General features: G+C 60.3%; 99 protein-coding genes and 1 other RNA gene. 40 read left to right on the top strand and 60 right to left on the bottom strand.

What is annotated here, in order from left to right; genetic code table 11:
• A partial coding sequence (locus RV1423_RS16105; protein WP_197034949.1) for a TRAP transporter small permease occupies positions 1 to 475 on the bottom strand: 475 nt, incomplete at its 3' end.
• 12 nt (positions 476 to 487) lie between these two features.
• Complete coding sequence (locus RV1423_RS16100) at positions 488 to 1,513, bottom strand: TRAP transporter substrate-binding protein (RefSeq protein WP_034298457.1); 1,026 nt, start codon at positions 1,511 to 1,513, stop codon at positions 488 to 490.
• Positions 1,514 to 1,723: 210 nt separating this feature from the next.
• Here RV1423_RS16100 and RV1423_RS16095 point away from each other — a divergent pair, with 210 nt between their 5' ends.
• From RV1423_RS16095 to RV1423_RS16070, 6 genes are all read left to right on the top strand, one after another.
• On the top strand, positions 1,724 to 2,818 hold the full coding sequence (locus RV1423_RS16095; RefSeq protein ID WP_034298502.1) for a LacI family DNA-binding transcriptional regulator: 1,095 nt from the start codon (positions 1,724 to 1,726) through the stop codon (positions 2,816 to 2,818).
• 276 nt (positions 2,819 to 3,094) lie between these two features.
• Positions 3,095 to 4,642 (top strand): efflux transporter outer membrane subunit, encoded by a 1,548-nt coding sequence (locus RV1423_RS16090; RefSeq protein ID WP_081768849.1) that lies wholly within the window; start codon positions 3,095 to 3,097, stop codon positions 4,640 to 4,642.
• Between the two features lie 4 nt (positions 4,643 to 4,646).
• On the top strand, positions 4,647 to 5,837 hold the full coding sequence (locus RV1423_RS16085; protein ID WP_197034948.1) for an efflux RND transporter periplasmic adaptor subunit: 1,191 nt from the start codon (positions 4,647 to 4,649) through the stop codon (positions 5,835 to 5,837).
• Positions 5,834 to 9,007: an efflux RND transporter permease subunit gene (locus RV1423_RS16080; RefSeq protein WP_034298452.1), complete on the top strand. Its 3,174-nt coding sequence runs from the start codon at positions 5,834 to 5,836 to the stop codon at positions 9,005 to 9,007. The genes RV1423_RS16085 and RV1423_RS16080 overlap by 4 nt, the downstream gene beginning before the upstream one ends.
• Before the next feature lie 40 nt (positions 9,008 to 9,047).
• Positions 9,048 to 9,752, top strand: a complete 705-nt coding sequence (locus RV1423_RS16075) for a heavy metal response regulator transcription factor (RefSeq protein ID WP_034298450.1) — start codon at positions 9,048 to 9,050, stop codon at positions 9,750 to 9,752.
• Complete coding sequence (locus RV1423_RS16070) at positions 9,749 to 11,131, top strand: heavy metal sensor histidine kinase (protein ID WP_034298448.1); 1,383 nt, start codon at positions 9,749 to 9,751, stop codon at positions 11,129 to 11,131. The genes RV1423_RS16075 and RV1423_RS16070 overlap by 4 nt, the downstream gene beginning before the upstream one ends.
• Before the next feature lie 84 nt (positions 11,132 to 11,215).
• Here the strand turns inward: RV1423_RS16070 and ffs are convergent.
• Positions 11,216 to 11,314, bottom strand: an RNA gene (gene ffs / locus RV1423_RS29090) — signal recognition particle sRNA small type.
• A gap of 105 nt (positions 11,315 to 11,419) precedes the next feature.
• A complete protein-coding gene (gene ubiD / locus RV1423_RS16065; protein WP_034298446.1) occupies positions 11,420 to 12,904 on the bottom strand; it encodes a 4-hydroxy-3-polyprenylbenzoate decarboxylase in 1,485 nt (494 codons plus the stop codon).
• A gap of 461 nt (positions 12,905 to 13,365) precedes the next feature.
• On the opposite strand from ubiD, the gene RV1423_RS16060 reads away from it, so the two are divergent.
• Entirely contained in the window at positions 13,366 to 14,334 is a 969-nt protein-coding gene (locus tag RV1423_RS16060; protein ID WP_034298445.1) for a transglycosylase SLT domain-containing protein, read from the top strand.
• A gap of 87 nt (positions 14,335 to 14,421) precedes the next feature.
• Here RV1423_RS16060 and RV1423_RS16055 read toward each other — a convergent pair whose 3' ends face one another.
• From RV1423_RS16055 to RV1423_RS15990, 14 genes are all read right to left on the bottom strand, one after another.
• Positions 14,422 to 15,600 (bottom strand): pyridoxal phosphate-dependent aminotransferase, encoded by a 1,179-nt coding sequence (locus tag RV1423_RS16055; RefSeq protein ID WP_034298440.1) that lies wholly within the window; start codon positions 15,598 to 15,600, stop codon positions 14,422 to 14,424.
• Between the two features lie 85 nt (positions 15,601 to 15,685).
• Positions 15,686 to 16,153: a transcription antitermination factor NusB gene (nusB, locus tag RV1423_RS16050; RefSeq protein ID WP_034298436.1), complete on the bottom strand. Its 468-nt coding sequence runs from the start codon at positions 16,151 to 16,153 to the stop codon at positions 15,686 to 15,688.
• A 102-nt stretch (positions 16,154 to 16,255) separates the two neighbouring features.
• Positions 16,256 to 16,741, bottom strand: a complete 486-nt coding sequence (gene ribH / locus RV1423_RS16045; protein ID WP_034298433.1) for a 6,7-dimethyl-8-ribityllumazine synthase — start codon at positions 16,739 to 16,741, stop codon at positions 16,256 to 16,258.
• Between the two features lie 121 nt (positions 16,742 to 16,862).
• Positions 16,863 to 17,975, bottom strand: a complete 1,113-nt coding sequence (gene ribBA / locus RV1423_RS16040) for a bifunctional 3,4-dihydroxy-2-butanone-4-phosphate synthase/GTP cyclohydrolase II (protein WP_034298430.1) — start codon at positions 17,973 to 17,975, stop codon at positions 16,863 to 16,865.
• A gap of 105 nt (positions 17,976 to 18,080) precedes the next feature.
• The gene (gene dusA / locus RV1423_RS16035) at positions 18,081 to 19,088 is read right to left on the bottom strand and encodes a tRNA dihydrouridine(20/20a) synthase DusA (RefSeq protein WP_081768846.1); all 1,008 of its coding nucleotides are present in this window, start codon (positions 19,086 to 19,088) and stop codon (positions 18,081 to 18,083) included.
• 507 nt (positions 19,089 to 19,595) lie between these two features.
• On the bottom strand, positions 19,596 to 21,431 hold the full coding sequence (gene typA / locus RV1423_RS16030; protein ID WP_034298497.1) for a translational GTPase TypA: 1,836 nt from the start codon (positions 21,429 to 21,431) through the stop codon (positions 19,596 to 19,598).
• A 156-nt stretch (positions 21,432 to 21,587) separates the two neighbouring features.
• A complete protein-coding gene (gene truB / locus RV1423_RS16025; RefSeq protein ID WP_034298425.1) occupies positions 21,588 to 22,541 on the bottom strand; it encodes a tRNA pseudouridine(55) synthase TruB in 954 nt (317 codons plus the stop codon).
• A 76-nt stretch (positions 22,542 to 22,617) separates the two neighbouring features.
• The gene (gene rbfA / locus RV1423_RS16020; RefSeq protein ID WP_034298423.1) at positions 22,618 to 23,007 is read right to left on the bottom strand and encodes a 30S ribosome-binding factor RbfA; all 390 of its coding nucleotides are present in this window, start codon (positions 23,005 to 23,007) and stop codon (positions 22,618 to 22,620) included.
• 146 nt (positions 23,008 to 23,153) lie between these two features.
• Positions 23,154 to 26,030, bottom strand: a complete 2,877-nt coding sequence (gene infB / locus RV1423_RS16015) for a translation initiation factor IF-2 (protein ID WP_034298420.1) — start codon at positions 26,028 to 26,030, stop codon at positions 23,154 to 23,156.
• A gap of 47 nt (positions 26,031 to 26,077) precedes the next feature.
• Positions 26,078 to 27,640 carry a transcription termination factor NusA gene (nusA, locus tag RV1423_RS16010; protein WP_034298418.1) on the bottom strand — a complete coding sequence of 521 codons (1,563 nt, stop codon included), beginning with the start codon at positions 27,638 to 27,640 and terminating at the stop codon, positions 26,078 to 26,080.
• Positions 27,637 to 28,125 (bottom strand): ribosome maturation factor RimP, encoded by a 489-nt coding sequence (gene rimP / locus RV1423_RS16005; RefSeq protein WP_034298417.1) that lies wholly within the window; start codon positions 28,123 to 28,125, stop codon positions 27,637 to 27,639. Before rimP ends, nusA begins: the two co-directional genes overlap by 4 nt.
• 252 nt (positions 28,126 to 28,377) lie before the next feature.
• Positions 28,378 to 30,264 carry a 23S rRNA pseudouridine(2605) synthase RluB gene (gene rluB, locus RV1423_RS16000; protein ID WP_034298413.1) on the bottom strand — a complete coding sequence of 629 codons (1,887 nt, stop codon included), beginning with the start codon at positions 30,262 to 30,264 and terminating at the stop codon, positions 28,378 to 28,380.
• The gene (scpB, locus tag RV1423_RS15995; protein WP_034298410.1) at positions 30,251 to 31,165 is read right to left on the bottom strand and encodes an SMC-Scp complex subunit ScpB; all 915 of its coding nucleotides are present in this window, start codon (positions 31,163 to 31,165) and stop codon (positions 30,251 to 30,253) included. The genes rluB and scpB overlap by 14 nt, the downstream gene beginning before the upstream one ends.
• Positions 31,166 to 31,615: 450 nt before the next feature.
• Entirely contained in the window at positions 31,616 to 33,751 is a 2,136-nt protein-coding gene (locus RV1423_RS15990; RefSeq protein ID WP_034298407.1) for a bifunctional diguanylate cyclase/phosphodiesterase, read from the bottom strand.
• 371 nt (positions 33,752 to 34,122) lie between these two features.
• On the opposite strand from RV1423_RS15990, the gene RV1423_RS15985 reads away from it, so the two are divergent.
• Complete coding sequence (locus tag RV1423_RS15985) at positions 34,123 to 35,733, top strand: FMN-binding glutamate synthase family protein (RefSeq protein WP_034298404.1); 1,611 nt, start codon at positions 34,123 to 34,125, stop codon at positions 35,731 to 35,733.
• Between the two features lie 92 nt (positions 35,734 to 35,825).
• Here the strand turns inward: RV1423_RS15985 and RV1423_RS15980 are convergent, their stop codons facing one another.
• The 6 genes from RV1423_RS15980 to ugpQ all read right to left on the bottom strand — a co-directional run bounded on the left by RV1423_RS15980 (position 35,826) and on the right by ugpQ (position 41,308).
• A complete protein-coding gene (locus RV1423_RS15980) occupies positions 35,826 to 36,059 on the bottom strand; it encodes a sulfurtransferase TusA family protein (protein ID WP_034298399.1) in 234 nt (77 codons plus the stop codon).
• 95 nt (positions 36,060 to 36,154) lie between these two features.
• Complete coding sequence (locus RV1423_RS15975; RefSeq protein WP_034298396.1) at positions 36,155 to 36,706, bottom strand: NUDIX domain-containing protein; 552 nt, start codon at positions 36,704 to 36,706, stop codon at positions 36,155 to 36,157.
• 8 nt (positions 36,707 to 36,714) lie between these two features.
• On the bottom strand, positions 36,715 to 39,339 hold the full coding sequence (gene alaS, locus RV1423_RS15970) for an alanine--tRNA ligase (protein ID WP_034298394.1): 2,625 nt from the start codon (positions 39,337 to 39,339) through the stop codon (positions 36,715 to 36,717).
• Positions 39,340 to 39,627: 288 nt separating this feature from the next.
• Positions 39,628 to 39,837, bottom strand: coding sequence for a hypothetical protein (locus tag RV1423_RS15965; protein WP_034298392.1), 210 nt, complete (start codon positions 39,835 to 39,837; stop codon positions 39,628 to 39,630).
• A 169-nt stretch (positions 39,838 to 40,006) separates the two neighbouring features.
• Entirely contained in the window at positions 40,007 to 40,480 is a 474-nt protein-coding gene (locus RV1423_RS15960) for a hypothetical protein (RefSeq protein WP_034298391.1), read from the bottom strand.
• A gap of 66 nt (positions 40,481 to 40,546) precedes the next feature.
• Positions 40,547 to 41,308, bottom strand: a complete 762-nt coding sequence (gene ugpQ, locus RV1423_RS15955; protein ID WP_034298389.1) for a glycerophosphodiester phosphodiesterase — start codon at positions 41,306 to 41,308, stop codon at positions 40,547 to 40,549.
• A gap of 211 nt (positions 41,309 to 41,519) precedes the next feature.
• Between ugpQ and RV1423_RS15950 the strand changes: the two genes are divergently transcribed.
• The gene (locus RV1423_RS15950) at positions 41,520 to 42,602 is read left to right on the top strand and encodes a sensor histidine kinase (RefSeq protein ID WP_034298386.1); all 1,083 of its coding nucleotides are present in this window, start codon (positions 41,520 to 41,522) and stop codon (positions 42,600 to 42,602) included.
• The gene (locus RV1423_RS15945; RefSeq protein ID WP_034298385.1) at positions 42,599 to 43,399 is read left to right on the top strand and encodes a LytTR family DNA-binding domain-containing protein; all 801 of its coding nucleotides are present in this window, start codon (positions 42,599 to 42,601) and stop codon (positions 43,397 to 43,399) included. The genes RV1423_RS15950 and RV1423_RS15945 overlap by 4 nt, the downstream gene beginning before the upstream one ends.
• Positions 43,400 to 43,435: 36 nt before the next feature.
• Here RV1423_RS15945 and RV1423_RS15940 read toward each other — a convergent pair whose 3' ends face one another.
• Entirely contained in the window at positions 43,436 to 43,900 is a 465-nt protein-coding gene (locus RV1423_RS15940) for a DUF2269 family protein (protein ID WP_034298384.1), read from the bottom strand.
• Between the two features lie 133 nt (positions 43,901 to 44,033).
• The gene (locus RV1423_RS30385) at positions 44,034 to 44,171 is read right to left on the bottom strand and encodes a hypothetical protein (RefSeq protein WP_197034947.1); all 138 of its coding nucleotides are present in this window, start codon (positions 44,169 to 44,171) and stop codon (positions 44,034 to 44,036) included.
• Between the two features lie 205 nt (positions 44,172 to 44,376).
• On the opposite strand from RV1423_RS30385, the gene RV1423_RS15930 reads away from it, so the two are divergent.
• The 3 genes from RV1423_RS15930 to RV1423_RS15920 are packed head-to-tail and all read left to right on the top strand — an operon-like array spanning position 44,377 to position 47,045.
• Complete coding sequence (locus RV1423_RS15930) at positions 44,377 to 46,131, top strand: glutamine--tRNA ligase/YqeY domain fusion protein (RefSeq protein ID WP_034298382.1); 1,755 nt, start codon at positions 44,377 to 44,379, stop codon at positions 46,129 to 46,131.
• 54 nt (positions 46,132 to 46,185) lie between these two features.
• Positions 46,186 to 46,488, top strand: coding sequence for a hypothetical protein (locus RV1423_RS15925; RefSeq protein ID WP_051516711.1), 303 nt, complete (start codon positions 46,186 to 46,188; stop codon positions 46,486 to 46,488).
• A gap of 47 nt (positions 46,489 to 46,535) precedes the next feature.
• A complete protein-coding gene (locus RV1423_RS15920) occupies positions 46,536 to 47,045 on the top strand; it encodes a DUF1993 family protein (RefSeq protein ID WP_034298381.1) in 510 nt (169 codons plus the stop codon).
• A gap of 86 nt (positions 47,046 to 47,131) precedes the next feature.
• Here the strand turns inward: RV1423_RS15920 and RV1423_RS15915 are convergent, their stop codons facing one another.
• From RV1423_RS15915 to RV1423_RS15895, 4 genes are all read right to left on the bottom strand, one after another.
• A complete protein-coding gene (locus RV1423_RS15915; RefSeq protein WP_034298380.1) occupies positions 47,132 to 48,145 on the bottom strand; it encodes a transporter in 1,014 nt (337 codons plus the stop codon).
• Positions 48,146 to 48,261: 116 nt separating this feature from the next.
• On the bottom strand, positions 48,262 to 48,498 hold the full coding sequence (locus tag RV1423_RS15910) for an EexN family lipoprotein (protein ID WP_034298379.1): 237 nt from the start codon (positions 48,496 to 48,498) through the stop codon (positions 48,262 to 48,264).
• A 406-nt stretch (positions 48,499 to 48,904) separates the two neighbouring features.
• Complete coding sequence (locus RV1423_RS15900) at positions 48,905 to 50,200, bottom strand: solute carrier family 23 protein (protein WP_034298377.1); 1,296 nt, start codon at positions 50,198 to 50,200, stop codon at positions 48,905 to 48,907.
• 291 nt (positions 50,201 to 50,491) lie between these two features.
• Positions 50,492 to 51,010 carry a hypothetical protein gene (locus RV1423_RS15895; RefSeq protein WP_034298376.1) on the bottom strand — a complete coding sequence of 173 codons (519 nt, stop codon included), beginning with the start codon at positions 51,008 to 51,010 and terminating at the stop codon, positions 50,492 to 50,494.
• Between the two features lie 199 nt (positions 51,011 to 51,209).
• Here RV1423_RS15895 and RV1423_RS15890 point away from each other — a divergent pair, with 199 nt between their 5' ends.
• The 4 genes from RV1423_RS15890 (at position 51,210) to sbcB (ending at position 54,598) form a co-directional block, all read left to right on the top strand.
• Entirely contained in the window at positions 51,210 to 51,515 is a 306-nt protein-coding gene (locus RV1423_RS15890) for an antibiotic biosynthesis monooxygenase (RefSeq protein WP_034298375.1), read from the top strand.
• Positions 51,516 to 51,711: 196 nt separating this feature from the next.
• Positions 51,712 to 52,257 (top strand): DUF3828 domain-containing protein, encoded by a 546-nt coding sequence (locus RV1423_RS15885; RefSeq protein ID WP_034298374.1) that lies wholly within the window; start codon positions 51,712 to 51,714, stop codon positions 52,255 to 52,257.
• Between the two features lie 225 nt (positions 52,258 to 52,482).
• On the top strand, positions 52,483 to 53,046 hold the full coding sequence (locus RV1423_RS15880) for a hypothetical protein (protein ID WP_034298373.1): 564 nt from the start codon (positions 52,483 to 52,485) through the stop codon (positions 53,044 to 53,046).
• Between the two features lie 115 nt (positions 53,047 to 53,161).
• A complete protein-coding gene (gene sbcB / locus RV1423_RS15875) occupies positions 53,162 to 54,598 on the top strand; it encodes an exodeoxyribonuclease I (RefSeq protein WP_034298372.1) in 1,437 nt (478 codons plus the stop codon).
• A 58-nt stretch (positions 54,599 to 54,656) separates the two neighbouring features.
• On the opposite strand, the gene RV1423_RS15870 is transcribed toward sbcB, so the two are convergent.
• The 3 genes from RV1423_RS15870 to RV1423_RS15860 all read right to left on the bottom strand — a co-directional run bounded on the left by RV1423_RS15870 (position 54,657) and on the right by RV1423_RS15860 (position 57,207).
• Positions 54,657 to 54,968: a DUF3861 domain-containing protein gene (locus tag RV1423_RS15870; protein ID WP_034298371.1), complete on the bottom strand. Its 312-nt coding sequence runs from the start codon at positions 54,966 to 54,968 to the stop codon at positions 54,657 to 54,659.
• Between the two features lie 29 nt (positions 54,969 to 54,997).
• Complete coding sequence (locus RV1423_RS15865; RefSeq protein WP_034298370.1) at positions 54,998 to 55,570, bottom strand: PadR family transcriptional regulator; 573 nt, start codon at positions 55,568 to 55,570, stop codon at positions 54,998 to 55,000.
• A 113-nt stretch (positions 55,571 to 55,683) separates the two neighbouring features.
• Entirely contained in the window at positions 55,684 to 57,207 is a 1,524-nt protein-coding gene (locus tag RV1423_RS15860; protein ID WP_051516709.1) for a sensor domain-containing diguanylate cyclase, read from the bottom strand.
• On the opposite strand from RV1423_RS15860, the gene RV1423_RS29870 reads away from it, so the two are divergent.
• Both RV1423_RS29870 and RV1423_RS15855 read left to right on the top strand, forming a co-directional pair.
• Positions 57,197 to 57,472, top strand: coding sequence for a hypothetical protein (locus RV1423_RS29870; protein ID WP_155835126.1), 276 nt, complete (start codon positions 57,197 to 57,199; stop codon positions 57,470 to 57,472). The two genes, RV1423_RS15860 and RV1423_RS29870, sit on opposite strands and share 11 nt — an antisense overlap.
• A gap of 53 nt (positions 57,473 to 57,525) precedes the next feature.
• Positions 57,526 to 58,350 (top strand): universal stress protein, encoded by an 825-nt coding sequence (locus RV1423_RS15855; protein ID WP_034298369.1) that lies wholly within the window; start codon positions 57,526 to 57,528, stop codon positions 58,348 to 58,350.
• A 66-nt stretch (positions 58,351 to 58,416) separates the two neighbouring features.
• Here the strand turns inward: RV1423_RS15855 and RV1423_RS28570 are convergent, their stop codons facing one another.
• The 5 genes from RV1423_RS28570 to RV1423_RS29865 all read right to left on the bottom strand — a co-directional run bounded on the left by RV1423_RS28570 (position 58,417) and on the right by RV1423_RS29865 (position 61,232).
• Positions 58,417 to 59,121 (bottom strand): potassium channel family protein, encoded by a 705-nt coding sequence (locus tag RV1423_RS28570; RefSeq protein ID WP_051516708.1) that lies wholly within the window; start codon positions 59,119 to 59,121, stop codon positions 58,417 to 58,419.
• Between the two features lie 227 nt (positions 59,122 to 59,348).
• A complete protein-coding gene (locus RV1423_RS15845) occupies positions 59,349 to 59,621 on the bottom strand; it encodes a hypothetical protein (protein ID WP_034298368.1) in 273 nt (90 codons plus the stop codon).
• 180 nt (positions 59,622 to 59,801) lie between these two features.
• Positions 59,802 to 59,981 (bottom strand): hypothetical protein, encoded by a 180-nt coding sequence (locus RV1423_RS15840; protein WP_034298367.1) that lies wholly within the window; start codon positions 59,979 to 59,981, stop codon positions 59,802 to 59,804.
• A 4-nt stretch (positions 59,982 to 59,985) separates the two neighbouring features.
• Positions 59,986 to 60,438, bottom strand: coding sequence for a GNAT family N-acetyltransferase (locus tag RV1423_RS15835; RefSeq protein WP_034298366.1), 453 nt, complete (start codon positions 60,436 to 60,438; stop codon positions 59,986 to 59,988).
• Between the two features lie 569 nt (positions 60,439 to 61,007).
• On the bottom strand, positions 61,008 to 61,232 hold the full coding sequence (locus tag RV1423_RS29865; RefSeq protein WP_155835125.1) for a hypothetical protein: 225 nt from the start codon (positions 61,230 to 61,232) through the stop codon (positions 61,008 to 61,010).
• Between the two features lie 21 nt (positions 61,233 to 61,253).
• Here RV1423_RS29865 and RV1423_RS15830 point away from each other — a divergent pair, with 21 nt between their 5' ends.
• The gene (locus RV1423_RS15830; RefSeq protein ID WP_034298365.1) at positions 61,254 to 62,051 is read left to right on the top strand and encodes a transporter substrate-binding domain-containing protein; all 798 of its coding nucleotides are present in this window, start codon (positions 61,254 to 61,256) and stop codon (positions 62,049 to 62,051) included.
• Positions 62,052 to 62,269: 218 nt separating this feature from the next.
• Here the strand turns inward: RV1423_RS15830 and RV1423_RS15825 are convergent, their stop codons facing one another.
• The 10 genes from RV1423_RS15825 to RV1423_RS15775 form a co-directional block, all read right to left on the bottom strand.
• Positions 62,270 to 62,824, bottom strand: a complete 555-nt coding sequence (locus RV1423_RS15825) for a winged helix DNA-binding protein (RefSeq protein WP_034298364.1) — start codon at positions 62,822 to 62,824, stop codon at positions 62,270 to 62,272.
• A gap of 128 nt (positions 62,825 to 62,952) precedes the next feature.
• Complete coding sequence (locus tag RV1423_RS15820; RefSeq protein ID WP_034298363.1) at positions 62,953 to 64,614, bottom strand: methyl-accepting chemotaxis protein; 1,662 nt, start codon at positions 64,612 to 64,614, stop codon at positions 62,953 to 62,955.
• A 225-nt stretch (positions 64,615 to 64,839) separates the two neighbouring features.
• Positions 64,840 to 65,916, bottom strand: coding sequence for a porin (locus RV1423_RS15810; RefSeq protein WP_034298361.1), 1,077 nt, complete (start codon positions 65,914 to 65,916; stop codon positions 64,840 to 64,842).
• A gap of 208 nt (positions 65,917 to 66,124) precedes the next feature.
• Positions 66,125 to 66,721 carry a hypothetical protein gene (locus tag RV1423_RS15805; protein ID WP_034298360.1) on the bottom strand — a complete coding sequence of 199 codons (597 nt, stop codon included), beginning with the start codon at positions 66,719 to 66,721 and terminating at the stop codon, positions 66,125 to 66,127.
• 98 nt (positions 66,722 to 66,819) lie between these two features.
• Complete coding sequence (locus tag RV1423_RS15800; protein WP_034298359.1) at positions 66,820 to 67,608, bottom strand: putative hydro-lyase; 789 nt, start codon at positions 67,606 to 67,608, stop codon at positions 66,820 to 66,822.
• 1 nt (position 67,609) lies between these two features.
• Positions 67,610 to 68,317, bottom strand: coding sequence for an ABC transporter ATP-binding protein (locus tag RV1423_RS15795; RefSeq protein ID WP_034298358.1), 708 nt, complete (start codon positions 68,315 to 68,317; stop codon positions 67,610 to 67,612).
• Positions 68,317 to 69,030 (bottom strand): ABC transporter ATP-binding protein, encoded by a 714-nt coding sequence (locus tag RV1423_RS15790; RefSeq protein ID WP_034298357.1) that lies wholly within the window; start codon positions 69,028 to 69,030, stop codon positions 68,317 to 68,319. Before RV1423_RS15790 ends, RV1423_RS15795 begins: the two co-directional genes overlap by 1 nt.
• On the bottom strand, positions 69,027 to 70,067 hold the full coding sequence (locus RV1423_RS15785; protein ID WP_081768843.1) for a branched-chain amino acid ABC transporter permease: 1,041 nt from the start codon (positions 70,065 to 70,067) through the stop codon (positions 69,027 to 69,029). The genes RV1423_RS15790 and RV1423_RS15785 overlap by 4 nt, the downstream gene beginning before the upstream one ends.
• A gap of 34 nt (positions 70,068 to 70,101) precedes the next feature.
• Positions 70,102 to 70,968 carry a branched-chain amino acid ABC transporter permease gene (locus RV1423_RS15780; RefSeq protein ID WP_034298356.1) on the bottom strand — a complete coding sequence of 289 codons (867 nt, stop codon included), beginning with the start codon at positions 70,966 to 70,968 and terminating at the stop codon, positions 70,102 to 70,104.
• Between the two features lie 136 nt (positions 70,969 to 71,104).
• Positions 71,105 to 72,382, bottom strand: a complete 1,278-nt coding sequence (locus tag RV1423_RS15775; RefSeq protein WP_034298487.1) for an ABC transporter substrate-binding protein — start codon at positions 72,380 to 72,382, stop codon at positions 71,105 to 71,107.
• A gap of 148 nt (positions 72,383 to 72,530) precedes the next feature.
• Between RV1423_RS15775 and RV1423_RS29860 the strand changes: the two genes are divergently transcribed.
• The 3 genes from RV1423_RS29860 to RV1423_RS15765 all read left to right on the top strand — a co-directional run bounded on the left by RV1423_RS29860 (position 72,531) and on the right by RV1423_RS15765 (position 78,539).
• Positions 72,531 to 72,830, top strand: a complete 300-nt coding sequence (locus tag RV1423_RS29860; protein ID WP_155835124.1) for a hypothetical protein — start codon at positions 72,531 to 72,533, stop codon at positions 72,828 to 72,830.
• A 266-nt stretch (positions 72,831 to 73,096) separates the two neighbouring features.
• Positions 73,097 to 76,723 (top strand): hydantoinase B/oxoprolinase family protein, encoded by a 3,627-nt coding sequence (locus RV1423_RS15770; protein ID WP_034298355.1) that lies wholly within the window; start codon positions 73,097 to 73,099, stop codon positions 76,721 to 76,723.
• 268 nt (positions 76,724 to 76,991) lie between these two features.
• Entirely contained in the window at positions 76,992 to 78,539 is a 1,548-nt protein-coding gene (locus tag RV1423_RS15765; RefSeq protein WP_034298354.1) for a methyl-accepting chemotaxis protein, read from the top strand.
• A gap of 77 nt (positions 78,540 to 78,616) precedes the next feature.
• Here RV1423_RS15765 and RV1423_RS15760 read toward each other — a convergent pair whose 3' ends face one another.
• From RV1423_RS15760 to RV1423_RS15750, 3 genes are all read right to left on the bottom strand, one after another.
• Positions 78,617 to 79,594, bottom strand: a complete 978-nt coding sequence (locus RV1423_RS15760) for an aldo/keto reductase (RefSeq protein WP_034298353.1) — start codon at positions 79,592 to 79,594, stop codon at positions 78,617 to 78,619.
• Positions 79,595 to 79,803: 209 nt separating this feature from the next.
• Positions 79,804 to 80,079 carry a hypothetical protein gene (locus RV1423_RS15755; protein WP_231502316.1) on the bottom strand — a complete coding sequence of 92 codons (276 nt, stop codon included), beginning with the start codon at positions 80,077 to 80,079 and terminating at the stop codon, positions 79,804 to 79,806.
• A gap of 120 nt (positions 80,080 to 80,199) precedes the next feature.
• A complete protein-coding gene (locus RV1423_RS15750) occupies positions 80,200 to 82,689 on the bottom strand; it encodes an acyl-CoA dehydrogenase (protein ID WP_034298351.1) in 2,490 nt (829 codons plus the stop codon).
• 324 nt (positions 82,690 to 83,013) lie between these two features.
• On the opposite strand from RV1423_RS15750, the gene RV1423_RS15745 reads away from it, so the two are divergent.
• The 14 genes from RV1423_RS15745 to RV1423_RS15680 all read left to right on the top strand — a co-directional run bounded on the left by RV1423_RS15745 (position 83,014) and on the right by RV1423_RS15680 (position 93,223).
• Positions 83,014 to 83,901, top strand: a complete 888-nt coding sequence (locus tag RV1423_RS15745; protein ID WP_034298350.1) for a neutral zinc metallopeptidase — start codon at positions 83,014 to 83,016, stop codon at positions 83,899 to 83,901.
• A gap of 10 nt (positions 83,902 to 83,911) precedes the next feature.
• Positions 83,912 to 84,181 carry a hypothetical protein gene (locus RV1423_RS15740; RefSeq protein ID WP_034298349.1) on the top strand — a complete coding sequence of 90 codons (270 nt, stop codon included), beginning with the start codon at positions 83,912 to 83,914 and terminating at the stop codon, positions 84,179 to 84,181.
• 45 nt (positions 84,182 to 84,226) lie between these two features.
• Positions 84,227 to 84,445 carry an RNA-binding S4 domain-containing protein gene (locus RV1423_RS15735; RefSeq protein ID WP_034298348.1) on the top strand — a complete coding sequence of 73 codons (219 nt, stop codon included), beginning with the start codon at positions 84,227 to 84,229 and terminating at the stop codon, positions 84,443 to 84,445.
• Positions 84,442 to 85,050: a DUF924 family protein gene (locus RV1423_RS15730; protein ID WP_034298347.1), complete on the top strand. Its 609-nt coding sequence runs from the start codon at positions 84,442 to 84,444 to the stop codon at positions 85,048 to 85,050. The genes RV1423_RS15735 and RV1423_RS15730 overlap by 4 nt, the downstream gene beginning before the upstream one ends.
• A 99-nt stretch (positions 85,051 to 85,149) precedes the next feature.
• On the top strand, positions 85,150 to 85,347 hold the full coding sequence (locus RV1423_RS15725; protein WP_034298346.1) for a hypothetical protein: 198 nt from the start codon (positions 85,150 to 85,152) through the stop codon (positions 85,345 to 85,347).
• Positions 85,348 to 85,359: 12 nt separating this feature from the next.
• Entirely contained in the window at positions 85,360 to 85,986 is a 627-nt protein-coding gene (locus RV1423_RS15720) for a helix-turn-helix domain-containing protein (RefSeq protein WP_051516706.1), read from the top strand.
• Positions 85,987 to 86,718: 732 nt separating this feature from the next.
• Positions 86,719 to 87,222 carry a type IV pilus modification protein PilV gene (gene pilV / locus RV1423_RS15715; RefSeq protein ID WP_051516705.1) on the top strand — a complete coding sequence of 168 codons (504 nt, stop codon included), beginning with the start codon at positions 86,719 to 86,721 and terminating at the stop codon, positions 87,220 to 87,222.
• Positions 87,223 to 88,125, top strand: coding sequence for a PilW family protein (locus RV1423_RS15710; RefSeq protein WP_034298345.1), 903 nt, complete (start codon positions 87,223 to 87,225; stop codon positions 88,123 to 88,125).
• Entirely contained in the window at positions 88,122 to 88,727 is a 606-nt protein-coding gene (locus RV1423_RS15705) for a PilX N-terminal domain-containing pilus assembly protein (protein WP_081768842.1), read from the top strand. The genes RV1423_RS15710 and RV1423_RS15705 overlap by 4 nt, the downstream gene beginning before the upstream one ends.
• 20 nt (positions 88,728 to 88,747) lie before the next feature.
• Positions 88,748 to 89,203, top strand: a complete 456-nt coding sequence (locus tag RV1423_RS15700; protein WP_034298344.1) for a type IV pilin protein — start codon at positions 88,748 to 88,750, stop codon at positions 89,201 to 89,203.
• A gap of 7 nt (positions 89,204 to 89,210) precedes the next feature.
• Positions 89,211 to 89,789, top strand: a complete 579-nt coding sequence (locus RV1423_RS15695; protein WP_051516704.1) for a GspH/FimT family pseudopilin — start codon at positions 89,211 to 89,213, stop codon at positions 89,787 to 89,789.
• Positions 89,790 to 89,795: 6 nt separating this feature from the next.
• Positions 89,796 to 90,902, top strand: a complete 1,107-nt coding sequence (gene ribD / locus RV1423_RS15690) for a bifunctional diaminohydroxyphosphoribosylaminopyrimidine deaminase/5-amino-6-(5-phosphoribosylamino)uracil reductase RibD (RefSeq protein WP_034298343.1) — start codon at positions 89,796 to 89,798, stop codon at positions 90,900 to 90,902.
• Between the two features lie 27 nt (positions 90,903 to 90,929).
• Positions 90,930 to 91,547, top strand: a complete 618-nt coding sequence (locus RV1423_RS15685) for a riboflavin synthase (protein WP_034298342.1) — start codon at positions 90,930 to 90,932, stop codon at positions 91,545 to 91,547.
• Positions 91,548 to 91,903: 356 nt separating this feature from the next.
• Positions 91,904 to 93,223 carry a chloride channel protein gene (locus RV1423_RS15680; protein ID WP_034298341.1) on the top strand — a complete coding sequence of 440 codons (1,320 nt, stop codon included), beginning with the start codon at positions 91,904 to 91,906 and terminating at the stop codon, positions 93,221 to 93,223.
• 41 nt (positions 93,224 to 93,264) lie between these two features.
• On the opposite strand, the gene RV1423_RS15675 is transcribed toward RV1423_RS15680, so the two are convergent.
• The 8 genes from RV1423_RS15675 to RV1423_RS15640 all read right to left on the bottom strand — a co-directional run bounded on the left by RV1423_RS15675 (position 93,265) and on the right by RV1423_RS15640 (position 100,770).
• Positions 93,265 to 93,846 (bottom strand): hypothetical protein, encoded by a 582-nt coding sequence (locus tag RV1423_RS15675; protein WP_034298340.1) that lies wholly within the window; start codon positions 93,844 to 93,846, stop codon positions 93,265 to 93,267.
• Positions 93,847 to 93,877: 31 nt separating this feature from the next.
• Positions 93,878 to 94,663, bottom strand: a complete 786-nt coding sequence (locus RV1423_RS15670; RefSeq protein WP_034298474.1) for a thioredoxin family protein — start codon at positions 94,661 to 94,663, stop codon at positions 93,878 to 93,880.
• Positions 94,664 to 94,757: 94 nt separating this feature from the next.
• On the bottom strand, positions 94,758 to 95,423 hold the full coding sequence (locus RV1423_RS15665; RefSeq protein WP_051516703.1) for a glutamine cyclotransferase: 666 nt from the start codon (positions 95,421 to 95,423) through the stop codon (positions 94,758 to 94,760).
• A 56-nt stretch (positions 95,424 to 95,479) separates the two neighbouring features.
• The gene (locus RV1423_RS15660) at positions 95,480 to 96,700 is read right to left on the bottom strand and encodes a hypothetical protein (protein WP_034298469.1); all 1,221 of its coding nucleotides are present in this window, start codon (positions 96,698 to 96,700) and stop codon (positions 95,480 to 95,482) included.
• Positions 96,701 to 96,914: 214 nt separating this feature from the next.
• Positions 96,915 to 97,775, bottom strand: a complete 861-nt coding sequence (locus RV1423_RS15655) for an ABC transporter permease (protein ID WP_231502314.1) — start codon at positions 97,773 to 97,775, stop codon at positions 96,915 to 96,917.
• Complete coding sequence (locus tag RV1423_RS15650; protein ID WP_231502312.1) at positions 97,729 to 98,508, bottom strand: ATP-binding cassette domain-containing protein; 780 nt, start codon at positions 98,506 to 98,508, stop codon at positions 97,729 to 97,731. Before RV1423_RS15650 ends, RV1423_RS15655 begins: the two co-directional genes overlap by 47 nt.
• Before the next feature lie 93 nt (positions 98,509 to 98,601).
• Positions 98,602 to 99,153, bottom strand: a complete 552-nt coding sequence (locus RV1423_RS15645) for a general stress protein (protein ID WP_034298467.1) — start codon at positions 99,151 to 99,153, stop codon at positions 98,602 to 98,604.
• A 72-nt stretch (positions 99,154 to 99,225) separates the two neighbouring features.
• A complete protein-coding gene (locus RV1423_RS15640; RefSeq protein ID WP_034298465.1) occupies positions 99,226 to 100,770 on the bottom strand; it encodes a bifunctional aminoglycoside phosphotransferase/ATP-binding protein in 1,545 nt (514 codons plus the stop codon).
• A gap of 251 nt (positions 100,771 to 101,021) precedes the next feature.
• Here RV1423_RS15640 and RV1423_RS15635 point away from each other — a divergent pair, with 251 nt between their 5' ends.
• The 3 genes from RV1423_RS15635 to RV1423_RS15625 all read left to right on the top strand — a co-directional run bounded on the left by RV1423_RS15635 (position 101,022) and on the right by RV1423_RS15625 (position 111,898).
• On the top strand, positions 101,022 to 101,471 hold the full coding sequence (locus RV1423_RS15635) for an Hsp20/alpha crystallin family protein (RefSeq protein ID WP_034298337.1): 450 nt from the start codon (positions 101,022 to 101,024) through the stop codon (positions 101,469 to 101,471).
• A 530-nt stretch (positions 101,472 to 102,001) separates the two neighbouring features.
• The gene (locus RV1423_RS15630; RefSeq protein ID WP_306409723.1) at positions 102,002 to 110,755 is read left to right on the top strand and encodes a glycoside hydrolase family 94 protein; all 8,754 of its coding nucleotides are present in this window, start codon (positions 102,002 to 102,004) and stop codon (positions 110,753 to 110,755) included.
• Positions 110,756 to 110,764: 9 nt separating this feature from the next.
• Positions 110,765 to 111,898, top strand: coding sequence for a sensor histidine kinase (locus RV1423_RS15625; RefSeq protein WP_034298336.1), 1,134 nt, complete (start codon positions 110,765 to 110,767; stop codon positions 111,896 to 111,898).
• 295 nt (positions 111,899 to 112,193) lie between these two features.
• Here RV1423_RS15625 and RV1423_RS15620 read toward each other — a convergent pair.
• The coding region (locus RV1423_RS15620) for a CsgG/HfaB family protein (protein ID WP_034298335.1) at positions 112,194 to 113,096 on the bottom strand (903 nt) is incomplete at its 5' end.

The following is a 113,096-nucleotide window of genomic DNA, read 5'->3' as shown; positions in this document are numbered from 1 at the left end:
TGGCTGCCAGGAACATCAGGATCGCGCCGACCGGCAAGGCGGCGGCGCGCAGGCCGTCGGGGATTTCCAGTGCCGGCGTGGTGATCGCCATTTGCTCCGAGGCATGGTCGACGGCCGGATGGATGATCATCAGCACGAAGATGCAGACGATCAGCGCCGCCACGGTTTCCAGCCAGATGCGCCATTTGTCGGAGAGCTTGTTGACAATGGCGGTCAGCCGCATGTGCTCGCCGCGATCCAGCGCCAGCACCGCACCCAGCATCGACAGCCAGATGAACAGGGTCGAGGCCAGTTCATCCGACCAGATCAGCGGATCGTGCAGCGCGTAGCGGTAGAACACGCCGGTCAGCAGCACCGCCGTTTCCACCACCACCAGCGCCGCCGCCACCGCGCCGACCACATGCATGACGCTGCGATTGACGCCCGCCAGCAGACGCGCCAGCGGATTGTGCGGCAACGGTGCCGCGTAGTTCATTGCGGCATCCATTTAGGCCAGTTTCCCGGTGTACTTTTCCAGCAGCGCCCACGCCTCGGGACCAAACTTCTTGTGCCATTCGGTATAGAAACCGGCGCTACGCAACTTGGTGCGGAAGGCTTCGTTATCCGTGTCGTTGAACTGCATGCCCTTACCCTTCATCTCGGCCACCAGTGATTCGTTAAGCGCCTTGACGTCGACGCGCTGCTTCATGCCGGCTTCGTTGATATTGCGCGCGACGATCTCTTGCAGGTCTTTTGGCATCCGTTCAAACGACTTCTTGTTGCCCATGAACCAGAAGCCGCTCCACACGTGATTGGTCATCGAGCAGTACTTCTGCACTTCGTAGAACTTGACCGTCGAAATCACTGCCAGCGGGTTCTCCTGGCCTTCGGCGATCTTGGTCTGCAGCGCGGAATACACCTCGGCGAAGTTGATGCTGGTCGGCGCTGCGTCGAATGCGCGGAACAGCGAGGTCGCCAGCGGGCTCGGCGGCACGCGCAGCTTCATGCCCTTGAAGTCTTCCGGTTTGGTGATCGGACGCGTGCTGGTGGTGACCTGGCGATAGCCGTTGTCCCAGCAGCGCTCGAAGGCGAACAGCGAGGTCGTCGCAGCGATCTGCTTGCGTACATAGGCGCCGAGGTCGCCGTCCATCGCCGCCCAGACCTGGCTGTAATCCCTGAAGGCGAAGCCGACGCCGCTGATCTGGCCGGCCGACACCAGCGTGCCAAGCACTTCCGGCGAGATGGTGAAGAAATCGATGGCGCCTGCACGCACCTGCGACAGCATGTCGGTATCGGTGCCGAGCTGGCCGTTGGGATAGACCTGCAAGTCGACGCGGCCTTTGGATTCGGCGGCGATCTTGGCAGCCATTTCCTTGGCGCGCACGTTCATCGGGTGCGTCATGGGCAGGTTATTGGCGTACTTCAGCGTAAATTCAGCGGCGGCGCTGACCGAACCTGCGTAGAGTCCGGTCGCGGCAGCAGCCGAGGCGACGGAAGCGGTCTTCAAAAAACGGCGGCGGGTCATGGCGTGCATTACGTATCTCCTGGATTTTTATAGGTCGTTGATGACATGCGGACGGTGGACGGCGCATCGAGAAAAGGTTTTCCGTTCCTGCCGTCTCCTTGTATATTCTTGATGTTATTTGATTTATCTTGATTGCTTTTTGCAGAGAATAGGCCTTGCACTTGCTATGGTCAAAGCCGATTCATGATGGTTTTTGATGTAATTAAAAAATATTCCGACATGGCATCTTTTCCTGATTCCCGCGCGCCGGCCGATGGCGCCAACGAAAGCGGACGCGCCCGCGTGAGCGATATCGCGCGCGCCGCCGGCGTTTCCACCGCCACGGTCGACCGGGTGCTCAACCAGCGTCCCGGCGTGCGCGCGGCGACCATGCAAAAGGTCTTGAAGGCAGCCGCTGCGCTCGACTATCTGCCGGAAGCCGATCTTTACAAGGCGATGCAACCCAAGCCGATGCGGCTGGTGTTCCTGCTGCCGCCGCAAAGCAATCGCTTCATGCAGATGCTGGGCGATTACATTGCGTTTTCGGAAGAGCAGTTGGCGCCGTTCAACGTGAAATGCAAATGCCATCACATCGAAGGCTTCAACCCCAGCGTGCTGGCCAGGCGGTTGCTGCACTACGGCCGCCAGGCCGACGGCGTGGCCTTCATGGCGCTCGAGCATCCATTGGTCCGCGAAGCGGTCAACACGCTGGTGACAGAAGGCATCCCGGTGGTGACGCTGATTTCGGACCTGTCGAATTCACGCCGGGCCGCTTACGTCGGCATGGACAACCGCGCAGCCGGACGCACCGCGGGTTACCTGCTGGGCCGCTTCCTCGGCAATGGCAACAGCGGCGGCAAGGCCAAGCCGATGAAGGTGGCGATGATCGCCGGCAGCCTGAGTTATCGCGGCCACGAAGAACGCGAGATGGGCTTCCTGCATGTGCTGGAAGAGATGTTTCCGTATTTGCAGGTGGTCGGCTTACGCGAAGGGCATGACGATGCCGACACCAATTACAAGCAGGCGCGCACGCTGCTTGAGCAGTATCCGGATCTGGTCGGCATGTACAACATCGGCGGTGCTTCGGACGGTGTGGGCCGTGCGCTCAGGGAAAGCGGACGTGAGCAGAAGGTGGTGTTCATCGGGCATGGATTGACGCCGGATACGCGCGGGCTGCTGATTGACGGGACGATGGATGCGATTCTCACGCAGCATCCGCAGAACATGATCATGAATTGTGTGCGGATATTTGCGAATTTGCGCGAGAGGAGAGAGGCGCTGGCGGGGGTGGAGGCGGTGAGGATTAGTGTGATGCTGAGGGAGAATTTGCCTTAGCCGTTGTATGTTTTGTGTTGTTCCGACCGTCCTCTTCAGGCAGTTTCTGCTTTTTTTTCGATCAACTCTTCCCGGCCCATCACCGGCCAGGTCGCCGGAACGGCACACAAAACCAACCTGACAGAAATGTCATATTTCCGTCAGCCTCCGGTTGACCCCGTCCCCTTACAGTAATGTTGTAGAAATATGCCGACAGGTATGCTGCACTCATGCCCATCGGCACTTCCATTTGATCACCAGCCCAATGCACGTCCGACCATGCCTCCGAAACCTTTCATGACAGCGACCACCAAATCGCCACCCAACCCTGCATTCCAGCCAGTTCCACTGTTGTCCGCCGTCGCTTTGGCCGCCGCTGTCCTGCTCGGCGGCTGCGCAGTCGGCCCCGATTATGTCCGCCCGCAAATGGACTTGCCCACGGCCTACAAGGAACAGGGGCCGTGGAAAAATGCCGAACCCGGCCAGATCGACAGCAGCCATCGCTGGTGGGAAGCCTACCGCGACAGCGTGCTCAACGGCCTGATCGAGCAAGCCAACCAGGCTAACCAGAACATCCGCCTGGCCGAGGCGCAATATCGCCAGGCGCAGGCGACCGCCGCCATCGCGCGCGCCAGCCTGTGGCCAACGGTAGGCGCGTCGGCCGGCGCTGGCCGGGCGCAGACCAACAGCAGCACGGCCGGCAGCAAACTTGCCGATACCTACAGCATCGGTCTGAACGCTTCATGGGAAGCCGACATCTGGGGCCACGTGCGGCGCTCGGTGGAAGCCGGCGACGCGTCCAGCCAGGCCAGCGCGGCCAGTCTTGCCGCCGCGCGCCTGAGCATCCAGGCGACGCTGGCGCAGGACTACCTGCAACTGCGCGTGACCGACCTGCAAAAGGATTTGTTTGCACGCACCGTCGCTGCTTATACGCGTTCGCTGCAACTGACGCAACATCAATATGACGCCGGCGTCGCGCTGCGTTCCGACGTCGCCCAGGCGGAAACCCAGTTGCGCTCGGCCCAGGCCCAGTTGATCGATCTCGACGCCACGCGCAACCAGTTGGAACACGCCATCGCCATCCTGCTCGGCAAGGCGCCGGCGGCATTCAGCCTGCCGCCCCTGAACGTCGACAGCAGCGCGCTGCAAGCCAGCATGCCGCCGATTCCGACCGGCCTGCCTTCCGATCTGCTGGAACGCCGCCCCGACATCGCCAATGCGGAACGCCTGGCGGCGGCGGCCAACGCCAACATCGGCGTGGCCCGCGCCGCTTATTTCCCGACGTTGACGCTGAGTGCAAGCGGCGGCTACAGCGGCGTCTCATTCTCCCAGTTGTTCGACACGCCGAGCCGCGTCTGGTCGCTCGGCAGCGCGCTGGCGGCGACCCTGTTCGACGGCGGCGCCCGCAGCGCCCGCAACGATCAGGCTACCGCCGCTTTCGACGCTGCCGTGGCGACGTACAAGCAAACCGTGCTGGGCGGCCTGCAGGAAGTGGAAGACAATCTCTCCACCTTGCGCGTGCTGGATCAGGAAAGCCTGGTGCAGGACCAGGCCGTCAAGGCTGCGCAACTGTCCGAACGCCTGGCGCTGAGCCAGTACCAGGCCGGCACCACAACCTATCTGTCGGTCGTGACCACGCAAGCGGCGTCGCTGACCAACCAGCGCGCCGCGGTGCAATTGCTTGGCCGCCAACTGGTCGCCAGCGTGGCGCTGGTCAAGGCCACCGGCGGCGGCTGGAATGCCGGCGAACTCAATCAGGTGGCGGCGGCTTCTTCCACTGACGCCAACGCCGACAATCCTGTCGCGCCGACCAAAGCCAACCAAGAAAAACAATTTCGCGAGTGAAAGCATGACTACTTCCATGATCCCCAAACGTTCCACCCTGTTGATTTCCGCTGCCGTCATCGTCGTCCTGGGCGGCGCAGCCTGGTCGCTGATGCATCGCACCGATGCCGTGGCAGCGCCCAATCCGCAAGCATCCCAAAGTCCGGCAGTGTCCGTCACCACGGTGCAGGTGCAAGAGCGCGATATTCCGCTATACCTGTCCGGCGTCGGCACCGTAACTGCCAACGCCAGCGTGACGGTCAAGGCACGCATCGACGGCCAGCTCGACAAGGTCGGCTTCATCGAAGGCCAGGACGTCAAGGCTGGCCAGTTGCTGGCCCAGATCGATCCGCGCGCATTGCGGGCGCAACTGGAACAGACCCAGGCGCAGCAAGCCAAGGACCAGGCCCAACTGATCAACGCAAAGATCGACCTGCAGCGCTACACCACGCTACGCCAGCAGGACGCCGCCACGCAACAGCAACTGGATACGCAAAAGGCGCTGGTCGCCCAGCTCGAAGCCGCGGTCAAGACGGATGAGGCGCAGATCAGCTACGCCAAGGTCCAGCTCGGCTACACCACCATCAACGCGCCGATCAGCGGACGCGTGGGCGCGCGCCTGGTCGATCCGGGCAACATCGTCCATGCCGCCGACGCCAACGGCCTGGTGGTGATCAACCAGATCGATCCGATCACCGTACTGTTCACGCTGCCGGAAGACGCCGTGCCGGCCATCAACCGCGCGCAACTGGACAACCGGAAGTCCCTGAAAGTCACCGCTTTCGCCCGCACCAACAATGACGACCCGCTGGCGACGGGCCAGTTGATCCTGCTCAACAACCAGATCGACACCACCAGCGGCACGGTGCAGTTGAAGGCGCGCTTCGCCAATCCGCGGCACACGCTGTGGCCCGGACAATACGTCAACGTCAACCTGCAGATGGACGACCACGCCATGGCGCTGACCTTGCCGGCGGCGGCAATCCAGCGCAATCAGAACGGCACCTATGTCTACATCGTCAAGGCTGATGAAACCGCAGCGATCCAGCCGGTGAAGGTTGCTCGCATCCAGGATGGCATAGCCGTCATTGCCAAGGGACTGGAGCAGTCGCAACGCGTGGTGCTCGACGGCCAGTACAAGCTGAAGCCGGGCAGCCGCATCGTTGAGAACAAAGCCGGCGCCGCCGCCCCTGCCGTGAAAGGATCCGCAAAGTGAGCGTTTCCGCAACCTTCATCAAGCGCCCGATAGGCACCACGCTGCTGGCGCTGGCCATCCTGCTGGTCGGCATTGCCGTCTGGCCGCTGTTGCCGGTGGCACCGTTGCCGCAGGTCGACTTCCCGACCATCCAGGTCTCCGCCAGCCTGCCCGGCGGCAGTCCGGAAACCATGGCGTCCAACGTGGCGCAGCCGCTGGAGCGCCAGTTCTCGCTGATCGCGGGGCTGTCGCAGATGACTTCGCAAAGCGCGCTGGGCAGCACCCAGATCACGCTGCAGTTCGACCTCAACCGCAACATCGACGCCGCTGCGCTGGACGTGCAGGCCGCGATCAATGCAGCGACCGGACAATTGCCGGCCAACCTGCCCAACCCGCCGACGTTTCGCAAGGTCAACCCGGCCGACTCGCCGATCATGATCATGTCGGTGCAATCGGACGCCCTGCCGCTGACGCAGGTCAATGACTACGCCGACAACATCCTGGCCCAGCAGATTTCGCAAATTTCCGGCGTCGGCCTGGTCAACGTCAACGGCCAGCAAAAGCCGGCCGTGCGCATCCAGGTCGATCCGGCCAAGCTCGCCACCATGGGTCTTAGCCTGGAAGACATCCGTGGCGTCATCGCCACGACCACCGTCAACCAGCCCAAGGGCACGGTCGACGGCACGCACCAGAGCTTCACCGTCTACACCAACGACCAGTTGCTGAGCGCCGAGCCGTGGAACGACATGGTGCTGGCTTACAAGAACGGCGCACCGATCCGCGTGCGCGACATCGGCGTCGCCGTCGACGGCCCGGAAAACAACAAGATCGCCGCCTGGGCCTTCGCCGGCGCCGCCGCCGCCGCACCCGACAGCACGCTGACCAACGGCAGGTCGATCGTGCTGGCGATCACCAAGCAGCCTGGCGCCAACGTGATCGAGACGGTCGGCCGCATCAAGGCGGCGATGCCGCGCCTGCGCGCCGCCATTCCGTCCAGCGTGCACGTCAATACGCTGATCGACCGTACCCAGACCATCCGCGCGTCGGTGGAGGATGTCGAGTTCACGCTGATCCTGACCATTGCGCTGGTGGTGATGGTGATCTTCGTGTTCCTGCGCAACATCGCGGCGACGCTGATCCCCAGCATCACCGTGCCGCTGGCGCTGATGGGCACGGCGGCAGTCATGTATCTGGTCGGCTACAGTCTCGACAACCTGTCGCTGATGGCGCTGACGATCGCGGTCGGCTTCGTGGTCGACGATGCGATCGTGATGCTGGAAAACATTTACCGCTACGTCGAAGAAGGCATGTCGCCGATGGAAGCCGCGCTCAAGGGTTCGAGCGAAATCGGATTCACCATCATCTCGATCTCGGTATCGCTGGTGGCGGTGTTCATTCCGCTGTTGCTGATGGGCGGCATCGTCGGCCGCCTGTTCCGCGAATTCGCGGTGACCGTGACGCTGACCATCGGCGTGTCGGTGATCATTTCGCTGACGCTCACGCCGATGCTGTGCTCGCGCTTCCTCAAGAACAGCCATGCCGAACGGCACGGCAAGATGTATCAGTTGTTCGAGCGCTTCTTCGACATCCTGCTGAGCGGCTACAAGCGCGGCCTGGACATTGTGCTGCGCCATCAGTTCATCACGCTGCTGACCTTCCTCGGCACCGTGGCCGTCACGGTAGTGTTGTTCATCATCATTCCCAAGGGCTTTTTCCCGCAACAGGACAATGGCGTGATCGTCGGCTTTGCCGAATCGTCGCAGGACATTTCGTCGCAGGCCATGCAACGCCGTCTGCTGCAGGTGGCGGAAGTGGTGCGCAAGGATCCGGACGTGACCGGATTCGCCATGAGCGCAGGCTCGACCACGTTCAACACCGGCAATTTCTTCATTGCGCTCAAGCCCAAGGACCAGGGCCGTACCGCCGATGCCGGGGAAATCATCGCGCGCCTGCGACCGCAAGTTGCCAAAATCCAGGGGGTGAACCTGTTCATGCAGGCCAGCCAGGACATCAACGTCGGCGGCCGCCTGTCGCGTACGCAGTACCAGTACACGCTGACCGATTCCAACCTGGACGAACTCAATACCTGGGCGCCGAAAGTGGTCGATCGCCTGCGCAGCATGAAGCAACTGACCGACGTCGCTTCCGACCAGCAGAACGCCGCCGCGACGGCGACCATCACCATCGATCGTGCGCGCGCCTCCAGCTTCGGCATTTCGCCGGCGCTCATCGACGCCACGATCTACGACGCCATCGGCCAGCGCCAGGTGGCCCAATACTTCACGCAGATCAACAGCTATCACGTCGTGCTGGAAGTCACGCCTGAACTGCAACGGGATCCGGCGCTGTTCAACAAGCTTTACCTGACTTCGCCGATCACCGGTCAGCAAGTGCCGCTGTCGACCTTCATCAAGATCGACACCACCAAGACCGCTTACCTGTCGATCAGCCACCAGAGCCAGTTCCCGGCGGTGACGATCTCCTTCAACCTGGCGCCGGGCGTGGCGCTGGGCCAGGCGGTTGACGCCATCAACCTGGCGCAGTCCGAAATGGGCGTGCCGACCACGCTGACCGGCGCTTTCCAGGGTACGGCCAAGGCGTTCGGCGATTCGCTGTCGTCGCAGCCTTACCTGATCGCGGCGGCGCTGATCGCGGTGTATATCGTGCTGGGCCTGCTGTATGAGAGCTACATCCATCCGCTGACGATCCTGTCGACGCTGCCGTCGGCCGGCGTGGGTGCATTGCTGATCCTGATGGCGGGCGGCTATGACCTCAGCGTGATCGCGCTGATCGGCATCATCTTGCTGATCGGCATCGTCAAGAAGAACGGCATCATGATGATCGACTTCGCGCTGACCGCCGAACGGCAACAGGGCATGAAACCGGAAGAAGCAATCTATCAGGCCTGCCTGCTGCGCTTCCGTCCGATCATGATGACCACCATGTGCGCATTGCTGTCCGGTCTGCCGCTGATGCTGGGCCACGGCGCCGGTTCCGAACTGCGCCGTCCGCTCGGTTACGCGATGGTCGGCGGCCTGGTGCTGTCGCAAGCGCTGACGCTGTTCACCACGCCGGTGGTGTATCTGTATCTGGATCGCGCGCATTACTGGTACATGAACAAGAAGGAAGCCCGCGCAGCGCGCAAGGCTGCAAAAAAGGGCGTCACGGCGCCTGTAATAGAATCCCACTGACGGCTAAAACAAGTATTGACGCAGCATCGGAGGAGAATGCATGAAAATTCTGATCGTCGAAGACGAGCACAAGATGGCGGACTACCTCTGCAAGGGATTGACCGAGCAGGGCTGCACCGTCGATCTGGCCGCCAACGGCATCGACGGCCAGCATCTGGCGATCCAGCATGATTACGACGTGATCGTGCTGGATGTCATGCTACCCGGTCTGGATGGATTTTCGGTACTGCGCTCGCTGCGCACCATCAAGCAGACGCCGGTAATCATGCTGACGGCGCGCGACCGCGTGGAAGACCGCATCAAGGGCCTGCACGACGGTGCCGACGACTACCTGATCAAACCCTTTTCTTTCCTGGAACTGCTGGCGCGCCTGCAAGCGCTGACCCGGCGCGGACGCGCGCAGGAACCGGCGCAGTTGCGCATCGGCGACCTGCAGATCGATTTGCTGAGCCGCAAAGCCTATCGCAACAACGTTCGCATCGACCTGACCGCCAAGGAGTTCGCCCTGCTCGCCATCATGGCGCGGCGCCAGGGAGAAATCCTGTCGAAGACCGCCATCGCCGAGCTGGTGTGGGACATGAATTTCGACAGCAACACGAATGTCGTCGAAGTCGCCATCAAGCGCCTGCGCGCCAAGATCGATGCGCCGTTCGAGCAGAAACTGCTACATACGATACGCGGCATGGGGTATGTGCTTGAGCAGCGCGCCTCTCAGGTGGAAACGCATGACGAGGAAGACGGATGAGGCATTCCATCATTACGCGCCTGGTGATGATGTTCGCCGCTTCGGCGCTGATTATTTTTTCGCTGATCGGCGGCGTGTTGTACGCGGTCGTCAAGAACGAACTGCTGCGCCATGAACGCGATGGCCTCGTGACCACCTTCAACGACATCGAATACATGGTGTCGCGCGTTGGCACCGTCGATCGCTGGGCGCGCGTGCAGGTCAAGCTCGACACGCTGACGCCGGCCGACGGCAAGGTGCGTTTCTGGGTATTCAGCGACGATCCGCAGTTCAGCTACGGCAAGGACCTGGCCGAGTTGCACGACTTCGATTACGACCCCAACAACATCGGCCGCCTGCGCATCAAGGGCAAGGAATTTCCGATGCATACGCTGACCAAGGTGCTGCCGGCCTATCTCGACCGGCCGGCCATCCGGCTAACCGTCGGCGTCGATACCGAACCCTATTTCGAGACCCTGCGCACCTTTGTCGCCGCCATGATCGGCTTGTCGCTGGCAGGCGTTTTCCTGGTGATCCTGTTCGGTTACTGGATTGCCCGCGCCGGTCTGCAACCGCTGAAGAAAATGTCGAACCAGGCCCAGACCATCAGTCCGAAAACCCTGTCGGAACGCCTCGCCGTATCGGCACTGCCGGACGAGTTGTCGGATCTGGCGCAGGCGTTCAACGGCGCGCTGGACCGCATGGAAAACGCCTACAAACAGTTGGAGGCCTTCAACGCCGACGTCGCGCATGAATTGCGCACCCCGCTGGCCAACCTGATCGGCGAGACGCAAGTAGCCTTGTCGCGCGAACGCAGCGCGCCGGAATTCGAATCGGTGCTGCAATCGAACCTGGAGGAACTGGACCGCCTGCGCTCGATCATCAACGACATGCTGTTCCTGGCCCGCTGCGACCAGGGCGAAGCCGCCACCAGCCTGGTGCATACGGTCATCGTCGATGAAGTGCAAAAGACCATCGAGTTCTTCGAATTCGTGCTCGACGAGATGCAGATGAGCGTGGAAGTGACCGGCGACACCGAAGCCAGCTCGCTGATCGAAACGGCCTTGTTCCGCCGCGCGCTGACCAACCTGCTGCAAAATGCCATCCAGCATTCGCCGACCGGCGCGCGCATTACGATATCCATCGATGCAAAGAACAAGGATGTGCAAGTCGCGGTATCGAATCCCGGCGAACCGATCGAATCGCGCCACCTGCCGCGCCTGTTCGACCGCTTCTACCGCGTCGATACGGCGCGCCGCGACTTCAACGGCGTGCATGGCCACGGCCTGGGCCTGGCGATCGTCAAAGCGGTTGCGCTGATGCATGGCGGCACAGCGTTTGCAACCAGCAGGGGCGGCATGACGACGATAGGTTTCACTGTCGGCGGCAAGATCGCCTGACGATTCTTTTTATTACCGATGGATTTGCAATCTGGATTGGCGCGTCGCCGATGATTGCCGAAGAAACTTCTGAAGTTCAGAGGAAGAGGCGAGCCTTGTCTGCGGCACTTGCAGGAAATGGCTGTGGCTGCTTCGTTCCCGACCTGACCAGGTTGACCATGCCACAATGCGCAGGGGCCCGCCGGCTCGAATTGTACCTCATCTGCGCCGCCGGCGCGAGCGCTGTTCGCTGCAAATGGAGAAATGGCGGCGACCGCGGGATCGCGGCGCGCCTTGGATTTTCCCGTCTTATATTCCCAGCTCTTGCCAGATGCTGTCGATACGCTGCTTGACGGCATCGGTCATCGCAATCGTCGTACCCCACTCGCGGCTGGTCTCGCCCGGCCACTTGTTGGTGGCGTCGATGCCCATCTTGCTGCCGAGTCCGCTGACCGGCGACGCGAAGTCGAGGTAGTCGATCGGCGTGTTGTCGACCATGACAGTGTCGCGCACGGGATCGACGCGCGTGGTGATGGCCCAGATCACTTCTTTCCAGTCGCGGATGTCGACGTCTTCGTCGACCACCACGATGAACTTGGTATACATGAACTGACGCAGGAAACTCCAGACGCCGAACATCACGCGCTTGGCGTGGCCGGCGTAGGACTTCTTCATCTGCACCACCGCCATGCGATAACTGCAACCTTCGGGCGGCAGATAGAAGTCGGTGATTTCATTGAATTGCTTCTGCAAGAGCGGGATGAACACTTCATTGAGCGCCACGCCAAGCACGGCCGGTTCGTCCGGCGGTTTGCCTGTATACGTTGAGTGGTAAATCGGATCGCGCCGCATGGTGATGCGATCGATCGTGAAGACCGGGAACCAGTCCTGCTCATTGTAATAACCGGTGTGGTCGCCGTACGGACCTTCGAGCGCGTGCTCGTACCCGGACTGATGCGATTCGTCGGGATAGATGTGCCCTTCCAGCACGATCTCGGCCGAGGCTGGCACGCGCAGCTCGCTGCCGATGGCCTTGACCAGCTCGGTGCGGCTGCCGCGCAGCAGGCCCGCGAACTGGTATTCGGACAGGCTGTCGGGCACCGGCGTCACCGCGCCTAATATAGTAGCGGGATCGGCGCCGAGCGCGACTGCGACCGGATAAGGCTTGCCCGGGTTGGCGATGCAGTGTTCGCGGAAGTCGAGAGCGCCGCCACGATGCGCCAGCCAGCGCATGATGACCTTGTTGCGGCCGATGACCTGCTGGCGGTAGATGCCGAGATTCTGGCGCTTCTTGTTCGGACCTTTGGTAATTACCAGGCCCCATGTAATAAGAGGCGCAACGTCGCCCGGCCAACAATGCTGGATGGGCAAGCGGTCGAGGTCGACGTCGTTGCCTTCCCATACGATATCCTGGCACGGCGCCGCACGCAGTTCCTTGGGCGCCATGTCCCACAACGACTTGACCAGCGCACCCAGGCCCATGACGTCCTTGAACCCTTTGGGCGGCTCCGGTTCTTTCAGTTTCGCCAACAGATGGCCGATGCGTCTTAATTCGCCGACATCTTCCGCCCCCATGCCGAGCGCCACGCGGCGCGGCGTGCCGAAAAGGTTGGCAAGGACCGGGATATTTTTCCCCGCGACTCTGTCGAAAATCAGTGCCGGTCCAGAGGCACGCAAGGTGCGGTCGCAAATCTCGGTCATTTCCAGATAGGGCGAAACGGGTACCGGAATGCGTTTTAATTCTCCGGAATGTTGCAGTTGCGAAATAAAATCGCGTAAATCTGAATATTTCATTTTTTTTCGCTGGTTTTCTGTAGCACAGCCCTTAGGTGAGATAGCCCGGGCAAACGGTTGATTTTATTGATTTTTGGCGGTATACCCCTCCAAAAATAAGACTTAAAAGTTATATTAAATCGCTTTAATAGTATTGACTTGATATAAAGTGGCTTCTACAATTCGCGCACCTTGATCAAAGGAGCCGGGTTAGGAACCCGAATCAGCTCGCAAGGTTTCACGGGAACGGGGTCCCACTGGCATTTTAAGGAGTGTTATCAAAAGGCGTCAGCCTTCTCCCCCGAACATGGTTGTATTGCGCTGCACAGGAGCCGCCGGCCCTGCAGTAACAGCAAACAACACGTAGCTTGCCGTAACGCTTGGCGACGGCAGTGTTTTGATTGTGATGCATGTAGTGGTGATCCGGTTTTTCACTCTTGGCCGGCTTTGCTCTATGTAAGTTGCAACATTCAGGAGGTTCAATGTTAAACCAACCTATAGAGGCGCAGCCGAGCTCCGCCTCAGAGATGGTTGATCAATCTGCACAATGGGCGAAGTCCATTCCAAGCAGAATTGGTCGCTTTTTTACTGCGGCGCACTATGCCCTGACTCTGGTCGGCATCGCTGCTCTGTTCATGCTGGGCTTGATGTTTTTCAACCCGGATTTCGCAGACAAGATCATCGCCATGTCGCCATTCTCGGACGGCCAGGTCGAAGAAGTCGTTCACGAAGCGCCACCGCTGACCAATTTGATGGATATGCCCGCGCCGGCCCTCAACGCGGCACAGCCTGCAACTGCCGCCGCCATTGGGTCGTTGACCGATGAAGATCGCAAGATACTGGGCACGCCTCGCCAGCAGAAACTGGTGACCGACTGGCTGTCCAAGCGTTACCGTGTGGCTGGCGATGCGACCGATATGCTGGTGTCCGCCGCTTACCTGACGGCACGCGAGATCAAGCTCGATCCGCTGCTGATCCTGGCAGTGATGGCAATCGAATCGCGTTTCAATCCGTTCGCGGAAAGCCCGATGGGCGCGCAAGGCCTGATGCAAGTCATGTCCAAGATCCATCACGACAAGTTCCAGGAACTGGGCGGCGTCAAGGCGGCGCTCAATCCGGTCGCGAACATCAAGGTCGGTTCGCTGATCCTGAAGGAATACGTAACCCGCGGCGGCTCGGTGGAAGCCGGCCTGAAGAGCTATGTCGGCGCCGCCGACATGGAGAACGACGGCGGCTATGGCCTGAAAGTCCTGTCCGAATACCAGAACCTGAAGCAAGTTGCTGTCGGCAAGAACATCTCGATCTTCACTACTGCGTTAGTCAAGCCGCAACCGCCTCGCCCCGCTGCACCGGAGTCGGCGCAAGCCAAGCCGACCGCTGTCGGCGACATGGCTGCCGCAGCCCAGAAGAATCAAGGCGCGACTGCTACCGAAGAAATCGCCGCCCTGTAATCAGCACGGCAATTTCTTCCGCGCAAGCGAGCATTAAAAAAGGAGCCGACGGCTCCTTTTTTATTTGCGCTGCAAAGATGGTGCAGTTCACGCCGCCTTGCGCTCGGCCAGATACTTGTCCAGGCGCCGCACCGCCTCCTGCAGATTTTCCATTGACGTCGCGTACGATAAACGAATGTAGCGATGCGCCGTCGCCGGCCCGAAGTCCAACCCGGGCACCAGCACCACGCCGGCCTTGTTGAGCATGTCGATGGTGAACTGGTCGGCATCGTCGCTGAGCGCGCTGCAATCGGCATAGACATAGAAGGCGCCATCCGGTTTCACCGGCACTTTGAAACCGAGGCGCTCAAGTTGCGGCACGATGTAATCGCGACGGCGCCTGAATTCGGCCTTGCGTTCTTCATGCAGCGCAATCGACTCCGGCGCAAAACAAGCGATGCCGGCATGCTGCGCGATCGACGATGCGCAGATGAACAGGTTCTGCGCCAGCTTTTCCACCTGCGGCACCAGACTCTCCGGCAACACCAGCCAGCCGAGACGCCAGCCGGTCATGTTGAAATATTTGGAAAAGCTGTTGATGACAATGACGTCTTCGCCCAGCGACAGCGCCGAAAAAGGCGCGCCTTCGTACGACAGGCCTTGGTAGATTTCGTCGACGATGGTGAAGCCTTTCTTCTCGCGCACAATGTCGACGATGCGCTTGAGTTCGTCCGGCAGGATCGAAGTGCCGGTCGGATTCGACGGCGATGCCAGCAACACGCCTTTGGTTGCCGCAGACCAATGCTCCCTGACCATGTCTGCCGACAACTGGAAGCGATGTTCCGGTCCGCTTTCGATCAATCTGGCCCGGCCTTCGAAGGCCGCGACGAAATGGCGGTTGCAGGGATAGGAGGGATCCGGCATCAATACTTCCGCACCTTTTTCCACCAGTGCGGCGCAGGCCAGCAACAAGGCCGCTGAGGCGCCCGCTGTGACCATAATGCGAGACGGTTGGATATCGAGCCCGTAGACACGCCGATAATGCGCTGAAATCGCGTCTCGCAAGGCCGGCAAACCTGTTGCCGAGGTGTATTGCATCTTGCCGTCGAGCATCGCTTGTGTCGCTGCAGCAACAACTGCAGGCGCAGCGGTGAAGTCGGGTTCGCCGATGCCCATGTGGATGATGTGACGGCCTTGTTGTTCCAGGGCAGCGGCCATCTTGGCCAGTTCCATCACATGGAACGGCGCGATGTTTTGCAAACGGGAGGCGAGATCGTGAAAGCTCATGGAATTGTGCAGAAAAGCGGAAGAGCGCCGTGCTGCGATATGGCGTGCAGCACCGGCATCAGGCAACGACAAAGCAACAACGAATTCAGCGACGGCCGGCGCCCACTTCTACTTCGCGCGCCTTGGCGGCGAAACGGTCGAGTACGCCGTTGACGTACTTGTGGCCGTCGATGCCGCCGAAGGACTTGGTCAGTTCGACAGCTTCGTTGATGACGACCTTGTAAGGGATCTCGATATTGTTCTTCAGCTCGAACGCGCCGATCAGCAGCGCAGCGTGCTCCACCGGCGACAGTTCGGTGATGGGACGGTCGATCAGCGGCGCCAGGTCGATGCGCAGGTCGACGGCTTGCTTGATGGCGCCGTACAGCAGCACGTCGAAATGCTCGGCGTCGGCCTTGTCGAAACCGTGCGCTTCGCGGATGTGCGCTTCGATGGCGCCGGCGTCTTCATTGTTGAGCAGCCACTGATACAGGCCCTGCAGCGCAAACTCGCGGGCGCGGTGACGCGGCGTGCGGTTCTTGCTCGGGTTGGCGTGTTGGGTTTTATTGGTCATGGTGAAAATGATGAAACCGGGTCAATACAACATCGAATCAGGATCGCGCCGTCCCGCGCCGCCGATGGCAACGGCGCGGATGGCATGGGATGCGGTCCAGTCTTATTCCTCGTCGGCGACTTGCGCCAATTCGTCCAGCGCCAGCGCCAGATTGGCCATCTCGACGGCGACGCGCGCCGCGTCGGCGCCTTTGATTTCCATGCGCGCTTCGGCCTGCTCGTCGTTCTCGGTGGTCAGCACGGCATTGGCGATCGGGATGCCGGCATCCAGACCGACGCGCGTAATGCCCGCGCCCGATTCGTTGGAAACCAGTTCGAAGTGATAGGTCTCGCCGCGAATGACAGCACCCAGCGCGATCAATGCGTCGAACTGGTCGGTCTCGGCCATCTTTTGCAGCGCCAGAGGAATTTCCAGCGCGCCGGGCACGCTGACGTGGAGGATATCTTCATCCTGCACGCCCAAATGCTTGAGCTCCGCCAGGCACGACGCCAGCAGGCCGTGGCAGACGTCTTCGTTGAAACGCGCCTGCACGATGCCGATACGCAAGCCTTCGCCATTCAGATCCGATTCGTAAGTACCTATAGTCATGGCTTTTCCTTATACGCAAACTTGCGTTTCTATTGATAGTAATAGTGCCGCGATAACGCCGGCGACAGTGCAACCGCGATGATGCAACTACTGATGCAATCGTCTTGCGCCGGCGGCGTAATCAGGCGTCCGGCCTGGCGCGATAGCCGGTGACTTCGAGATTGAAACCGGTCATCGACGGCATCTTGCGCGGGCTCGCCAGCAATTGCATGCGGCACACGCCAAGGTTTTTAAGAATCTGCGCGCCGATACCATAGGTACGCAGGTCCATGCGTTCGGCACGAGTCGGCTTGGCCGACTGCACGTTGTTGAGCGCGGCGAACTTGGCAAACATCTGGTCGGCCGATTCCTCGCAATTGAGCAGCACCACGACGCCGCTTTGTGCTGCCTTGATCGCGGCCATGGCCGAGGCCATGTTCCATGAGTGCGTGGTTGCCTCTGTTTCCAGCAGATCGAGAATCGATACTGGCTGATGCACGCGCACCAGGGTATCTTCGCCCGGGCGGATGTCGCCATGCACCAAGGCCAGATGGGCGCCGCCGCTTGGCGTGTCGCGGTAGGCGATTGCCTTAAAGGAGCCGTGCACGGTATGCATCTCGCGCTCGGCGATGCGCTCGATGATGCTTTCGTGCTGGCTGCGGTAATGGATCAGGTCGGCAATGGTGCCGATCTTCAGCTTGTGTTCTTCGGCAAACTCCAGCAGGTCCGGCAGGCGCGCCATGGTGCCGTCGTCCTTGAGGATTTCGCAGATCACGGCGGCCGGCGTCAGCCCCGCCATCTGGGTCAGGTCGCAACCGGCTTCGGTATGGCCAGCACGCATCAGCACGCCGCCCTTTTGAGCGCGCAGCGGGAAAATATGACCAGGCTGAACGATGTCGGCCGAGGTCGCATTCTTGGCGGCGGCAACCTGGATGGTGCGCGCGCGATCCGCGGCGGAGATACCTGTAGTGACGCCTTCGGCGGCTTCGATCGACACGGTGAAATTGGTGCCGAACTGCGTACCGTTGCGGGTCGACATCATCGACAGGTCGAGACGATCGCAATGTTCTTCGGTCAGCGTCAGGCAGACCAGGCCGCGCGCGTGCTTGACCATGAAGTTGATGGCTTCGGGCGTGACAAAATCGGTGGCCAGCACCAGATCGCCTTCATTTTCACGATCTTCTTCGTCGACCAGAATGACCATGCGTCCTGCGCGCAGTTCGGCGACGATTTCTTCTGTTGTTGCGATAGGCATAAAAAATTTCCCTCAGTAGCCCCGTATTTTAAAGGATTTGCGGCCGGTTTAATGTCTCATTGCCTGCATCCAGAACCGATCCGGCGGCAATAAGGGCAAATAGTCCTATTCCAGCGTGACCAGTTGCGTGTGCGACAAGGCTTCCATCAATAACGCCGGATCGCCCAGCGCCAGACGTTTGGAATCCGACAGAGTCTGGCGGAATGCCCGCGCGCCCGGCATGCCGGCCATCAGGCCCAGCATGTGACGGGTAATGCTGTTCAGACGCAAGCCCTTGCCGCCGTCGCCGTGCAAGGCCAACTGGACGCGCGCGTACTCCGTCATGGCGACGATGACATCATTGCGCGTGGGCTGCAGGCCACCGTCCAGCTCGCCGTAGTAGCGTGCGTCGAAGCCGGCCATCAGGAAAGGATTGTGATACGCCTCACGGCCCAGCATGACGCCATCGACGTGCTGCAGGTGAGCATCGATCTCCGCGATAGTCTTGATGCCGCCGTTGATGAGGATTTCCAGTGCAGGGAAATCCTGCTTCAGGCGATAGGCAAAGTCGTACTTGAGCGGTGGAATCTCGCGATTTTCCTTCGGACTCAGACCTTTAAGGATGGCGTTACGCGCATGCACGATGAAGGTTCTGCAACCGGCATCGGCGATGGTGCCGACAAAGTCGCGCACGAAGTCGTAAGACTCGACGTCGTCAATGCCGATGCGGTGCTTGACGGTCACGTCAATCGACACGGCATCGCGCATGGCCTTGACGCAATCGGCGACCAGCGCAGGCTCGCCCATCAGGCAGGCGCCGAACGCGCCCTTCTGTACGCGCTCGGATGGACAGCCGCAGTTCAGGTTGATCTCGTCGTACCCCCATTGTTCGCCCAACCTGGCGCTTTTGGCCAAGTCCTCGGGCTCGCTGCCGCCAAGCTGCAAGGCGACCGGATGTTCTTCCGCGTTGAAATCGAGGTGGCGCGGCACGTCGCCGTGCAGCAAGGCGCCGGTGGTGACCATTTCGGTATACAGCCAAGTATGGCGCGTGATCTGGCGATGGAACATCCGGCAGTGCCGGTCGGTCCAGTCCATCATGGGCGCTACGCTGATTGTTCTCGGTCCGTAAGACATATTCCTATCCAAAATGAGCTTTCCTGCCCCCTTGCCTGCTTCCTATAAGCAAACCGGAAAGCCTCAAAACCGCTCGACACAAATAGAAAGCCCGCAACGTTTGCACGTTGCGGGCCGGTGTCCCCTCTATCCTCTTGAGAGATAGGATTTTTATACTACGGGGGTGATTCTGCACCACAAACCAGCATTAGTCATTTCGCAATGCACAATTTCAGTGCCCAGCGACTTAACGTATGAAAACGACGTTCCAATTTTTGCACTATTGATTCCGCCATTACCGCGCGAAGGTGCTTGCAGAGCAGGAATCGTGAAGAAATCTCAGGTAAAAAAAACCCGCTCACCTTGCGGCTGCGGGTTTAAATCCAATTCTTTAGGAGGAAATTGGAGGAGACAGGTGTAACTATATCGCACCGCATCATACTCGTCCGCTTTTTTATGCTGATATCAGGTATTCACAAATCCAATATCAGCACAACCACTCTCTCGCCTCCACCCTCTCGCCGACGATCAAGCCTCGCGCGACGCCTTCTTGCGCTCGTGTTCCTTCAGGAAACGCTTGCGCAGGCGAATGCTCTTCGGCGTCACTTCGACCAACTCGTCGTCGTCGATGAATTCCACCGCATATTCCAGCGACATTTCAATCGGCGGCACCAGGCGCACGGCTTCATCGGTACCCGACGAACGCACGTTGGTCAATTGCTTGCCCTTGATCGGGTTCACGACCAGATCGTTGTCGCGCGAGTGGATGCCGATGATCATGCCTTCGTAGACTGGGTCGTTGTGGCTGACGAACATACGGCCGCGATCCTGCAATTTCCAGATCGCATAGGCAACGGCTGCGCCGTCGTCTTGCGAAATCAGCACGCCGTTGCGACGGCCGCCGAGTTCGCCCTTGCTGTTGTCCACCGGCGCGTATTCGTCGAACACATGGCTCATCAGGCCGGTGCCGCGCGTGAGCGTCATGAACTCGCCCTGGAAGCCGATCAGGCCGCGTGCAGGAATGCGATATTCCAGACGGACGCGTCCTTTGCCGTCCGGTTCCATGTTTTGCAGATCGCCGCGGCGACGGCCCAGCTCTTCCATGACGCCGCCCTGGCTGGTTTCTTCGACGTCCACGGTCAGGTTTTCATACGGCTCGTGACGCACGCCGTCGACCATCTTGAACACCACACGTGGACGCGAGACGGCCAACTCGTAGCCTTCGCGACGCATGTTTTCAATCAGGATGGTCAGGTGCAATTCGCCGCGGCCCGACACTTCATAGGTCGAGTCGTCGTTTTCCGCCTGCACCACGCGCAGCGCCATGTTGGCTTTCAGTTCGCGGTCCAGACGATCCTTGATCTGACGGGTGGTGACGAACTTGCCTTCGCGACCTGCCAGCGGCGAGTTGTTGACCATGAAGTTCATGGTCAGGGTAGGTTCGTCGATCTTGAGCATCGGCAGGCCTTCCGGCGCGTCCGGCGCACAGATGGTGGAACCGATGGCGATTTCTTCGATGCCGTTGATCAGCACGATGTCGCCGGCCAGCGCTTCGTCGACCAGCACGCGATCCAGACCGCGGAAGGTCAGCACCTGGTTGATGCGCGCCTTGGTCGGCTTGTCGTCGGGACCGTTCATCCAGACCACGTCTTGCAGGGCCTTGACGCGGCCGCGCAGGATCCGGCCAACACCGATCTTGCCGACGTAGGACGAGTATTCCAGCGAAGTGATCTGCAACTGCAACGGACCGTCCGGGTCGTCTTCGCGCGCAGGAACGTGTTCCAGAATGGCGTCGAACAATGGCTCCATGTTGCCTTCGCGAACGGTGTCCTCCAGACCTGCGTAGCCTTTGAAGCCCGACGCATAAACGATAGGGAAATCCAGTTGCTCATCGGTTGCGCCGAGCTTGTCGAACAGTTCGAACGTGGCGTTGACTGCCTTTTGCGGATCGGCGTTTTCACGGTCGATCTTGTTGACCACGACGATGGGCTTCAGACCCAGCGCCAGCGCCTTGCGCGTCACGAAACGCGTTTGCGGCATCGGACCTTCTTGCGCATCCACCAGCAGCAGCACGCTGTCGACCATCGACAGCACGCGCTCCACTTCGCCGCCGAAGTCGGCGTGGCCCGGGGTGTCGACGATGTTGATGTGCGTGCCCTTGTATTCCACGGCGCAGTTCTTCGACAGAATCGTGATGCCGCGTTCTTTTTCGATATCGTTCGAATCCATCACGCGGGCGTCGACCTGCTGGTTGTCGCGGAAAGTACCCGACTGACGCAGCAGTTGGTCGACGAGGGTGGTTTTGCCATGGTCAACGTGGGCGATGATGGCGATGTTGCGAATAGCGCGTTTATTGTTTGACATGATTGAATTGAGTTGGTCTGCCGAATCCGAAGGGCCTGGCAACAGCCCGTAAAAGGCGCGCATTATAGCATGTTGCGACGCACGAACTTTAAAAAGCCTATTAATTTCAAAGAGTTGCTGTACTCATTATCACTGGCGAGTACGGCAATGATTACGCTAGTCCGACAATGTCGAAATCAGCCTTTCCGGCGCCAGTATGCCGAATTCCTGCATGAGCCCGGTGCCCAGCAGGCGCCCGTTGCTTTCCTGATAAACCCTTGCCCGGCCTGAGTCCGCGGGCAATACCATGCCTTCCTTGCCCAGCGCCAGGCGCTGGCCGTACAGGAAGCGCTGCGTCAGCGCGTCGTTCAGCATCACTGCCGGAAATGTCGTCAGCAAGCCGTCGACCGGCAGCAGCGCTTGCTTGCGCTGGCTGTCTTCCAGCGCCATGAACTGATCCAACGTGACGCTGCCGTCTAATGTCAGCGTGCCGACGCCGGTGCGCCGCAATTGCTGCAAATGTGCGCCGCAACCGAGCGCAGCACCGATGTCTTCGCCCAGCACGCGGATATAGGTGCCCTTGCTGCACACCACGCGGATACGCAGATAAGGCGCGTCATATCCCAGCAATTCAAGCTGATGAATCGTCACCCGGCGCGCCTCGCGCTCCAGCGTGATGCCTGCCCGCGCATATTCGTACAGCGGCTTGCCGTCGCGCTTGAGCGCGGAATGCATCGGCGGCACCTGGGCAATTTCGCCTCGGAACGTCTGCAGCACGCCTTCGATCTGCGCCGGCGTCACGTCAACTGCCTTGGTGCTCAGTACCACACCTTCGGTATCGCCCGTGTTGGTGACGATGCCGAGGTGAACTACGGCTTCATACGCCTTGTCGGCCTCCAGCAAGTCCTGCGAGAACTTGGTCGCCTCGCCGAAACACAACGGCAACAAACCGGTCGCGAACGGATCAAGCGTACCAGTGTGGCCCGCCTTCAGCGCGTTGAGCAGGCGCTTGGCCTTGATCAGCGCATCGTTGCTGGACCAGCCGACCGGTTTGTCCAGCAGCAACACGCCGTGCACAGGCACGCGCGGCGCCTTGGCCGGCCGGGATGGTTGAGGCGATGATTGCTCCATGGTTGCGGTATCCGGGGGATCTCTTGAAACGATGCGGAGAAAGAGGAGATGGCAGCGACTTCAGGTCGCGCAACACTCAGTTTTCGTCGGCATCCTTGGCGCGAGTGGCATTGGCCTCGTCGATCAGACGCGACATTTCAATGCCGCGCGCAGTCGAATTGTCGTGCACGAAATGCAAATCGGGCAAGGTGTGGATCGTCAGGCGACGGCCCAGTTGTCCACGCAAGAATCCGGATGCTTTGGAGAGGCCGGTCAGCGTATCCTGAATCGCCTGCTTGTCGTCCTTCAGGGTCGTAAAAAAAATCTTGGCATGCGCATAGTCCGGCGTCACTTGCACTTCCGTGATCGTGATCATTCCCACACGCGGGTCTTTCAACTCGAATGCGATGATTTCCGAGAGATCGCGCTGGATCTGGTCGGCGACGCGCAAGCCACGTCCGGGAATGGATTTGCTGTGTTTTACCATGCTGGGAAACTGACCTCGGCCGACTCGCCATGGCGGGACGGCATAAATATCGATACTGCAACTCGATGCTGAAATCTAATGAAACAAGGCGGGTGTTTGCTGCGCTATGCTGCTGCAGACACCCGCCCTCGTGACGACTGGACGAATTACAAAGTACGCGCGACTTCCTGCACTTCGAAAATCTCCAATTGATCGCCTTCCTGGATGTCGTTGTAGTTCTTCAACGACAGACCGCACTCGAAGCCCGACTTGACTTCCTTGACGTCGTCCTTGAAGCGCTTGAGCGAATCCAGTTCGCCCGTCCACACCACCACGTTGTTGCGCAGCAGGCGGACCGAAGAACCGCGTTTGACCAGACCTTCGAGCACGTAGCAGCCGGCGATCGAACCGACCTTGCTGACATGGAACACCTGGCGAATCTCGACCAGACCCAGAGCCTGTTCGCGCTTCTCCGGCGCCAGCATGCCCGACATCGCGGCCTTCACTTCATCCACGGCATCGTAAATGATGTTGTAGTAGCGGATGTCCACGCCGTTGGCTTCGGCCAGTTTGCGTGCCGATGCATCCGCACGGGTGTTGAAGCCGATGATGACAGCCTTCGATGCCACCGCGAGGTTGACGTCGTTTTCGGAAATACCGCCGACCGCCGCATGCACGACCTGCACGCGCACTTCGGCGTTGGACAGCTTCTGCAGCGACTGGACCAGCGCTTCCTGCGAACCTTGCACGTCGGTCTTGATGATCATCGGCAGGTTCTTGACCTCGCCTTCGGCCATCTGGTCGAACATGTTTTCCAGTTTCGCGGCCTGCTGCTTGGCCAGCTTGACGTCGCGGAACTTGCCTTGACGGAACAGGCCGATTTCGCGCGCCTTGCGTTCATCCGTCATGACCAGCACTTCTTCGCCGGCGCTCGGTACTTCGGTCAGGCCCTGAATTTCGACAGGGATGGACGGGCCCGCTTCGGCGATGCTCTTGCCGCTTTCGTCCAGCATCGCACGCACACGGCCATAAGCCGAACCCGCCAGCACGACGTCGCCGCGCTTGAGCGTACCCGATTGCACCAGGATCGTTGCGACAGGACCGCGGCCCTTGTCGAGCTTTGCTTCGATGACCAGACCCTTGGCCGGGACGTCGATCGGCGCTTTCAGTTCCAGCACTTCGGCTTGCAACAGGACGTTTTCCAGCAGCGAGTCGATGCCTTCGCCGGTCTTGGCCGACACCGCAATGAACGGCGATTCGCCGCCGTATTCTTCCGGCACGACTTCCTCGGCAATCAGTTCCTGCTTGACGCGGTCCAGATTGGCACCCGGCTTGTCGATCTTGTTGATTGCCACCACCAGCGGCACGCCGCCGGCTTTCGCGTGAGCGATCGCTTCTTTGGTTTGCGGCATCACGCCGTCGTCGGCCGCCACCACCAGGATGACGATATCGGTTGCCTTGGCGCCGCGGGCACGCATTGCGGTAAACGCTTCGTGGCCCGGGGTATCAAGGAAGGTGATCATGCCGCGCGGGGTTTCCACGTGGTATGCGCCAATGTGCTGAGTAATACCGCCGGCTTCGCCCGAGGCGACCTTGGTGCGGCGGATGTAATCCAGCAGCGAGGTCTTGCCGTGGTCGACGTGACCCATGACGGTGACGACAGGGGCGCGCGGCAGCAATTCCGCGTCGACATGCACAGCACCTTCTTCCAGCAAGGCTTCCGGATCGTCCAGCTTGGCAGGATGCGCACGATGGCCCATTTCTTCCACGACGATCATCGCGGTTTCCTGATCCAGCACCTGGTTGATGGTGACCATCTGGCCCAGTTTCATCAGATGCTTGATGACTTCGGAAGCCTTGACGGACATCTTGTGCGCGATCTCGGCGACGGTGATCGTTTCAGGGACATGGACGTCCTTGACAATCGCTTCGGTTGGCGCCTGGAAATTGCTTTCGTGTTCTTCGTGATGCGCATTGCGGCGGCCCTTGGGACCAGCACGCCAGCCGTCGCGACCGCCGGTGCCGGTGTTGCCGCGGGTCTTCATGCCGGTACCGCGCTTCTTGGCGGCGTCTTCCTGCCAGGTCGACGAGACATTGGCCGACTTGATCGACTTCTTGTCGACGGCGACCGGCGCCTTCTTGTCGTCTTTTTTCTCGCCAGGCTTCTTGTCGGCAGGCTTGTGCAAAGTGCCTTCGGACGTCTTCGTCACGGCAGCGGCAGGTGCAGGCTCGGGAGCCTTCACTGCCTTGCGCGGCGCATTCATCATGGCTTTGATCTGGGCGACTTCGTCTTCCACCGCCTTGCGGGCGCGTTCGGTCGCAGCCACGCGTTCGGTGGCTTCCTTTGCTGCCAATGCAGCCTTCTTCTTGGCGTCCTCCGCTACCGCGCGCTTCTTCTCTTCGGCGGCGGCATCTTCTGCCGTTTTTGCTGCAGGAGCAACCGGGCTGGCGCTCGACTTGGCCGTTCCGGACGCTTCGGCAGCGGCTTGCCTGGCTTCCTCTTCCGCAGCTTGCTTGGCTTCCTGTTCAGCTTTTTGTGCTTCCAGTTCCGCTGCCTTGGCCTGGGCGACGCGCTCTGCCTCAAGCTGAGCCAGACGTTCCTGCTTCTCGCGCAGATCGGATTCCTGACGCGCGATCAGCTCCGCCTGACGGCGCGCTTCTTCAGCACGGCGCTCGGTTTCAGCCGAATCCAGCACAACTGCTGGAGCCGGCTTGGCTGACACTTCTTCGGCAATCGGTTCGTCGCGCTTGATGAAGGTGCGCTTCTTGCGCACTTCCACCTGGATCGTGCGCGACTTGCCGGTGGAATCGGCCTGCTTGATTTCGGTCGTTTCCTTGCGGGTCAGCGTGATTTTCTTCTTCTCGCCGTCCGGAGCTGCTCCGCGCACGCGGCGCAAATGCTCCAGGAGACGGTCCTTGTCTTCTTTCGACAAAGGATCGGACTCGGAGCTTTTATCAACTCCGGCAGATCGCAGCTGGGTCAGTAGCAAATCCGCCGGCATTTTCAGCTCGGTGGCAAATTGGGCTACGTTGTTACTTGCCATTCAGTCCTCTTTTCTATGTGGCTCGGCGATGATGTGGTCCCGGATGCTTATTGCTTGGCTTCCACGGTGGCCCATGCTTTGGCTTGCAATGCCTTGGCACGCTCGTCGTATTTAGCATCGATGAGCTTCATTTCATCGTCGGTCACATCTTCAAATTCATTCTCAATCAGTTGGCGCGCACGTTCGGCCGACAGGGCCAGGATGGCGCCAAACTCGTCATAGGCCAATGCAGCAAAAGCGGGCACAGTCTTGATGCCCGCCAGGCCGAGCTTGCCGGCAACGACACGATCCATTCCTTCGAAATTGATCAGTTCCTCGTCCATGCCTTCCAGGCCCTCTTCGGAAGCGATCGCTTCGGTCACCAGCGCATCGCGTGCGCGATTGCGCAACTCGTTGACGGTTTCTTCGTCGAAGGATTCGATCTCGAGCATTTCGTTGATCGGCACGTAGGCGATTTCTTCCAGGCTGGCGAAACCTTCTTCCACCAGGATGTCGGCGACTTCCTGATCGACGTCCAGCTTTTCCATGAACAGGATACGGGTCGCGGCAGTTTCCTGCGCCGATTTGTCCGCCGATTCTTCGGCCGTCATGATGTTGATCTGCCAACCGGTCAGTTCCGCCGCCAGACGCACGTTCTGACCACCGCGGCCGATGGCGATCGCCAGGTTTTCTTCGTCCACGACGACGTCCATGGCGTGCTTTTCTTCATCCACGACAATCGACGAGACGTTGGCCGGGGCCAGTGCGCCGATGACGAATTGCGCCGGATCTTCCGACCACAGCACGATATCGACGCGCTCACCGCCCAGCTCGCCGGTCACGGCCTGCACGCGCGAACCGCGCATGCCGACACAGGTGCCGATAGGATCGATGCGCTTGTCGCTGGTAAACACGGCGATCTTGGCGCGCACGCCGGGATCGCGTGCAGCCGACTTGATTTCCAGCGAACCTTGTTCGATTTCCGGAACTTCCAGTTCGAACAGCTTCATGATGAATTCAGGCGCAGTACGCGACAAGATCACTTGCGGGCCGCGGGCATTGCGGTCGATGCGAAGGATGTAGGCGCGGACGCGATCGCCGATGCGCAGGTTTTCCTTGGGAATCGTCTGGTCGCGCGGCAGGCGGGCTTCGATCTTGCCGGACTCGACGATGGCGTCGCCGCGCTCCATGCGCTTGATCGTGCCGGTCACCAGCGAATCGCCGCGCTCCAGGAAATCAGCCAGGATCTGTTCGCGCTCGGCGTCGCGGATGCGTTGCAGAACCACTTGCTTGGTGTCTTGCGCAAAACGGCGGCCGAACTCGACGGATTCGATCGGTTCTTCGATGTATTCGTCAACGGCGATGTCGGGGATTTGTTCCTTGGCTTCGAAATGCAGCACTTCCTGGTCGGGCAACTGCAGACCGGCTTCGTCGGGCACCACGTGCCAGCGGCGGAACGATTCGAATTCGCCGCTTTCACGGTCGATCGACACGCGGATATCGACCTCGCCTTCGTAGCGTTTCTTGGTAGCCTGCGCGAGCGCGTGCTCCAGTGCTCCGAAGACCACTTCCTTATCGACGTTCTTTTCGCGCGCCAGCGCATCGACCAATAATAAAACTTCGCGACTCATGCTTTGCGACTCCTAAAATCCACTTTCGGCACTAGGCGTGCCTTATCCACATCGGCGAGCGTAAAGTCCAACACCGCTGCCGACCCATCGTTTGCTTCAAATTCCAGTTTTAAGTTCTCGCCTTCAGGCGCCCGCAAGATGCCTTGGAACGACTTGCGGTTGGCTGCGCCCGGCATCGGCATGCGCAACTTGACGACCGCTTCCTGATCCGCAAAGCGCAGGTAGTCGCTGAGCTTCTTCAGCGGACGATCCAGCCCGGGAGAGGAGACTTCCAGCCGCTCGTAATCGACGTTTTCGACTGTAAATACGTGCAGCAACTGATGCGTGACCTTCTCGCAATCCTCGACCGTGATCGGCCCCTTGCCGGCGTCTTCGAACGGAAAATCGATGAACACGCGCAACAAGCCGCGCGCCGCTTTCTCGAAGTCGACCAGTTCGTAGCCCATCCCCGACAGGGTGGTTTCAATCAGATCCAGCAATTGCAAGGAAATCTCTCCGCGCTTCTATTCTTTTGACGCAAGCGCGTCAATTTGTTCAGCAAAAAAAAAATGGGCATCTGCCCATCGTTCTTATCGTTTATTCAACTGCAAGCAGATTCACAACGCGTTATAGCCGTGAAAACACCCCGTTAACTTGCGTATTATAACCGATTACGGTATGTCGGGCAATTCAAGATTGCCCGACATACTGCAAAAAGCCCGATATTTCACCAAGGAAACTCCCGAGCAATCAAAGACTTATCCGCGTCGGCGACGCGGCAAGCCACCCGCGCCCATGCCCTGCCCCATCAAACCGCCGCCACTGCGTTGCGGACGATTGTGGCGGCGCTGGCCGGCATCCGGGAAACCCAATGCCGTCTGCAAGGGATCCGGCTGACGGCTCTTGTTCTGCGGACGTCCGCCGCCTTGGCCTTGCCCCTGACCTTGCCAGGAAGGCTGGTCGCGGCGCGGGCCGCGCGGCTGCATCGGGTTGGCGTTGGCGTTGCTGCGCGGCTGGCTGTTGCCATTGCCGTTGCCATTACTCTTGCCTTTACCGGAAGGAGCCTCCTGCCCCCCCTGTTTTTCCAGACCGCAGGCTGCCAGCAGGTTGCGCACGGCGTTTTCTTCCAGCTCTTCCCAGCGACCGCGTTTCAGACCTTGCGGCAGTGTCATGGCGCCGTAGCGGGTGCGGATCAGGCGCGACACGGTCAGACCAATTGCTTCGAACATGCGGCGCACTTCACGGTTACGGCCTTCGCCAATGGTCACGCGGTACCACTTGTTGACGCCCTCACCTCCACCGTCGGCGATCTTGGAAAACTGCGCCATGCCGTCGTCCAACTCAACGCCATGCAACAGCTTCTGGCGCATGCCCTCTTCGAGTTCGCCGAGCGTGCGCACAGCATATTCGCGCTCAATGTTGTAGCGTGGGTGCATCAGTCGGTTGGCAAGGTCGCCGGAGGTTGTAAACAACAGCAGACCTTCGGTATTGAAGTCGAGGCGGCCGACTGCCAGCCACTTGGCGGCTTTCATGGTCGGCAAACGGTCAAACACCGAGGGACGGCCTTCGGGATCATTGTTGCTGACGATTTCGCCCGCCGGTTTGTGATATACCAGCACGCGCGGCGGCTTCTTGCTGACCTTGCGTTGCAGCAGCTTGCCGTTGATACGGACCTGGTCGGTCGGCAGGATGCGCTGGCCGATGTGAGCCGGCTCGCCGTTGACCGACACCCGGCCGGCCACGATCAGTTCTTCCATGTCGCGACGCGAACCGAGTCCGGAATCGGCCAGCACCTTGTGCAGCTTGGGCGCGTCATCTTCCGAAGTCAAATCGCGACGGCCGTTCTTGCCGCGCAACTGATGTGCTCCGCGCGCGCCGCCGCGAGCGCCATCTTCCTTGTCGTAAGCATCCGAAGTGACGAACGAAAATACATCGTCGCCGGCGTCATGCGCGCGCAAACCCAGTTGCGGCGCCTTCGGCTTTCCGCCCTTGGCGAACGGCTTCTTACCCTTTTGCTGGCGATTGCGATCCTGGCCCTGACCGTCGCGACGCGATTCCGCCATGGCCTGATCGGCCACCGGAATCGGTGCATTCGGCGCAGCGGCCTGCACATCGGCAGCAACCGCATTCGGCTGCGCGGCGTCGGCGGTTTCCGCAGCGCGTTGGGCTGCACGATTGTTGCGCAAGGCTCGCGGACCGCGCACACCGCGCCGCGCAGGCTTGGTGCGCGCGTTGTCTGCGGGGGCATCCAGCAGCACCGGGGCAGCGGTGACTTCTTCACCGATGGTGACGATGACCTTGGGCGCTTCCGGCGCAACCGGTTCGGGCGCAGTTGCCGGAGCGACTGCAATTTCAGCCTCGGGCTTTTTGGCCCTCGGTGCGCGCTTCTTCGGCGCAGGCGCCTCTTCGACAGCGACCGTTTCAACGCTTGCATTTTTTTCGGCAGGCGCTTTCTCGGCGACTGCTTTCTTCGCACGAGGTTTTGCAGGCGCTTTCTCGACCGGCGCAGCGTCGGCAACGGCGTCTTCCGCCGCTACCTTTTTGGTGCGCTTGCGGACCGGCTTAACTGCGGCGGTATCGGCGTTGTCGGCAGCAGCGCCAAACAGGTCTACCTGCTGCTCATCATTGGAACTAGATGGTTTCATTATTTGAATCGTGGTTATTCAGACCGGGCGCGGCATCACTTGCGTGACCGGAGACAGGGTCTTTGGTGTGAGTTTCGTCAGCAGAAGCAGGATTTTCCTCCTGCGCTTCTTCATGATTGGCGACACTTGGTGCAATGGCATCCGCGTCATTCTCGATTTCTTCCCTTGGGACTTCTTCCGCGACGGCATCGGCAACCGCCGCCGCAACTTCAGTGAGCCCGGCAACCTGCACCGGCTCGACAACTTCTTCCGAGCCCGGCCCGGCTTGCACATCAGCAGATTCGCCTTCTTCGGCGACCAGGCTGGCCTGCATTTCCGTCTCCAGTGCCTGCAATTCCAGCAATGCCCCCGGATCGACCACGCCTTCCTTGGTGACGGTCTTCAACGGCGGCAACTGATCCAGCGAAGTGAGGCCGAGGTCGTCGAGGAAACGTTTGGTCGTCGCAAACAACGCCGGGCGCCCCGGCACGTCGCGATGGCCGATGGCCTCAATCCAGCCACGATCTTCCAGCAGCTTGACCGTCTGCGAGCTGACCGTCACACCGCGAATTTCTTCAATGTCGCCGCGCGTGACCGGTTGGCGATAGGCGATGATGGCCAGGGTTTCCAGCGTGGCGCGCGTATATTTCGGCGGCTTTTCGGGATTCAGGCGATCCAGATAGACCTTCATTTCAGCCCGGCTTTGGAAACGCCATCCTGTCGACAAACTGACAACTTCAACACCCTTGTCCGTCCAGTCTTCGCGCAGTTCATCCAGCATCTGCCGGATGAAGTCCGCAGTTATTTCGCTCTCGGCACCGTCGCCTGAGACATAGAGCTTCTTCAGATCGTTGATTGATAATGGCTCGTGGGCACATAGCAATGCTGTTTCGAGGACTTTCTTGGCCTCAATAGTATTCATGTACGACTCGTGTGCGACTTGTTTAACAAAAGTTTAGCGGCTGACTGATACGGATATACGAACTATACGAAGCCTGGCTGCACGGGTTGAGTTTCATCACAGCGCCAACGATGCCGCCAGGTTGTCGAACCTGAATATGCTGCTTTAATGCTGTTGGTGCTGCTTCCCGGCGCTCGATTTATAGGAGGTTGAAGATGAGCGGGAAAATAAGGCTTGGTTGCGAACACAGAATCTTGAGTTCCCAGATTCTCGCACCATTTCAACTTTTGACCTTGCAAGCGGCGCCGGACTGAGTTTTCGGGTGGCCGCAGGCAAAATGCAAAATATACTGCGCGGAGTGTAGCACAAAGCCCCGGCGGAATGTCGCTTCGTTGCAGACGCCTGACACTATTTGCAACACACCGCCGATGAAACAAGCGCACCGGCAACACCGACACCGACATCGGCGGATCAGCTCATGGCTTGCCTCTCCTGCTCCAGCCGACGCGTAAAATCCTCCACCGGCATCGGCTTGCCGAGGAAATAGCCCTGCACCTCGTCGCAACCGTTTTCCAGCAGGAAGTTGTACTGTTCCTGATCCTCCACGCCTTCGGCGATCACGCGCAGGTTGAGGATATGGCCCAGCGAGATCACGGCCTTGACGATCGCCGCGCTGTCGGCATCGCTGGCGATGTCGCGCACGAAGGACTTATCGATCTTCAACGCGTCCACCGGGAAGCGGCGCAGGTAGCTCAGGCTGGAATAGCCAGTGCCGAAGTCGTCCACCGAGACCTGCAAACCCAAGCGCTTGAGCGCATTCAGGGTCGCCACGGTCTTTTCCGCATCCTTCATGACGACGTTTTCAGTAATCTCCAGTTCAAGCCAGGCAGCGGCCAGGCCGCTGTCGGCCAGCACCTGCCGCACGAACTCGGGCAGATTCTGGTCGAGCTGGCGCGGCGACAGGTTGACGGCAACCGGAATCGGCGACAGGCCAGCATCCTGCCAGGCCTTGTTCTGCGCGCAGGCGGTATGCAATACCCATTCGCCGATCGGCACGATCAGGCCGGCGTCTTCGGCAAACGGGATAAAGCGGTCCGGCGGCACCATGCCCTGATCCGGCGTGATCCAGCGGATCAACGCTTCGGCGCCGATGATGCGGCCGCTCGCCAGACTGATCTTGGGCTGGTAGTACAGCCTGAATTCCTCGCGATCCAGCGCGCGCCGCAAACTGACCAGCATTTCCAACCGGTTGCTGACCTGCGCATCCATCCAGCCGGCGAAGTACTGGAAGTTGTTGCGTCCGAGTTCCTTGGCCTTGTACATGGCCGAGTCGGCGTTCTTGAGCAAGGTTTCGACATCGCGGCCATCGGTCGGGCAACGGCTCACGCCGATGCTGCAGGTGATGTGGAATTCGCGGTCGCCCACCACCCACGGCTTCGCCACCGCGGCGAGGATGCGCTGCAGGACTTCGGTAATGTTGCTTTCATCAGGCTGGTTTTGCAGCACCAGCACGAATTCGTCGCCGCCCTGGCGCGCCACCATGTCGGTTTCGCGTACACAGGACACCAGGCGCTGCGCCACGGTCTTGAGCAATTCGTCGCCGACCTGATGGCCGAGACTGTCGTTGATGAACTTGAACTGGTCCAGATCGACGAACACCACCGCCGTCAAAGCCCCCTTCTGCCGCAAGCTCTGCACGGCACGCTGCAAGTGGTTATGCAGCATGGTGCGGTTGGGCAGACCGGTCAGCGCATCGTGCGTGGCCTGATGGCGGATTTCGGCTTCATACAGCTTGCGTTCGGTGATTGCCTCCACGGTGCCTTCGTAGAACATCAGCGTGCCGGCGTCGTCATAGACGGCGCGCGCGTTCTCCGAAATCCAGATGATCTCGCCGTCGCGCCGGTAGACGCGCGATTCGAAATTCGACACCGAGCCGAACTCGGCCATCATGCGCATGAACTCGGTGCGGCGCTCCGGTTCGACGTACAGTTGATGCTTGATATCGCGCAGGCTGACGATCAGGTCTTCCGGCGACCGGTATCCGTAAATCCGCGCCAGCGCCGGATTGACCGCGATGTAACCGCCATCCGGCGTCGACTGGAACACGCCCTCGATGGCATTCTCGAAAATGCTGCGGTAGCGCCGTTCGGCTTCCAGCAAGGCCTGATCAGCCTCTTTGCGCGCCGTCACGTCCTGCACAAAGCCCTCCAGTGCATCGAGCGCGCCCGCAGCGCTATAGATGCCCACACCACGCTCCCACACCCATCGCACTTCGCCGTCGGCGCGGACAATGCGGTACTCCAGCTCGAAACGACGCTTGCCGGCGAGGCAGGCATTGATGGTCTGGCGCACCATGTCGCGGTCGTCCGGATGCGTGATGTTTTCGTAGGAAACGCGGTGATTGAAAAGCAAGTCTTCCGGTTGGTAACCCGTCAGCTCCAGGCAGCCCTCGCTGACGAACTCCATGGTCCATTCCTCATCGTCGCGGCAGCGATATACCATGCCATCCAGATTGGCCAGCAAGGTCTCAAGCAACCGTGGCGGCCTGGCGATGGAAGTGATAGCGGCAGCATGATCCGGCGGAATGGAGGAAGCGACGATTTTCATAAATGAGTTACGCAATCAATATCCAACGGCACCAACGGAAAAGAGAAATGAAATGGGACAACAACGGAGCTGCAACGGACTACATGGCGTCTGCGTAGCGATAGATTCTTTTTTGATCACGATAAGCAATAACGATGCCATTCGACTATACAGCCCGCCAGACCGCGCCTGATACAAACCCACGGGTATGTGTATCCACAGAGAAACCCATGGAAGACGGATGGCAAGAATACCGTCCGCATCTCGCACCGGCAAGGTGCAATGACTAAATATCCGAAATTGCAATAAAAGCCATTCTTTTCGTCCCATGCCGGCGAAACAGCCGCAGTAGAATCGCAACACCTCCTGACAAACAACAAAAGGATGCTGGTATGTTGGCCAATCGTTATCTGGTATTTTGGTGCGTTCTGTTCCTGACGCTGGCGCTCGCGGTACTGGCGAACGACCACCTGGTGAGCTGGTGGTGGGGCGCCGTGCCGCTGCTCCTGAGCATTGTCGGCGTACATGATCTCATCCAGCGTCGCCATGCGGTGTTGCGCAATTATCCGCTGATCGGCCACTTCCGCTTCATGTTCGAAGCCATCCGCCCGGAACTTCGCCAGTATTTCTTCGAAGGCGAAAACGACGGCGCGCCCTTCACCCGCAAGAAACGCAGCGTAGTGTACCAACGCGCCAAAGCCGACATCGACAGCCGCCCTTTCGGCACTGAACTCGACGTCAAACTGGCCGGCTATGAATGGATCGGTCATTCGATGTCGCCGACCAAACTGGCCAGCCACGACTTCCGCGTTACTGTCGGCGAGAATCGCGCACAACCGTATTCGATGTCAGTGTTCAATGTCTCGGCGATGAGTTTCGGCTCGCTCTCGGCCAATGCAATTCGCGCGTTGAACCAAGGCGCAAAGAAAGGCAATTTTGCGCACGATACCGGCGAGGGTTCGATCTCGGCCTATCATCGCGAATTCGGCGGCGACCTGGTGTGGCAAGTCGCGTCGGGCTACTTCGGTTGCCGCCATCCCGACGGCAGCTTCGACGAAGACAAATTCGCCGAACAGGCCAAATCGACGCAAGTGAAAATGATCGAAGTAAAGCTGTCGCAAGGCGCCAAGCCCGGCCACGGAGGCGTGTTGCCGGCAGCCAAGATCACGCCCGAGATTTCCGCCACGCGCGGCATTCCTATGGGCGTCGATTGCATTTCACCGGCGGTGCATTCTTCGTTCTCGACGCCGATCGGCCTGCTGCAATTCGTTGAAAAACTGCGCACGCTGTCGGGCGGCAAACCCACCGGCATCAAGCTGTGCGTCGGTCATCCATGGGAATTCTTCGGCATCGCCAAGGCCATGGTGGAAACACAGATCGTGCCCGACTTCATCACCGTCGACGGTGCCGAAGGCGGCACCGGTGCAGCACCGCTGGAGTTCACCGACCACGTCGGCATGCCGATGCAGGAAGGCTTGCTGATGGTGCACAACACGCTGGTCGGCATCGGCATGCGCGATCGCGTCAAGATCGGCGCCAGCGGCAAAATCATCACCGCCTTCGACGTCGCCCGCACGCTGGCGCTCGGCGCCGACTGGTGCAACTCAGCGCGCGGCTTCATGTTCGCGCTAGGCTGCATCCAGTCGCAAAGCTGCCACACCGACCGCTGTCCGACCGGCGTCGCTACGCAAAACGCGACGCGCGCCCGGGCACTGGTGGTGCCGGACAAAGCAGAACGCGTCCACCGCTTCCACCAAAGCACGCTGCATGCTCTGCAAGAACTGGTACAGGCAGCGGGCTTGCCGCATACCTCGGCGCTGCGGCCGTTCCATATTGTCCACCGCATCAACGACCACGAAATCCAGTTGCTCTCGGAAATGCTGAAATACCTGGAACCGGGCGACCTCCTCACCGGCAACTACCGTTATCAGGTCTACCAGAAATACTGGCCGATCGCGCGCGCCGAGAGCTTTCATCCCGAGATCGGCAACGCGTTCCACTGAGCCTCTCCGCGCATCCGGCACGCCAATGAAAAACGCCCGCATATGCGGGCGTTTTTGTATCCGGAAATCCGTCGCCATCAGGGCAACGTAAATTATTTACGCTTCATGAAAAAAATGAATTCCTGATTCTCTTGCGACTGAGAGAGCAAATCGTTGCCGGTCTGTTTGGCGAAAGCCTGGAAGTCGCGCACCGAACCGGTATCGGTCGCCGTCACGCGCAAAATCTGGCCGCTTGCCATATCCGCCAACGCCTTCTTGGTTTTCAGTATCGGCAGCGGGCAATTCAGACCACGTGCATCCAGCTCTCTGTGAAATTCAATAACCATACTGTGAATCTAAAATTCCTAGTGATCGTTCAAGAATTCTACTCCAACCCGACCCGCCTTGGTGCGTCGCAACATACTCTGTTGTATTTAGCGCACTAATGTTGTGCAGTAGAAACTAATGGCGTGGATGAGCCGGCAAATTCAACGAACTGGACAGCCAGGTTATGACGCCGCATCCAGTCCGCCACCGCGTATCCCGTTCCTGCGGGCCAAGGCCGTAAATCCGGCGGCGCCACCAGGCGATACTCCAGCAATTCAGGAGACAGCCTGATCTCGCCCGATGCCTTTACGTGATACGCAATGATCAGTTCATTCTTGCGCATAAACTCGTAAACGCCGATCAGGGTGATCTGGTTGGCATCGAGATTGGTTTCTTCCTTGATTTCGCGCGCGATGCCCTGCTCCGGCGTTTCGTCGCGCTCCATGAAGCCGGTGATCAGCGCGAAACGGCCTTCCGCCCACGCCGCATTGCGGGCGAGCAACATCTTGCCCTCGATCTCCACCAGCCCCGCCAGCACCGGCAACGGGTTGTCCCAGTGCGTCCAGTGGCCGTCGGGGCAGGCAAGCCTAAGCTTGCCCGCCTCGCCTTCGTCGGCGCGCGTCACGAGCGACGCGGCGCAGACGGGACAAAATTTGAAGTCGCTCACGGCAACGCTCAGACTTTGGCGCCAACCCAGGCCGCCACGCCTTGCAGCGCCTGCGGCAGGCCGCTCGGATCGGTACCACCCGCCTGCGCCATGTCGGGACGTCCGCCACCCTTGCCGCCAACCTGCTGGGCGACAAAATTGACCAGTTCGCCTGCCTTTACCTTGGAAGTTGCGTCGGCAGTGACGCCGGCGATCAGGCTGACCTTGCCGTCCTTGACTGCGGCCAGCACGATGGCGGCGGTCTTCAGCTTGTCCTTGAGCTTGTCCATTGTTTCGCGCAGCGTCGCGACATCGGCGCCTTCCAGCATGGCCGCCAGCACCTTGATGCCGTTGACGTCGACCGCCTGCGTCAGCAATTCGTCGCCCTGATTGGACGCCAGCCTGGACTTCAGCGCAGCCAATTCCTTCTCCAGCGCCTTGACGTGATCCTGCACTTGCGCGATGCGTTGCGTCAGTTCTTCCGGCTGCGCCTTCAGGGCTGCAGCGGCTTCGTTGACGCGATTGCTCAGCGCCTGCACCAGCGCCAGCGCGCCTTCGCCTGTCACCGCTTCGACGCGGCGGATGCCCGCTGCGACGCCGCCTTCGGCAACGATCTTGAACAGGCCGATATCGCCGGTGCGCGAAACGTGGGTGCCGCCGCACAATTCGCGTGACGAGCCGATCGACAGCACGCGCACTTCGTCGCCGTATTTCTCGCCGAACAAGGCCATCGCACCGGCAGCGACGGCGTCGTCGAAGCCCATCACCCTGGCTTCGGTGGCGGCGTTGGCGAGGATTTCGCGATTGACGATTTCTTCGACGCGGCGGATTTCATCGGCCGTCATCGGCGCGTTGTGGCTGAAGTCGAAACGCGTCTTGTCGGCATCGACCAGCGAACCTTTTTGCGCCACGTGGCTGCCCAGCACTTCGCGCAGCGCCTTGTGCATCAGGTGGGTGGCCGAGTGGTTGCGCATGGTCTGCGCGCGCAACTCGGCATCGACCTTGGCTTCAACGGTGTCGCCCACCGCCAGCGCGCCCTTGATCAGCGAGCCGTGATGGCCGAACACTTCCGGCTGGATCTTTTGCGTGTCGGTTACGGTAAACAGCGCATTCGAGGCTTCCAACGCACCGGCATCGCCGGCCTGACCGCCCGATTCGGCGTAGAACGGCGTGGTGTCGAGCACCACGATGGCGTCCTGGCCTGCTTCGATCTTGTTGACGGCGCTACCGTCCACATAGAGCGCGGTGACCTTGGCTTGCTGCGTCAGCGCGTCATAGCCGACGAATCTGGTCTTGTCGCCGCTGTATTCGATACCGGCCGCCATTTTGAATTTACCGGCGGCGCGGGCCGTCGATTTCTGGCGTTCCATGGCGGTCGCGAAACCAGCCTCATCCAGCTCGACGTTGCGCTCGCGGCAGATGTCCGCGGTCAGATCGAGCGGGAAGCCGTAGGTGTCGTACAGCGTGAAGGCGGTCTCGCCGTCGAGCTTGGCGGCGTTCTTGGCCAGCGCGGCTTCGAGTATCTTCATACCGTGTTCCAACGTTTCGCCGAAACGTTCTTCTTCCTGCTTGAGCACCTGTTCGACGCGCGAGGCGGCTTCCGGCAGTTCCGGGTAGGCGGCGCCCATTTCGGCCACCAGGTCCTTGACCAGCTTGTAGAAGAACGGCTGGGTCTGGCCCAGCTTGTGGCCGTGACGCAGCGCGCGGCGAATGATACGGCGCAGCACATAGCCGCGGCCTTCGTTGCCGGGAATCACGCCGTCGACAATCAGGAAGGAGGTCGCGCGGATATGGTCGGCGATGACCTTGAGCGAATTGTTCTCCAGATCGCTGGTGTTGGTTTCGCGCGCAGCGGCCTTGATCAGGTGCTGGAACAAATCGATTTCATAGTTGCTGTGCACGTGCTGCAGGATCGCAGCCAGGCGCTCCAGACCCATGCCGGTATCGACGCAAGGCGCCGGCAGCGGCGTCAGCGTGGCTTCGCCGGTTTTCGGATCGATCTGGCGGTCGAACTGCATGAACACGTTGTTCCAGATTTCGATGTAACGGTCGCCGTCGGCTTCCGGACTACCCGGAGGACCGCCCCAGACGTCGGGACCGTGGTCGTAAAAGATTTCCGAGCAAGGACCGCAAGGGCCGGTATCGGCCATTTGCCAGAAGTTGTCGGAAGCATAAGGCGCGCCCTTGTTGTCGCCAATGCGCACTACGCGCTCTTTCGGCAGACCGATTTCGTTGACCCAGATGTCGTAGGCTTCATCGTCGGTTTCATAGACGGTAGCCCACAGCTTTTCGGCAGGTAGGCCGTACACTTTGGTCAGCAGTTCCCACGCCCATGTCAGCGACTCGCGCTTGAAATAATCGCCGAAGGACCAGTTGCCCAGCATCTCGAAGAAGGTATGGTGGCGCGCGGTGTAGCCGACGTTTTCCAGGTCGTTATGCTTGCCGCCGGCGCGCAGGCAGCGCTGCACGGAAGTGGCGCGCACGTAGTTGCGCTTGTCGGTGCCCAGGAACACGTCCTTGAACTGGACCATGCCGGAGTTGGTAAACAACAGGGTGGGATCGTTGCCCGGCACCAGGCTGGACGAACGGACAATGGTGTGTCCCTTGGATTCAAAGAATTTCAGAAACTTGTCGCGGATTTCGGCTGAGTTCATGTTCGAGGACTATAAAGAAAACGGTGCAAGAATGACGTTGCAGGAAAAGAGATTGCAAACGCGTGATTATACGTGATAAGCCCTGCTGCAATCACGGTCGGCAAGGGCCCTCCGGCAGCTTGCCGCCCATCAACACAGGAGAAATAAGACCCGGACGCAAAAAAACCCGTTCGGATCGCTCCCAACGGGTTAATGGCGATGTCAACCTGCAATCTGAATCAGACCGGTCTCGAATCCCTTCGACCTATCTCCATCACGGCTTGCGCGGCCAAAATCTCCTCCGGTAAATCAGGCGCCCTGATACAGCTTGCTGTTGCTCTTCTTGGCGTGTTTCTTGTGCTTCTTGTGCTTTTTATGTTTCTTGTGATGCTTGGCGTGTGTGGCCTTGGCTGCCGGAGCTTCTGCTGCCGGAGCGGCAGGAGCGGGTGTGTTCTGGGCCAGGACAGGCATGGCAAAAGCGGCGACGAGTACGGCTGCCAATAATTTGTTCAGTTTCATCTTTTCCTCTTAAGTTTGGTTCTTTACAAGCTCGCTGACGATGAGTTGTCACGCCCCTGGTCATTTCGGAGAATCCGCTCTGACATGCGACTTGTCCGTGTTTTAACGCCGGGATTTCGATTTGCGTTGACACAGTTTAATCGCCGGGAGCGAGAAATTCATTCAGGAATTACCTGATGTATTTCACCGCAGTTTTGCGTATCGGCGACGGCTTTCCGGTGGCAGATTTATCGCTTCGGGCCGCTTGCCCGTGCGCTGCGGCGGCGTGATGCGTACCGGCCTTGCGGGCCGCCTTGGGCTTGTTCTTGCCTTTGTTCTTGTCTTTGTTCTTATCGTGCGGACCGGTCAGGTGCCTGACGGGCGCCTTGTTTTTCTTTTGCACCGGAGCCTTGCCTGCCTTTGCCGGCCTGGCGCCATGCGCCGGCTGAACCGTGGTTTTGGCTTTCACCGCAGCAGGGTCGCTCCGCCCCTGCAAGATCTGCGCTTCGCGCACGGTCAGCTTGCCGGCCTTGAGATCGCGCACGATGGCGTCGTCGGTGTATTTGTGCTGCGTATTTCCCTGTTGCGCGATGGCGTTGGAGGTGACGGCGATAGCGATGGCGGCCGCGGCCAGCAGCATGCGGCGCATGCCCTTGGTTTTCATGATTCCTTGCTTTCCTGTTGACTGTTATTGTGTGGAGACTTCAATGCCGATGCGATGATTCTTTACCTATGCCTGTCCGATCAGGTCGACGCGGTCGGTGCAAAAGCCGTCGACGCCCCAGGCCAGAATCTCTTGCGCGCGGGTCGGTTCGTTGACGGTGTAGCAGAATAAACCATATCCGGCTCGTTTGACCGCCTGCGCCAGTTCCGGCGTCAGATTCTTGTGATTGGTGTGCAACGCCACCGCGCCGAGCGCCTGCAGCCGCGCCTCCCAGTCGGCGGTAATCATGTCCATCAGGAAGCCGCGCGGAATGCCCGGCGCAGCGCGTTTTGCCGCCATCAGCGCATCGAAGGAAAACGACGAAAACAGTGGCAGGCTGCGGTCGTTCCGTCCCGGTACATGCGCCGCGATTTCAGCAGCGAAGAAAGCCCCGACCGCCTGGCCAGCCACTTCGCCGGTGCGTACCGCATAGGCATCGCCGGCCGGCTTGATCTCGATGTTCATCCAGATGCCGTTGGCGCGGCAGAATTCCAGCGCCTGCGCCAGCGTGCAGACCGGTTCGCCCGCATATTGCGGGCTATGCCAGCCGCCGGCATCGAGCTTCTGCAAGTCGGCCAGCGTGTGTTCGGCGATCTTCCCTTCGCCCGGCAGCGTACGTCCGAACGAGGCATCGTGCATCAGGATGGGTTGCTCGTCCTTAGTCAGCATCACGTCGAATTCCACCGCCCGGAAGCCGTGCTCCATGCCGCAGCGGAATGCCGCCAGCGTGTTTTCCGGCGCCAGTGTACCGCCGCCGCGATGCGCCGCCACTTTCGGATAAGGCCACATGTTTTTTCTCCCTGCATGAATTTGGTGCCGACATTCTAAGCTGGCCGGGTGTGGGATGACAGCGTTTCAGCGCCATGATCCGACGTTTCATCGCAATATGCTTTGCGGCCGCGACGCGCCGGGTCACGATGCGGCCATACCCCGGCCGAACGCTATCCGGTTCGGGAATCGGGTTACTATTCCACGGCTTACATGTATTTTTCGCACGTTCATGACCACCAACGCTTCACGCTTACGCCTCATCGCCCTGGACCTGCCCCGCAGCCTGGTGCCCACGCTGATCATCAACCTGCTGTGCGCAGTGGTGGTGACTTACCTCATGCGCATAGGTTCCGACTTCACCGAAAACCTGGTGTTCGCCATGTGCATCGGCACCACCGCGATGCTGCTGATCAACGGCGGCCGCATTATCGTGTGGGGCAAGGACGAACCGAGGAAGGGCGGCTTCCTGCTGATGCTGGCGCTGCTGGCGCCGCTGTCGTTTTTCATCGGCAACCTGATCGCCACCTATCTGCTGGGCCGCCCGGCGGAAGTCTTGACGCTGAGCCAGACCAACAACATCATCGGCGTCATCGTCCTGACCTTGCTGGCCTGCGTCGGCGGCACCCTGTTCTACTGGAACCGGGAAAAAATGGCGGCGCTCGAAGCGCGCAACGTCGTCATCGAAAAACAGGCCGTGCAGGCGCAATTGCAAATGCTGCAAGCGCAGATCGAACCGCACATGCTCTTCAACACGCTGGCCACGCTGCAAACCCTGATCTCCAGCGAGCCATTGCGCGCCCAGCAGATGCTCGACCAGTTGATCCATTATCTGCGCGCCACGCTGTCGACCTCGCGCAGCGACCAGACCACGCTGGAACAGGAGTTCGAGCTGACCAAGGCCTATCTCGGCCTGATGTCGCTGCGCATGGGCCTGCGCCTGACCTATAGCCTGCAACTGCCGGACGAATTGCGGCGCATCCGGATCGCGCCGATGCTGCTGCAGCCGCTGGTCGAAAACGCCATCCGCCACGGCCTCGAGCCCAAGGTCGAAGGCGGCGACTGCACCGTGCGCGTAATCCTGCATCAGGGCCTGCTGGTGATCAGCGTGTTCGACACCGGCATGGGCCTGAACACATCGGCCAGCTACAATCGCCCCGACAGCAGCCATCTCGGCCTGGAAAACATCCGCGCGCGACTCGATGCGCTGTATGGACCGCTGGCGGAACTGACGCTGACCCACAACATTCCCGAGGGCACCGTCGCACAGATCACGATTCCGATGGATGCGCTCGACACCCATCTCTACAAATGACCACCCCGCCCGCCGCCCGCGCCCTGATCGCCGAAGACGAAGCCTTGCTTGCTGGGGCGCTGTCCGGCAATCTGCGACGCCTGTGGCCCGGCCTGGAAATCGCCGGCATCGCCGCCAACGGCATGGCAGCGGTCGAGCAGGCGCTGGCGCTGCAGCCGGATATCCTCTTCCTGGACATCAAGATGCCCGGTCAGAGCGGCCTGGAGGCGGCGCGCGAGCTGGCGGACGACTGGCCGGAAAACCAGCCCTTCCCATTACTGGTCTTTGTCACCGCCTACGACGACTACGCCATCCAGGCCTTCGAACACGCCGCCATCGACTATGTGCTCAAGCCCGCCAACGACGAACGCCTGATGGTGACCATCGGTCGCCTGCAAGCCAGGCTGGTCAAGAGCGCCGACAGCAACCGGGAACTGGAACAGGCACTGGCGCAACTGCGCGGCCTGGCGCCGCCGGCCGCACCGGCCCGGGAACCCTTGCGCATGATCCGCGCCGCCGTCGGCAACCAGATCAGGCTGATTCCCGTTGAGGATGTGATTTATTTCGAAGCCACCGACAAATACGTCAACGTCGTCACCGCGGACGGCGAATCGCTGATCCGCACCAGCCTCAAGGAACTGATCCCGCAGCTCGATCCCGGACGCTTCTGGCAAATCCACCGAGGCACCGTCGTGCAGATCGGCCAAGTCCAGGCGGCGCAACGCGACGAGGCCGGGAAACTGTCGCTGAAACTGCGCACGCGGCCGGAGATGCTTGCCGTCAGTCGCCTGTTCGCGCACTTGTTCCGGCAAATGTAGAACGCATCTCGCACCTATTGATGAAATAAGCTCCAATTACAGCGACGGCTTGGCCGTCATCAGCCAGACGATTGCCAGCGGCAGCAGCGTCGCCGCAGAACCCGCAGCGCCCCACAGCAGCGACAGGCGCCAGTAGCGCGACGGGATCTCCGAATCGCGCTGCAACGGTGCCAGCAGACGCGCCTGCGCCACTTGCACCGGGAGCAAGATGCCCACCCACAGCACCCCGGTCGCCGCAAACAGACCATAAGCCCAGTGCAGCCAGGACAATTGCAACATGCCGGTTTGCGCCGCCATGGCCTGACCGGCGATGGCCAGCAGCACGATGCCGCCGAAAGTGAAGAACACATCCGCCCAGTTGGTGACGCGCATGGCAAAACGGATCACCGCCAGGTCGCGGGTGCGATCGGCCATGACTTTCCAGAATGCAGTGACGATGATATTGCCGAGAAACAGAACGACGCCCAGTACATGCAGGGTCTTGAGCAAGCCGACAGACATGAAATCCCTCCGAAGCGTGAAAACAGGATTCCAGTCTCCACCGGCGCAGCGACACGATCAAGGATAATGCGACGGAATGCCGCATGGACCGGTCGAAATGCGTTACGGCAGGATGGCGGCAGGGATAGCCACCCTATCGATAGTAAGGACCGCCGTAATAAGGTCCATGCCTGTAATAGCCGTGCGGCGGACCGGCCGGCACCACGACGCAGGCCGACAAAGCGGTAGCGACCAGCACGCCTGCGGCGACGAGTTTAAGCAGCTTTTTCATGATGTCCTCCCTGGACTTGACGATGGAACACAGCTTGCCAGCAAAGAAAACCGGCAGGTAATGCGCGGCCGTATCAGGTGTAATCAATTATTTCCGGGGATCGGCATGCAAACGGCGTTGCCGGGCGCCTGGAAACCCCGTCAAAACCGGCGTGCTGCGGTAAAATGCCGGTCTATACCTAGATAAGCCTTCCCACAAAACATCCATGAGCAACGAACTGAAAAACGGTCATCCTCCAGCACCCTCCACCAATTTCCTGCGCGGCATCATTGAAGCCGACCTCGTTTCCGGCGCCTATGCGGAACGCAGCGACAGCCAGGGCCAACCCCTGCCGCAGGTGGTGACCCGCTTTCCGCCCGAGCCCAACGGCTACCTGCACATCGGCCACGCCAAGTCGATCTGCCTCAATTTCGGCCTGGCGCGCGACTACAACGGCCGCTGCCACCTGCGCTTCGACGACACCAATCCGGAGAAGGAAGACCAGGAATACGTCGACACCATCATCGACTCGGTCAAATGGCTGGGCTTCGACTGGAACCATGACGGCAAGCAGCACCTGTACTACGCCAGCAATTATTTCGACGTCATGTACGCCGGCGCGCAGGCGCTGATCCGCAAGGGCCTGGCCTACGTCGATGAACAGAACGCCGACCAGATGCGCGAAACCCGCGGCACGCTGACCGAACCCGGCACCGATTCGCCGTGGCGCAACCGCCCGGTGGAAGAATCGCTGCGCCTGTTCGAGGAAATGCGCGACGGCAAACATGCCGACGGTAGCCTGATCCTGCGCGCCAAAATCGACATGGCCAGCCCCAATATGAACCTGCGCGATCCGGCCATCTATCGCATCCGCCACGCCACCCACCACAACACCGGCGACAAGTGGTGCGTCTATCCGATGTACAGCTACGCGCACCCGATCGAAGACGCGCTGGAAAGCATCAGCCACTCGATCTGCACACTGGAATTCGAAGATCAGCGCCCGTTCTACGACTGGGTGCTGGAACGCCTGGCCGAAGAAGGCTTCTTCAAAAAACCGTTGCCGCATCAATACGAATTCGCGCGCCTCAACCTGACCTACATCATCACCAGCAAGCGCAAGCTCAAGCAACTGGTCGATGAAAACATCGTCGACGGCTGGGACGATCCGCGCATGCCGACCATCGTCGGCCTCCGCCGCCGCGGCTACACGCCCGAAGCGATCCGCCTGATGTGCGACCGCACCGGCGCCTCCAAGAACAATAGCTGGATCGACTACAGCATCCTCGAAGGCGCGCTGCGCGACGACCTCGACCCGAAAGCGCCGCGCGCGGTCGCCGTGCTGCGCCCGCTCAAGCTGATCATCGACAATTTCCCGGAAGGCCAGAGCGTCGAATGCAGCGCACCGGTTTACCCGCCTGCGCATCCGCTGCACGACAGCGAGCATCGCCGTTTCCCGATCACCAGGAATCTGTGGATCGAGCAGGAAGATTTCATGGAAACGCCGACCAAGGGCTACTTCCGCCTCTTCCCCGGCAACAAGGTGCGCCTGCGCTACGGCTATGTGGTGGAATGCACCGGCTGCGACAAGGATGAAAACGGCAACGTCATCGCCGTCCATTGCAATTATTTTGAAGACAGCAAGAGCGGCACGCCGGGCAGCGCCAACTACAAGGTCAAGGGCAACCTGCACTGGGTCAGCGCCGATCATGCGCTGGAAGCCGAAGTGCGCCTATACGACCGCCTCTTCACCGACCCGCATCCGGACGCCGGCGGCAAGGATTTCAAGCTGGCCCTGAATCCGCACTCGAAGGAAGTCATCACCGCCTACCTGGAACCGACGCTCAGGACCGCCGAACCCGGCGCGATCTACCAGTTCGAGCGCCACGGCTATTTCGTCGCCGACCGGGTCGATTCCACGGCAGGCAAACCGGTATTCAATCGCGCCGTGACCCTGAAAGACAGTTGGGTCGCAAAATAATTATTTCGATCAACTTATGCGCCGGCCCACCGCCGGCATTTTTCATGCGAGTCAATGATGTTTGAAACACTGAAAATCAAGCGCTTCTCGTTCGGCACGGTCTACAAGATACTGGCCATCGCCTCCGGCTTTTCGATGGTGCCGCTGTCTGTACTGATGGGCTTGTTCGCCTTCTTCGGGGCCGAGACCATCGTCTGGAACGGCCAGCACCTGACCGGCCTGATGGGCCTGATCGCCTCGCCCTTCGTCGGCATCATGCTGGCGCTGATTTTCACCGGCTTCCTCGGCACGCTGTTCGCCTGCGGATTGTGGCTGTACTCCAAATTCCGTCCGCTGGAAATCGAATACCAACAATAACCAGGCGCGCGCCAACGCGTGCCAACCACTCCCACCAAAGGAAACACATGACCATCTCTTTTTACGCCGCTTCGGTGCCTGTCTTCAAACAGGCGCTCAACAGCCTCAAGGACATCCTCAAAAAAGCCGAAGCGCATGCAACCGCCAAGAACATCGATGCCGATGCTTTCCTCAAAGCGCGCCTGTTTCCCGACATGCTCAACCTGACCCGCCAGGTGCAGATCGCCGCCGATTTCGCCAAGGGTGTGCCGGCGCGTCTGGCCAACGTCGACGTTCCTCCTTACGAAGACAACGAAGCCGGCTTCGCCGATCTGCAGGCGCGCCTGGACAAAACGCTGGCATTCATCGACGGCCTCAAGCCGGAACAGTTCGAAGGCGCCGAGAACCGCGAAATCGTGCTGCGTCCCGGCACGCCGAAAGAGAAGCGCTTCACAGGCGAGGCCTATCTGCTGCACTACGGCCTGCAGCACTTTTTCTTCCATGTGACCACCGCTTACGACATCTTCCGCCACAATGGCGTAGAGATCGGCAAGAGCGATTACATCGGCACATATTGATCTTGCGTCCCTGACCGCCAATGAAAAACGCCCGGTAAATGCCGGGCGTTTTTTCCGCGCTCTTTATTGCGCGGGAACATGCGGCATCACCATATCTTCAACCATTTCAGCAAGCCCACGGTAGCGACGCCGAGTCCGCCCATCACCCACATCACCATCATGAACGAGGCCTCGTCGTGCAGACCCGGCAAGCCGGCCACATTCATGCCGAAAATACCCGACACCAGCGTCGCCGGCATCAGCAAAGCAGTGAGAATGGACAAGGCCATCAGGTTGCGGTTCATCTGCTCGGACATCTGCGACGCAATTTCTTCCTGCAGCAGCTTGGCGCGTTCGTACAGCGCCTCCAGGGTCAGGTGCAATTCGTTCAATTCATCCAGCGCGTGATCCAGATCTTCCAGCGCGGCCGTCGGCACCCATGCCGGACGCAGGCGGTTAAGCTGGCTCAACAGCCGACGCTCAGGCGTGATGTGGCGGCGCAGTTCGGCCAGTTGGCGGCGGATCGCGCTGAGTTCGCTGCGGTCTTCCGGACGGCGATCCGACAGCACCGACTCTTCGATGTCGTCGACCTTGTCGTTGAGTTGCGCCACGCGCGCATCAAAACCATCGGCCAGGCAGCGTAGCAATTCGGCAAACAGATCCATCGTATTGTCGAACGAAGCGCCGTCGAGCACCTTCTGGCGCAGCATGTTGGTCGAACATAGCGGCTGGGTGCGCAGCGTCAGCAGGCGGTTGCTGTCGAGGAAAAAATGCAGCGCGCCCTTTTCGGTGCCGGTGTCGCCGATCTCCATCTTGATGTCGGCCAGCGTGCCGTAGAAGCCGTTGGCGGTGGTATGCAGGCAGGGATGCGTATCGCTGCTGAGCAGGAATTCGCTGATGTGTTCGGGAATATCGTCACTGGTTTCCATCCAGTGGCGCACCTTGACGTCTGCCGTCTTGACGTGCAGCCAGGTGAACGACGGAAAAGGAATCTTGTTGGCAAGGACTTCATGCCACTTCAGTTGGGTGGCGTGGCCATCGTCGAAACGGAACGCGCAAATGAACCCCGCAGGCTCGTACAGCAGATGCAAGGCCTGAGGCGTGTCCGGGGGATTATGCATGGCGCAGCGCAGTCAACATGGAAATGCTGGATTTTACCGGCCGACTTTGACAATTTTGTGACAAACCCGGCGGGCGGTACGTCATCCCTGCCCCTGTTGCCCCGGCCGGACGGCGATCAATAAGCGTAATTGCGGTTGGAGTAGGCGTCGCGCGCGGCGTCGCATTGCGCGATTTGCGCCTTGGACATGCCCGAGGTGCCGTTCAACTGACATTGGTCGGCAACCGATTTCGCTTCATCCAGATGTTGGCGGAAATAGGCATAATCCTTCTTTCCTGCCATCGCGTCGCAACCCGCCAGCAATGGCGCCGCGATGCACAACAGCGCCAGGGAGTGTTTCAGGGATATCTTCATACGGCATTTTCCTGTTGTTTGAGTAATAAGCCGCGGTCGGCAGACTGGCAACTCTCCATGTGCATCACAGTCCCCTTCCCGAGTCTGTTGCCGATGCCGAGCAATTGCCACGCACGAGTATAGTAAGTTCGCAAAAATTGCTCAATGGAAATTTGACAAATCCGGAAGAATATATCGGTTAAATTTTGCATAAAAAACGCGGCTACCCGGGCCTGATGCCGTTCAGTCAAGTTTAAAAGCTTGTCAGTCCATCACAACTGTCGTCCTGACGAAAGTCAGGACCCAGCGTCGTATCGGACGTCTTCACGACACTGGGGCCCAGCGCACGCCGGGACGACCGTTGGGAAAACAGGCTTAACCGAAAGACATCAGGCCCGGGTGGCCGCGTTTTTATTTCGACAGGATTTCATCCGCGCTTTTTCAGCAGGGCATACAAAATGATCGCGCCGAAAGTGGCGGTGCCGATGCCGCCCAGCGCAAAACCGCCCAGTCTCAGCGTGAAGTCGCCGGCGCCCAGCACCAGCGTCGCAGCCGCCACAATCAGGTTGGTGTTGTCGGAGAAGTCGACCTTGTTCTCGACCCAGATGCGCGCGCCCGAAACGGTGATCAGGCCGAACACTACAATCGACACGCCGCCCAGCACCGCGCCGGGGATCGTCAGGATGACCGCGCCGAACTTCGGAGAAAATCCCAGCACGATCGCGATCACCGCCGCCACCACGAACACCAGCGTCGAATAGATCTTGGTGACTGCCATGACGCCGATGTTTTCCGCATAGGTCGTCACGCCGGTGCCGCCCATGCTGCCCGACAGGATCGTCGCCAGGCCGTCGCCGATGAAGGCGCGGCCCATGTACTTGTCGAGATTCTGGCCGGTCATGGCGCTGACCGCCTTGATGTGTCCGAGATTCTCCGCCACCAGGATGACGGCGATCGGCGCCAGCAAGGCCATCGCATCCATCCTGAATACCGGCGACGCGAAAGTCGGGATGCCGAACCATGCCGCATTGGCAACGCCGCTGAAATCGATCGGCTTGCCGAGGCCGGCGCCGTTGGTCAGGATGGCGTAAATCACATACGCCAGCAGCAAGCCGATCAGAATCAGCAGGCGCTGCAGCATGCCGCGCGTGAACACCGCCACCAATCCCACGCACAGCACCGTGCCGAGCGCCATCCAGGCATCGAAGTTGTTGCCCGTCACGCCTTTGACCGCGATCGGCGCCAGGTTCAGGCCGATCACCGCAACCACCGCGCCGGTGACCACCGGCGGCATCAGGCTCTCGATCCAGCGCGTGCCGATGGCGCTGACCAGGAAACCGATCAATGTATACACCACGCCGCAGGCAACGATGCCGCCCAGCGCCACGCCGAGGTTGGCGTTCGGGCCATGTCCGGCATAGCCCGTGACGGCGATGACCAGGCCGATGAAAGCGAAGCTGGAACCGAGATAGCTCGGCACCCGTCCACCGACCAGAACGAAAAACAGCAAGGTGCCGACGCCCGACATCAGGATCGCAAGATTGGGATCGAAGCCCATCAGCAACGGCGCCAGCACGGTCGAACCGAACATCGCCACCACGTGCTGCACGCCCATGGCGACCGTCTGCGGCATCGGCAGCCGTTCATCGGTTGCAATAACCTGCCCTTGTCCATCCGACGTGCTGCTGCGCACGCGCCATTGTGGGAAATAGGAGCCCGCCATGAATTTCCTTCCGAGTGTTATATGGCGCATCAACCGGAATCCGTGATGCGCCTTGTTATTGAATGACCGGGAGCTAGTGTATTGAGGCGACGTGCAAATGACAATTGCCCGCAGGCCGGAAATCGCCGAAAAAGATAAAAAATTTACGCGCTCCTGAATGCCTGCTTTGTCGCGGTGCAGATTTCCCGCAACTAACGCCCGGCCGCCCCAATTTGGCCTCGTTTTCAGTCCGTCTCGTGCATAAAAAAACGCACCGGCCGGCGGTGCGTTTATTGACGGCGGACCGACTTGTCACGGGAATACCGGGATATGCGGTTCAACGCCGCCGAACATGGCTTCGGGATGGCGGCTGGCAACCAGATCCTCGATCTCTTCAATCCGCTTGAACGGCACGTCAACCAACAGCAACACCTTGCCGCGTGCAATGTCTTCATGAAAATTTTTCAGCCGCGAATTGGGAATCGCCGCAGCCGCCATCCCCGACATCCAGCTACCCAGCACCGCGCCAACGACCGTTGTGACCAGCACGGTCAACATGTTGAGCTGGACCCAGTCGGGCGGAAACACCATCAGCCAGATGCCTCCCAGCAGCCCGATCAGCCCGCCGGCCAGCAATCCCATTTCGGCGCCGTGCGTAAGATCGGTCTTGTGGAAAAAATTCGCGTCCGGCATGTCGTCTGGCAACTCGCCGTCGCGCGCCCAGAAATGCATGCGCCGAATCTCGATGCGCGCCAGCAATAATTCATCGAGCATGCTGCGCGCACTGGGAATATCCGGCAGCATGAAGTAAAGCCTTTGCCTGCCTAACATGATCGTCTCCTCGTCAAGAACAAAACCGCCGCCGCTGACGGCGGTTGCCGGCTTAGTTAACCTCAGCATAGCCGCCCGCGAGGCAAAGTACAGCTTTTGCTTGAGGTCTTTTCATGCGGTCGATTGAGCAGGGTCACGCGATGCCGCCGGGAAAATGTGATAATCAAGCCCCGCTTCCCCTTATCAAACGGAGACAACAATGATTCTGGAACTTGCCGACATCCGCATCCAACCGGGCAAACAGGCTGAATTCGACGAAGCCATCCAGCGCGGCATCGCGCAAACCATTTCCAAGGCCAAAGGCTATCTCGGCCACAAGGTGCAAAAAGGCATCGAAGCGCCAGAGCGCTATCTGCTGATGGTGCACTGGGCCACGCTAGAGAACCATACCGTCGACTTCCGCGAATCGCCAGCCTTTACCGAATGGCGCGGCATCGTCGGCCCCTTCTTCGCCGGCGCGCCGCACGTCGAACATTTCGCGTTGCTGACCGAATCGGCAAAGTGATGTCGACATCGTCTTGTCATCATCCGGTCATTGCAGCAAGCGATTCTGCTGCAATGACGATGCCGCAATGCAACTTGCATGATAAGGAAACACGTGGCGCACCCGCCAACCGAAGCCCGACAGCGCCGCTTTTATCGCAACGCCGGGTCAGATTCGCAATGAAATACGCAACATCGATTTACCCGGACCGGACCGAATGAAAATTTTTACCCGCCTCGCCGCGCTCTCCACGGTCGCCTTCGCGGCTGCCTGCGGCGAACCGCCGGACGACACGCGTTCGCAGGAGCAAGTGATTTCCGGTTTTTACCAGCAACACCTGAAGACGCATAGCCCCGGCATCCCCGGCGCCGATGAACTCAAGCAATTGCAGCCGTTTGTTTCGCAGGCACTGTTCAAGCTGCTGAGCCAGGCATCGGAAACCGAGGCCAAATACCATGCCGCCGCCACCGAGCCGGTACCGCCGCTGATCGACGGCGACCTGTTCACGTCGCTGTTCGAGGGCGCGACATCGTTCAAGCTGGACAGTTGCGAGAGCGAAGACAACCGTGCCTCCTGCCACGTCAGGTTCACCCATGCCGGCGGCAATGGCGGCGACGACGAAAAGTGGAAGGACAAACTGTTGCTGGTCAAGGAAAACAACCAGTGGCGCATCGACGACATCGAATTCCTCGGCAGCGGCCAGTCCTCGCAACGGGAATATCTGAGTGATACGCTGAGCAGCATCGTCAACGAGTACAACTGAACCCCGCCTCAGGCATTTCTGCAGCGCACACTGAAGAAATGCCATCCTTCTTCCGATAACTTCCATGCAAGGCGACGTACCGTTCTTGCGGTACGGCGGCAGGTGCGCACTCGCGCAAACGGTACGGTTTGATTTATCATGCGCATACGTTTCCCGGCAGCAAATGCACGGAAAAATAACGAAATGACAATACAGCGATAAAATAAACGCCGGGGAGAAAAAGTCGTGAAGCAATTCGGCAAAATAATGATTCTTGCTGTCGCCCTCGTGGCGGCCGCGTGCAGCGCCAGCCGCGAGCAGGAAGCCAAGGATCTGGTCAACAGTTTCTATCAGACCCATCAGTCGAGTCACCCCAGCGGCGCGCTGTCGCTCAAAGAACTGATCACGTTCCGCCATTTCTTCTCAGTGCGGCTGTTCGACCTGCTCAAGGACGTCTCGGTCGCAGAAGAGGCCCACTTGGCCCAGACCGATAGCCAGACGCCGCCGCTGGTCGACGGCGATCTGTTCACCACCCATCCCAAAGGCGCCTCGACTTATCGCTTGCTGGGCTGTGAAGTCAGTGACAGCAACGGCGTCTGTTCGGTCGAACTGATTTATAGCGACGCCAAGCTGCAATCGCCTGTCAAGACCGTCGACCGCATCGCGCTGACCCGCGACGCGCGCGGCTGGGTGATCGACAATATCGAGTACGGCGGCAACAACGGCAACAGCACCGGCATGCACCAGGGCGATCTGCAAAAGAACCTGCACCTCATCCTCGACAAGAACGAACAACGCCTGGTCCAATAGCGCAATAGTCCGATAGACGGACAGGGCAGATCCAGCCCATCGGTTAAAATCGCGAAAGCATGGCCGCCCCCGGCCGGCACCTCCTTGCAGCAACCACCGAACCGTCACTATCCCGATGTCCACTCACACTTTCCTCTGGCACGACTACGAAACCTTCGGCGCCCAGGCGCGCCGCGACCGCCCTGCCCAGTTCGCGGCTATCCGCACCGACGCCGATCTCAACGAAATCGGCGATCCGATCATGGTCTACTGCAAGCCGGCGCCCGACTTCGTGCCCGATCCGCAATCCTGCCTGATCACCGGCATCACGCCGCAGGTCTGCCTCGAGCGCGGCATCCCCGAATACCAGTTCGCCGCGCAGATAGAGCAAGCCATGTCAGAACCGGGCACCATCGGCGTCGGCTACAACACCATCCGTTTCGATGACGAGATCACGCGCTTCATGTTCTGGCGCAACCTGATCGATCCGTATGCGCGCGAATGGCAAAACAATTGCGGGCGTTGGGACTTGCTCGACGTCGTGCGCACTACCTACGCGCTGCGTCCCGGCGGCATCGAATGGCCTAAAAAGGAAGATGGCGTCACGCCGAGTTTCAAGCTCGAACACCTGAGCAAAGCCAACGGCCTGCTGCACGAAGCCGCCCACGACGCCCTGTCCGACGTGCGCGCGACCATCGCCTTCGCCCGCCTGATCAAGGAAAAGCAGCCGCGCCTGTTCGACTTCTGCCTGGCGCTCCACAAAAAAGACCGCGTCGCCGCCGAAATCGGTTTGCCCGTGGCGAAACCCTTCCTGCATGTGTCGGGCATGTTCCCCGCCGCGCAAGGCTGCCTGGCGGTGATGTGGCCGCTGGGCACGCATCCGACCAACAAGAATGAAGTGATAGCCTGGGACCTGAGCCGCGATCCTCGCGAACTCGCGGGACTGGACGTCGACGCGATCCGCACGCGCATGTTCAGCAAAACTGAAGACCTGCCCGAAGGCGTGTCGCGCCTGCCGGTCAAAATCATCCACCTGAACAAATCGCCGATGGTGATCGCCAGCCTGAAAACCTTGGCCGCCGAGCGCGCTGCCGAACTCGGCCTCGATATCGACGCCGCTTTGCAAAACGCGGCCGCCGCCGCCGCGCTGCCGGAAATGGGCGCGATCTGGGCCAAGGTATTCCAGCGTCCCAAGGAAGCGACGCCGGATGTGGATGAAGATTTGTACGGCGGCTTCGTCGGCAACAACGACCGCCGCCAATTGACGCAATTGCGCGCGTTGACGCCGCAACAACTGGCCGCAGCGCGCATCAGTTTCGACGATGCGCGGCTGGAAGAATTGCTGTTCCGCTACCGCGCGCGCAATTTTCCGGAGACCCTCTCGCCGGAAGAAGCGCAGCGTTGGGAAGAACATCGCGCCGCCCGCCTGTTCGACGGCGAAGGCGGAGCGCGTACGCTGGACGGATTGTTCGAGCAGATCGACCAGTTGTCGGAAAACGTCGACGAACGCGGCGAGGAAATTCTCGGGGCCTTATACGACTACGCCGAAACGATCGCTCCAGAACGACGCTGAGAAAGAGTCGATAAAAGCACCGATAATCTGCCTCACTGAGCCACTTTACTGCGTCGCCTTACTGCTGCAACGCCCCTTGCGCCATCGGCAGCGACTTCAGCTTGCCGATGAAATCGCGCATCGGCTGGTTGATCTCTTCGAACAGAGGATGCTTGCGGTTCTTCAGCATGACTTCCGTGAACAGCTTCAGACCCAGCGCCAGTGCCGCGCTGGTATCGGCGTCGAACTGCTGCTTGCTGCGGATTTTTTCGACGATGCCGAAGATGTCGTCGTGGTTGCCGGTATCGAATCGCAGCGGCGCGTGCTGCTCCTGCCCTTCCGACGCCGTCGCCAGATGTTCCACGATGATGCGATAGCGATGTTCTCTCATTGCTGATCCTTTTGCTGATGCTGCCTGCATCAAGTGCGCTCGATGGCGACGGCGGCGCGGTCGATGATGTCGATGATCGCGTGCAATTGCTCGCGGTCAAGTTCGCCCTTGCCCAACCGGGTGTGCAAGGCCATCTTGAAATTCTGGACTGCCCGGCGCAGTTCCGGCTTTTCGGTTCCGCTGGAACGCTGATGGATTTCCAGGCGCTTCAGGATGATGTCGAGCGCTTCCTTGTTTTCATCGAGGAAAGCGACGCCTGCTTCGGTAACGCAATACAGCTTCTTGCCGCCGCTTTCCGCTTCCACTGCAGCGTAACCCAACTCTTCCAGCAAGGTCAGCGTCGGATAAATGACGCCCGGACTCGGGCTGTAATCGCCCCCTACCAGTTGCTCGATGGCCTTGATGACTTCATAGCCGTGGCGCGGCTTGCCCCGCAGCAGATGCAGGATCACCAGGCGCAGGCTGCCTTGCTCGAACATGCGCGGACCGCGTCCGCCTTCCCTGCCGCGACCGCGCTCTTCAAACAGGCCGCCGCCATGATGCGGGCGCTCGTGACGATGATGCGTGGGGCCATGATGACCACCGATAAAACGTCCAAACATGATTATCCTTTCTTAGTTAATATGCTTACTAAGATATATCTTAGAAATTACTAAGTCAAGACGTTTTATCTTCCTTCCAATTCAGAGCGACCTTACCCTGATGGCGACTCAAATCACTCGTCGTAATGGCGAGCACAATTTCTGCCGGCGGCTTTTGCCTGATACAGGGCCTTGTCGGCCTTGCCGATAAGCAGTTCCGCGCTGTCCCCTTCGCCAACCACGGCGATATCCGCGACGCCTGCACTGATCGTGACGATGCCATTCGGATTGCCCGTATGCGGCAGGCGCAGGTCGCACACGGCGGCCAGCACTTCTTCGGCAATCCTGACCGCATCCGCCCGATCGCATTCAGGCAACATGACGACCAGTTCTTCCCCGCCGTAGCGCGCAGCCAGATCGCCAGGGCGTTTCTGCGCGCGTTTGATGACGGCGGACAGTTGGCGCAGGCATTCATCGCCGGCAAGATGGCCGTAGGTATCGTTGTAGCGCTTGAAAAAGTCCACGTCGAACATGATCAGTGCCAACGACCTCCGATCACGCGCACACCGGCGCAAGGCCCGGTTCATCTCTTCATCGAAACAGCGGCGGTTGGCCAGGCCGGTGAGGCCGTCCTGCATGGCCAGGTTTTGCAGCGCCTGGTTCAGGTATTCGACATGCTCGCGCGTCCGGTTCGCTTCGTTTTCCGCATCGAGCCGCCACTGTATCTGCCTCACCAAGCGAACGCCCAGCCAACCGAGTATCGCCAGCAGAATGACCAGACCGGTCAGGTGCAACACAACATCCGACCTCCAGTTCGCAAGCACTTCCTTTTTCGACAGCGCGGCGGAGACGAACAGCGGATAGCGCTCCAGATGGCGATAGCTGTTGATTCTGTCGACGCCGTCCTGCGACGAGCGAATATACGCCGTGCCGCTCGACCGGACGGCGGCGTAGTCGCGGAATATCGCCGCGTCCACGAGGCTTTTACCGATGGAGTCGCTCAACAGGGGATGCCGCACCAGCAGCGTACCGCTGTTGCTGGCAAGAATCACGGCGCCCGCCTTGCCGAGATCGAAGCTCTCGTAAAACTTGCTGAAATAGGCAATCCGGATGGCCGCCATGACGACGCCGTCGAAGCTGCCATCGTCGGCGTTGACGCGCCGCGAAATCGTAACGATCCATTCGCCGTTGGCGCGACTCCTGACCGGCATACTGATATGCGGCGCCAAATCGTCATGATCGCGGTGATAAATGAAATATTCGCGGTCGCGGCTGGTTGCAACCGCGACGTTTTGACGGGTGGAGTTGATCAGCCAGTTACCTTCCCTGTCGATGACGAACAGAGCTTGCAACTGCGGCAGCTCGGCGACCTGGCTCGACAACAGCTTTTCCAGCTTCAGCAATGCTTTGGGATTGCGGCCGTCATGTCCCAGCCGATCCGCCAGAAAGATCAGTGTCGTGTCGGCTTCCTTGAAAGTGTCCTCGGCATGCCGGGCCAGCGCCAGCGCGATATTGTGGATTGTGCTTTGCGCCTCCTTCAATTGCTCCTCGCGCGCTTGCCAATCATTCCATGCGGCAAGAACGACAAAAAGCACACAGGCGAAAACCACGACGGCTTTGGCGAGCACGAGGACGGAAGTTTGTTTTTTGAATGACATTTTCAAGGCAAGAGAAAGTAAAAAATCTGGCAGTTTCATCGTACTGAAAACGGCCATCCGGCAACCTGATCCAAATCAGCTATTAACATACCCCGCATCTTTTGTTGGATTTTTACAAAACGCCAACTTGATCCAGAACAAGATTACGTACGCTTTCATTCGCGGCGCGCTGCGCCGCGGCCGGCTTCGCAGCGCGGCGTTGCTTTGCTTGACATACATCAAGCCGCTGTCTTTTTCGCAGTGCTATGTTGATGACTGGCGCTGATCGGCAGTTGCGCATCGGTCTTCCATACAACACTAAACCTGCAAGGTGCATCCATGACTTACAAAACCATACTCGTACACGTCGATGAATCCACGCACGCCGCCGCGCGCATCAGATTAGCCTCGGAACTCGCCTTCACCTTCGACGCACATCTGATCGGCGCCGCCATGACCGGCATCTCGCGCTTCATCTATCCTGACGGCGTGGTCTTCATCGCATCGGTCATCGACACCTTGCGCGAACGCGCCCAGCTTGACCTGAAACAGTTTGAAGAAACCGCTCGCCAGCGCGGCGTCACCTCCGTCGAAAGCCGCCTCACGGAAGACGACGCGGCCGGAGCGCTGGTCCTGCAGGCGCGCTACAGCGACTTGGTCGTGATCAGCCAGACGGATCCGACCGAACGCGAACCCGGCGACGTCTACGATCTGCCTGAATATGTACTGCTCAATTCTTCGCGCCCGGTATTGACGATTCCCTATGCCGGTAAATTCGACAACGTCGGCAGCAATATCATGGTCGCGTGGGACGGCAGCATGGAAGCCACACGTGCCATCACCAACGCGCTGCCGTTCCTGAAAAAAGCGCGCAACGTCAACGTCGTGCTATTCAACCCCTCGGCGCTATTCGATATCCATGGCCAGCAACCCGGTGCGGACATTGCGCTGTATCTGGCGCGTCACGGCGTGAAGGTCAACGTCCTGCAGGAACCCACCGACCTGGACGTCGGCAATGCTCTGCTCTCGCTGGCCGCCGACACCGGCGCCGATCTGCTGGTGATGGGCGGCTACGGCCACACGCGCTTCCGCGAGGTACTGCTGGGCGGCGTCACTAAGACCATCCTTAACAGCATGACCATACCGGTACTGTTCTCGCACTAAGGCTGTCAATAATCGATTTGCGAGATACATTCGCACTTGCAAATCGATGGTTGTCAGGCCCAAGCGTCAACCACTTCTGTCGATGCCGCCTTGTCCTGATTGCAGAGCTTGTTTCAGCTCTGCTCTCAGGGCCGCGATCTCGGCGCGCAGCAACTTGGTGTCCGCATGCAATTCACGGCGCACCAGCTTTTCGTCTTCCCCCACCAGGATGGCGGAAATGCTGGCGGTGAAAACCGAAAACAAGGCATATCCCAACAGCACGATGAAAACAGCAAAAACACGCGACGCCGGCGTGGACGGCACCATGTCGCCGTATCCCAGTGTCGCCCCCGTCAAAAACGCCAGCCACACGCCGTCGGCATAATTCTGCACTTTCGGTTCGAGCAGATAGAAGCCCTCGCCGGCGACGGCGAGAAGGAACAACGCAAGCGCGGCAATTTGCAGCAAACGGTGCGGCGCCACATGACGCGCCAGCAACGTGGCAAGACGCAAGAATACGATCGCGCAATACACGAGACGCAGCAGCCACTCGACAGCATGCCAGGCCGGATCGTACTGCCACGCGCTGAGCAGCGCACCGGCAAAAATCACGAAGTCGACCATGAGGAAACGCTGCTGTCCCGCATCCTTGCGGCGCGACACGTAGAGATGCACGCCGATCAGTATCGTGACGGCCGCATAGAGCCATCGTCCGGCATCGTGGTACGGCGAAAGCGTCTCGTTAAGCGCCAGATAAAATGCCGGAATGGACAACAGCAAAGAGGCCAGCAAAGACGCTTTCCCCACCTCTTTCCGCGAAAGATGCAACCATGTTCCGCTTCGATGAATCTGCATTGATGTCTCCTCTGGCAAATGCATTCCGATGCGTCACACCATACCCCGCTTCGAGAGTTTCTCCTTTGCGTTGCATCAAGCTGCATACAACATGCGGCCGCCTCATCAAAATGGAAATCGCAGCATTCACTGCGCCATATCCGGCCATGCGGCTGCTGCGCCGCTTACTGACGTGCCCCGGCAAGTGCCGGACTGGTCGTATCGGCCTGGAACACCTGCTCGATCAATTCCATGCACTCCTTGGCGGCCGAAATATAATCACGTTCGCCAGGATAGCCGCTGGACAGGTTAGCCAGCTTGCGCGCCCGCTGGACCGACTCCAGCGCGTCATCCCTGGTCAGGTAATCCTTCTTGACGAGCAACGCCAGGATATCGAGGGTGACTGCGTAGTTGGCGATGCAATAACCAAGGGAGATGTCGTTATGATTGTCGCTCATTGTAAGCTCCATTCTAAGTATGTTCCGCGATGGAGAAAGCTTACGACAGCGACATTGTTAAAGATATCAGGGAATTCCCGATGGTTTGGCGAATGATGTCGGCGTCCGCCAGCGGCGCGTCAATCAACGATGACTGTCCGGGGCGATAACGCCGTTCAGTGAAGCCTGTTCAACAGATGATCAATCCAACCAGCGTTGCGCCGCGTCTGCCAGTTCAGACTTGGCCCGCGCCGGTGCCTCTTCGCGCGCTTCGGCCTCGGCGAACGTCAGCGGCTGGGCATCGACGAAAGTCGGCGCGGAAACGCCGGGAAAACCGAACGCCGCGCGCAACTCCGGCGTCAACGCGTCCGTGCCGCACAACGGATCAGGCCACCTGCGGGGTGACCGGCTTGCCGAAACGCATGGCGCTGCTCAGCATGCCCTGGCGGAAATAGAAACGCTGCGCCAGCGCATTGGCCAGGCCGGTGTCCAACACCAGCCGGACGCAGCCGGCCCGCTCGGCGACTGCGGTCAGCGCATCCAGCAGTCGCGTGCCGCATTGCCGGCCGCGCGCTTCTTCGGTGGTGACCAGATCATCGACGTAGAGGAATTTTCCATAGACCAGGTTTTCCTGCAGGCGATAACCGGCCAGCGCAATCGCTTTGCCGTCCTCCCACTCAGCCAGCAGACGGTAGCCGTCGCCCGCCTGTCGCGCCACGCGTTCGAGGAATTCCGACTCGTCCCGCAGATGCGGACGCAATTGCTTCATCACGGCAAAACAGGCGCGCAGGTCTTCCGGCGCGTCGGCGTGGCGCAGGGGAGTAGCGTTGCAGGTCATGGAAATTCCTTCAAGGCAGATTGAACAAGCCTGCATCTTAAGGAGACGACGGTACAAGGAACAGAGCCAAGAAATGCTAGCCTGACTGAGCCATGTTGTTCGGTCATCCGAATCCCTCTTTCCACTCCGGCAGCACGATTTTCAGCGCGGGGGATCATCGCAACAGCGCGGCGGAATTTATTCGACGCCAGAAAAGAGAAAAAAAGTCATGCGGTCGGGCAGGCATTGCGCCTTCGTTGCCATCGACATTTTTTACAACGCCCGGAAATGATGCAAATAATTCCATCGCTTGCCGAAGACGCACCCGACCGAAGCGTGCCACCACTGAAAAGGTGCATGGCGGATCGTTTCAACACCCGGTATTTACAAGGGTTTCCGAAGAATTTCGCTTATACTGAATCATGCTGTAATGTCGTTCAGTCAAGCCTGTTTTCCCAGCCGTCATCCATCCCTGTGCACGTTGGGATCCAATGTCGTGAAGACGTGCTATACGACGCTGGGTCCTGACTTTCGTCAGGACGACAGTTGTGATGGACTGACTATGCGATAAGGAGCTTTTTAAACTTAACTTAACGGCATTGCGATTCATGCCGCTGTTTTTCTGTTTTTCTGTTTTTCTGTTTTTCTGTTTTTCTGTTTTTCTGTTTTTCTGTTTTTCTGTTTTTCTGTTTTTCTGTTTTTCTGTTTTTCTGTTTTGAATCGTTGTTTGCAGTGTTCTCCTGTTCTGGCATCGCCCTGTTTTTTTTATTGCTGTCCTCTTCGCGCACGCCGTTACCTGAAGTGCGCTCCGTCATCCACCCACATTGAGGGAAGAAATGAAATTCGCGAAACTCCTGGCACTTTGCGCCACCATCGTACTGGCCGCCGCAGCATCCGGCGCCAACGCCGACGCCTTGGCCGACATCGCCAAGTCCGGCACCGTCCGCATCGCAGTTCCCCAGGATTTTCAGCCTTACGGCTCAGTCAACGCCAATCTGCAATTGCAGGGGCTCGATATCGATGTGGCGCAACTCGTCGCCAAGGGTCTCGGCGCCAAGGCGGTACTGGTGCCGGTGGCCAGCGCCAACCGTATTCCTTACCTGCAGACGCACAAGGTGGAACTGGTGATTTCGACGCTGGGCCGCAATGCAGAGCGCGACAAGGTTTTGGATTTTTCGCAGCCGTATGCACCGTTCAACAACAGCCTGTTCGGCGCGCCCGAAATCAAAGTCAGCGGTCCGGTCGACATGGCGAACCAGACGGTGGGCGTGGCGCGCGGCACGTTTGAAGATATCGAGCTGACCAAAACCGTGCCGGCAAGCACGGTGATCAAGCGCTATGAAGACAACAACACATTGATTTCCGCCTATGTCTCGGGCCAGATCAAGTTGATCGGCACCGGCGATTTCGTTGCGATCACGCTGGGCGAAAAAGATCCGGCCCACAAGCCGGTCTTCAAATACACCATCCAGGAATCGCGCTGCGTGATCGGCCTGAACAAGGGCGAACCGGCACTGCAAGCCAAGGTCAACGACATTCTGACCAAGGCCAAAAAGTCGGGCGAACTCAACGCGCTGGTCAAGAAATGGCTGAACACACCGCTACCGGACAAGCTGGCGAACGCTTACGAATAATCCGGAAAGCAGGGACCGCCGCTCCAATGCCGTTCAGTCAGGCCTATTTGGACCCGGTGCCGTGAAAACGTCCGATACGACGCTGGGTCCTGACTTTCGTCAGGATCACGGTTGTGATGGACTGACTAGGCGGCAAGAAGCGTTTGAACTCAACTCAACGGCATGGGGGCCGGCGCCCTGCTTTCGCCAGCAATGAGTGCCCGGTCCCCGGCCGATTTTTACATCGACGTCGCCGAGCGCGCCGCCTGTTCGTACAACCCCGACAGGATGCGCAGAAAGCGCGCCAGTTCTTCCAGTTCGAAGCTTTCGGCCTCGTCTCCAGTCAGGCCCGACACCAGCAGTTGTTCGCGGATATCGTAGTAACGCTTGCAGATTTCCTGGCCCGCTTCATTGGTGGAATACAGTACTTCCTTGCCGCGCCGCTCAGTGTTGACCAGGCCGAGCGAATGCAGCTTCTTGAGCGAATAGTTGACCACGTGCGTGTCCTCGATGTTGAGGATGAAAGCAATGTCGGCCAGCTTTTTTTCGCGCGCGCGATGATTGATGTGATGCAACACCAGCACGTCCGTGGCAGTCATGTCTTTCATGCCGGCGGCGGAAATGCAGCGCACCATCCAGCGGTTGAAGGCATTGCTCGCGATGATCATGCCAAACTCGAACTCGCTCAATTCCTTGCTTCTCCCCGAGGCCAGATGCAATGAGGATACGATGGGCACCTTGCCGCTTCCCGGTTGGGCGAAGGTGGCTTTCATGCTTTTCTTTTCGATCGGCATCGTTTACTTTCCTGATATGAAATCCTCATGTGAAACGCCCGACGCGTATCACCCCGAACCGGTGGCGGCTGCGGCCGTTCACTCATAAAAATATTAAAACCCATTGTGCGGCACCCGATGCAGGCAATTCAACCGGGCAGCCGCTTGACGCGGGAAAAACGCCCGCTACGCCCTGACAGCAGGCCGCGTTTGTTTCCTTCCGGAATAGTCGTTATTTCGGCCACGACGGCATTGGCTTCCGGCGCGCCGGTCTTGAAAATCGATACCGCCCGTCCCAATGCCAAGGAGTGGTCGTGCATGCTTTGCGCGGCAGCGGCGGCCTGCTCCACCAGCGCCGAATTCTGCTGGGTCATGTCGTCGATCTGCTCGATGGCGTGATTGACTTGGCGAATGCCGGCGCTTTGCTCGTCGCTGGCGGCGGAAATATCGGTCATGATGTCGGCCACATGCTTGACGCTGCGCACGATGTCCTGCATGGTGTTGCCGGCCTGGTCGACCAGCGTGCTGCCGGCGTCCACTTTCTTGACCGAGTTCTGGATCAGGCTGGCGATCTCCTTGGCTGCCGAGGCACTGCGCTGCGCCAGGCCGCGCACCTCCGCCGCCACCACTGCGAAGCCGCGCCCTTGCTCACCGGCGCGTGCGGCCTCCACCGCAGCATTCAATGCGAGGATATTGGTCTGGAAGGCAATCCCGTCGATCACACTGATGATCTCGACGATCTGGCGCGAGCTGTCCTTGATCTCCTTCATCGTATTGACCACCTGAGTCACCACATTGCCCCCCTGCATCGCGACTTGCGAAGCGTTCAGCACCAGTTGATTGGCTTGGCGCGCATTCTCCGCATTGTTGTTGACGGCGTCGGTCAGCTCCAGCATGGAACTGGCGGTTTCCTCCAGCGTGCTGGCTTGCAATTCGGTGCGTGAAGACAGGTTGGCGTTGCCGTCGGCAATCTCGCGCGCCGCGACGGAAATCGCGTCGGAGCCGTCGCGCACCTGGGTGACTGCATTGACCAGCCCGTCGCGCATGCCCTGCAAAGCTGCCAGCAACTTGCCGGTTTCATCCTGCGCTGTGCTTTCCACGCGCACCGACAGATCGCCGCCGGCAACGCGCTCGGCGATGTTGATCGCGGCGTTCAGCGGACGCGTAATGCTCCGCATCACCGAATAGCCGACCAGCACCGCCAGCAAGGAAGCGATCGTCGCCATACCGATCATCAACAGGCTGGCCGCGCCGGAAACGCGTTCCGCTTCCTGGCCCGCCTGTTCCATGCCGCGGCCCTGGAAAGCGATCAGGTTGTCCAGCGCCTTGAAGTACGCCGCCTGGTAAGGTGCGATTTCGGGCAGGATCAGATCGCGCGCCTGCTCGACCTGGCCGTCCTTGACCGCCGCCAGGAAATTGTTGAGCACCGGCGTATATTGCGCCCGCGCCGTATTGACAGCGTCGAGCATGCGCTTGCCCTCGCTGGACCTGGTCTCGCCGGAGAAGCGCTTGAGCGTCTCGTCGATGACCGCGCCGGCGCGCGTGATGGTGTTCAGTTCGTCCTTGATTTCATCGACGGTGCTCATGAACAGCAGATTGCGCATGCTGCGCGCGGTTTCATCGAGCGCACCCTTGACCGTATTGGCCATCACCGTGCGCGGATAGAAATCGTTGGCGATGCTGCGGATGTTGCCGTTGATCTGATTGAGGCGGTAGACGCCGATCACGGTCAGTCCCAGCATCAGCAGGATGACGACGCCGAAACCGATGCCGAGACGCTGTCCTATGTTGAGGTGAGTCAGTTTCTTCATGTGCCACTCCCTTCATTCATGCCATTCGCAAATGCATGCCAGTCGTTGTATGTGCGCCTGGCCGGCGGCTCCCCTCAAGAAAGAATCGCTCTCCCCCAAGTGCGAGGCAGCGCGAACGATTCTCAAAGCCGTCGGCGATCAGGCCCGGTCGACGGAAGACGGCAGCGACAAGTGTTTTTCCAGGAACCACTTGCCGCGCCGGCTTTCCGTCAGCCGGAAAAACGCCTAGAACATGTGGCGGATGCCAAGGTTCCAGGCGCTGCTGCCGCTGCCCGCTTCAATCGAACTGCCGACGGTATAGGGCGCACCGTTCTTGTTGCTGATGTGCGCATACATCGCGTACAGGTCGGTGCGCTTGGACAACGCATAGCGATAGCCCAGCGCAAACTGGTCGGCATCCTGATTCAACCTCGTCTTGTCGTTCTTGCGGATATAAGACGCGAGGAAGGTATGCGACACGCCGAACGGTACCGTCACGCCGACCAGCATGTCGGCGCTGTCGGTGGAAGCGACGATCGCGCCGGTGCCGTAGGGATTGACGGTATTGCGCAGCGGCGAGCTGTTGAGGCCCTTGTTGACGCCGTAGGCCGCATGCAGCTTGACCGGACCGAAATTGTAGGTCGCGCCCAGGAGCGTGCTGCGGGCGCTGCCGGTCTCGGTCGTCGCGGTGTCGTTGTTACGACCGTGAAACCCCAGACGGACATTCAGCGGACCGTTGGCATAACCGATTGCCGCGCCGATCTGGCTGCCGGTATTGGTGCTGCCGGCTGTCTCGCCGAAGCCGTACGCCAGTTCGGCGGTGACGCCGCCGAAGTTGGGCGTCACATACTTGACGGTGTTGTCCATGCGGCTGGCGCCATTACCGGTATTCGGCATGATGTTGGCAGCGTCGCCGGCATAACCGGTGCCGAAAGGATCGACCATCGACAGCACCAGGTATTGCGGCGTGTACTGACGACCGGCGGTCACCGTACCGAAGCCGCCGCCCAGACCGACATAGCTCTGGCGACCGAACAACAGACCGCCCTGCCCCAGCGCGCCGGTATCGTTCTGGAAGCCGGTTTCGAGCAGAAACAGCGCGGACATGCCGCCACCCAGGTCTTCCGTGCCCTTGAAGCCGATGCGCGAACCGCCGCTGATGCCGCTGGTCAGTTTGGTGACGTGACCGGCCGCGCCGCCGCTTTCGACCACGATGCCGGTGTCGATCAGACCGTAGATCGTAACCGACGACTGCGCGAGCGCAGGTACTGCCTGGATGCCGACTGCGGCAAAGGCCGCTGCTGCCAAGACTTTATGTTTCATTGAAACTCCCCGATAGATGAAATTGCATCAAACCCAATAAACCGCGTACCGGCCAAGTGTTGTGCGCGCCCTCCTGCTGGCCGGCATGCGCCTGCTCTCCTGCGGCGCCGGGACAATGGCCGTTGTCCCGACGCGTTCAAAGAGAACCTCCGGACACGCAGCGTTGCCGCCTGCTGCGCATCGCAATTCTTTTCTTCCCGCTCTATTTCTATATCGTCAACCGCTCGCGCGGCAGTTCGAACTTGTTGCTGCGAAACTCTTTTAAAAACGCGAATGAGGAATTGCAATCCCCGATGAAGCCGAACGAGGAATCCAGCACCCGCGGCGGCAGCCACGGATAAGGAAGGAACGATTGCAGCGTTTGCAGCAGGTCGCCGGCGACGTCCGCGACCAGCATCATGTGGTCGATGCGGATATGCATTTCGGTGGCATGCCACAGGTCTTCCGGATGCTTGCCAAGGTTCCAGTTGTAGTAACCGCGCCCAATGCGCAATGACGAAGTCGCTTCTTCGCGCATCAGCACCAGCCACGGCAATTGCTCGATGCGATCGTCGCGTGTGGAGAAATTTTCGATGCCGTCGCACACGTAATAAGTGCGGCATTGCGTGAAACGCTTCGCAAAGTCGGTCACCAGCGTCTGCGCGATGCCGTCGGCGCCGACCACCAGCGGCGGAAATGCCACTGCCGTGGCCGAGGTCGAGATGCTGAGCACGGCATTCGGTTCATAGATGTCGTGGATCAGCGAAGGACAGCATTTGTCTTTTGCGTAGACGTACGCTTCCAACAGGGATTTATGCGTCAACATAAAATTCCTCGATTCATGACGGGCGGGCCCGTCGCTATGGGATCTGCGCGCGCCGCCTTCTCTGCATCGCGGGCGCGCTTTGAATGACTCTTACATGGCTATTCGTTCAAACGGTCGGTGACGAACATCTTGCCTGGCGCATGCGTGATGCAGAACGGCAGCTTGCTGAGCTCGGCGACGTATTGCGGCGTCACGCCGCAGGCCCAGAACACCGGCAACTCGTCGTCCATGATCTCGACCGCATCGCCGAAATCGGGACGCATCAGGTCGGCGATGCCGATCTGTCCCGGATGGCCGATATGCACCGGCGCGCCATGCACCTGCGGCAGGCGGGAGGTAATTTCCACGGCGCGCGCGACATCGCGGCTCCTGACCGGACGCATGCTGACCACTGCGTTGCCGCCGAAACGTCCGGCCGGCGCGCATGGCATGTTGGTCTTGTACATGGCGACATTGCGCTGCTGTTCGATATGGCGCAACGGAATGCCGCCGTCGATCAGCGCGCTCTCGAACGAGAAGCTGCAACCGATCAGGAAACTCACCAGATCGTCGCGCCAGTAAGCGGAGATGTCGGCGACCTCCTTCGTCATCGCGCCGTTCTCGAAGATGCGATAGCCCGGCAAGTCGCTGCGCAAGTCCGCGCCCGGCGCGCTGCGCGGTTCGAATACGCCTGCTTCCAGCACTTCCACCAGCGGACAGGGCTTTGGATTGCGCTGACAGAACAGCAGGAAGTCGAACGCATATTCTTTCGGCACGATCATCAGGTTGGCCTGCACGTGGTTGTCGGAGTAACCGGCGGTCGGACCGTCGAATGCGCCGCTGCGGCACATCGCGCGCAGGTCGGCGGCGGATAAAACAGTGTCGTCTTTTGCCATGCTGAGTTTCATGTCAGAGTCCTCCGAGATAGGCCTTCTTGATGTCTTCGTTGTGCAGCAGTTCGCTACCGGTGCCCTGCATCACAATGCGGCCGGTCTGGATGACGTAGCCGTAATGTGCGATTGCCAGCGCCTTGTGCAAGTTCTGTTCGACCAACAGGATTGAGACGCCCCTGGCGTTGACCTGCTGGATGGTGTCGAGCACCTTGGTCACGAATTTGGGTGCGATGCCCCACGACGGTTCGTCCAGCAGCAGCAGCCTCGGCCTGGCCATCAGCCCGCGCGCAATCGCCAGCATCTGCTGCTCGCCGCCGCTCATGGTGCCGGCGAGCTGATGGCGGCGCTCCTTGATGATCGGGAAGGTCGCGTACATGTCTTCGATCGATTCCTCGATCTCATGCTTGTCGCTGCGTGTGTAGGCGCCCAGCTCCAGATTGCGCTGGACGGTCAGGCGGCCGAACAGGCGGCGGCCTTCCGGCACCAGCGACAGGCCGAGGCCGACGCGGTCAAAGGCCGGCACCTTGCCGATGTCGACGTTGTCGAACACGATGCTGCCGGCATCGACCTTGTTGAGTCCGGCAATCGCGCGCAAGGTGGTCGACTTGCCGTTGCCGTTGCCGCCCACCAGCGCCACCAGGCTGCCCGGCTTGACGTCGATATCGACCTTGGACAGGGCCAGCACGCCGTCGTAGCTGGCTCGCAGATTTCTCACCTGTAGCATCATTCATCTCCCAAATAGGCGGCGATCACATGCGGATCGTTGGATACGTCCTGCGGCGAACCGTCGGCGATCTTCTTGCCGTAGTCGAGCACCACGATCTGGTTGGCGATGGGCATGATGCCTTCCAGCACATGCTCGACGATCAGGCAGGAAATTCCCTGGTCGCGGATCTTCAGTACGACGTCGACGGTCTCGCGCACTTCGGTCGGGTTGAGTCCGGCCATGACTTCATCCATCAGCAACAGCTTGGGCCTGACCGCCAGCGCGCGCGCCACGGCGAGGCGGCGCTGTTCGCTGATGGTCATGCTGCCGGCCGGCTTGTCGGCGAAGCGGCCGAGATTGACGAAGTCCAGCAACTCCTGCGCGGTGCGGCGCGCCGCGCCGACGCCGCGCTCGTTAAGGAAGGCGCCGACCATGACGTTTTCCAGCGCGGTCATGCTGGTGAAGGTACGCGCCACCTGGAAAGTGCGGCCGATGCCGACGCGCGCGCACTGCTCCGGCGTCATGCCGGAAATCTTCAGGTCTTCCAGCCAGATGTCGCCGGTGGTCGGCGGTGAATAGCCGGCGATGCAGTTGAACATGGTGGTCTTGCCGGCGCCGTTGGGACCGATCAGGCCGACGATTTCCCCGGCCTGCACCGTGAAGGAGATATCCTGGTTCGCGGTCAGGCCGCCGAATTTCTTATAGACGTTTTCAACGCGTAACAGGCTCATTTGCTTTCCTCCTTTGCCGCTTGCGCCTTGATGGCCTTGCGACGGGCGAACATGCTCTTTACGTAGCCGAGAATGCCGTTCGGGTAGTACACCGCGATCACGATGATCAGCGCGGCGTAAATGATCAGGTCGGTGCCGCGACCGGAGCCGCCGAACATGGTGCGGGTGCCTTCCTCGATGGCGGTCAGCACGCCGGCGCCGACCAGCGGACCGAACAGGGTGCCGATGCCGCCGAGGATGGCGACCAGCGCCATCTTGATCGACATGCCGGTGCCAAGCACCGACGCCGGGTCGATGTACAGTTCCTTCTGCGCGTACAGGCTGCCGCCCATCGCCGTGAAGAAGCTGCTGACGGCGAATGCGATCTGCTTGTACTTGCTGAGACTGACGCCGAGGCTGCGCGCCGCATCCGGCTCGTCCTTGATGGCGCGGAAGTAGTAGCCGAGGAAACTGCGTTCGACGATGAAGTTGGCCAGCAGGGTCAACAGCAGCAGAGCCAGCGCGATGTAGTAGTACGGCTCCTTGCCGGCAAAGATCATGTTGGCCCAGCCGCCCTCGCCCATCGGAATGGTCAGGCCGACCGCAGCGCCGGCGAAATCCCAGTTGGTGAAGACGATCTGGATGATTTCGGCCACGGCGATCGTGGCCATCGCGAAGTAATGGCCCTTGAGGCGGAAGCAGGACCAGCCGATCACCAGGCTGACCAGCGCCGCGATCACGCCGCCGGCCATCATCGCGATCCACGGATTGATGCCGTAGACCGAGAACAGGATCGCCGAGGTATACGCGCCGATACCGTAGAAGGCGACATGGCCGAGCGACACCTGACCGGCGTAACCGCCGACGATGTTCCACGACACGCCGATCTGCGCCGCCATCAGGATCAGGATCGCCAGGTTCTGATGCGAAGGACTGGTGACATAGAGCGGCAAGGCCAGCGCCAGCACGAGCAGCGCAACCAGCAATCCGTGCACTTTATTGAAGCCGGGAGCGGACGCGGTGGACGTCAGCGCCAGGCCGGGAGTATTTTTGAGCATGAGGTTCCTCTCTGAATAAATTGGGCCGCCGGGTTCAGGCCTTGCCCATCAATCCCTGCGGGCGGAACATCAGCACCGTCAGGAACAGCGCCAGCACGATCGCCATCTTGTATTGCGGCCCGAGGAAAAAGCCGCCCATCACTTCGATCAGGCCGACCAGCACGCCGGCGATCAATGCGCCGACCACGCTGCCGAAGCCGCCCAGGTTGACCACGACGAAGGCAATCAGGATGAAGTTGGCGCCGACTTCGGGAAAGATCGGGAAGAAGGTCGACAGCAAGGCTCCCGCCACGCCGGCGCAGGCCGCCCCGACGCCCCAGGCCAGCGCAAACATCTTTTGCGAGTCGATGCCCATCAGTTGTGCCGCTTCCTTGTCGGCGGCGGTCGCTTCAAGCGCGGCACCGATTCTGGTACGGGTCAGGAACAGGTAGATCACGCCGGTGACGATGATCGCGCCGATGCCGGCGGTCAGTTGCGGTGCGCCGATCTGGATGCCGCCGATGGACACGTGACCACTGACCATCGAGTTTTCGACGGTGCGGAAGTCGGCCTTCCAGAAAAATTGCGCGATGCCGCGAAACAGGATCATGAGGCCGAAGGTGGTGAAGATTTGCGACACCATCGGCGCGTTGGTGATCTTGCGGATCACCAGTTTGTACAACAAGGCGCCGAGCGCGAACAGGAACAAAGCTGTCAGCGGCAGCGTGAAAATCGGATCGAGCGCATACAGCGCAAACAGCCAGAAACTGGAATACATGCCGAACATCAAAAACTCGCCGTGCGAGAAGTTGACGATGTCCATGACGCCGAAGATCAGCGTCAGTCCGATTGCCACGAGCGCATAAATCAATCCGATCAACAAGCCGGACGCCAGGGTCTGCACCAAAATTTCCCAAGACATAAGTTTCCCCTTAAACGCATCATTTACGCGCCGTAAATACCCGCGATGAACATTGAATCCGAACGGCAGGCCGCGCCGCCTGTGCTGCATGTACCGCCATTGCGCCGCCGGCCTGCCGTTTCCCTGCCATGACTTGTTACTTGCGCTGATCCCACTTCGGCATCGGCCATACGATGTCGCGCGTGGCCATGTCGAACGGCCACACGGTGTAGTACTTGCCGTTGATCACTTGCAGCAGAATGCCGGAGCCGAACGTGTTCTGGCCATGCTCGTCGAACTTGACGCCCTTCCACGGCATGATCAGCTTGTTGCCGGGAATATTGGTTTCAGACAGCGCCTTGCGGATTGCTTCCGGATCGGTCGAACCGGCGCGGTTGATCGCATCGGCCAACGTCATCAGGCCGGTGAAGGTGCGCGACGAGTTGCCGGTGAAGTTGATCTTGTAGCGCGCATTGAACAGATCGTTGACTTGCTTGATCAGCGGGTTCTTGGCGGCCAAGTCGAGCGACCAGACGTCGCGCGTGATAATGTAGTCGGCGTCCTTACCCAGCGTCTTGACGAACTCGGTGTCGATGAAACCGGCGTCGTTGGCCAGGATCATGTCCGGCGTAAAGCCCAGTTCCTTATAAGTCTTCATCGACAGGATGGCATCGCCGAGGTAGGACGACTGCAGCACCACCTGCGGCGCGGCGGCTTTGAGCAACTGCACTTCGGAAGTGAGCTGGGTGCTCTTGGCCGGATAGACGATGGTCTTCACCAGGTCGTAGCCGCGATCCTTGGACAGCTTGGTTTCGAGCTTGGTGGTTTCATTGCCCCACAGCGTGTTTTCGTTGAAGGCGCCGAGCTTGCTGATCTTGATGCCCTTCTTGGCTTCCAGCTCCTTGAAGAACTCATAGAAGTTGGTGACGAACAGGTCGTCATGCGCCGTGGTGCGGAAGAACCACTTGAAGCCGCGCTGCGTCAGCGACGCCGACGACGACTCCGGATTCAGGTAAGGCACCTTGTAGCGTTCCGCGACCTGGCTGGTGGTGGCGGTGACGTTGCTGAAGTAGGCGCCGACCACGGCCACTACCTTCTCTTGCGTGATCAGGCGTTCCGCTTCGGTCGCGCCGACTTGCGGGTTGCCTTGCGAATCGGCGAACACCAGCTTGATCTTGGCGCCCTTCAGATTAGGCAGGCCGCCGCCGGCCGAAAACGGCAGGTTGGGCACGCTCTTGGCGCCGTTGTTGATGATGTCGGCAGCCAGTTCCAGCGCGTCTTTCATTTCGGCGCCGGTCGAGGCGGCGGCGCCGCTCAGCGGATAGATCACCCCGATCTTGATTTCCTGCTGCTGCGCATGCGCCGACCAGGCAGCCATGCAGAAAGACGCGGCCAGGCCGGCTTTGAAAACACGTTTGAAGACGAGACCTAACATGATGAGACGCTCCTTGTTGTATTGACGAATGACATCCAAACTTCCCCGCTGCATGAAGCTTTGAGCGAGGAACTCCCCAAAAACAGCCATTGCTTGCCGCCACCTCTCCGCTGCAATAACAAAGGCTGTGTGAAACCACTCCAATCCGGTGAACCGGCTGGACTTCACTACAAGACTTCATACCGATGCGACGCGACCGCCTGTGAAGGCTGCCCCGGCACGACGGCGTGAGGTCTTGCTGGTGTTGCGCTGCGACTTCTATCGACTTCTCAATTCAGGATTCGTCGGGCACGGCCTTGTTGCATACCGGCTTTGTGCCGGCATGAAGGACGCGCTCAAAAATGGCGGCGGTGTCGACGCTGATCTGCCTTCCGCTCTTTTTACTTGGTTCTATTCCCATTTTTATCTCCTTTATTTTTTTGTTGAATCCTATATGTTTCATCGATAATATGTCAATAAATTATTAGTATTTAAAAAAATAAATGATCGCCAAATCATTAACGAGTTATTAGCAAATCGCGTGCCTGATTTTACGTTTCACCCCTGCATCAGCCGCAAATACAGATACAGCAAGGCTTTGAGGAGGATTTAACTGGTCTTTCCAGCGTTTCCTCATATAAACATTTGATACGTTTCGCACGGTTTATGTGCAAAATATCGATAATTCATCAACAAAAATGCACCTGGAAGTTCATTTGAGAAAGGCAATGCACCATGAATCAAGAACAGACCATACTGGGCGAACAACGCTGGCAATTCTGGATCGACCGTGGCGGCACGTTCACCGACATCGTCGCGCGCCAACCGGACGGCACCCTGCTGACGCACAAGCTGCTGTCGGAAAATCCCGAGCAATATAAAGACGCCGCCGTTGCCGGCATCAAGCGACTGTTGGGACTCAGACCCGACGAAGCGATCTCGCCGCAACAAGTCGAAGCCGTGAAGATGGGCACCACCGTCGCCACCAATGCGCTGCTTGAGCGCAAGGGCGATCCCACCGTCCTCTTGATCACCAAGGGTTTTCGCGACGCCTTGCGCATTGCGTATCAAAATCGCCCGCGCCTGTTCGACCGCAACATCGTGTTGCCGGAACTGCTGTTCGAGAAAGTCGTGGAAGTCGACGAGCGCCTGAGCGCGCACGGCGAAGTGGTGCAGCCGCTGGACGACGCGTCGGTGCGTCGGCAACTCGCTGCTCTATATAAGGAAGGCTATCGCTCTGTCGCCATCGTGCTGATGCATGGCTATCGCTTTACCGCGCATGAAGAAAAACTGGCTGAGATCGCTGCCGACATCGGCTACACGCAAATCTCGGTGTCGCATGAAGTCAGCCCGATGATGAAGCTGGTCTCGCGCGGCGACACCACCGTGGTCGATGCTTACCTGTCGCCGATCCTGCGTCGCTACGTCGACCAGGTCGCCGGTGAAATGGACGGCGTGCGCCTGCTGTTCATGCAAAGCAACGGCGGCCTGACCGACGCCCATCGCTTCCAGGGCAAGGACTCGATCCTGTCCGGCCCGGCCGGCGGCATCGTCGGCATGGTGCGCACGGCGGAGACGGCCGGCTTCGACAAGATCATCGGCTTCGACATGGGCGGCACCTCGACCGACGTGTCGCATTACGCCGGCGAGTTCGAGCGCGAGTTCGAAACCCAGGTTGCCGGCGTGCGCATGCGCGCACCGATGATGAGCATCCATACCGTAGCGGCAGGCGGCGGCTCGATCCTGCACTTCGACGGCGCCCGTTATCGTGTCGGTCCGGACAGCGCCGGCGCCAATCCCGGTCCGGCCAGCTATCGCCGCGGCGGCCAACTCGCCGTCACCGACTGCAACGTCATGCTGGGAAAAATCCAGCCCGCCTATTTCCCCAAAGTGTTCGGCCCCGCCGCCGACCAGGCGCTGGACCGCGACGCCGTGGTGCAGAAATTCACCGAACTGGCAGACCGTATTTATAAAGAAACCGGCAATCGCCGCACGCCGGAAGAAGTCGCCGAAGGCTTCATCGAAATCGCCGTCGGCAACATGGCCAACGCGATCAAGTTCATCTCGGTGCAGCGCGGCCATGACGTCACCGACTACACACTGACCACCTTTGGCGGCGCCGGCGGCCAGCACGCCTGCCTGGTCGCCGACGCGCTCGGCATGACGCGCGTCTTCGCGCATCCGTTCGCAGGCGTGCTGTCGGCGTACGGCATGGGACTGGCGGACCAGACCGCGATGCGCGAACAGGCGATGGAACTGCCCCTGTCGGGCGACTCGATCGGCAAGCTCGACGCGGAACTGACCAAGCTGGCCGCGCAAGCCGCTGAGGACCTGCTGTCGCAAGGCGTAACACCGGCGCAAATCGACGTCATCAAGCGCGCCCACCTGCGTTACGACGGCACCGATTCGGTGATCGTGGTGGCCTTCGGCGATATGGCGAGCATGGTGGCCCAGTTCGAGTCGGCTTATAAGAAGCGCTATTCCTTCCTGATGCCGGAAAAGACCATGATCATCGAAGCCATTTCGGTGGAAGCGATCGGCGTCTCCAACGACCGCGAGGAAAAGGCCGAGCAATTGCCGCCGCGCGACGGTGCGCTGAGGTCGAGCGAAACCGTGAAACTGTTCTCGGGAGGCCAGTGGCATGACACCGCGCTGTACCGCCGCGAAGACATATGTCCCGGCGACGTCGTGCACGGCCCCGCCATCATCGCCGAAAAGAACGCCACCAATATCGTCGAGCCGGGCTGGCTGGCTGAAGTCACGCCGCTGAACCATCTGGTCATGCAGCGCTATCAGGCGCGCACGCAGCGCAAGGCGATCGGCACCACAGCCGATCCGGTGATGCTGGAAGTGTTCAACAACCTGTTCATGAGCATCGCCGAACAGATGGGCCTGCGCCTGCAAAACACCGCCTTCTCGGTCAATATCAAGGAACGCCTGGACTTCTCGTGCGCGCTGTTCGACGCGCAAGGCAACCTGATCGCCAACGCGCCCCATATCCCGGTACATCTCGGTTCGATGGGCGAGAGCATCCGCACCATCATCCGTGAGAACGCCGGCAAGATGCAGCCGGGCGATGTCTTCATGCTCAACGATCCTTACCACGGCGGCACGCATCTGCCGGACATCACGGTGATCACGCCGGCTTTCGACAAGAACGGCCGCGACATCCTGTTCTACGTCGGATCGCGCGGCCACCATTCAGACATCGGCGGCATCACGCCGGGTTCGATGCCGGCCAACAGCACCGTAGTGGAAGAAGAAGGCATCCTGATCAACAACTTCCAGTTGGTGCGCGCCGGCCGTTTCCTGGAACAGGAAACCGTCGCCCTGCTCGGCTCCGGTCCTTACCCCGCGCGCAACATCGCGCAGAACCTGGCCGACCTGCAGGCGCAGATCGCCGCCAACCAGAAAGGCGTTGACGAATTGTTGAAGATGGTCGATCACTTCGGCCTCGAAGTGGTGCAAGCCTACATGGGTCACGTGCAGGACAACGCCGAGGAAGCGGTGCGCCGCGTCATCACCCTGCTCAAGGACAGCACCTATGAATACCCGCTCGACAATGGCGCGGTGATCAAGGTGGCGATCCGCGTCAATCACGCCGCACGCACCGCCGACATCGACTTCACCGGCACCTCGCCGCAGTTGAACAACAACTTCAACGCCCCCAGCGCGATCTGCATGGCGGCGGTGCTGTATGTGTTCCGCACGCTCGTGGACGACGAGATTCCGCTAAACGCCGGTTGCCTCAAGCCGCTCAACGTGATCATCCCGGAAGGCTCGATGCTCAACCCCCGCTATCCGGCGGCGGTGGTGTCGGGCAATGTCGAGACCTCAAGCTGCATCACCAATGCGCTGTACGGCGCGCTCGGCGTGCTGGCGTCGGCGCCGGGCACGATGAACAATTTCACGTTCGGCAACGGCGAGTACCAGTACTACGAAACCATCTCGGGCGGCTCCGGCGCCGGCAAGGGGTTCAACGGCACCGACGTCGTGCAAACGCACATGACCAACTCGCGCCTGACCGATCCGGAGATCCTCGAATGGCGCTATCCGGTCCGTCTGGAAAGCTATGAGATCCGCGAAAATTCCGGCGGCGCCGGCCAATGGCACGGCGGCAACGGCGGCATCCGCAAGATCCGTTTCCTGGAAGCGATGACGGCCTCGATCCTGTCCAACAATCGCATCGTCCCGCCGTTCGGCGCGGCGGGTGGCGATCCGGGCCAGTGCGGCCGCAACATGGTGATCCGCAACGACGGCACCCAGGAAGAGCTCAGCTTCGTGGCCAGCACCGAGATGCAGCCGGGCGACATTTTCGTCATCACCACGCCAGGCGGCGGAGGCTACGGCAAGATGGGCTGATGTACTTGCCTTGCAGTAAATAGTTTCTCTTGAGCAGTCGTCCCTTTGCGGTATTGCCTTCATTTTCATTTCGAAAGGCAATACCGCTTTTTTCCTATCAGGAAAAGACTGAGACGTAATCCGTCAATTCGGTGTTGTGGGGACGCATTGGCATGCTAAGATTTTCGCACAGAGATTCGACCCAGTATGTTCGGTCAAATCAAAAAAATGACCCGGGAAAATTCTTTCCCGTCACTTAGCAGCTTCGTCAAGAAAAGGGGAATCCATAGTGAACAAACTATCTTTAAAACAGAAGCTGTGGCTTCCGCTGGTCTTCTCGTGGGTGACGCTGCTGGCGTTATCGGTATGGAACATCTATGAAACCCGCAAGCTGCAGATTGCCGAGCGCCAGCACGCGCTGATCGACATCACCGAAATGTCGTACTCCGTCCTGGCCGGCCTCGCCAAACAAGCCGCCGACGGCAAGATGTCGGTCGAAAATGCAAAGAAGGAAGCGATTGCCCGCGTCTCCGACCAACGCTATACCGGCAACGGCTACATCACCTTGGTGGGCGCCGATTCGGTCGTCGTGATGCACCCGATGAGTCCCAAACTCAATGGCAAAAACATGTACGACTTCAAGGATGCCAAGGGCAACCAACTATACAAGATGATCGCCGACGTCGGCGCGTCGCCTGCGGGCGAAGGCTTCCTTGAATACTGGTGGCCGCGTCCCAATGAAGAAAAGCCCAGTTCCAAGATGGGCTTCGTCAAGCGCTTCGGGCCGTGGAACTGGAATCTTGTCGCCAGCGTTTATCAGGACGACATCCAGGCCGCCTTTTACCGTTCGCTGGTCAAGGCCGGCGCGGTGCTGCTGATCCTCGGCGCCATCATGTCCGCCATCGCCATGCTGGTGGTGCGCAACATCTATCGCTCCATCGGCGGCGAACCGAGCGAAGCGTCGCAGATCGCGCGCAAGATCGCCGAAGGCGACCTGACCGGCGCGATCGCCGTGCGCAAGGGCGACGAAGCCAGCCTGGTGTCCTCGATTGCCTATACGCGCGACCGCATGGTCGATACCGTCAGCAACATCCTCAAGGCGACCGACTCTATCAAGCAATCGGTCGATGAAATCGCCGCCGGCAACATGGACCTGTCCAACCGCACCGAGGAACAAGCCAGCTCGCTCGAGGAAACCGCTTCCGCCATGGAAGAAATCACCTCGACCGTGAAACAGAACGCCTCCAACGCCAAGCACGCCAGCGAGCTGGCGGTGTCGGCATCGACGGTCGCGGAAGAAGGCGGCAACGTGGTGCAAAAGGTCGTCCAAACCATGGATTCGATCAACGCCTCTTCAAACAAGATTGTCGAAATCATCAGCGTGATCGACGGCATCGCCTTCCAGACCAACATCCTCGCGCTGAATGCAGCAGTGGAAGCAGCGCGCGCCGGAGAACAAGGCCGCGGCTTTGCGGTGGTGGCCAGCGAAGTGCGCAGCCTGGCGCAACGTTCGGCAGCCGCCGCGAAGGAAATCAAATCGCTGATCGACGGTTCGGTGCAGGAAGTGCGCACCGGCTCCGACCTGGTGGAGCAGGCAGGCAAGACCATGAGCGAAGTGGTCGACAGCATCCACAAGGTCAGCGAAGTAATCAAAGAAATCGCCGTCGCCAGTTACGAGCAAAGCGAAGGCATCAATCAGGTCAACCTCGCCATCACGCAAATGGATGAAGTCACGCAGCAGAACGCCGCGCTGGTGGAAGAAGCCGCTGCCGCGTCGAAATCGATGCAGATGCAAGGCGACAACCTGGTGAAAGTGGTCAGCGTCTTCAAACTCTGAGGTTGCTCCGCCCGGTGAAAAAGCCCATGTTCGCAAGAACATGGGCTTTTTGCTGATACGGCGGCGGAATCAATGCATCAATACGGACCGCGAATCGCCGCGTGAATCTTGTCGCGATACAGCACGGCCAGTTTCCGGTGCAGCTCTTCAGGCAGGCGCGGCAAAGCCGAAGCACCGGCGTTCGACAAGACCTGCTCCGGCGAACTGGCGCCGGGAATGACCACCGACACCGCATCGTGATCGAGTATCCAGCGCAAGGCCATCTGCGCCATGCTCATGCCGGCCGGGACCAGCGCCGCAATCTCCTGCGCCAGGTCGACGCCGGTGGCGAACTCGATACCGGCGAAGGTTTCGCCGACATTGAATTGCTGGCCGTCGCGGTTGAAGTTGCGATGATCGTCCGGCTTGAAGGTGGTGGCGCGCGTCATCTTGCCGCTCAGCAGGCCGCTGGCCAGCGGCAGCCGCACGATGATGCCGACGCCCTTCGCTTGCGCCTTCGGCAGCAATGCTTCCAGCGGCTTCTGGCGGAAGATGTTGAAGATGATTTGCAGCGAAGTCATGCCTTCCTGCTCCAGGCACAGCAAGCCTTCTTCGACGGTCTCGACGCTGGCGCCGAAGCGGCTGATCAGCCCGTCGTCGCGCAACTCGCGCATCCAGTCGAAAATCTTGCCGTCTTTCAGCACCGCCGGCGGCACGCAATGCAATTGCGTCAGGTCGAGCTTGTCGACGCCGAGGCGTTCCAGCGAACGCTGCGTCGCCGTGCGCACGGCGTCTCGGCTGTATCCGTCCGGGTAGATCGCGCCGCGTCCGAGCTTGGTGGCGACGGTGAGATCCTTGTGCGCCGTCAGGAACTGTCCGACCGAACGCTCGCTGGCGCCGTTGCCGTAAACGTCGGCGGTGTCGATGAAACGCACGCCGGTCGCATACGCCTGCGCCAAGGTTTGCTGGGCGATGTCGTTATCCCAGTGGTCGCCCCAGCCGCCGCCGAGTTGCCAGCAACCGAGGCCGACTTCGGGAACCGTCAGGCCGTCGCGGGCGAGCTTGCGTGTTTGCATGTGTGGTCCTTGTTGTAGAAACGCCGGATGCCCGGCAAATGGATAAGACGGCAATGTTATGCCGGGCAAGACTGCGTTTCCAATGAATTATTCTGTATGGGGAATATGGATTTCGGCATCGCTTGCGCCTCTGCCGTCCGTTCTCCTTGCCATGACGAAAAAAGGCCGGTTCATTCACCGGCCTTTTTACTTAGGATGAGACGCGGCACTCAGCGCGAAAAAAACGCAATCACTCCGTACACAAACCCGGCAAACGGCCCGACGACCACAACGGTCACCAGCAGGAATTCCGCCAGCACATAGGCGACGGCTGCCGCCGCCAGGCTCCAGACATAGACCGATGCTTCCAGCGCGCCCGGCGTGAACAGATTGATCAGCAGCAGGACCATGGCGCCGATGCCGAGGCCGACAATGACGCGGAAGGTGGTCGGACGATAGGGATTGAGCCAGCGGAATGGCGGCGCGACGGTTTTCTCGGTGGACATGCTATGCAAAGATGTTGTCATGGCGAAATAAGTTGAGGCGCCCGGCGAAGGCGCTCCGAATGAATAATATCAGGCGCAATTATAAGACTTTGCGGCGTATCCGGCTCCGCGTCGAATTCGTCAGGCACTCCGGACAATCGCCGGCGCTTGTCCCTTTTGCAATGCTTCGCGCATGTCCAGGTCGGCGCCGAAATCGTCGACCTGCACCGTGATGTCGCCGTAATGCGCAAAATCGTCCAGCACGATGCGCTCATCGGCGCTGATCAAGCCTTGCTCCATCGCGCGCGCGTTCCAGCGCCGCATCTCCAGCAGGCTTTGCGGCATCGCGGGGATGGTGCCGTCCCTGACCGCTTGCTTGAGACGGGTTTCGATTTCATGCACCTTCGGCAAGAGGTTGAAGGCGCGCTCGCCGCTGCCCAGCGGATCGGCGTCGGCATCCGGTTGATAGATGTCCGCCACCAGCCGGTCGCGCGCGGCGCCGGGCGTCTGCATCGCCAGCGCGACTTCGCTGGCGAGACGATCCGACGGTTTGCGGAACGACAAGCCCAGCGGGAACATCCAGATGCGCAACGCAAAAGCGATGAAGGGATTGGGGAAATTGTCGAGCACATCGATGATCGCTTCCTGCGCCCGATGCAACGCGTCCTGTACCGACCACCCCACGTAGGGCAAATCGCCATGCTGGCGACCGTCGTCTTCGTAACGCTTGAGCGCGGCGGAAATCAGGTAAAGCTGCGAGAGCACGTCGCCAAGGCGGCCGGAAATCCGCTCGCGGAATTTCAGCGAGCCGCCGAGCACGAACATCGACACATCGGTCAGCAGGGCAAAACAGGCCGACAGCCGCGCCACCGCACGATAATAGCCGCGCGTTTCTTCCGCCGCCTGGTTCGGCGCCGTCGCCAGCAAACCGGCACTGAGGCCGAACACGAGCGAGCGCGCGGCGTTGGCGGCGACGAAGCTGAGGTGGCCGAAGAAAGCCTTGTCGAAATCCTCCAGCGCGCGATCGCGGTCGGCGTCATTGGCCGCGGCCATCTCTTTCAGCACATAGGGATGGCAACGGATCGCGCCCTGGCCGAAGATGATCAGACAGCGCGTGAGGATATTGGCGCCTTCGACCGTGATGGCGATCGGAATCTGCTGGTACACGCGCGCCAGGAAATTTCCCGGCCCCATGCAGATACCCTTGCCGCCGATCACGTCCATCCCGTCGTTGACGACGATGCGCCCGCGTTCGGTGACGTGGTATTTGGAGATCGCCGAAATCACCGACGGCTTCTCGCCGGCGTCGACTGCCAGCGACGACAACCGGCGCGTGGCGTCCATCATGTAGAGATGGCCGCCCATGCGCGCCAGCGCTTCCTGGATGCCTTCGAACTTGCCGATGGCGATCTTGAATTGCCGGCGCATGGCGGCATAGGCGCTGGTGCCGCGCACCGCCATCTTGGAAAAGCCGACGCTCGACGATGGCAGCGAAATCGCCCGGCCCGCCGCCAGGCATTCCATCAGCATGCGCCAGCCCTTGCCGACTTGCGCCTGGCCGCCGATGACCCAGTCCAGCGGAATGAACACATTCTCGCCCGAGGTCGGGCCGTTCTGGAACACGGCATTGAGCGGCCAGTGGCGGCGGCCGGTGACCACGCCCGGATGGCTGGTCGGAATCAAGGCGCAGGTGATGCCGGGTTCGGCATCGCCGCCCAGCAGATGATCGGGATCCTGCGCGCGGAAAGCCAGTCCGAGTACGGTGGCGACCGGCGCCAGCGTGATGTAGCGCTTGCTCCATGTGACGCGGAATCCCAGCACCTCGCGGCCTTCGTGCATGCCCTTGCAGACGATGCCGATGTCGGGAATCGCCGCGGCGTCGGAACCCGCATAAGGGCTCGTGAGCGCGAAACACGGAATCTCTTCGCCGCGCGCCAGGCGCGGCAGGTAATGATTTTTCTGCTCATCGGTGCCGTAGTGCAGCAACAGTTCCGCCGGGCCGAGCGAGTTCGGCACCATCACCGAAATCGCCGCCACCGAGCAACGCGACGACAGTTTCATGATCACCTGCGAATGCATGTAGGCGGAGAACTGCTTGCCGCCGTATTGCCTGGGAATGATCATGCCGAGGAAACCCTTGTCCTTGATGAACCGCCAGGCTTCGGGCTGCAAGTCTTGCCACGCCACCGAGGTGTCCCAGTCGCTGACCATCGCGCACAATTGCGTGACTTCGTTGTCGAGGAAGGATTGTTCTTCCGCCGTCAGCGCGGGCGGCGGAAGTTGCATCAGCCTGTTCCAGTCGGGCTTGCCGGAAAACAGGTCGGCGTCCCACCATACCGTGCCGGCTTCAATGGCATCGCGTTCGGTGCCCGACATGCTCGGCAGAATCTTGCGGAACATGTCCAATGCCGGCCGCGTCATCAGCGTCTGCCGCACCGACCTGATGGCCACCAGCAAGGTCGGCACGCACAGCAGGATGGCCAGCAGGACGCAGGCGACGGCGTTGGCCTGCTCGGTCATGCCGCCGATCCAGATCCAGGCCAGTTCCGCCACCAGCCAGGTCCACGCGCCGGCGCGCATCGTCATTAACGCCAGGGCGCCCGCTACAAAAACGATTAGCCACAAGATCATCTGAGTCTCCCGTTCAAATTGCTGTTGTATGCATGACAAGGCCCTGCGGCGGCGCATGCTGCTTATGTTGCCTAAGGTGCTTATGCTGCAGCCGATGATACAGACGGAACGCGCGAACCCGGCGGTGCGTGGGTACGTATCCGGATATTCCCACATCGCGGCCGCCGCCGAAACCGGCGCGACCGACCGAAGAGCCGCTCTTCCCCAGACAGCGTTTCTCCAAAGAAATTCACTCTCGACGTCTTTCCGCCTCCCTGTACAGGTTTTTCCGCCCCGCTCCATTACAATCTCGCCTATTGGTAATCATGCAGCAAGGAATTCATCATGAAATGGGAAGGCAATCGCGAAAGCGACAACGTGGAAGACCGTCGCGGCGACGATGGTGGCGGAGGCGGCGGTTTTTCCTTCGGCGGCGGCCGCTCGATCGGCCTGGGCGGCATTGCCGTCGCGCTGGTGGCGTCGTATTTCCTCGGCATCAATCCGCTGACCGTGATCAACATGCTCAGCGGCGGAGGCGGACAACCGGCCCCCATCCCGCAATCGGCGCCGGCGCACAAGCCGCCGCCGAACGACCAGATGGCGCGTTTCGTGTCGACCGTGCTGGCCGATACCGAAGATACCTGGGGCGAACTGTTCCGCGCCAACGGCACCACCTATGTACGGCCCAAGCTGGTCCTGTTCTCGGGCCGCACCCCGACCGCCTGCGGCACCGGCCAGACCGCCACCGGTCCGTTCTATTGCCCCGGCGACCAGAAGGTCTACATCGACCTGAGCTTTTACCAGTTGATGAAACAACGCTTCAACGTCTCCGGCAACTTTGCGCAAGCCTATGTGATCGCGCATGAAGTCGGCCATCACGTACAAAACCTGCTCGGCATTTCCGCGAAGGTCGACAAGGCGCGCCGCAACATGTCCGAGAAACAGGCCAACGCCTTGTCGGTACGCCTGGAACTCCAGGCCGACTGCTTCGCCGGCGTCTGGGCCTATCACGCCAACGAAGCGCGCCACATCATCGAAGACGGCGACATCGAAGAAGCGCTGAACGCGGCCTCCGCCATCGGCGACGACGCCTTGCAACGGCAGGCGCGCGGCGAAGTGGTGCCGGATTCGTTCACGCACGGCACCTCGGCGCAGCGCGTAAACTGGTTCAAGCGCGGCATCGCGCAGGGCAAGGTCAACGCCTGCAACACTTTCGAAGCCAAGACTCTTTAGTACCCATATCATGAGCAATCCCAGCCTGCAAACCCTGCATGACGCCCTCAACGACCTGCGCGACGGCGCGATCAATGTCGCCGCTTTCTGCAACGCCTGGCGCGCGCAGGACGACCTGCTCAGGCGCTTGCCGCTGCGTTACGGACAAGTGGCGGAAGACTTGCTGGTCCGCCTGGAAACCGGCAGCCTGTTCACCGAGGAAAGCTGTTCGTTCAGCCAGGAAGACCTGCTGAACAATCTGGCGCTGTGGCTGCACAAGGCCGAGAAAACCCTGGTCTGATTCAGGCGGTCTGTTTTTTTACGCAATACCCATTACAAGGCGGATATGCAACATCTGGAATTCCAACTGCAAGGCCCTTACGTCGAGCTGAACCAGCTCCTGAAACTGGTCGGCCTGTGCGACAGCGGCGGCGCCGGCAAGGCCATCGTCGCCGAAGGCCACGTCAAGGTCGACGGCAAGCAGGAACTGCGCAAGACCTGCAAGATCACCGCCGGCCAGACCGTGGCGCTGGGCGACGTGCGCATCCGCGTGCTGGCGGAATGACGGCGACGGAAAGCATCGCCGCCATCCTTGCGTACTGGTTCGGCGAAGACGGCGAAGCAAGCGTTGTCGCCGGACGGCAATCGGGATTGTGGTGGAGCAAGGACGCCGCCGTCGACCGCGCCATCAAGTCGCGCTTTGAAAGCACCTTGCTGGCGGCAAGCGAGAACCGTCTCGACGACTGGACCGAAACGCCGCAAGGCATGTTGGCGCTGATCCTGTTGCTGGACCAGTTCCCGCGCAACATCCATCGCGACACCGCGGCCGCCTTCGCCTTCGACGAACTGGCGCGGCAATGCTGCCACCTCGGACTGGCGCAGGGTTTCGACCAGCAGTTGCCGCCGCTGCAACGCGTGTTCTTTTACCTGCCGCTGGAACATTCCGAAGACCTCGACGACCAGGAATATTCCGTGCAACTGTTTCGTGCGCTGGCCAGGCAAGCCGACGCGCAGAGCAAGACCGTGTTCGACAATTTCCTGAAATTTGCCGACCGGCACCATGCCGTCATCGCGCGCTTCGGCCGCTTCCCGCATCGCAACGCCATCCTCGGGCGCGACTCCACGGCGGAAGAAACGGCGTTTCTGAAAGAACCACATTCTTCATTCTAAATTCAGATATGGATGTGAATATTTATTCGTTCTGGCACATATAGTGTCGGTGCTAAGCTCCATTTCATCGTAGCAAGCCTTGATGGAATGGAGAATCCGATGACCAATACCGCCGCAGCAACTGCCGCCAACGCTGCCACCGTCGACGTTGTCGACCTGCAAACCTGTCGCCGCCAGTGCGCCGCGCGCATGATGGCGCAACAGTTGATTGCCGCGCAGCGGCAAGGCATGCAGGGAAGTTGGGTCCGGCCGGCGTTCCATCCGTTCGCCTTTCAAGCGCGCGTCAACCTGCGCTGAAGAGAACCGACCATGACCGCAGAACTGCGCATCGCCGAGCCCGCGCCACACCTTCATGCCGTGCAGGATTCGGCCGGCGATATTGAAGACATCGTGGCCGACAACCTCTCGCGCCTGCGCGCCCTGCGCCATTTGTCGCTCGACGGCCTGGCGCGCAAGTCGGGCGTGAGCCGCGCCATGCTGGCGCAGATCGAATCCGGCCGCAGCGTGCCCACCATCCGCGTCTTGCAGCGCGTGGCCTCGGCGTTGCAAGTGTCGGTATCGGCCTTCCTGCGCAACTTTGCGCCGCAGGGACTGGCGGTGCTGCCGGCGCAGGATGCGCCGCGCACGGTCAGCGGCAACGGTCGCTTTTCCAGCCGCAGCCTGTATCCGCCCGGAGAACGCCGCTTCGAATTCCATGAGCTGAAACTCGACGCCTTGTCGACCGAACACCTGCAAGCGCTGGTGCCGGGAACGCAAAAGAACCTGGTCGTCACGCACGGCACGCTGGAAATCCAAATCAACGACCATCGCCGGTTGCTGGGCACCGGCGACGCCATTTTCTTCGACGCCGACCATGCGCACAGCTACCGCAATCCGGCCAATGTCGAAACAGTGGCTTACGTGGTCACGCAATATCCGGAGACGCGCACGGTGTAAGGCAGACAGCCCGTCCACGCAAAGACGCAGCCCCGGCATCGGCGGCAGTACCGTTCAATCAAGCGGAAAAAGCTCCTTACCGCATAGCCAGTCGCTCACAACCATCGTCCTGACGAAAGTAAGGACCCAGCCTCGTGCCGGACATTGTCACGACACTGGGTCCCAGCGTGCGCTGGGACGACGACTGGGAAAACAGGTTTCACTGGACAGCATTACCGCTTCGCCAGCCCCCCATAACCGTCGTCCTGACGAAAGTCAGGACCCAGCCTCGTACCGGACATTGTCACGACACTGGGTCCCAGCGTGCGCTGGGACGACGACTGGGAAAACAGGTTTCACTGGACAGCATTACCGCTTCGTCAGCCCCCCCCATAACCGTCGTCCTGACGAAAGTCAGGACCCAGCGTCGTATCGAACGTTTTCAAGACGCTGGGACGACGATCAGGAATCACGACCCATTGAATGCCCCGCGCAATGTTGGTACAAGAATCCGCGATGGCAACATAGAACCGCGCAAGCTCAACATTTCCGGCAGCCCACGCCCTGCTTCCGTACGCATCAGATACGACAAGGGATATTCAACTCGAAATATACCCATATGAAATCAGCAAATAATTTTGAATAATTAAAAAATCTCGCGCATTTGTCTCTTAGTACTCACGGACCAGCTTCACAAACATAAAAATCCGGCCAAAATCTTGTCTTTTCACATGATCGAGCAGCGAGGCCGGCGTGAACAAGACTCCGATAAAATCCGGCGAACAAGGCTTCACACTGGTCGAAGTGCTGGTTGCCATCGTGATCCTGGCGCTGGGCGCGAGCGGCGTCGTCGCCATGCAATTGCATGCATTGAGAACGGCGCAGCAAAGCGGCTTTCAGTCGAACGCCCTGCAACTGGCCATGGAACTGGCGGAACTGATGCGCACCGATGCCGCGGCGGACCGCGATACCTATCTGTTCGACTATGATGCCGCCGGCGATGCCGCAACGTCGGCGGCATGCGCCGGCCAATCATGCGATCTCGCCGCCTGGAAACAGCGCCTGCGCAGCGCCTTGCCGCAAGCGCGCGCGACGGTTTGCCGCGACAGTGCGCCGGTCCCTGGCGAAGCGCCGCATTGGCCATGCACCGGGTCTGGCAACGCTCCCATCGTCATCAAACTCGGCTGGTCCACGCGAGAAAAAACGCCGCAGCAGCCGCGCACCTTGCCGTCCCTTGTCCTCGTCGCGGAGCCCTGAATGCGTCGCCGGCAACAGGGCCTGACGCTGATCGAACTGATGATCGCCATGACGCTCGGCATGGGCGTCGCGCTGGCCGCCGCCGCATTGCTGAACGCCGCAAAGTCGAGTTACCTCGCCGTCAACGACAATGCCCAGGTGCAGGAAAGCGGCCGCTATGCGCTCGACCTGATCGCGCGCTCTCTCAGGCAAGCCAATTACGTTCCGCACGACGATCCCGTTTTTCTGCAAGCGGACCTGGGCAGCATGTCCCCCGGCGTGCATGGCCTGGACAACGCGCGGCTGAACGAGCGTTCGCCGGATATCTCGGCGCCGTCGGCAAACCCTGCCGCCCACGGCAGCGACGTCCTGGCGATACGCTTCTTCGGCTCCGGCCATCGCGGCCAGGCGGACGGCAGCATGCTCAACTGCGCCGGTTTCGCGGTCGCCGGACCAGCCCGCGACAACAGCGGTGCCGACCTTGAGGAGGCGCGAGGCTGGAGTATTTTCTACGTGGCGCCGGACAGCAATGGCGAACCCGAACTGCGTTGCAAGTACCAGACCCAGCGTGACGGCTGGAGCGCCGCTGCGGTGGTGCGCGGCGTCGAATCTTTTCAGGTGCTGTACGGCGTCAGGAATGGCGACGGCCTCGACTACCTGAACGCCGCCCGCATGTCGGCGCGCTGGAACGAGGTGGTTGCGGTCAGGATCGCCTTGCTGATCCGCGGCGAACGCAACGTGCGTGAGGCCGGATCGCCGGTGCTGCATCCATTGTTCGGTCCCGGTTACCGCAACGCCGCCGATGTCGGCGTCGCCGTCGACGAAGCCGCACTGGCGCCGAACCTGCAAGGGCGTATCCGCAAGGTGTTCGAAACCACCGTTCACTTACGCAATCCTGCATCGCCGGAGATGACGGACAGATGAAGAAGCTGCGCATGCCGCCGTCGATCCCGCCTCAGCGCGGCGCAGCGCTGCTGATCGCCTTGCTGATGCTGCTGGTCGTCATGATGCTGGGCGTGTCGGCGGCGCAACTCACGCTGATGAACGAAAAATCCTCGCGCAACGATCGCGATCGGCAGATCGCTTTCCAGGCAGCGGAAGCGGCGCTGCGCGACGCCGAACGCGACCTGGCCGGCGGACGCATCCACACCGATGCCTTCCCGGACCGCGCCGGCGCCTGCCACGCCGCCGGCGCGTCGGCCGGACTTTGCCTGCCCGCTGCCGGGACGCCGCAATGGCGGCTGATCGATTTCCTGGCGCCTGCGCCTTCGCTAGCCTACGGCCAGTTCACCGGCTATGCGTTTCCGCACGGCGGCGCTTCGTTGCCCGCCAGACCGCCCCGCTACCTCGTCGAATTGCTCAGGCTGCAAAAACCAAATGCGGAAGCCGCGCTGCGCTATCGCATCACGGCCATCGGCTTCGGCATGCGCACCGCGACGCAAGTCGTGTTGCAGACCGTCCACGACGGCGACGCGACGCCTCCCCGACGGCTCAGTTGGCGCGAGATCGGCAACTGGCAAGACTAGAACTCAAATGGAGCAAAAACATGACCCATCGCCAGCAAGGCTTCACCCTGATCGAACTCATGATCGTCGTCTGCATCGTCGGCGTTCTTGCTTTGTTCGCCTATCCCTCTTATCAGGGTCACGTACGCAAGGCAAAACGAGCGGAAGCGCGCGCGACGCTGATGCAAGCCATGCAGCAGCAGGAACGGCATTTTTCCCAGCACAACCGCTACCATGCCTATGACAATGCAGCCGGCGCCGCCTCGTTCAGATGGTTTTCCGGCGAAACCGCGGCCTCCAGCGCATACCGGATCAGCGCCGTCGCCTGCCCCGGAGACTCGCTCCAGGATTGCGTCGTCTTGTCAGCGGCGCCGGGTGGCGAGTCGGTGGACGCCAACTTCAGCGATGCGCAATGCGGCACGCTCACCCTGAACAGCAGGGGAGAAAAAACCGCCGCCGGATTGCCGCAGTCCGATGCGCCCCAGGCATGCTGGTGAAGCGGCCATGACGCCCATGATGCACGAGCGCCCGCCGCGCGGCTTCACCCTGCCGGAACTGCTGATCGTGTTTGCCATCGTCGGCGTCCTGCTGGCGGCCGGCATGCCGAGCTTTCGCGCCTACACGCAAAGCCAGCGACTGACCACCACCGCCAATGAATTCCTGGGCGCCCTTCACCTCGCCCGCAGCGAAGCCATCCAGCGCGGCAGCCGCGTCGACCTCGCGCCGCGCGACGGCAACGATTGGGAGAGCGGCTGGCTCGTCTTCGTCAACAAGCCCGGCGACGGCAACCTGCAATTCGATGCCGGCGACCTGCTGATCTACAGCCGCGAACGTGTCGCCGCCGGCCTGCGCATCGCCACCACGCTCAGCGACAAGTCCGCGCCCTATATCGCTTACAATGGCAACGGCAGAACCCGCACCAATCTCAGCGACCGGGCGCCGCAGTGGGGCTCCTGGCAATTCTCGCTGGATGGGGAAACCAGACTGGTGAGGCTTGGATTTCTCGGCCGCGCCCGCATCTGCAATCCCGCGGACGACAGAACCTGCATCTTCGCGCAAAGCGCAACGTCAGCAACCAATTAGAACATCGTGTCCATTTACGCCATCAACATCGAAACCGACCAGCAAGCCATGGCGCTGGCGCTGCAACAGGCCGAACAAGGCATGTTCACCACCACGCCGAATCCGCGCGTAGGCTGTGTCATCGTGCGGGACGGCCGCGTCATCGGCGCCGGCTTCACCCAGCCGCCCGGCGGCAACCATGCCGAAATCCAGGCCATGCAGGACGCCCGCCAACGCGGCAATGACCTGCGCGGCGCCACCGTTTACGTGACCCTCGAACCTTGCAGCCATTTCGGCCGCACCCCGCCCTGCGCCGACGCGCTGGTCGAGGCCGGCATCGGCAAAGTCGTCTCGGCCATCACCGACCCCAACCCGCTGGTGGCCGGCAAGGGCCTGGACAAATTGCAAGCCGCCGGCATTGCCGTCGTCTCCGGCATCCTGCAAGAACAGGCCCATGAAATGAACATCGGCTTTTTCAAGCGCATGCGGCAAGGCAGGCCGTGGGTGCGCATGAAGTCCGCCGCCAGCCTCGACGGCAAGACCGCGCTGCATAACGGCAAGAGTCAATGGATCACCGGCCAGGCCGCGCGCGACGACGGCCATTTCTGGCGCGCGCGCGCCTGCGCCATCGTGACCGGCATCGGCACCGTCAAGAACGACAACCCGCAACTGAACGTGCGCGCCGTCGACACGCCGCGCCAGCCGCGCCGCATCGTCATCGACAGCAAACTGACGCTGTCGCCCGCCGCCAACATCCTTGCCGGCGGCGGTACCTGGGTGTTCACCGCCAGCGAAGACCGCGCCAAAATCGCCGTGCTCGAAGACCGGGGCGCCGAGATCATCGTATTACCCAACGCCGACAACAAGGTCGACCTGCCGCGCGTGATCGATGAACTGGGCAAGCGCAACCTCAACGAGGTCCACATCGAAGCCGGCTCCAAACTCAACGCCTCGCTGATCCTCGAAGGCTGCGTCGACGAGTTGCTGCTCTATCTCGCCCCCAGCCTGCTCGGCGACGGCCGCGACATGTTCGACCTGCCGCCGCTGGACGATCTCGCGGGGAAAATTGCGCTGCGCTTCCACGAGATCAAGCAAATCGGCGAAGATTTGCGTATCCTTGCACGGTTCAATTAACGCATTCCATTCAAGTCGGGTTCCGCCATGTTTACAGGTATCGTCGCCGCCGTCGGCAAAATCACTTCCGTTCAACCTTTGGGCAACACCGCCGATGCCGGCGTGCGGCTCGACATCGACGCCGGCGCATTGCCGATGGACGACGTCGCGCTGGGCGACTCGATCGCGCTCAACGGCGCCTGCATGACGGTCGTCGAAAAGACTGCCGCGGGCTTCACCGTCGACGTCTCGCGCGAAAGCCTCAACCTCACCGCCGGCCTCGACGCGCCCGGCGAAGTCAATCTGGAAAAGGCCCTGACCCTGGCCGAACGCCTCGGCGGCCACCTGGTCTCGGGCCATGTCGACGGCCTCGGCGTCGTGCGCAAGTTCGAACCGGTCGGCGAATCGTGGGAACTGATCGTCGAAGCTCCCAACTCGCTCGCCAAGTACCTGGCCCACAAAGGCTCCATCGTCGTCAACGGCGTCTCCCTGACCGTCAACCGCGTCGAAGATGTTGCGACCGGTTGCCATTTTTCGATCAACCTGATTCCGCATACGATCCAGGTGACCACGCTGAAGCATCTGAAGGTCGGCAGCAAGGTCAATCTTGAGATTGATTTGATTGCGCGTTATGTCGAACGCATGCTTTCAACGACTCACAAATAATTGAATCCGTTAAGAATGACCTCGTTGTCGATTGCAAAAGACCTCGATGCATGCCGGCCTTGGTGATGAATTGATGTCGGACTCAGGCGTTGCTGTCCCTTAATTGCTGCAGCACAGGCGCCAGCTCTGCGGGATCGGGACGCTCGGTGCAAAGCGCAGACCGAACCCGCGACGATCTGTGCGCCCATGCCGCAAAGCCGTCGGCTCGCAGCTTTGCCGAACATCTGATGCGATATTTCGCCGCCTGAACACTTGTGGCCAGGGGTTTTTCCGACAAGGCGGCGCACTGAAATGCGCCCACGCATCGTGTATATTGGCTTCGATAATTAACGATAAGCACTTGACGAAAGAATAAATTGGACCTTTCCGGCATTCATCATCACGCCATAGGCCGAGCGCGCCGTCTATGGATCGACTACGGCATTTTATGGTCCGGCGCAATCGCGGTCGGATTGGTTGCCGTCCTCTATGCCCAGGCCATCGAATATGCGTTCAGCGCTTTTCGCTTGCTGCAACACGCGCATGAATGGCTCCCCTTGTTGCTGACCCCCGCCGTCAGCGCAATGTGCGTCTGGATTACCCGCCGCTGGTTTACGGGATCCGAAGGGAGCGGCATTCCGCAGGTGATTGCAGCATTGAACGGTAATACCGAGGAGCGCGGCACCAGTTTGCTTTCGGTGCGGGTATTGCTTGGAAAATTGGCGCTATCTGTCGTGGCGATTTTTGGGGGCTTGACCATTGGTCGCGAAGGGCCCACGGTACAAATCGGCGCGGCGATCATGTTCAATCTGCGTCGGCTATATCCGTCGATTAACGTGCACATGGAGCGCCGACTGATTCTTGCCGGCGCTGCCGCAGGCCTGGCGGCGGCGTTCAACACGCCGCTGGCCGGCGTGGTGTTTGCCATTGAAGAACTCTCGCGCAGTTTCGAACAACGCGCCAGCGGCGTCGTGATCACCACAATTATTTTTGCAGGCATCGTCGCGCTGGGGCTCAATGGCAACTATACCTATTTCGGGACGATACAGGTCATCGACGAGACCAGCGGGAAGCTGATCGTGGCAGTCCTCACGACCGCCATCCTTACCGGCTGCGCAGGCGGGATTTTTTGCTGGCTGTTACTCAATACGAAACGTTGGATTCCGTCGCCGCTTCAGACCATGCGCGCGGAAAAACCGATCTGGTTTGCCGCATTTTGCGGGTTGGTCGTGGCGTTCATAGGAGTGGCCGCGGGAGGTGGAACGTTTGGCAGCGGGTATGCCGAAGCCAGAGGCCTGCTGGGCGGCACGGAACAATTGTCAGCCTTTTATCCGTTTTTAAAGATGGCCTCAATGGTCGGGTCATATCTGCCGGGCATGCCGGGAGGGATGTTTGCCCCCTCATTGTCGATCGGCGCGGGCTTCGGAAATCTGCTGCATCCCTTGTTCGGCAATACCTCGCTGGGAATGCTGATCGCATTGGCGATGGTGGGCTATCTGGCCGCGGTTACGCAGTCGCCGATTACGGCATTCGTCATTGTCATGGAAATGGTGAATGGTCATGCACTGGTTATTTCGCTCATGGCTACCGCGTTGATTGCCAGCACCATATCGCGATTTTTTTCGCCGCCTTTATACGAGACCCTGGCAGAGCGCTATCTGCCTCGAAAAGCGGAACACGCACCGCTTGAAAAATAAATATCGTCTCAAGAGATCGCGAAAGGCCGACGCGCCTTGAGCTAATCTGAAGACAGCTTCCGCCTGAGACTCTGAAGCAGGCGAGCGACCGCGACGAAACCGCGGCAGCCGACAGAGGCCATCACGCCGGTGACGGCCAGCATCGCCGCCGTGTGAATGCCCACGGCCGCGAGCGCCAACGTCAGCGGGCCGGATGCAACGGTCCCGCGGACTGGCGCATTCCCCATGCAAAGCGGAATCAGCGCCGGCGCCAGCATCAAGCCGGCACCGTGTGCGGTGGACATCATGAAAGAGCTGAGCGCCAGCCCGGCATGGGCTGCCGGAGTCGGGAGGCATCCGGCTTTGCGGCGCAACAGGTGGTACGCCGCAACAACGGCAAGCAGTACGCCCGCCAGCACTTGCAGCATGAAGCGATCCGTCGACAGGCCGCTCGCCATGGCGGCGCCTGCGATCGCGACCGACGCGACGTGTCCCGCCGCAATCGGCATCAAGGCCCGCAACACCTGCGTGCGGTCGCGCGACCGCACTCCCCAGGCGGCGGCCAACGCCCAGCCGGTCGCAGGATTCAGTCCGTGAAGAGCGCCGATCCCCGCGATTCCCAGCCATGGCAACAGGCTTGACATGATGCGCCCGCGCGTCCGATGCGATCACGCTTCAGGCGTGCGAATGACAGCATGAACCGGCTGCTGCGGACCTCTCGCTCGGCGTCGGCTCATAGCGGTCATGGTGACGCACCCATTCCATCTTGTGGGGCACATCCCGCTCGCCGCGGCCCAGTGGCGTGAGATCCATCAGTTGGTAGGCGCCCATCATGACCTCCACGCCGCGGCCGTAGGTCGAGTAGGTATGGAAGACGTCTCCCGCTTCATTCTTATAGAACACGCTGACGCCGGGCGCCTCCTCGCTCGGGAAGGATCGCACGCCGTAGTTGTAGCCGACCTGGCCCCGGGCCTGCTCAGCCGCAGTGAAGCTGACGCCGAAGTCATAGTTGAAATCGCTGTCGCGCGACGATACCCATTTGAACTGCCAGCCCATACGTTGGCGAAAGCGTTCGATATCGGCCAGCGGTGCGCGCGAAACGGCCACCAGCGAGATATCGCGATGCGGCAGATGCATGTTCATGCCGTCGCTGTGATCGGCCATGAAAGAACAGCTCGGGCATCCCTGCTCCCAATCCGGGCCGAACATGAAGTGCTGCACCAGCAGTTGGCGGCGGCCGTCGAAAAGCTCGGAGAGCGTGCGTCGTCCCTCGGACGTGTCGAAGACGTAGTTCTTCTCGATGCGTTCCCACGACAGGGCACGACGTTCGCGGGCAATCTGGTCATGCAGTCGCATGAGTTCTTTCTCGCGGGCCAGCAATGTCTTGCGCTCGATCAGCCATTGCTCGCCGGAAACGACAGGATGGTGTACGACAGGTGCTTCGGTAACGATGGTGTTCATGATGTTCTCCTTGGCGCCAAGGGCCATAGAGTTGCAGGATCTGCCGATCCGACCGCGCTGGCGCGCCGGATGGCATGCAGAGTCATAGGTCGACTTATTTCGGACGCCGCACGGCACGAATCTTTCCGCTCGCGCCGCCGCCGCAGTAAAAGAGCTCCGCGCCGTCCGACTCGAGACCGCTGACGATGGTGCCGTGCGGTATTTCCAGCTTGTCGAGGACGGTGCCGCTTTGCGGATCAATCCTGCGGATCTCGCTTTGCTCTCCTTCCCATGTGCCGTGCCACAGTTCGCCGTCGACCCAGGTCACGCCCGTAACGAAACGGTTGGAGTCGATGGAGCGGATGATTGCGCCGCTCGCCGGATCGATCTGGTGGATCTTGCGATCGCGGTACTGCCCTACCCACAGACTGCCCTCAGCCCAGGCAAGTCCCGAGTCGTAACCGTGGCCGGGCGCCGGGATCGACGCCACCACATTGCCGTTGGCGGGGTCGATCTTGTCGATGCGTTCTTCGGCGATCTGATAAAGGTAGGTGCCGTCGAAAGCGGTGCCGGCGTCGCAGGCGCGGTCGAGTGTTTGCGTCAGCTCTCCGTTGCCGGGGTCGAAGGCAACCAACCTGGCGCCGGTGGCGGCCCAGACGCGTTGGCCGTCGTGCGTCACGCCATGCACGCGATCCGCGCCGGGGAAAGGGCCGTATTCGCGCACGATCTCGGCCGCGCGCGCCGTCGCCTTGGGTCTGTCTTTACTGGTATTACGGGTCATCGCTGGCTCCTTGTGGTTGCTTGCCGTGCGCCTCGGATCGGCGCCGCAAGACAACTTTATTCCATGGCGAGCGCAACGGGGAGTAACAAGATTGTCGTGAATCCCCCCAGAGGCGGCGACAGCCAGCGGCGCGTCCGCGCCTGCCCGATCGGGCGCACCCGTCCCGCAGCCTCAAGCTCGGCGAGCGCGCGCTGGACGGTGCGCTGACTTGCCCCCAGTGCGAGCGCCAACGCCGAAGTCGACCAGGCTGCGCCGTCGGAAAGCAGCGCCACCAGCGATGCCTGATCGCCGTCGATAGGCGGCGCCAGCACGACAACCTCGCGATCGCCAAGCGGCCTGAGAATGAATCCGCGCGCGGTGGCTTCGACATGCGCCAGCGTAGATACGAGCGCACGCAGGCGGCCGATTTCAACCCGCAGGCGCGCCCGATGCGACTCATTGGGACGCAAGGTATGGAAGGCGGAGGCGATCAAGGCTTCGCGGTCGACATCTCCCGGCCATGCCTCGGCAAGCGCCCGCGCCAACGCGAACAGCACAGGCCGGCGCGTCAGCGACCGCCAGGTGTTGCCGACGCCGGCGCGGCGCCGGCAGGCATCGACCACCAGCGCGTCGGAATCCAGGAGTGCCGCGACCTCGTCGAGACGCAGCGCCTGCTCGCCGTCGGCGAAGAGACGCCGCGCCGCAGGACGATCGAACGCGGTGAACGCTTCCTCCACTTCGGCAAGGAGGGCCGGCACGCGTGCGCGATTGGCTGCCTCGTATGCGCGACTGAGCGCCGCGCGTGCCGGGCCGATGCGCAATGAGCGCAAGGCCAGCTCCGCCGCGGTCAACTCGGCCACCGCCGCCAGCGACGGCGACAGGCCGCGCGCGCTGAGCCGCGCCAATGTTGCCTCGGCTTCGTCGAGACGACCCAGCAGCAACAGCCTGCGCGCTGCAATGAGCCTCGCCTGCAAGGCATTGGCATGATCGGCGTGTGCCTCGAGCGTTGCCAGGGCCGCCATCAGCGAGCGCGGCGAACTGCCGATGTCGCGCACCGCCAGCGCCACTTCAGCTTCGGCGACGACGCAACGCGCACGCGCCAACTCCTCGTGGGCGCCAAAGCCGCGCGCGGCGCGCCGCAAGAGTTCACGGGCGCGTGGATGTTCGCCGAGCTGAGCCATGGCGATGCCGCGCAAGGCCAGCGCCGGCGGGTCGTCGCGCAAGGCGACGCGTTTGAGGGCGCCGAGCGCATCGCCGGCGGCGAGGGCCCGCGCAGAGGCGGCTATCAAGGAGTCCATGACGGAAGAATACACCGCCGTATCGAACGGCGGCACCATCCGCACCGGTCCGGCAAAGCGAAATCTCAAGGGACCGCGCCGTTCCTTTGCTCGCGGAATTGACTCTCGAATCAACATGCGTGCAGCTTATGCAAAACGTGTGTTATCGCTCGCCAATACCGTCAATCGATAGGAAATTATTGAAAAACGATGACTTGGCCAATCGAATTGCCATTCACCGCACGATGGTCGGATACAAACGGGCGCTCAATGCGACCATCCCCACGAGTGTCAGCGACAGCACCAGAAAATCCAGTCCCAGTCCCAGATGCGGGGTCAGCGAATAGCCGGGCAACAGGAACACTCTCAACGCATCGACCTGATAGGTCAGCGGATTGAGATGGGAAATGATCTGCAAGCTGCGCGGCATCATCGATGTCGGATAGATGGCATTGCTTGCGAAGAACAGCGGCATGGTAAGAAGTTGGCCCACACCCATGAAACGTTCCCTGGTTTTGACCAGACACGCGACGATAAGTGAAAAACTGGAGAACAAGCCCGCGGATAACAGGACGCAAACCACCAGCCCTGCCAAGGAGACGACATCCAGGTGCATCTTCACCCCCAATATCGCGGCCAGAACAAGCACCACGACGACCTGGATGAGCGCCCTGGCGCCGCCTCCCAATGCCTTTCCCAGCACCAGGCAAGAGCGTGGCGTGGGGCTGGCAAGAAACTTGTGGATGATCCCCAGGTCCCGTTCCCATATGATGGAAATGCCATTGAAGATGGCGATGAACAGTACGCTTTGGGCCAAAATTCCCGGCATCAGGAAATCCAGATAAGGAAACCCGGCAGTATCGATGACATGAGCATGGCTCATTACCTGGCCGAATATGAGCAGCCACAGCGCCGGCTGCACCGCGCGCGTCAACAACTCTGTAGGATCATGCAACAGCTTGCGTATCTCCATGTCCGTGATCGCCAAGGTCTTGGCAAAAAAGGACGTGACTGTGTACGCCATGCCGGAGGTGTCAACGGTATTGCTCTCAGCCGAGCCGATGGATGACATCGCGTGTTTGAGAGGTTTCATCATATGCTCCTCGCGTGCCGGTTTCATCCTGCGTGTAATGCTCAAACGCTTCTTCGAAGCTCGCGCCGGGACCGACTGCCGCGCTCAATTGCACAGGCGTGCCGATCGCAGTGATCTTCCCTCTGTTCATGATCGCGACACGATCGCACAGACGCTCGGCTTCTTCCAGATAGTGGGTTGTCAACAGGATGGCGCTGCCGAATTGCGCCTGTAATTTCTCCAACTGCTCCCAAACCGAAATGCGTGCAACGGGGTCGAGGCCGACCGTGGGTTCGTCAAGGAACAACACGCGGGGACGGTGCAATGTCGATTGCGCGATTTCCAGCCGGCGGATCATTCCGCCCGAGTATGTTTTCACCAGATGCCGGCTGACCTCGCTGAGGTTCATGAACGCCAGGGCGTCATGAATGCGCGCTTCCCGTTCGGCGCGGGGGATATCGTACAGTTTGGCAAATACGTTCAGATTCTCATAACCGGTAAGATCGCCATCCGCGGATAGCGCTTGCGGTACGTAGCCGATGATGCGCCTCACCATCGCGGCTTGCCCGACCACATCGAATCCGCCGACCTTTGCCTGACCCGAACTGGGTTCAATGAGCGTTGCAAGCATCTTGATGACCGTCGTCTTGCCTGCGCCATTGCGTCCGAGAAGAGCAAAAACTTCCCCAGGCTGAATGGACATGGTGATCGCGTCGACAGCGCAAGCGCTGCCGAATCGACGCGTCAGATCATGCATTTCGATAATGGGTTCTGACATCGCTGGCTAGGGACAATGAGATATCAATGACAACGGCGGATACATTTCTGTCCGGCGAATCCCGACCGCTCGCTATGCATGTGCAACCGCCGGATTTCCATCCTGTGCGGCGTGATGATCGAAAGACAAATGTCCGGAAGTCCTCAAGAGACTCTTCGCGTGCAGGACATCCTCTGCGCTGCCGTGCACAACCAGCATGAATTGATCCGCTTTCAATGCAGTCTCATAGCGGAGGACGGAATTCTTCGGGATGCCGATAGCGGTCAACGCACCTACCAGCGCGCTCGAGCCGCCCACCAAGACTGCCCCTTCCAGCCCGCTGAAAAGCATCGCGGCCAGTGGACCAAGTACGACGACATGGCCGACAACAGGAATGAAAAGCAAGGCCGATCCGAAGAGAATGCCGACCAGACCGCCCCAAAAGGCGCCGAATTTTCCGAATATCCTGGCGCGGTCGCCGGCATTGAGAAACCCGACAACGTGCTCTTCCAAACGATAATCCCGACCGATGATCGAGATTTTTTTCATGTCGAATCCGGCTAGTTGAAGCTCTTTGACCGCATTCTCAGCTTCGGTGTGAAGAGCATAGGTGGCAATTGCAAGATCGGTATCGGCTGTTGTCATGATGAACTCCTGTTCGGTCATTCGAGGAAGCATCCATGATGTTCTTATCCGCATCGGATGATTTGATATGGATCAAACACCTTCGATCGCCTGCGCCACGCGATGACAAACCTCCTCCGGCGTCCCGGACGAGTCGACTTCCGTCCAGTCGTTCCGGCCGCTTTCCTCTCTATCCTGCATCCGAACCACAGCGGCGTCGGCATCGGACGGCCCGCCTTTTCTTGCCCGGACTCGATCGATCAGGGTGGCCACAGGGGCATGAAGACGGATTGCGGAAAACCGCGCATGCGCTTCTTTCGCCGCACGCTCGATACGTTGACGGTCAGCCGGTCTTTCGAACACCGCGTCCGCCACTACGCCGGCGCCATTTGCGGCCAGCAGCGTTGCATGTTCCGCCTGATACGCATAGACATGCTCCGATACATCCGGAGCATAGGCCGCCGCCGGCAAACGCGTTTCGTCGGCGACGCCGGACAATCGCTTGCGAATCCGGTCGCTGGACAAGATGCGCGCCCCGGGAACAGGCCCGATGCGATCAGCCAGGGCGGCAGCGATGGTGGATTTCCCGGTGCCGCTTTTCCCGCTGATTGCGACAACATATGCGGATGCCGGTTCCAGTAGCTGCAAAGCCAGGGACATGTAGCTTTGCGCTTCGCGAGATTCTGTTTCACTCGACCGGGAAAGCGTACTGCTGATGTGCGAAGCCAGAACATGCGCGCGAATACCCGCCCTCAAGGCCATGAACAAGGGCAATAGCGGCAACCCGGCCTCATCGTCGCGCGCATCCAGATAGCGGTTCATCACGAGGTTGGCTTGCGCCCGCAGACCGAGACGCCACAAATCCGTCAAGAGAAACGCAAGGTCATAGAGCACGTCAATCGTCGCCAGTCTGTCATTGAATTCAATGCAATCGAACAAGACCGGTCTTCCATCCATCAGGCAGATATTGCGCAAATGCAAGTCGCCGTGACAATGCCTGACGCTTCCGCCCTGCGCGCGGCGGCTCAGCAGAGCGAGATGCCGCTCATTGTGTCGACGACATCCCTCGTCAAACTTCGCCACGATATCCGGAGCAAAGAAATTCGTTGTCTTGAAGCTGGCCAGATTGATATCGATGACATCGGACATACTGCCGTCGTTTCTGTATACAAGCTCTGCGCTGTCATGGAATCGCGCGATCTCCCGGCCCAATTCCGCCAGGACCGAGGTCGGCAACTCTCCCCGTTCGGCCATTCTTTCCAGTTCGGCATCTTCATTGAAGCGAAGCATTTCCACAACCGCGTCGATCCCCTCTCCTGCCCCATCGAATCCGAGACGGCCGTCAGCCTCTCTGGTAATCCTCCTGACGGCACGATAGATCATCGGCGCGGTTCGCCGATTGAGTTCAAGCTCGCGTTGACAAGCGCGCAAGCGCATTGCATAGCTTGAAAAATCGACATACGGCAGATGCACAGCGCGTTTCAACTTGAAGGCCAGGTTTCCCGCCAGAACGATGACGGACAGATTGGTCTCGATGTGCGAAACCCCGCGCGCCGGCCATCCGTGCGTCGCCGGATCAAGGAGAAAGGCAAGGACATCGGCCTGACAAGCGTTTATAGCTACGACATTCGCCATCATCTTCCCGGAACAAGAATCCATGTCAAAAAAAGCCAGAACGCCATGCTTGCGCGGCGTGCAAGAACGAAGTCTACGGTTCCATGCTAACCGTGCAGACCACGACCACATTTGATATGGATCATATGACGCATCCGCCGACGCGCCTATGCTTAACTTTGCGATGAAGTCACATCGCGTCAGGGCGGCGCAATTAATAGATAGTGTTATTACAGCTTCCTATTGAATGTCATCGATAGAAAGTGAGGTCAATCATGGCTGGTAATTTGATGCGTTTTTCTCCGTTCAACGATATCGCGCGCTTCGAACCCTTCGGAGGATTCGAAGACATGCTCCGGGAGTTGCGCCTGGCGCCGGCGTTACAGGCATTTGAGACCGGGCAAACCATGAAAATGGATGTTTCCGAAACCGAAAAAGCCTACACGGTGAAAGCCGAGGTCCCCGGCATGAAGAAAGAGGACATCAAAGTCGACATCGACGGCAATAAGGTGTCGATTGCGGCAGAAACTTCTCAGGTCAAAGAACAAAAAGACGGCGAAACCGTTGTGCGCAGCGAACGATTTTCCGGGCGGCTGTATCGCGGTTTTACATTGGCCCATGAGATTGACGCTGAACACTCCGTTGCAAAATACCAGGATGGCGTTCTCGAATTGACGCTTCCCAAAAAAGCGGGCAATGGAACAAAACCGTTGACGATCAGTTAAGAAAGCGCATTTGCAGGCATGGCGCCATTACGGAACGACAATCGGGGGGCGCTTCCCCCGATTGGTTTCGCGGAGCCTTATATGCTCACCGAAGAAAATCCGCGATGACGAAAGCCGTCGCGTGAACCATCTGCCAATCGTAGCCGTACGGCAAGACGAAAACCGCTGCGCCGGTCTGTATCCGCATGTGCGTCCACAGACCCATCGCAAATTAACGTACACTGTCGGAAATCGTATTGACCGCACACCGCACACTTTCTGCAGCGATAACCGACATCATCTCCCTGTGCATCGTTCGCAGCCTCAGGCCGCGAGAACGATCCAGCCCACAGCGAAGCCAGCCATTCTGCGTGTGACCCGGAGCACACAAACCTGGATTCAGCTTTTCCGCAGTTCTCATTGACCGCTTCCAACCCGTCGGCATGGCGCATGGGAGCGGTATTTATACGCATATACGAATCGCGCAACCTTGCCTACGGCATCGGCAACAGGTACTGGCGTTTGTATCGGCAGGACGAAAGACGTGGATCGTGAAACCAGACCAAATACAACTCGAAGAAGAATTACCGCTGCGCGCCGAGCTATTCAGCGCCTTGCAAATGGAACAGCATGGCCGCGTACTGGCCAACGCACACAAGCTGAGCCCGACTTACGGCCCGGATAAACTGTTATTGCGGCTGGCCGATAACGAAACGACGATCGTCAACGCCTGCACGCGGCTCACCGATGCCATCAAGGCCGGCCGCCAGGTCACGCCGGCAGCCGAATGGCTGCTCGACAATTTCTACCTGATCGAAGAACAGATCCGCACCGCCAAACGCCATCTTCCCAAAAATTACAGCAAGGAATTGCCGCGTCTGCTGCACGGCAATTCCGCCGGCAGCCCACGGGTATATGACATTGCCCTGGAGACGATTGCCCACGGCGACGGCCGCGTCGATCCTGAAAGCCTGAGCCGCTTCGTCGTGGCTTACCAGCAAACCACGACGCTCAATCTCGGCGAGCTATGGGCCATTCCCATCATGCTGCGGCTGGCTCTGATCGAAAACCTGAGGCGCGTGGCCGCACGCTTGTCGGCCACGCGCCTCAACCGCAATCTGGCGCACTTCTGGGCCGACGCGATGATGGAAGTCGCGGACAAGGACCCCAGCAACCTGATCCTGCAAGTCGCCGACATGGCGCGCTCCGATCCGCCGCTGGAAAGTTCATTTGTCGCCGAACTGGTGCGGCGGCTGCAAGGGCAAAGTCCTACCCTGACGCTGCCGCTGACCTGGCTTGCGCAACGGTTGGCCGCCACCGGCAACAGCATCGAACATCTGGTGCAGCAAGAAAGCCAACGCCAGGCCGCCGATCAGGTTTCCATCAGCAACAGCATCGGTTCGCTGCGGTTTCTGAGCAGCATGGACTGGCGCGAATTTGTCGAGACCATGAGCGCGGTCGACCACATCCTGCGCGAAGATCCGGGCGATAGCTATGCGCGCATGGACTTTGCGACACGCGATCGCTACCGGCACGTGGTGGAAAGAACTGCACGCAAGGGCGTGCTTACCGAGACAGAGGTCGCGCGCCAGGCCATTGCATTGGCGCACGCCGCCGCGACGCAAAACGGCGCCGACGACCGCCGCGCCCATGTCGGCTACTACCTGATCGGTGCCGGACTGGAACAGTTGCAGACGACAGCGGCCGTCGGCTGGTCGATGCGCCGACGCGTTCAGCGGCTGGCGATGACGTTTCCGGTGACGATATACCTTGGCGCCATACTATCGATCACTGCGCTGGCCACCTGGGGAGTACTTGCCGAAGCATATCGCAGCGGCGCTCATCATTGGCATCCTTTATGGCTGGCGCTATTGGGGCTTCTTGCCGCATGGCCCGCCAGCCAGTTCGCGCAATCGATCGTCAACTGGCTGGCGCCCTTGCTGGTTGCGCCGCGGTTGTTGCCGAGAATGGATATGTCGGGCGGCATCCCGCCCGAGTCGCGTACGCTGGTGGTGGTGCCGACGCTGCTGCTCACGCCTGCGGGCACGGAAAGCCTGGCGGAAGCATTGGAGGTGCGCTTTCTGGCAAATCAGGACGTCAACCTGCGTTTTTGCCTGTTGACCGATTTCGCCGATGCGCCGAGCGAAACCATGCCGGAAGATGGGCTCTTGCTGGAGTCGGCGACGCGATTGATGGCCGCACTCAATCTGAAATACCCCCGCGCCGGCGGCGACAATTTCCTGCTGTTGCATCGGCCGCGCCGCTGGAATCCAGAAGAGGCCGTGTGGATGGCCTACGAACGCAAGCGCGGCAAACTGGGCGATCTGAATGCCTTCCTGCGCGGCGCCGGTCCTGATGCTTTCTGCGCCGTCGTCGGCAATGTCGACGGTCTGATCAATACCCGTTACGTCATCACCCTGGATACCGACACCGAATTGCCGCGCGACGCCGCCCGGCAATTCGTGGCCACCATGGCGCATCCGCTGAACCGTCCGCTGTACGATCCCGTGCACAAAAAAATCAGCGACGGCTACGGCATCCTGCAACCGCGCGTCGCGGTCAGCTCGCCCAGCGCACAGGCTTCGCGCTACGAACTGTTGTGCGGCGGCGAAACCGGGATCGATCCTTATACCCGCACCGTTTCCGACGTCTATCAGGATCTGTTCGGAGAAGGCTCGTTCATCGGCAAAGGCATCTACGACGTCGATGCCTTCGAGCATGTCTTGCAGGCCCGCATGCCTGAAAACCGCATCCTGAGCCACGACTTGCTGGAAGGCTGCTATGCCCGCGCCGGCCTGATCAGCGATATTCAGTTGTACGAGCAGTATCCGTCGCGCTACAGCGCCGACGTCAGTCGCCGCCATCGCTGGATCCGCGGCGACTGGCAAATCGCGGCGTGGCTATGGCCGCACGTGCCGACGGGCCGCGATGCATCGAGCGGGAAAATCCGTTACGAAAAAACGCCGCTGTCGGCACTGTCGCGCTGGAAACTGTTCGACAATCTGCGCCGCAGCCTGGTCGCTCCAGCGCTGACGATTGTCGCCCTGAGCGGATGGATCCTGCTGCCGCGGCCGTGGTTCTGGACCGGCGCGCTGCTTGCCGTGACGCTGGTTCCGGTGTTCTGTTCGCTGTTGCTCAACCTGTTGAAGAAGCCCGCCGAAATCCGGCTGCAACAACATGTTTCGGCATCGCTCAATACGCTCTGGACGCAACTGATGCACGCCGGCCTGGCCGTCAGCCTGTTGCCTTATGAAAGCTGGTACCACCTCGATGCGATCGTGCGCACGCAATGGCGGCTGCATGTCTCGCACCGGCGTTTGCTGGAGTGGAACAGCTCTGGAGAAGCAAATGCCCGCGCCGGCAATCAATTGCGTTCCTACTATGCAGCGATGTGGCAATCTCCCCTGCTGGCGCTGATCGTCGCGCTGTACCTGGACCTGCGCCATCCTTCCGCGCTGGCTGCGGCTGCTCCGGTTATGTTGCTATGGTGGCTGGCGCCGTTTATCGTCTTCCGCATCAGCCAGCCGATCATGCGACGCGCCGCCCGCTTGAGCGAAGCGCAAAACGCTTACCTGGCTTCGCTGGCGAGAAAAATATGGCTGTTCTTCGAAACCTATGTCGGACCGGCCGACAACTGGCTGCCGCCCGACAATCTGCAGGAGCAGCCGGTGGAAGTCCTGGCGCGGCGCACCTCGCCCACCAACATCGGATTGTCGCTGCTGGCCAATCTGACCGCCTACGATTTCGGCTACATTCCGGGCGGACAATTGCTGGACCGCACCCGCAACACCTTCCAGACCATGGCTGCGTTGGAACGTTACCAGGGGCATTTTTACAATTGGTACGACACCCAGTACCTGCGCCCGCTGCCGCCCGCCTACGTGTCGACGGTGGACAGCGGCAACCTGGCCGGACATCTGCTGACCCTGCTGCCCGGCTTGCAGGCGCTGGCGGATGCGCCGATATTGCATCCCAAATTGTTTCCCGGCATTCGCGACGCCTTCTCCATCCTGAACGGGTTGGTACAGGAGTTGCCGATTGCGTCGTCGCCGTTGCTGCTGGAATTGTCGTTGTTCGAACAGGAGCTGGAAGCCGCGTGCCAGATGCCCCCTCAGTCCTTGAGCGGCGCTTGCGGCATTCTCGAGAAGCTGAATCGCCATATCGCCGACTTCTCCCGGCAATTGAACCAGCTCCCGCCTGCGCCCGCACCGATACATCCCTCCGATAAACAGCCTGACCGGCTTGGCCAGATCCGCCAATGGGAACGCGCACTGGCGAGCCAATGCCGGGAAGCCGTGGCGGAATTGCATGCGCTGGCGCCCTGGCTGCACACCGACCACCTGAGACATTGCAATGACACTATGCCGTCGCTGGTCGCGACGTTGAACGGTCCGCTCACTTTGCGCCGGATCGCGCAGCTTCCCGCGCTCGCGTCCCCACCGGAAATGAGGGACACCGAGCAAAACCGTGTCGCGCTTTCCGCCTTGCAAGGCTTGATGAAAGAAGGCGGCGATCTCGCGGCGTCGCGCCTGACTGCCATCGACATGCTGATCAGGCAGGCAGGCGAGTTCGCGCGCATGGAATATCGATTCCTGTACGACCCGGCAACGCATTTGCTGGCAATCGGTTACAACGTCGCCGAGCGCCGCCGCGACACCGGTTTCTATGACTTGCTGGCGTCGGAAGCGCGGCTGGCGACGTTCGTCGGCATCGCTCAGGGACAACTGCCGCAAGACAGTTGGTTTGCGCTGGGCCGGCAACTCACCATCGCCGGCGGCGAACCTATCCTGCTGTCCTGGAGCGGCTCGATGTTCGAGTACCTGATGCCGTTGCTGGTCATGCCGACCTTTGCCGGCACCCTGCTCGACCAGACTTACCGCTCGGCGGTGGAACGTCAAATCAGCTACGGCGCCCAGCGCGGCGTGTACTGGGGCATGTCGGAATCCGGCTATCACAGCTTCGATGCCAGCCTGAATTATCAATATCGCACTTTCGGCGTGCCGGGACTCGGCTTCAAGCGCGGCCTGGCCGACGATCTGGTGATTGCGCCGTATGCGTCGGTGATGGCCTTGATGGTGGCGCCGGAACAGGCTTGCAGCAATTTGCAGGACATGAGCGCGGCCGGTTTCGAAGGCGCATACGGCCTGTATGAGGCGATCGACTACACGCCGTCGCGTTTGCCGCGCGGCCAGGGCAATGCCGTGATCCGCTCCTTCATGGCCCACCATCAGGGCATGAGCTTCCTGTCGCTGGCCTATCTGTTGCTGGACCGGCCGATGCAACGGCGCTTCGAATCCCATCCCTTGTTCCAGGCCACCATGTCGCTGCTGCACGAGCGCGTGCCCAAGGCCGGCGCCAATTATTCAAACGCCTCGGAACTCGCCGACGTGCGCGTTGCCGCCGGCGATCAGGGCCAGCAATTCCGCGTGGTGCGGCGTCCAGATCCGCGCACGCCGGAAGTGCAACTGCTGTCCAACGGCCGCTACCACGTTATGGTCACCAGCGCCGGCGGCAGCTACAGCCGCTGGAACGACCTGGCGCTGACGCGTTGGCGCGAAGACACCACGCGCGACCATTGGGGCAATTTTTGCTACGTGCGCGACGTGAAAGACGGCGGATTCTGGTCTGCCGCTTACCAGCCCAGCCTGACGCCGCCGACGCATTATGAAGTGATTTTCTCAGAAGGCCGCGCCGAGTTTCGTCGCAGCGACCGCGACATCGACATGCACACGGAGATCGTCGTCTCTCCCGAAGACGACATCGAGCTGCGTCGCACCAAGATCACCAACCGATCGCGTTCGGCCCGCACCCTCGACATCACCAGCTATGCCGAAGTGGTGCTGGCGCCGGCCGCCGCGGACGCCATGCATCCCGCGTTCAGCAATCTGTTCGTGCAGACCGAGATCGATCCCTGGCACGGCGCGCTGCTGTGCACCCGACGGCCGCGCTCGGTCAATGAAAGCGTGCCGTGGATGTTCCACCTGATGGCGGTCCACGGCGCCGACGCCGGCCCCGCTTCCTACGAAACCGACCGCATGCAGTTCATCGGCCGCGGCAACACGACGGCCGCGCCGCAAGCCATGCGGCGAAGCGGCCCGCTGTCGGGCAGCGTCGGTTCGGTGCTCGACCCGATCGTGTCGATCCGGCGCCGCATCACGCTGGAAGCGGAACAATCCGTCACCATCGACATGGTGACCGGCGTCGCAGCCAACCGCGACATCTGCGAAGAACTGATCGGCAAATACCAGGACCGCCATCTGGCCGACCGCGTGATGGAACTGGCATGGACCCACAACCAGGTCGTGCTGCGCCAGCTCAACGCCAGCGAAGCCGACGCCCAGCTTTACGGCCGCCTGGCCAACTCGGTGATCTATGCCAATCCCTTGTTGCGCGCCAACGCCAGCATTCTCGAACGCAACCGGCGCGGCCAATCGGCGTTATGGAGCTATGCGATTTCGGGCGACCTTCCCATCGTGCTCGTACAGATCCGCGACATGATCAATATCGAACTGGTCCGCCAACTGGTGCAGGCCCATGCCTACTGGCGTTCGAAAGGATTGGCGGTGGACCTGGTGATCTGGAACGAAGACCATGCCGGTTACCGCCAGGTGCTGCAGGAGCAGATTCTCAATCTGATCTCCTCCGTCACGGGCGCGCACACGATCGACAGGCCGGGCGGCATCTTTGTCCGCTTGCTGGACCAGATTTCGGATGAAGACCGCATCCTGTTCCAGTCGGTGGCGCGGGTCATCCTGAGCGACAGCAGCGGCACGCTGGCGGAGCAGGTGAACCGCCGCGAAGCGCCCGAAGCAAGACTGCCGTTGCTGGCGCCCAAACCCGGCCTGCCGCCTGACGCCGCGCAAGCGGTCCGGGTCGCCCCCATCCCGCCGGCGCCTTTGCTGTACAACGGCATGGGCGGCTTCAGCGCCGACGGCCGCGAGTACCTGATCGTCACCGGCGACGCCCGCTACACGCCGGCGCCATGGAGCAATGTCATCGCCAACGCCGGCTTCGGCAGCGTCGTGTCGGAAAGCGGCCAGGCCTATACCTGGGCCGAGAATGCCCATGAATTCCGCCTCACGCCCTGGGCCAACGATCCGGTCGGCGACGGCGGCGGCGAAGCGTTTTACCTGCGCGACGAATACAGCGGCGCCAGTTGGTCGCCGACACCGTTGCCGCGGCGCGGCAGCGGCGATTACCTGACCCGTCACGGCTTCGGCTACAGCGTGTTCGAACACGTCGAAGACGGCATCTTCTCCGAACTGACCATGTTTGTCGCGCTGGATGCGCCCGTGAAATATGTGGCGCTGCGCGTGCGCAACGATTCGGACAGGATGCGCCAGCTTTCGGCCACCGGCTACATCGAATGGGTGCTCGGCGATCTGCGCGCCAAAACCGCGATGCACGTCACCAGCGATGTCGACCCCGCCACCGGCGCGCTGTTTGCACACAATCACTACAACACCGAATTTCCGCATCAGATGGCATTTTTCGATCTCGACGCGTCCGGCAAGACCGTCACCTGCGATCGTCATGAATTCATCGGGCGCAACCGCTCGCTGCAAAATCCGGTCGCCCTGGAACGGCAGCGCCTGTCCGGCAAGGTCGGCGCCGGCCTGGATCCGTGCGCGGCGATCCAGACGGTATTCGACCTGAATCCGGGCCAGGAGCGCGAGATGGTGTTCATGCTCGGCGTGAACGACAGGCGCGAGAGCGACGCCAGCACGCTGATCCTGCGCCATCGCGGCACGGTCGCCGCCCGCGATGCATTGCAGGCCGTGAAGGATTACTGGGCGCGCACGCTGGGAACGATACAGGTCGCCACACCGGAGCCGGCGCTGGACGTGCTGGCCAACGGCTGGCTGCTGTACCAGACGCTGGCTTGCCGCATGTGGGCGCGCAGCGGCTACTATCAATCCGGCGGCGCATTCGGTTTCCGCGATCAGTTGCAGGATGCGATGGCGCTGGTGCATAGCGAACCGGCGCTGGTGCGCAGCCACCTGCTGCTGTGCGCGGCGCATCAGTTCGTCGAAGGCGATGTGCAGCACTGGTGGCATCCGCCGACCGATCGCGGCGTGCGCACGCATTGCTCGGACGATTACCTGTGGCTGCCGCTGGCAGTGCATCGCTACGTCGTCACCACCGGCGATGTCGCGGTGCTGCACGAAACGGCCTCCTTCATCGAAGGCCGGCCCGTGAGTGCGGAAGAAGATTCCTATTACGACCTGCCGCAACGCTCTTCGGAAAATGCCACGCTGTACCAGCATTGCGTGCGCGCAATCCGCCACGGTCTGAGATTCGGCGTCCACGGACTGTCGCTGATCGGGTCCTGCGACTGGAACGACGGCATGGACAAGGTCGGCGAACAAGGCAAAGGCGAAAGCGTCTGGCTCAGCTTCTTCTTCTACGAAGTGCTGATGCGTTTTGCCGATATCGCCGTTCTGCAGCAAGACGAGGAGTTTGCCGCAAGCTGCCGCGACAACGCGCGGCAACTGCAACAACGCATCGAAGAACATGGCTGGGATGGCAACTGGTATCTGCGCGCCTATTTCGACGACGGCAGTCCGCTCGGTTCGGCCGCCAACATGGAATGCCGGATCGATTCGATTTCCCAAAGCTGGGCTGTGCTCTCCGGCGCCGGCGATCCGCAGCGCGCGCAACAGGCGATGCAATCGGTCAGGCAACGCCTGGTGCGCGACAAGGACAAGCTGATCCAGTTGCTCGATCCGCCGTTCGACCGCTCCGACCAGAACCCTGGTTACATTCGCGGCTATGTTCCCGGCGTACGCGAAAACGGCGGCCAGTACACGCATGCCGCGATCTGGGCGATCATGGCGTTTGCTCGCATGGGCGACCGCAAGTCGGCATGGGATCTGATGCGCATGATCAATCCCGTCAATCACGCCAGGAACGCCGAAGAAATCGCAACCTACAAGGTCGAGCCCTATGTGGTTGCCGCCGACGTCTACGCTGTGCCCCCCCATACCGGTCGCGGCGGCTGGACCTGGTACACCGGCTCGGCCGGCTGGATGTACCGATTGCTGGTCGAATCGCTGCTGGGACTGCATATTGAAGGCGACAGGCTGACGATCGACGCCTGCGTTCCTCCGGATTGGGAAAGCTACGGCATTGACTACCGCTACGGCAGCACCCGTTATCGGATCGCGATCACGCAAACGCACGATGCCGGACAGCGTCCCGAGAGTTGCCGGATCAGACTCGATGGCGCCGACTTGCCGGGCGTCATGCTGAAACTGGTCGACGATCATCTCGACCACAGGATCGAAATCGCCCTCTCTCGCTGAAAGCTTGCCATGAAACTCTACTATTTCATCACCAAGCACATGGAGGACATCCTCGCCGAATGGGAAGAGTTCGCACACACCTTGTCCGGCGAATCCAGAGAGAAGCCGGACCTGGTGCTGCGCGACCATGCCAGGGAAATCCTGCAGGCCATCGCGGTCGACATCGAGACGCAGCAGGACTCGGAACAACAGCAGCAGAAATCGCAAGGCCTCGCGCCCGGCCTCTATTCGCAGCGCAGCGCCGCATCGATACACGGCGCCTTGCGCCAGGCCGGCGATTTCTCCCTTCAGCAGGTCAGCGCGGAATACCGTGCCTTGCGCGCCACAGTCTTACGCCTGTGGCTGCCGCAAGTGAACGGCATGTCCGCAAAGACGATAGATCAGATGGTGCGCTTCAATGAAGCGATCGACCAGGCGTTAAGCGAATCGATACTTACTTTTTCTGCGCGTGCGGACCACACCCGGGAATTGTTTCTGGCCATTCTCGGGCATGATCTGCGGGCGCCGTTGAGCAACATGGTCCTGGCCGGAGACCTGTTGATGCGCGCCAACCTTCATCCCGACAAGATCGTCGAACTCGGCGCCCGGGTAAAACGCAGCGCCCGCCTGATGAACAGCATGGTCGACGATCTGCTCGGTTACACCAGGACGCAATTGGGTAGCGGCATGCCCACCCTGCGCTTGCCCACCGACCTGCACGACATATTTCGCTCCGTGGTGGAAGAAGCCAGCGCAAGCCATCCCGCCATGACATTTGAGCTGCGCGAAAACGGCAACATGACCGGATCTTTCGACGCCGTCCGCATGCATCAGTTATTCTCCAATCTGGTCTTGAACGCGGCACAGTACTGCACGCCCGGGCGGCCCGTCACCATTGACGCCCGCAGTGAAGAGAACAAAATTATCGTGAGCGTGCAGAATTACGGCGCCGATATCCCTTTCGCATCGCTGCAATCCATCTTCAAACCGCTGGTGCAGCTCCCGACCGATTCCGGCAACGACGGACGCCCGCGCACCAGCCTGGGCCTGGGCCTATTTATCGCCCGCGAAGTGGCCCTGGCGCATGGCGGCAAGATTTCGGTGGAGTCCAGTCCGGAGTCGGGGACGATCTTTACTGTCGAGCTTCCGGTCAGTTTCCCATGAAGGTGCGACCACTCCACTTCGACTTCTGCATAAAATGGCCGACGACACGCTTCAACGGAAAAGGTCGGCTTAGGCTGAAATGCTATTCACTCAAGCCTATTTTTCCAGCCTCGTCGTCCCAGCACACGCTGGGACCCAGTGTCGTGACGACATCCGGTACGACGCTGGGTCCTGACTTTCGTCAGGACGACGGTTGTGATGAACTGGCAATGCAGCAAGGAGCTTTAGACTTGACTGAACGGCATTACGGCTTAGGCTGGCTTGAAAGAATATGCAGTTGGCAATCGATTGCGGATTACCAATCTTCCGATTCGGACTTCTTCTTCATCGCGACGGCGCGTTGAGGTTTCGCAGCGGTTCCCGCCTTGTCTGCCGGCTTCGCAGTCGCCGCATTATCCGGCGACGAAGATGCCTGCTCGGCAACAACAGCTTTCGATGCTGTTGGGCCGGCAACTGCTTCCCGTAACTGCAGCGCCCCCTTCTGCACGTTGCCAAGATCGATCGTGACATTTTCCAGCACGCCATAAGAGAGATTCGGCGTTACGCGATTGATGACGACGTCGCAGCATGGATTTTCCATGTTGCCCAGAGACTGGCCGGTCTGGGGATCCTTGATTTCCTTGCCTTGCAGGTAAATCCGGTAACGGCCGTTTTCGGCAACGGCTTGTCCTCCCTGGCTCAGTACGACATTATTGCCGTCGCGTTCGACGATCGAAATCGGGAAAGTTCTCAACAGGATCGCTTCGGCTGCTTTTTTCACGATCTCGCCCTGCATGTTCTTCAGGGTTGAACTCTCGTCAAATTTCGCTCCCAACGTCGTCGGCGCAATAGCCGGCGGCGTCCCCTGCAGCGTGTTCGACTGCAGAATCTGACGCGTGGCCAGATTGATCATGCGCTGCGATACAGACCACCCGCCCGAATAACTCACCAGTTCCCGATCCGATGTTTGCAGCTTGCGGACATTCTTTGAATAGGAAAGCTCATTGACCACGCCCACCCAAACGAGATCGGCGCTTAAAGCCTGACCCATTTTGGCGAAATCGGCATTGCCGGTTTTCCCTGAGCTGATCATGTTCAGCTCATTCTGCAATTCGCTGTCGAATTGACGATCAAGAACAGTAAATCGCCCGGTCTGACTTAGCGCATCAATAATTTGCTGGCGGATGGCCGACAGTATTTCATTGGCGGGAATCTGACG

The organism is Herbaspirillum sp. RV1423, assembly GCF_000577615.1.
GTDB lineage: Bacteria > Pseudomonadota > Gammaproteobacteria > Burkholderiales > Burkholderiaceae_D > Herbaspirillum.
This window is presented reverse-complemented; position numbering and strand designations above follow the sequence as displayed.

Coding starts and splice junctions, on each gene's coding strand:
- RV1423_RS16100 (WP_034298457.1), bottom strand. CDS start 1,513: ATGCACGCCATGACCCGCCGCCGTTTTTTGAAGACCGCTTCCGTCGCC.
- RV1423_RS16095 (WP_034298502.1), top strand. CDS start 1,724: ATGGCATCTTTTCCTGATTCCCGCGCGCCGGCCGATGGCGCCAACGAA.
- RV1423_RS16090 (WP_081768849.1), top strand. CDS start 3,095: ATGACAGCGACCACCAAATCGCCACCCAACCCTGCATTCCAGCCAGTT.
- RV1423_RS16085 (WP_197034948.1), top strand. CDS start 4,647: ATGACTACTTCCATGATCCCCAAACGTTCCACCCTGTTGATTTCCGCT.
- RV1423_RS16075 (WP_034298450.1), top strand. CDS start 9,048: ATGAAAATTCTGATCGTCGAAGACGAGCACAAGATGGCGGACTACCTC.
- RV1423_RS16070 (WP_034298448.1), top strand. CDS start 9,749: ATGAGGCATTCCATCATTACGCGCCTGGTGATGATGTTCGCCGCTTCG.
- ubiD (WP_034298446.1), bottom strand. CDS start 12,904: ATGAAATATTCAGATTTACGCGATTTTATTTCGCAACTGCAACATTCC.
- RV1423_RS16060 (WP_034298445.1), top strand. CDS start 13,366: ATGTTAAACCAACCTATAGAGGCGCAGCCGAGCTCCGCCTCAGAGATG.
- RV1423_RS16055 (WP_034298440.1), bottom strand. CDS start 15,600: ATGAGCTTTCACGATCTCGCCTCCCGTTTGCAAAACATCGCGCCGTTC.
- nusB (WP_034298436.1), bottom strand. CDS start 16,153: ATGACCAATAAAACCCAACACGCCAACCCGAGCAAGAACCGCACGCCG.
- ribH (WP_034298433.1), bottom strand. CDS start 16,741: ATGACTATAGGTACTTACGAATCGGATCTGAATGGCGAAGGCTTGCGT.
- ribBA (WP_034298430.1), bottom strand. CDS start 17,975: ATGCCTATCGCAACAACAGAAGAAATCGTCGCCGAACTGCGCGCAGGA.
- dusA (WP_081768846.1), bottom strand. CDS start 19,088: ATGTCTTACGGACCGAGAACAATCAGCGTAGCGCCCATGATGGACTGG.
- typA (WP_034298497.1), bottom strand. CDS start 21,431: ATGTCAAACAATAAACGCGCTATTCGCAACATCGCCATCATCGCCCAC.
- truB (WP_034298425.1), bottom strand. CDS start 22,541: ATGGAGCAATCATCGCCTCAACCATCCCGGCCGGCCAAGGCGCCGCGC.
- rbfA (WP_034298423.1), bottom strand. CDS start 23,007: ATGGTAAAACACAGCAAATCCATTCCCGGACGTGGCTTGCGCGTCGCC.
- infB (WP_034298420.1), bottom strand. CDS start 26,030: ATGGCAAGTAACAACGTAGCCCAATTTGCCACCGAGCTGAAAATGCCG.
- nusA (WP_034298418.1), bottom strand. CDS start 27,640: ATGAGTCGCGAAGTTTTATTATTGGTCGATGCGCTGGCGCGCGAAAAG.
- rluB (WP_034298413.1), bottom strand. CDS start 30,264: ATGAAACCATCTAGTTCCAATGATGAGCAGCAGGTAGACCTGTTTGGC.
- scpB (WP_034298410.1), bottom strand. CDS start 31,165: ATGAATACTATTGAGGCCAAGAAAGTCCTCGAAACAGCATTGCTATGT.
- RV1423_RS15990 (WP_034298407.1), bottom strand. CDS start 33,751: ATGAAAATCGTCGCTTCCTCCATTCCGCCGGATCATGCTGCCGCTATC.
- RV1423_RS15985 (WP_034298404.1), top strand. CDS start 34,123: ATGTTGGCCAATCGTTATCTGGTATTTTGGTGCGTTCTGTTCCTGACG.
- RV1423_RS15980 (WP_034298399.1), bottom strand. CDS start 36,059: ATGGTTATTGAATTTCACAGAGAGCTGGATGCACGTGGTCTGAATTGC.
- alaS (WP_034298394.1), bottom strand. CDS start 39,339: ATGAACTCAGCCGAAATCCGCGACAAGTTTCTGAAATTCTTTGAATCC.
- RV1423_RS15965 (WP_034298392.1), bottom strand. CDS start 39,837: ATGAAACTGAACAAATTATTGGCAGCCGTACTCGTCGCCGCTTTTGCC.
- RV1423_RS15960 (WP_034298391.1), bottom strand. CDS start 40,480: ATGAAAACCAAGGGCATGCGCCGCATGCTGCTGGCCGCGGCCGCCATC.
- ugpQ (WP_034298389.1), bottom strand. CDS start 41,308: ATGTGGCCTTATCCGAAAGTGGCGGCGCATCGCGGCGGCGGTACACTG.
- RV1423_RS15950 (WP_034298386.1), top strand. CDS start 41,520: ATGACCACCAACGCTTCACGCTTACGCCTCATCGCCCTGGACCTGCCC.
- RV1423_RS15945 (WP_034298385.1), top strand. CDS start 42,599: ATGACCACCCCGCCCGCCGCCCGCGCCCTGATCGCCGAAGACGAAGCC.
- RV1423_RS15940 (WP_034298384.1), bottom strand. CDS start 43,900: ATGTCTGTCGGCTTGCTCAAGACCCTGCATGTACTGGGCGTCGTTCTG.
- RV1423_RS30385 (WP_197034947.1), bottom strand. CDS start 44,171: ATGAAAAAGCTGCTTAAACTCGTCGCCGCAGGCGTGCTGGTCGCTACC.
- RV1423_RS15930 (WP_034298382.1), top strand. CDS start 44,377: ATGAGCAACGAACTGAAAAACGGTCATCCTCCAGCACCCTCCACCAAT.
- RV1423_RS15925 (WP_051516711.1), top strand. CDS start 46,186: ATGATGTTTGAAACACTGAAAATCAAGCGCTTCTCGTTCGGCACGGTC.
- RV1423_RS15920 (WP_034298381.1), top strand. CDS start 46,536: ATGACCATCTCTTTTTACGCCGCTTCGGTGCCTGTCTTCAAACAGGCG.
- RV1423_RS15915 (WP_034298380.1), bottom strand. CDS start 48,145: ATGCATAATCCCCCGGACACGCCTCAGGCCTTGCATCTGCTGTACGAG.
- RV1423_RS15910 (WP_034298379.1), bottom strand. CDS start 48,498: ATGAAGATATCCCTGAAACACTCCCTGGCGCTGTTGTGCATCGCGGCG.
- RV1423_RS15900 (WP_034298377.1), bottom strand. CDS start 50,200: ATGGCGGGCTCCTATTTCCCACAATGGCGCGTGCGCAGCAGCACGTCG.
- RV1423_RS15895 (WP_034298376.1), bottom strand. CDS start 51,010: ATGTTAGGCAGGCAAAGGCTTTACTTCATGCTGCCGGATATTCCCAGT.
- RV1423_RS15890 (WP_034298375.1), top strand. CDS start 51,210: ATGATTCTGGAACTTGCCGACATCCGCATCCAACCGGGCAAACAGGCT.
- RV1423_RS15885 (WP_034298374.1), top strand. CDS start 51,712: ATGAAAATTTTTACCCGCCTCGCCGCGCTCTCCACGGTCGCCTTCGCG.
- sbcB (WP_034298372.1), top strand. CDS start 53,162: ATGTCCACTCACACTTTCCTCTGGCACGACTACGAAACCTTCGGCGCC.
- RV1423_RS15870 (WP_034298371.1), bottom strand. CDS start 54,968: ATGAGAGAACATCGCTATCGCATCATCGTGGAACATCTGGCGACGGCG.
- RV1423_RS15865 (WP_034298370.1), bottom strand. CDS start 55,570: ATGTTTGGACGTTTTATCGGTGGTCATCATGGCCCCACGCATCATCGT.
- RV1423_RS15860 (WP_051516709.1), bottom strand. CDS start 57,207: ATGTCATTCAAAAAACAAACTTCCGTCCTCGTGCTCGCCAAAGCCGTC.
- RV1423_RS15855 (WP_034298369.1), top strand. CDS start 57,526: ATGACTTACAAAACCATACTCGTACACGTCGATGAATCCACGCACGCC.
- RV1423_RS15845 (WP_034298368.1), bottom strand. CDS start 59,621: ATGAGCGACAATCATAACGACATCTCCCTTGGTTATTGCATCGCCAAC.
- RV1423_RS15835 (WP_034298366.1), bottom strand. CDS start 60,438: ATGACCTGCAACGCTACTCCCCTGCGCCACGCCGACGCGCCGGAAGAC.
- RV1423_RS29865 (WP_155835125.1), bottom strand. CDS start 61,232: ATGACGGAGCGCACTTCAGGTAACGGCGTGCGCGAAGAGGACAGCAAT.
- RV1423_RS15830 (WP_034298365.1), top strand. CDS start 61,254: ATGAAATTCGCGAAACTCCTGGCACTTTGCGCCACCATCGTACTGGCC.
- RV1423_RS15825 (WP_034298364.1), bottom strand. CDS start 62,824: ATGCCGATCGAAAAGAAAAGCATGAAAGCCACCTTCGCCCAACCGGGA.
- RV1423_RS15820 (WP_034298363.1), bottom strand. CDS start 64,614: ATGAAGAAACTGACTCACCTCAACATAGGACAGCGTCTCGGCATCGGT.
- RV1423_RS15810 (WP_034298361.1), bottom strand. CDS start 65,916: ATGAAACATAAAGTCTTGGCAGCAGCGGCCTTTGCCGCAGTCGGCATC.
- RV1423_RS15805 (WP_034298360.1), bottom strand. CDS start 66,721: ATGTTGACGCATAAATCCCTGTTGGAAGCGTACGTCTACGCAAAAGAC.
- RV1423_RS15800 (WP_034298359.1), bottom strand. CDS start 67,608: ATGAAACTCAGCATGGCAAAAGACGACACTGTTTTATCCGCCGCCGAC.
- RV1423_RS15795 (WP_034298358.1), bottom strand. CDS start 68,317: ATGCTACAGGTGAGAAATCTGCGAGCCAGCTACGACGGCGTGCTGGCC.
- RV1423_RS15790 (WP_034298357.1), bottom strand. CDS start 69,030: ATGAGCCTGTTACGCGTTGAAAACGTCTATAAGAAATTCGGCGGCCTG.
- RV1423_RS15785 (WP_081768843.1), bottom strand. CDS start 70,067: ATGCTCAAAAATACTCCCGGCCTGGCGCTGACGTCCACCGCGTCCGCT.
- RV1423_RS15780 (WP_034298356.1), bottom strand. CDS start 70,968: ATGTCTTGGGAAATTTTGGTGCAGACCCTGGCGTCCGGCTTGTTGATC.
- RV1423_RS15775 (WP_034298487.1), bottom strand. CDS start 72,382: ATGTTAGGTCTCGTCTTCAAACGTGTTTTCAAAGCCGGCCTGGCCGCG.
- RV1423_RS15770 (WP_034298355.1), top strand. CDS start 73,097: ATGAATCAAGAACAGACCATACTGGGCGAACAACGCTGGCAATTCTGG.
- RV1423_RS15760 (WP_034298353.1), bottom strand. CDS start 79,594: ATGCAAACACGCAAGCTCGCCCGCGACGGCCTGACGGTTCCCGAAGTC.
- RV1423_RS15755 (WP_231502316.1), bottom strand. CDS start 80,079: ATGTCCACCGAGAAAACCGTCGCGCCGCCATTCCGCTGGCTCAATCCC.
- RV1423_RS15750 (WP_034298351.1), bottom strand. CDS start 82,689: ATGATCTTGTGGCTAATCGTTTTTGTAGCGGGCGCCCTGGCGTTAATG.
- RV1423_RS15745 (WP_034298350.1), top strand. CDS start 83,014: ATGAAATGGGAAGGCAATCGCGAAAGCGACAACGTGGAAGACCGTCGC.
- RV1423_RS15740 (WP_034298349.1), top strand. CDS start 83,912: ATGAGCAATCCCAGCCTGCAAACCCTGCATGACGCCCTCAACGACCTG.
- RV1423_RS15735 (WP_034298348.1), top strand. CDS start 84,227: ATGCAACATCTGGAATTCCAACTGCAAGGCCCTTACGTCGAGCTGAAC.
- RV1423_RS15730 (WP_034298347.1), top strand. CDS start 84,442: ATGACGGCGACGGAAAGCATCGCCGCCATCCTTGCGTACTGGTTCGGC.
- RV1423_RS15725 (WP_034298346.1), top strand. CDS start 85,150: ATGACCAATACCGCCGCAGCAACTGCCGCCAACGCTGCCACCGTCGAC.
- RV1423_RS15720 (WP_051516706.1), top strand. CDS start 85,360: ATGACCGCAGAACTGCGCATCGCCGAGCCCGCGCCACACCTTCATGCC.
- RV1423_RS15710 (WP_034298345.1), top strand. CDS start 87,223: ATGCGTCGCCGGCAACAGGGCCTGACGCTGATCGAACTGATGATCGCC.
- RV1423_RS15705 (WP_081768842.1), top strand. CDS start 88,122: ATGAAGAAGCTGCGCATGCCGCCGTCGATCCCGCCTCAGCGCGGCGCA.
- RV1423_RS15700 (WP_034298344.1), top strand. CDS start 88,748: ATGACCCATCGCCAGCAAGGCTTCACCCTGATCGAACTCATGATCGTC.
- RV1423_RS15695 (WP_051516704.1), top strand. CDS start 89,211: ATGACGCCCATGATGCACGAGCGCCCGCCGCGCGGCTTCACCCTGCCG.
- RV1423_RS15685 (WP_034298342.1), top strand. CDS start 90,930: ATGTTTACAGGTATCGTCGCCGCCGTCGGCAAAATCACTTCCGTTCAA.
- RV1423_RS15675 (WP_034298340.1), bottom strand. CDS start 93,846: ATGTCAAGCCTGTTGCCATGGCTGGGAATCGCGGGGATCGGCGCTCTT.
- RV1423_RS15670 (WP_034298474.1), bottom strand. CDS start 94,663: ATGAACACCATCGTTACCGAAGCACCTGTCGTACACCATCCTGTCGTT.
- RV1423_RS15665 (WP_051516703.1), bottom strand. CDS start 95,423: ATGACCCGTAATACCAGTAAAGACAGACCCAAGGCGACGGCGCGCGCG.
- RV1423_RS15660 (WP_034298469.1), bottom strand. CDS start 96,700: ATGGACTCCTTGATAGCCGCCTCTGCGCGGGCCCTCGCCGCCGGCGAT.
- RV1423_RS15655 (WP_231502314.1), bottom strand. CDS start 97,775: ATGATGAAACCTCTCAAACACGCGATGTCATCCATCGGCTCGGCTGAG.
- RV1423_RS15650 (WP_231502312.1), bottom strand. CDS start 98,508: ATGCATGATCTGACGCGTCGATTCGGCAGCGCTTGCGCTGTCGACGCG.
- RV1423_RS15645 (WP_034298467.1), bottom strand. CDS start 99,153: ATGACAACAGCCGATACCGATCTTGCAATTGCCACCTATGCTCTTCAC.
- RV1423_RS15640 (WP_034298465.1), bottom strand. CDS start 100,770: ATGATGGCGAATGTCGTAGCTATAAACGCTTGTCAGGCCGATGTCCTT.
- RV1423_RS15635 (WP_034298337.1), top strand. CDS start 101,022: ATGGCTGGTAATTTGATGCGTTTTTCTCCGTTCAACGATATCGCGCGC.
- RV1423_RS15625 (WP_034298336.1), top strand. CDS start 110,765: ATGAAACTCTACTATTTCATCACCAAGCACATGGAGGACATCCTCGCC.